The following is a 115,343-nucleotide window of genomic DNA, read 5'->3' as shown; positions in this document are numbered from 1 at the left end:
CTTCAGTGCTCTGGATCCGATCACCCGGGAGCAACTGCAACAGGATATCCGCAACTTGCAACAAGAGATCCGAAAGACCGTGGTTTTTGTCACCCATGATATGGATGAGGCGATGGCCTTGGGCGACCGGGTTTGTCTGATGAGACAAGGGGAGGCGGTGCAGATCGACACCCCTCAGAATCTGATCACCCGTCCGGTTAACTCCTTTGTCCGGCAATTCATCGGAGATCGGAAAACAGCGTGGCTGACTGCTGTCGATGTGATGATGGAGCCTGCCGATCCTTATCTGACAACAGAGGAACGCCTGGCAGAAGCGGAGGGGAGAGGTCCGGTCCGCCTTCCTTTGTATGTCCGGGATCAACAAGGTCATCTGAAAGGGGAGTGGAATGGGCACTCCCTGAAAACCGACATCCTTGCCATCGAAAACGATACGAAGCTGAGAGACGCTGTTCGGCTCTTTCAAGAAGCGGACAGAGAGGTACTCCCTGTCGTTAAAGGGAATCGATTGGTGGGCGTTCTCTCCTATCGAAGCATTGTCAGTTACCTGGAGAAATCCAGCCGGGAAGGAGAGGTCGGTTCTGTATGAGTCTGTTTCAAGAATGGTGGTCTTTGGTTGACAAACGGTCGGATGTGTTGATGGAGACGACTTGGGAACATCTCCAACTTTCTCTGATTTCCCTTCTGCTGGCGGTGCTGGTGGCTCTTCCCCTGGGTGTATTTCTGACCCGGAGGCGGCGGATCGCTGAACCGGTCATCGGGATGGCGGCGGTCATGCAGACGATTCCCAGTCTGGCTCTTCTCGGCTTTATGATCCCTTTAATCGGAATCGGAAAAATACCGGCGGTGATCGCTCTGACTGTTTACGCTCTGCTGCCGATCCTGCGCAATACATATACCGGGATCAAAGAGGTGGATCCGGCTTTGATCGAAGCGGCTACGGGGATGGGAATGAGTTCGTTTCGCCGTTTGCGAACCGTCGAACTTCCCCTGGCGATGCCGGTGATCATGGCGGGGATCCGAACGGCCATGGTACTAATCGTCGGGACAGCGACTCTGGCTGCTCTGATCGGAGCCGGTGGCCTGGGTGACCTCATCCTGCTGGGAATCCAGCGGGCGGATAACGGATATATTCTGCTGGGGGCGATTCCCGCCGCCCTTTTAGCCATACTATTTGATGGAATTCTTCGTTTTACGGAGAAACGGTCCCGGACGGGCCGTTTCCGCCCTATTCTGGCCGTTCTGATGGTTGCTGTTCTGGCGGTGGCCGCCCCGCTGGCGATGCAGGGGAAAAAAGAAAATGTGGTGATCGGAGGGAAATTGGGAGCGGAACCCGAGAACCTGATTCATATGTACAAGCTGTTGATCGAAGAGGAGACAGACCTTTCAGTTACCCTGAAACCGGGACTGGGCGGGACGGATTTTTTGTTCAACGCGTTGGAAAAAGGAGATATCGATATCTATCCCGAGTTTACCGGGACAGTTCTCTCCTCTTTGTTGAAGGAAGATTTGCCGAACACAGATACGGAAGAAGTCTACCGGCAGGCAAAGAAAGGTCTTGAGGAAAAATATCAAATGGAGCTGTTAAAGCCGATGGTCTATAACAACACCTATGTGTTAGCCGTGAGAGAAGAAACTGCGGACCGTTACGGCCTGAAAACGATCTCCGATCTGAAGCCTTATGAAGACCAGTTAAAGGCAGGGTTTACCTTTGAATTTAAGGACCGGGAGGATGGATATCGGGGTATTCAGAAGAAATACGACCTTGACCTTTCCCGAATTCGGACGATGGATGCCGGATTGCGGGCCAAAGCTCTCCAGAGCGGACAGGTGGATGTGATCGACGCCTATTCCACCGACGGGTATATGATCCAATACCGGCTGGTGGAACTGGAGGATGACAAAAACCTTTTCCCTCCTTATCAGGGCGCCCCGTTGATTCGAAAGGAAACGCTGGAAAACCATCCGAAACTGGAGGAAGTCCTGAACCGGCTGGCCGGCAAAATTACCGAAGACGAAATGCGCAAGATGAATTATCGAGTCGATTACCGGGATGAAGACCCTGCCGAGGTCGCTCGGGAGTATCTCCTGGACCAGGGGCTGATTCGTTAGTACTCAGGCGAACCATACCATCTCCGGCAGAACAGCCGATCGACAGCGGGAGGAGATCGTCGACAAACTGGAAAGAGCGCCGGAAGAAGAGAAGGATCCGGATCAGCCCCTCTCATGAATGTGAAAAATCACCCCTTGCACACGTACAGGTGCGGGGGTGATTTTTCTTTCCGGGCATACGTAAAGCTGGAATGATCTGTGTTCTCGACTTGGTTTCGACCGGTTCATTGTTCCGGTTGATCGGGATTTTCAGGCTGTTCGGGATTCCCCGGCTGTTCCGGTTGTTCCGGTTGCTCCGGCTGTTCCGGTTGCTCCGGCTCTTCGGGTTCCTCTGGAGGTCCGGGATCCGGTTGTTCCGGTTCTTCCGGGGGACCCGGTTGTTTTGGTTCGCCGGGTTGATCGGGTTTTTCCCCGCCGGGCTTTTGCTCCGGCTTATCGGGTTTTTCCCGTTCCGGTTTCTGTTTTTCTTCCTGCGGCTGTTGGGGAGAAGAATCGGGTGTATCTTTGGGGGTTTTTCCGCCACGGTTTTGCGGACCGGAAGAGCTCGTATATTGAAAACGGCTGACTTTCGTGTCCTTCAGGGTATCGGACATCACTTGCTTGAAGATCCGGGCCGGATATTCTCCCCCGCTCAAATCCACTTGGCTGCCGTTTTGGTTGAATACCATCGTCGCCATGACGTACTCCGGTGTAAAGCCGACGAACCAGGCTTCACGACTATTTTGGGTGGTTCCTGTTTTTCCGGCCACATCCCGGCCGTCGGCCAGCTGGGCGTTTTTGCCGGTCCCCTGAACGACGACATGTTTCAGGATTTTAGTCATAGTGGAAGCTGTCTCCGGGCTGTACAGTTTCTTGTTTTTTTTGATTGATTTGTCAGGTTTTACTACATTCCCGTCCACATCGACGATCTTTGTAATGGCGTGAGCCTCCGTCACTTTCCCTTTGTTGACGAATCCGGTGTAGGCCTGAGCCATCTGGACGGTGTTGACGCCTTTAGTCAGTCCTCCCAGAGCCAACGGTGCCAGGGATTTGTCTTTGGCAGTCAGGTTCAACCCCGCTTTCTGCCCGTATTGGAAGCCGGTTTTCACACCGACCACTTCATGGAGGAGACGGACAGTCGCTACGTTGATCGATTTGCCGGCTACGGTCTTCAGCGGGACCGTACCATGATTGATGTGGTCGTAATTTTTCGGCGACCATCCGTTGACGGAGAAGGGGGCGTCGGAAACGGGGGTGTTTTCATTGTACCCCCGTTCTTCCACTGCCGGAGCGTATACCGTTACTGGTTTGATCGAGGAACCGGGTTGTATTTTGGACAATGCCCGGTTTTCATATCCGCGGATGTATTTTCGTCCCCCGCCGATCGCCGCAATCTGCCCCGTCTTTGGATCGATCATCGTTGCTCCGCCGTCCAGCTTGTCGTGGTTGTGGTAGAAGGAATCCTTTTTAAGCGTTTGTTCCAGGGAGCGCTGGGCTTTGCGGTTCATGCCGGTGTAAATTTTATAGTCTCCGTTGGCCAGCTGTTGACCGTCCAAATGGTAACGTTCGGCGGCTTCCTTGAGAATGTAATCCTTATAAGCCTGATAATGATCGTCCTGTGTGTGTTTCTGCAGGTATTTCTTATTGACCCCTAAATCCTTCTCTTTATATTTTTCGCTTTCTTTTTCTGTGATCATATTCAGTTCAGCCATTTTGTTCAGGACGACGTTGCGGCGATGCTTGGCTTTGTCCGGATTTCGGTAGGGATTGTAACCCTCCGGTGCTTTTGGGAGGCCGGCCAAAAGAGCGATTTCATGGGGTTCCAGTTTGTCTTTGGTCAGGTCTTTATCGAAATAAATCTTGGAGGCCATCTGAATCCCGCGGACATCGTTCCCGAGATAAATATAGTTGAGATAGGATTCCAGGATTTCTTTTTTTGTATAGTGGCGTTCCAGGTTGTAGGCGATGGCGATCTCGCTTACTTTCCGCATGAACGTTTTTTCGTTTTCATTCAGGACAATGTTTCGGGCGACTTGCATGGTGATGGTGCTTCCGCCTTCAGCGGGGGACATGGTAAGGAGGTCGACGGCAAGTGCCCGTCCAAGTCCCTTTAGATCGGCACCGTTGTGTTTATAAAACCGTTCGTCTTCGACACCGACAAAAGTTTCCATCAGTTTTTTCGTTCGGATCTGATCCAAGTCGACATAGTCTCTGTTTTTGTCCCCCATCGTGGCAACGACTTTCTCTCTATGGTCGTAGATGGAGGTGGCGAACCGCATGTCTTTCAGGCTGTCCAGGTCGTAAACGGCATTGGTCATCATGACCGCCGCACAACCCCCGACGGTAAACAAGATGACGGTGGAGGTTACTAACAGCCACCACTTTTTCGTCATCATGGCCTTATAGAACAAACGGCCGTAACTTTTCCATCTTTTCACATTCATGAATTCCTCTCCCCCTAAAATACAATATATATCATAATGGTCTCTTTTGGAAAATAGAACGGTTCAATATTTATGGACGAATTGGTGAACAGGGAATGGATCGGCATCTTCCGCTTCGGTCACCAATAGATGGTCACCAACGCACTTTACATACCCATGCTTCGGATGGGCATTAGGCGGCGGGCCCGACTCGTGATACAATGGGAAAAAGGCCGGAAGGATGGAGTTTCCCGGAGGGAGCTTCGCCGCTGAGGAGTGCGAGGTGAGGATGATGCCGGATTGGATCATATGGGTGATGATCCCGTGGTTTTTGTTTATGATCTGGTTTTTTGCCACGGGAGGTTACTTCATGTTTCGGAAGTTTTTAAAAGGGATGCCCAAGGAGGACGGAAAATCCGACTTGGACTGGCAGGATTATTACATCGCAAAAACCCGCCACCTGTGGACGGAGGAGCAGAAAGCGCTGTTGGAAGAGTTGGTGCAGCCGGTACCCCAGCTGTTCCGGGATGCGGCAAAACGGACCATCGCCGGAAAGATCGGTGAATTGGCGGTAAAGGAGAAAGCCGACCGGATGAGGGAAGACTTGATTATCCGCGGTTACATCCTGGCGACTCCGAAACGGGACCACAAGTGGTTAGTGGAAACCCTCCGGCGCCAACAGATCGATCTTCAGCCGTACCGGGAGCTGCTGGAGTGAAAAAGAGGATGGCCGAAACGGAATGGACCCTTTTGGCCATCCTCTTTTTTTGGCAAAAAATCTTTTGCTTCTCTATATTTATATTCGAAGAGTGACTTTGTTTTGTGTCCTAAAATGATCGATTCAAATGTTACGCGGATGTGAAGTGTAAGCTGATGAAACTTCTCGATATCCACGTCCGCAGATCGAAGGGACTGGAAGGTATTCTTGCAGCAAAGACAAAGACCGGGAAATATGGCACTTCGCATGGTTTACCGTTCTCTTTAAAAAGGAATGGCACTCATGATGGAGTGCCTTTTCTATGCGGAATACGTTCAGCCGCCCTCGCCCGATACCCGATCCCGTCCGATTGGTGGAGACCGCGTTTTCCTAGTGATATACTGAACCATGATCGGTGGAAAAGCTGGTAATGATGATAGTCCGGAGTGGGCCGCTCGAAGCGTTGTGATTGAATGTTCGATTCGAGAAGAGGGAAGCGTTTGCCCCTGCCCGCAGCAGGAGGATTCTTAAGCGGCCCGGAGACCAAGTTATGGATGGATCAGACAGCCGCCAAAGGGCTGCCATGAAAGGGAAGACTTTATATGATACGGGTACAACATCTGGTAAAGGTTTATGACGGTGTGAAAGTGGTGGATCGGGTTTCCTTTGAGGTGGAAGAGGGAGAGGTTTTCGGCTTGCTGGGGCCCAATGGGGCGGGTAAGACGACAACGATGGAGATGATTGAAGGACTTCGGGAGCCCGATGAGGGCCGAGTGACGATCGATGGGTTGGACGGGAGCCGACAGCGGTCGGCGGTAAAGGAAACGATCGGTGTCCAGCTCCAGTCCACCGCTTTGTTCGATCATCTGACGGTGGAGGAAATTATTCTTTTATATGGCAGTTTCTATCGAAGGATGCGGCCGGTGAAGGAATTGCTCCGTTCCTTTGATCTGGAGGGCAAGGCAAAGACGTTGGTCAAACATCTCTCCGGTGGACAAAGGCAACGCTTGGCCATCGCGATCGCGGTGGTCCACGATCCCCGGGTGATTTTTTTGGATGAGCCCACGACCGGGCTGGATCCCAAGGCGAGGAGAAGTCTGTGGGAAATTGTACTGCGTCTTCGGGATGAAGGGCGAACCGTTTTTCTATCTACCCATTATATGGAGGAAGCGGAGCAGTTGTGCGACCGGGTGGCGATTATGGACGCCGGTAAGGTGATCGCTTTGGATTCACCGGCGGGGCTGATTCGGCAATTGGCCACAGACAGTGTGGTCGAATTCCTGCCGGAGAAGGATTCGACGGTTGGTTTTCGGGACCTGGACGGGGTGAAGGAAATGAAGTGGAGTGAGGACGGCACCGCTGTCGTTCTCCTGACGGACGATTTGCAGGCAACGCTGCGAGGTCTGATTTCCCGGGCGGATGAGCAGGGGGTGGCTCTGTCCGGATTGCGTACCCGGACGGCCACTTTGGAGGATGTCTTTTTGAAGCGTACAGGAAAGAGGTTGACAGAGGGATGAAGGCGTATTGGCGATTGACGTGGGCACAGTTGTTGCTGTTCGCCCGTAACAAGAATACGGTGATCTGGTCGTTATTTCTCCCGATCTTCATGATGCTGGCCCTGGGAACCCTGATGGGGGACAGCGGAGGAACGCAGTTTTCCCTTCATGTCGTTGTAGCCGACGAGGATCAGAGTGCGGTCTCCCGGGAACTGGTGAAAACGTTTCGCGAAGCCGAGGGGTTGAAGGTGTCCGCCGCAGATCGGGATTCAGGTTTGAAACAGGTGAAATCGGGAGATGCGGACCTGTTGGTTCAGTTGAAAAAAGGGTTGGGGGAACGATTGGCTTCCTCCGGTGAAAAAGGAAGCCCGAATCGGGTCGCCCTCTATTTGGATCAAACCGATCCAACCGTGTCCGAAGTGGGCTCCACGGTGGTGCGGCAGGTGATTGACCGTATCAATAAAGAGCGCTTGGATTATCAGCCGCCGGTTACCGTGCAGGAGGTCAATGTGCAGAGCCGGCCGCTGGGATATATCGACTTTTTAGTTCCGGGGATTTTATCCCTGATGATTATGACCAACAACCTCAATGCCGTGGCCGCTACCATCGCATCGTGGCGGGAACGGGGAATCCTCCGGCGGATGCAGGGCACACCGCTGTCCAGTTCCACCTTTATCGCCGGACAGATCACCGCCCGGGTGATGCTGAACGGGTTGCAAGCCCTGGCGGTCCTGTTGGTGGCCTATTTTGTTTATGATGTGCACGTTTACGGGTCCTGGTGGTTGTTGCTTTTCTTTATTTTGCTGGGAACCCTTACGTTTATGTCTATGGGCTTTATCATCGCAAGTCTGGCCAAAACACCGGAGAGTGCCGCTCCGATTGCCGGTCTGATCTCCTTTCCCATGATCTTTGTCGGCGGGATCTTCTTCCCGGTCCGGGACCTGCCCGGTCTGTTACAGCCTTTGGTGAAGGCGATTCCCATCGGTTATTTGACGGATTCTCTGCGAGGGGTGATGAACGAGGGAGCCAGTCTAGTTCAGCTTTGGGTACCGGCGTCGGTACTCGGGGCATGGCTGATCGTTTCCTTTACTGTGGCGGCCTGGACTTTCCGGTGGGATGTGAAATAATCGCGAACGGGGGAGAGTGGCTTGATACTCGGGATTGGAACAGATCTGATTGAGTTGTCGCGAGTCAAGCGCTTCGGTGTAGAACGGTTGGCGGACCGGATCTTGTCAGAAGCGGAGAAGGAATGGGGAGGAGTTGAAACCCGTCGTCTGGAATGGATCGCCGGACGTTTCACCGCGAAAGAGGCCGTGGCTAAAGCGGCGGGGACCGGTATCGGCGGGGTGATGGGCTTCCGGGATATCCGGGTGTTGACGGATGACCGGGGCCAACCCTTCGCTCGGTTATCGGAGAAAAGCAGTCATACCCTGGGGTGGAAAGGGGATGTGGCGGTTCACTTGTCCATCACCCATACCGACACCATGGCCGCCGCTTTTGTCGTCATCGAACAGTGCTGATTGGAAAAGCCTAGCCTGTCAGTCTTGTCTGCATATCCGCCACCGGTGGGACATATAGTTATAACGCGGTTGGGAGGGACATCCTTGTATCTGTACACTGCACAGGAAATGCGCGATCTGGACCGGTATGCCATCGAAGAGATCGGCATTCCGGGTATGGTTCTGATGGAAAACGCGGGTCATGCTGTCGCCCGCCGCCTGTTGGATCGGTGGAGGCGTTCAGCGACAGCGGTTGTACTGTCCGGGTCCGGGAACAATGGAGGAGATGGATTTGTCATCGCCCGCCGCCTCGCTTCCGCCGGTTGGGACGTTTCCCTGTGGATCGCCGGTTCGGTGGAAAAAATGTCTCAGGAAACGCGGACGTTTTATGAGGCTTGTATCCATGCCGGTGTCACGGGGGAATTTTACGATTCGTCCCAGAAACAGGCATTGGCCCGTCATCTGGAACACTCCGATGTCGTGGTGGATGCCCTGTTAGGAACAGGGATCCGCGGTGAACTGCGGGAGCCGGTACGGACACTGATCCGGATGGTTAATCAACAAGCGCGGGGATTTGTCGTCGCCGTCGATGTACCGAGCGGAGTGGACACGGATACGGGGGCGGTTGCGTCTGAGGCAGTTGTGGCTGATAAGACGATTACATTTGCCCACCCCAAATGGTGCCACTATCTGCGGCCGGCGGCGGAGCGATGCGGAAATGTTCGAGTGGAGGATATCGGGATCCCGCAACAGGCGGTGCACCTGTCCCCTCCCTCCTCTCGGATCAACGAACCGTCTCTGTGGCAGGCGTATTTGAAGCCCCGTTCCCGCTGGTCCCACAAGGGAGACTTCGGGCATCTGCTGGTGGTCGGAGGTTCTCGAGGGATGCTGGGAGCGGCGGTGATGGCAGGTACAGCCGCTCTGCGGACAGGAGCGGGTCTGGCTACTGTCGCTGTTCCGGAAGGACAGGAGCAAGCCTTGGCCGCTCAAGTGACGGAAGCTTTGGTCTGGGGTTGGCCGGACGACGGGCAAGGTCATTTTTCTGCCGGCTTCCCGCAGGACTGGGAAAAACGGGTTCGCCGGTTGAAGGCGGTTGCCGCCGGCCCCGGCCTGGGCCGCTTCGACGGGGAGGAGGAGTGGTTGCGTCGGTTGCTGCAACAGGCTCCAGTTCCGCTGGTGCTGGATGCCGACGCCCTCAACATTTTGTCCAAGGATCCTTCACTGTTGAGGGAGAGGAGGCAACCGACCGTGCTCACCCCTCATCCGGGAGAGATGGCTCGTCTGTCGGGACAGGGGGTGAAGGAGGTGGAGTCCTCCCGTCGCCGAATCGCCCGGGAATGGGCTCAAGCCTGGGGGGTGACCGTGGTCCTGAAAGGGACCTATACCCTGATCGCCTTTCCCGACGGTACTCAGGTACTGAATACCACGGGCGGTCCGGCGCTGGCCAAGGCGGGCTCCGGCGATATCCTTACCGGCATTCTGGGTGCCCTCCTCGCCCGGGGTATCCCGGAAAAGGCGGCGGTTCCCATGGGCGTTTACCTTCACGGACTTGCCGGACAACAGGCGGTTACCTCGACAGAGCACAGTGTACTGGCCCGAGATGTGATCGCAGCGATCGGACCCGCGATCCGTCCGTTCCTCTGATCGCGCCCGTGCCTGACCGACACATTTCCCGGGGAATGGACAGCACAGAACCGTTGTCCCCCGTGAGAAAGGGTTGATGAAATGCGTCGGATCGCATGGGCTCTCGTTGCCGTCCTGGTTCTTGTCCCAGTATTGACGGGATGCGGCGAGAAGACCCCGGAACAAGTGGTGAGCGATCTGTCGAAGCGTTCGGAGAAGCTGAAAAGCTACAAAAGTCACGGGAAGATGACGATTCACACCGGTCAGTCGCCTCAGGAATATGAAGTGGAAGTCTGGTATAAGAAACCCCATTTTTACCGTGTCGCTTTGAAAAACACGAAGAAAGACGTCACGCAGATTTTGCTTCGCAACGATGAAGGCGTCTTCGTTCTCACCCCTCATCTGGAAAAGAGTTTCCGCTTTCAGAGCGATTGGCCGGAAAACAGCGGGCAAGTGTACCTCTACAAGTCCTTGTTAGACAGTATTATCGATGATTCCGCCCGCAAAATGGTCAGTTCCAAAGAATCCTACCAGTTTGAGGTGGCGGCGAATTACAACCAGAACCAAACCTTAAAGACGCAACGGATTTGGATGGACACCGACTACAATCCGCAGAAGGTGGAAGTGCTGAACGACGAGGATAAGGTGATGGTCGAGGTTTTGTTCGACCGGTTTGAGCCGAATGCTTCCTTTGATGACAATTCTTTCGATAAGGATCGAAATATGACCGGTTATGCCGAACAATCGGTACCGACTCTGGCTGAAGATCAAAAGGAGTCGGAGGATGGGGACGATTTTGATGTGATCAATCCGGATTGGATTCCCGAGGAAAGTGAGCTGGTGGATGAAAATACCGTCAACACCCCTGGTGGAAAGGCGGTAATTATGCGCTACAAAGGAAAGAAGTCCTTCACTCTGACCCAAAAGCATCCCGATGCCGTGGAAGCCAGTCTCCCGGTTTACGGAAAGCCTTTGAACCTGGGATTTACCCATGGCGTTCTGCTGGAGATCGACGGCAAGAAGCGCCTTTCCTGGACTTATGAAGGAACCGACTTTGAACTTTACGGGGACCTCCCGGAGAAAGAGATGGAAAAAATCGCCCGGTCTGTCTTTGAAAAAGACCCCAAATAGGGAAGCCGATCCTGCGGATCGGTTCCTGCGCTGAATGGACAGAAGCAAGTACTGTCCATTTTTTATGGATGGATTATTGATTTTGTCCTTTAATTGGCCCATGATACGATACTCAAAGGATCAAAAGGAGAAATGCAGAAATCAAACCGTGAAAAGGAGCGGATTGGATTGAACACGATCAAGGCGGGTATCATCGGATACGGTTTGTCCGGGGCGGTTTTCCACGCGCCGACGATCCACGCGGCAGAAGGGTTGGAACTGGTGAAGGTGGTTACAAGCCGGGAAGAGGAAGTGAGGAAGGATTGGCCCGGAGTCCAAGTGGTTCAGGATCCGGAAGCTTTATTCCGCGATCCAGATCTGGACCTGGTTGTTGTGGCCACTCCCAACACCTTGCATTATCCGCTGGCTGAGCAGGCATTGAAGGCGGGAAAGCACGTCGTGGTGGAGAAGCCCTTTGTCATTCACGCGGATGAGGGGATCGCCCTCGCCCGCCTGGCGCAGGAAAAAGGACGAGTTCTCAGTGTTTATCATAACCGGCGTTGGGACAATGATTTTCTAACCGTCAAAAAATGGATCGAAGAGGGGCGTTTGGGGAACATTCACACCTTTCAAGTTCGTTTTGACCGGTTTCGGCCGCAGGTACGGGATCGTTGGCGGGAGAAGGACCTTCCCGGGGCCGGTATCCTGTACGATCTGGGCTCCCATTTGATCGATCAGGCCCTCACCTTGTTCGGGGACCCGGAGACAGTCTTCGGCGATGTGCAGGCCCAGCGTCCCGGGGCGGAAACAGAGGACTATTTTCATATTGTATTGGGATACGAAAACGGCCTTCGAGCCATCCTTCACGCCGGTTCCATGGTGAAGCAGCCGGGTCCCCGCTTTGAGGTTCACGGGTCTCGGGGAAGCTTGGTCAAATACGGAATGGACAGCCAGGAAAATTCCTTAAAACAGGGGATGAAACCGGGAGACCCCGGCTGGGGAGAAGATGACCCCGAATGTTACGCCGAAGTGACGCTGGAAGAGGGGGGGCAGACGGTAACCGAAACCGTTCCCACCCTTCGGGGCCGGTATGAGGATTACTACCGTAACCTGGTGCAGTCGGTGACCCGGGGCGTACCGGCTCCGGTAACCGCGGAAGACGGAGTCCGGGTGATCCGGGTGATCGAGCGGGTGAAGGAGAGCTGTGCCAATCAGAAAACTCTCTCTTTGTGACCAAACACGGGGGGCGGATGATGGACCGCACAATCACGTATTCCAGGGAAAAACAGTCTTTGCGAACGGCTTCTGTCCATTGTATGATAGGTTTGAAACAGTGACAGATCAGGTGTCCCTCATTAGAAGCGTTGTGAAAAGGCTTCTTTTAGGGAGGGTTGGGTTCCGCACGGAGTGCCTTTGGCTGCGAAACGGAGCGTGGAACCCAACCCCGACCCGCCAAGAATGCGGCGGAGTCCGAATTCGCTCCCGCACCCAGTTATCATGAATAATCAGACAGGCGCTAGAAGGTCACAGCTTCCGGTCAAAAAAGAAGGGATCAAGGATGGAAGAACAGCCGATTCATGAAGAGACGACCTCATACAAGGTACTCTTATACCGTAAAAATCGAGCCTTGCGTTTGTGGGAGATCGGAGTGTTTCTCGTGGGCCTCTTTGGTGCGGCCCCGTATTTTGAATTTCGCTCTCCGGGATTTGTCGCTGTCCTCGTACTGCTGGGAGTGGCGGTGATGGGTCTGGTTCCCGCTTTATACCGGGTTATATACCGTCCCCGCTATATTCTTTATCCGCGGGAGCTGGTGATTCATTTCGGCGGTCGGCGGAATACGTATGCTTTGACACAGGTGAAACCCGCCTATGATATGCCTTATGTCTATCGGATACAAGATCGGAAGATTTCCTTGTTAGTCAGCGATGCTTTTATTGAATCATTGGAGACACGGCGTCAAATGATTGAGCGAGGGTTGGATTCCCATGACAGGTGAACCGTACTATCGGGATACCGTGGCTGAAGTGGATCTGGATGCCATCGCTCACAATGTGGGGGAATTTCGCCGACGACTCCCGAAGAAGATTCGGCTGATGGCGGCAGTGAAGGCCAACGCCTACGGACATGGAGCGATCCCGGTGTCCCGGGCCGCCCTCCAGGCCGGGGCGACAGATTTGGGTGTCGCTTTTTTGGATGAAGCCTTGGAATTGCGCCGGGGCGGCGTCACGGCTCCGATTTTGGTATTGGGGGATGTCCCCCCAAACGCTGTTGAAGTGGCTTTGGAAGGGGACATCGCTCTGACGGTCTACCGGTTTGATACCGCAAAAGCGATCAGCGAAGCGGCGGTACGTATGGGCCGGAAGGCACGGGTTCACGTGAAAGTGGACACTGGTATGGGGCGACTGGGTCTGTGGGGGGAGACAGCGGTTCCCTTTGTGGAAGAGGTCGCCTCCTTCCCCGGGTTAGAGGTGGAAGGGCTGTATACCCACTTTGCTACGGCGGATGCGGCGGATAAAACCTATACCGAAAATCAACACCGCTTGTTGATGAACGTGGTGAAGGAACTTCGAAAGAGGGGGCGTGAGATTCCCCTGGTTCATTGCTCCAACAGCGCCGCCGCCATCGATTGTCCCGATTACGCCCACAGTATGATCCGACTGGGGATCAGCATGTACGGATACTACCCTTCCGACGAAGTGAACCGGGAGGCTGTCCGCCTCCGTTCGGCTTTAACCTTAAAAACCCGAGTGGTTTACTTGAAGCGTCCTCCCGCCGGTTGCGGTATCAGTTACGGAAAGACTTTTATCGCCGACGGATCGCGATGGGTGGCGACACTGCCCATCGGTTACGCCGACGGGTTCAGCCGGTCCCTGTCCAACCGGGGGGAAGCCTTGATCCGAGGCACGCGGGTGCCCATCGCCGGTCGGATTTGCATGGATCAGACGATGCTGGACGTCACCGAAGCGATGCCGGTAAAGGTGGGGGATGAAGTGGTTCTTTACGGGTGTCAGGGGAATGAAAGCATCCATGTGGATGAGGTCGCCGACCGATTGGGGACGATCTCCTACGAGGTTACCTGTATGATCGATCGTCGGGTTCCCCGGGTTTACAAACGTTCCGGGAGAACAGTGGGGTGGGTCAACGCTTTGGCTGCCACCTCCGAACCGGCCCCCGGTGCCGGGTTGGATGACGGTTAATGTAATTCGATCGATTTCCCTGGTGAGAAAGGATACCGGAAGGAAGGAATTTTACCCCGTGAAGCGAATACATTTAATATTGTCCGCAAACCCCGTCGTAGAACGGTTGGACTGCACTGATATTCGAAGGCCAGGCCCTCTCTAAGCCTGTTTTCGGGAAAATGTCCGGGTACATTCGGATTGGAAGGGTCTGCCTCGGGACCCGGTCTCTAAGTATATTTTTGCAACAGGTTTAACATAATGGTAGTATTGATAAGGGAAATCGCCAACGGTGATGATTGGTTGGGGGTGCGTACGTTGTCCGAGACAAAGAGAATCATGATCAGTCTGCCTCAGCATCTGTTGCAAGAAGTAGACGGGATGGTTGAAAAAGAGAATTCAAATCGCAGCGAATTTGTACGCCAGGCGATGAAACTCTACTTGTATGAACGCAAGAAGCGTTTGATCCGCGAAATGATGCAACGCGGGTATATGGAAATGGCCAAGATCAACTTGAATATCGCATCGGAAGCGTTCGAGGCGGAAGAGGAAGCGGACGATACTACGATTCGTTTGGTTAGCGGGGTGTAACCTTTTGATTGTGAAGCGTGGCGATGTTTATTTTGCCGATCTCTCTCCTGTGGTCGGGTCAGAGCAAGGTGGGGTGCGTCCTGTTCTGATAATCCAAAACAATATCGGAAACCGGTTTAGCCCCACTGTGATCATCGCCGCGATCACTGCTCAAATCGAAAAGGCTAAATTACCCACTCATGTCGAGATCGATGCGAAGGCATACGGATTTGATCGAGACTCGGTCATTTTGTTGGAACAGATCAGAACCATCGACAAACAACGCCTCACAGATAAAATTACCCATCTGGACGAAGAGATGATGGTCCGGGTAAACGAGGCGCTCAATATCAGTTTGGGCCTTATCGATTTTTAGAACGCGTGGATCGGAAAGGGAGGTGCGTGGTCAACAGCATCTCTCTTTTTACGTTTCCGGATGAAAAAGACGCATCGGCGAGATGCACAACCCCGATGCTACGGGGATCAGAAGGGTTTCGCGTCGATGGATGCCCGGATCGAATCTCTTTTACGCGAACGGGGAAAACGGCACCATTGACGCTTATTGATTTGGGGTGACAGGATGAAAGATATGGTCATTCAGCAATATCAGGAGTTGCTCACCTCCTACTTGCAGGAAAAGAGGGAAGACCAGCGATACGCTGCTCAACAGATGAGTAAATGGATGATGGAACAGAAGATCCCGCCGGAAGAGATGGTCAGTTATCACGCCGATGCTGTCAAAAAAGAACTTCCGGATCTTCCTCCCGCAGTCAAGGATTCATTTGATCTGCTGATTGAGATGATGATCGGTTACGGAATCGCCCTGAAGGAACACGAAAGCCTGCTGAGTCGGCAAAAAGAACTGGAGTATGAAATCGAAGCCGCTGTCGAGATGCAGCAAACGTTGCTGCCTGATGAACCGCCGAAGTCCCAAGACCTCGATATCGGGGTGATCAGTGTTCCCGCTCACCGCATGAGCGGGGACTATTACAACTTTGTGGATCACGGATGCGGCTCTGTCGGAGTTGCTTTGTCGGATATCATCGGCAAAGGAATCCCCGCCGCACTGTGTATGTCGATGATTAAATACGCCATGGATCAGCTGGATAGTCCTCTGGGTCCCTCGGAGATTCTTCGGAAATTGAACACCGTGGTGGAGCGCAATGTCGATCCCAGTATGTTTATTACGATGGTGTACGGGGTATACGATTCGGCGGACCATCAGTTTCGTTATGCGGCGGCGGGTCACGAACCCGGTTTCTTTTATAAAGGTGGAGAGGAGCGCTTTGAAGATCTTACCACCCGGGGGCTGGTGCTGGGAGTGACCAAAGAGGCCTCCTACCGGGAGTTCAGCCTTTCCTTGGAGCCCGGAGACGCTGTCATTCTTTTTACCGACGGGGTGACGGAATGCCGTATCGACGGTCAGTTTCTGGGGCGGGAACGGTTAAAAGAGTTGGTCGGGAAGCATTTGCACTTACCTGACGCTCAGCAAGCGGTTGAGGCGATTTATCAGGAACTTTACGAGTTGGCCCATTACGATCTGAAAGACGATCAGACCATCCTTGTGATTCGCCGCAGAGAAGAGTCGTAACAGGTTCCCGGGTTTAAAAGGGGCGCATTGGGGTAAAGTTTGAAATATGGAGGTTGAAAGCATGAATGTATCGATCGAGGAAAAACCCGGTACGGGCCAATCGACGATGTTGGTCGTCTCCGGTGAAGTTGACGCTTATACCGCGCCGCAGTTGCGGGAAAAGTTGATGCCGCTCTGCGAACAGAACCGTGAAGTGTATCTGGATTTATCCCGAGTGGATTATATGGACAGCACGGGTTTGGGTGTGTTGATCGGTGCTTACAAATCGCTTCGTTCACAAAAGGGACGGTTGGTACTGGTCGGGGTGAGTCCTCGACTCAGCCGTTTGCTTAAGATTACCGGGCTGACTGAAATCATAGAGATTGAAGATGGAGCGTAGGGGGAGCGGATCAAAATGGATCAACCGAAGGATTTGATTGAACTGACCATTCCCGCAAAGGCTCAATACGTCGGCGTGGTCCGTTTGGCTGTATCCGGGATCGCGAACCGGATGGGTTTCAGCTACGACGATATCGAGGATATGAAGCTGGCTGTCGCCGAAGCGTGTACGAATGCGGTGGATCATGCCTATACCGATCAATTGGGAAAAGTGGACGTGATTTTTCGGATATACAGGGATCGACTGGAAATCCGGATCAAGGATGAGGGGAACAGTTTCGACATCGCTGCTGTGAAACAACGTTCCGGGCCGATCGAGAACCACTTGCCGCTGACTGCCATGAGGGAAAGGGGGCTGGGTCTCCACCTGATGGAAACGTTGATGGACCGTGTGGATATCGACGGGGGGAAAGGTGTCGTTGTCACACTGACCAAGTTTATGCAGAGGGACGAGGTGGATCATGATGTCGACTCGCCCGCAGAAACAAGATCTTACTGACGAAGAGATTCTCGACATGATCCGCCGGTATCAGGAAGAGGCGGATCCGCAAATACAAGCCCGACTCGTAGACCAGTACACCGATTTGGTGGAAACTCTGGCCTCCAAATTTTCCAAAGGAACAGAGCCCTTTGAGGATTTGACGCAAGTGGGTATGATCGGCCTCCTGGCCGCTCTGAGGCGTTATGATTCCTCTTATGGCCGCAGCTTTGAAAGCTTCGCTGTTCCCACGATTGTCGGGGAAATCAAACGCTATATCCGGGACAAAACCTGGAGTGTTCACGTACCTCGAAGAATCAAAGAGCTGGGCCCCCGGATCAAAAAAGCCGTCGAGGAACTGACTACCCAGTTGCAACGTTCTCCCCGAGTGGACGAAATCGCCGAGTATCTCCAAGTGTCGACAGAAGAGGTACTGGAGACGATGGAAATGGGTCGCAGCTACAATGCCGTCTCTGTCGACAGCCCGATTGAAGCCAATAGTGACGGAAGTCATGTCACGTTGCTCGACTTGGTGGGCAATAACGACAACGGCTTTAATCAGGTAGATCAGCAGATGCTGTTGCAAAGGGCTTTCCAGGTACTGAACGAGCGGGAGCGGGATATCATCCGCATGACTTTTTTCGAAAACATGAGCCAAAAGCATGCCGGTGAACAATTGGGGATTTCCCAAATGCACGTTTCTCGGTTACAGCGACGGGCGCTCAGAAAGTTGCGGGAAGCGATCCGCATGGAACCGACGGAAATTATGTAAATCATCATCGACAAAATCGGGGATGGTCCGACCCGCCGGGGGACTTCCGCGGTTTTTTTGTAGGATTTAACCGTTTTGCAACGATTCCCCTCCTTGAAAGCGCTATAATGAAATTAACTCAGATATGAAGCGGGAAAAGGAGTGGGAGAATGAAAGAGCTGGAGCAACTGGAGGAACTGAGAGAGTGGGAAGAGAAAGTGAAAAAGGAACCCGCTCTTTCCCGGGTCATCAAAAGCTTATTCAAACAGGTCTGGCGGAAAGAAAAGAAAGACGCCACTCAGGCGTAACCGCCGCCTGTCTATCACCGAAAACAAAAGCCCGTCTTCCCCGGATCTCGGCGGAAGCGGGCTTTTTGGATCAGGCGGATCTTTCCCCCTTTGGTCCCAGCGGAAACCGAACCGTTACCCGGGTGCCGGTTCCCGGATCGCTCCATATGTCCAATCGTCCTCCGTGAAGTTGTACAATCTCTTTGGATATGGACAATCCCAAGCCGCTGCCTGACTGATTCGATTTGCCCTTATAAAATTTTTCGGTGATTCGGGAGAGCTCCTCCGAAGGGATGCCCATTCCGGTGTCGTCCACTTCCACACAGGCTTCTTCTTTTCGGCGACGGGTGGTGATTTCCACTTTTCCTCCACTTGGGGTATATTTTATGGCGTTGTGCACCAAATTGACCAGCACCTGTGTGATCCGGTCGGAGTCCCCTTCTATCTCCAAGGGTTCTTCTTCTCGACGGACCGTGAGGCGGATCGCCTTTTCCTCGTTTTTAAAACTGAACTGTTCCCGAACGTCTTCGACCACGCGATTAAGATCTAGTCGCTCCATCCGGAGGTTCATTTTCCTCGATTGTAGTTTGGAAAAATCGAGAAGGTCTTCGACCAGTTCGGTCAGCCGTTCGGTTTCCCGGGAAATGACGGACAATCCGGACTGAAGCTCTTCACGGTCATTCAGATCCCCGGAAAGAAGGGTTTCTCCCCATCCCTTGATCGATGTCAGCGGAGTCCGGAGTTCATGGGAGACGGAGGAGATAAAATCGTTTTTCAATTCCTCTGTCTTTGCGATCTCCCGCGACATATAATTAAACGTATCGGCCAGGATGCCGATTTCATCATCGCGAACCCGTGATGCCTTCGCTTGAAAGTTTCCTCTGGCCATTTGTTCGGCGACTGCGGTCAATTCTTTGATCGGTTGCACCATTCTTTTGGCGAGTACGTGGCTCAATGCGAAAGAAACAGCAATCACCAATCCTCCGGTGATCAGGGCGATTGCCGTGATGCGGGCGACAGTGGAGTCCAGTTGTTCGGCGGAAACCGCATACCGCAAAACACCGATAATCCGGTCTTCGGTTTTTAGTGGACGGGAAACAGCGATGATGCTTTCCCCGGTTTCGGGGTCTTTTCCGCGCCAAACGTGGACTTCTCCCTTAAAAGCGGCGGAAATATCCGGTGTGTTCTCGTGAACGCCGCCGGAAAAACCATAGGAATTTAATAGGACGTTTCGTTGGCGGTCAATCACTTCCACAAAACTGAACTTGTCACCCACCCGGTTTTCAAAGATATACCGGGCTTTTTCTTTTAAGGAGGGAAAAGCGGCGTACCGGTTATAATAAGAGGCGGCCATCTGCGCCTGTCGGTTCAGAGTTTCTGAAGCGTTTCCGTAATAGTACTTTTGGACGGATATTAGGAATAGCATCTCGAAGACGATCACGATCAGACAGATAATAATTCCGAAGTTGACGACCAGCCGGTATTTAATTCCCTTTTTCATCGCTGTCTTCCGCATTCCGAATCCACATATACCCGTGTCCCCAAACCGTTCGAATGTGGATGGGATTGGAAGCGTCATCCTCCACTTTTTTTCGAATCCGGCGAATATGGATATCGACGGTTTTTAGATCGCCGATGTAATTTTTGCCCCAGACGGCATTGAGAATCTCGTCGCGGCTAACTGCTGTATCGGTCTTTTCCATCAACAGCTGGATAATGGAAAATTCTTTGGGAGTCAAGTCGATTTCACAGTCGTTTTTATACAGCTGGCGTTGGTGGATGAAAAGCGAAAACGGCGGCAATCGGAGAACCGACGGTTCGGAGGATGCCTGGTCGAGGCTGACCCGCCGGTTTAGAGCTTTCAACCGCGCCACCAATTCAGTGGTGCTGAAGGGTTTGGCTACGTAATCATCCGCTCCGCTGTCGAATCCGTGCACTTTGTCCCGGTCCTGTCCTTTGGCTGTCAGCATGAGTATTCCCATACGGGGATCCCGCTCGCGAAGCGCTCGGCAAACTTCGTATCCGTTCATCCCCGGAAGCATCACATCAAGGATGGCCAGGGAGATTCCCGGTTCCCTGTCGGCGATGTCGAGGGCTTCTTCCCCTGTGGCAGTCTCGATCACTTCGTAGCCTTGACGTTTCAGGTTGATTCGGACAAAACTCCGGATGCCTTCCTCATCTTCCAACAACAGCACTTTAGCCATTCCCCGCCCTCCTCCTTTCTGATCATGGTGTGGGAGAAACAACGATGGAAAAGCGTTGTTTCACTTCCTCCCGGGTGACTCGCCGTTTTTGATACTCCTGAAGAACTCGGGAGGATAATCGGGGTTCTTCTTGCGGGAATTCAGCCAAAAATACTTGACCGCCCTTTTCCTTTAACAAAACACCTTTCCCTTTTTGACTCTGCGGATCATTTTCCCTTTCTTCCCACTGGGTTTTGGGTATGTAACGGATGGTGAGAAGCGTTGTCCGACGGTTGTCTCCGATAAAATCGAATCGAACCGAGCCTTTCCCTTCGGATTCTTTCCTGCGGATGCTCACATGGTCTGACCAACTTTCAGGAAAACGAAAGGAAAACCCTGCACGATAATCGATGTAGTTTTGAAAGAGTCGATTCAGTTTTTTTCCTCCGTCCCACTGGTACCAGGAAGTGATCCAGGGCACCTCTGACAGCGGGAGATGGTCGGTCCCCTTCGGCTGTTGCAGCAAAGGAACTTCCACGATTCCGTCCCCATTGATATCCCGGCTGAGCTCGCCGGTCGCTCGGAAGGTGATTCTTTCGGTTCCTTCCGGCCGGTCAGGGGCAAAGACGTTTTTCAACTTGCCTTTTTCCAGGATCAACAGAGCGGTATAGGAGGAATGGGCGCCGACTCCGATATCCAGGAAAACCCCTCTTTGTTTTTGACGGGCTCGCCCGGTGGTTACTTGCAGATAACCGTTAATGCCCCCCTCCATCGCTAACGTATCCGTTTGCCGGAGCCGCCCGCTTTGGAACGTATACAGTTCGGCCCGGGCCTTCATTTTCTCCCGATCATGGATCAGCAGGATGATTTCGGATTTCCGGTCCCGATCCAGATCATCCACGGCCAGTTCTGTGTAGGGTCGACTCATCAAATTTTTTGTAACGCCGTTTTTCAGCGTGTATACTTCCAACTCCCGCTGGGTGGATTCATCATCCCCCAGTCCGAATAGAAACTCGGGTGTTCCGTCCCCGTTGAGATCGCGAAAATCGGCGTAATTCACTTTTTTTCCGACTCCGCCGATCGTTGTCAACAGTGTCCAGCCGCCCTTTTTTTTCTTTAAGATCATCGCATAAGACTCGTAATCGAAGGTTTCTTTTTGGTAGAAAGCGATAATTTCTTGCTGTCCATCCCCGTCCAGATCCTTTTCTTGCAAGGCACTGATATCCGCCGGGCCGGAGGGCACGATCAGCTTGGCTTCCTGAGGCAGGAACTGGGTAACCGCCTGGTGCATGGCTTGTTGTTTTGACTGCATGGACGGTTTCTTCAAAAGCGTGGTGGGATCCGGAAGGGTTCCGCATCCCGCTGCCAGGATCAGACAGATGACAGATAAAAGGGCCCGTCCTCTGATCGATTTCATGGATATTTCCTCCGAATTGAGTGATGCCTCTTCTTTCATTATAATTTCGGTTGATCAAAGATCGAACCGGTATTTCATAGAAAGCGGATCGCATCCTTCACTCGATCCATGATACTTCGTTGTTGGATGGAAGTCATTGCAGAAAAGTTAAAAGTTCCGTTACAGAAAAACCGCGCCGGAAGGCGTTCCGAAGCGGTGTAATCGTTTTCCTATAACCGGGATCGCACTTTTTTGGTCGGTCTTAGGTTTCATCCGTTGTCGATGCGATGCCTGCCGGTGTAAATATTGTAGCGTTCCCCCCTGGCGAACCCGATCAAAGTGATATTGAATTCCCGGGCGGTGTCGCAGGCGAGGCTGGTGGGAGCCGATACCGCACAAACGACGGGAATTCCGGCGACTGCCGCTTTTTGCATGATTTCGAAGCTGGTGCGTCCACTCACCATAAGGATCGCGTCGGAGAGGGGTGTTTTTTTCTCTAGGAAGGCATGTCCCAGCAATTTATCCACAGCATTGTGACGTCCGACATCTTCCCGGAGAGCGATCAGTGTTCCGGAGGGATCAAACCAGCCTGCCGCATGCAGTCCACCGGTCTGATCGAAGATGTCCTGTTCCCGGCGCAAGGCATCCCCGAGTCCATGGATCACGGATGGGCGGATCAGTAAGTCCCCGCTGACCGGATGGATCCCTTGAATCCGAATCGCATCCAGGGAGGCTTTGCCGCATACTCCGCAGCTGGAGTTTGTGAAAAAGTGGCGCTGAAGACGGTTCCGATCGACGGATATACCGGGGCGAAGCCGTATATTGACGATATTGTACTGTTGTCGGCCGTCGGTTTGCGGGTCCCGGCAGTAGGTGATGGAATGCACCTCGTCCGCTGAAGAAAGAATGCCCTCCGTCAACAAAAATCCCGCGGCCAGCTCAAAATCGTTCCCCGGAGTTCGCATGGTGACAGCGACGGGAAAGGGTTCATCCAGTTCGGGAAAGGAGAGCCGGATCTCCATCGGCTCTTCCACCGCCAGTGCATCCTGCCGAATACGGATCGAATGGGATCGAACCTGTTGTACGCGGCGCTTGGAGGTACGCTTCCGGATGAATGGTTCCATGCAGGGCCTCCTTTGCTGTCGGGACGGGTTTATCGGGGCCGGGAAGGGGGATATGGTTGGGATTGTGCGAGTTTCTGCCGCAGATAGGTTTCCGATTCTCCTTTCGGAATGCTGAGGCTGTTCCATTCTTCCCCTTTCAGTTGCTTCCCGATATAAACGATCTGACCGATGTGATACGCGTAATGGGAGAGTTGACGATGAATCGCTTCCATCACTGTATGCGCTTCGCCCCGGATATAGACGGTTCGCTGAAGGTCGGTTTCCTCTAGTCGATCCAACGTATCCAAAAAGATCTTCCACCCGCTTTCCCAGATGCGGAGAAGATCGGCGCGGGACGAGCCGCTTTCTTCAAACTCGGCATCCCGGTGGCGGTTCGGCTTTTCGCCGTCCGTTGTCAAAAAATCCGTCCACCGGGATTGCATATTTCCGCTCAGGTGTTGGATCAGGATGGCTACACTGTTGGACGACTGGGTCGGACGCCAATAAAGCTCTTCTTCATTAAGCCGCCCGATTGTTTTTTCTCCCTTCTGTTTCAAAGCGGAAAACTCTTTTTGAACATTTTTTAGATATAAGGATTCCAGATCCATACATTTACCCCCTTGAGCCCATCCTCGCTTGTTTTTCCGCCGCTTCATGGCCTGTTCAAAATATTCGTTGTTCGGGTGGGGAAACCCTGTTTATCCTATCTCTTCTTGTGAATCTGTTGCATGGATAGCAGTGTTTTTGACAATTCCAGACCTCTTCATTATTCCTTTTTGAATCCTGTTATAAGGAAAGGTTAAGTACTTGTAAATAAAAATCTGTCTCAACATATGCTCGACACAAAGCTGTAGTAAAGTTTATATCAAACGAAAGGAGGGATCAGGGATTGCGGAAGAAATTAAGGTTCCGCCATGAACTAAAATTTTATGTCAATTACCACCAATACTATTTAATTCGCCATCGCTTGCGCTTTCTTTTGAAGCGTGATCCACATACCGACGAGAGCGGCGAATACCACATACGCAGTGTTTATTTTGATGATCTTTTCAATAAAGCTTTGCAAGAAAAGCAAGCAGGCATCGAAAACCGACATAAATACAGGGCTCGTCTGTACAACAAAAGCGATTCTGTCATTCATCTTGAAAAAAAATAAAACGCAATACCTTGATTGCCAAAGAAAAAGCAGCCATTTCAAGGGATACATTGGACCGGCTATTGGTTAACGATTATACCGTGCTTGAATATGCGGATTCGCCTCTTTTACAGGAAGTCCATTATGAAATGAAAAACCGAATGTTGCGACGAAAGTCATCGTGGACTATATGAGGGAAGCGTTTGTGGCCAGGACTGGAAATGTCAGAATAACGTTTGATAAAGATTTGCGGACAGGTTTGAACCAAGTGGATCCTTTTGATCCAGAGCTTCAGCCGGTTCAAGCTTTAGACGAACCTTTTTATATCCTTGAAGTCAAGTACGATGAGTATATTCCCAATTATATCCGCGATGCCCTACAGCTGAATGGGTTACAGCGACAGGCGGCTTCTAAGTATACGATCTGCAGAAAATATATCAAAGCGAATGCTTGGGAGGATCAATAAATGCAAGAGAACAATCCCATCAACTGGTCGGATATCTTGAATACAGACGTGCTTTCAAATTTCAATTCGGACATTTCTCTGATACAAATCGGGATTACCCTGTCGATATCATTTTTGTTAGGTCTTTTCATTTATACATTGTATAAGCGTGTTTTCAGCGGGGTTCTTTATTCAAAGAACTTTAACATTACGCTCGTCGGTCTAGCGATGATTACGTCGCTTGTCATCATGGCGATTGGATCAAACCTTGTCTTATCCCTCGGTATGGTCGGGGCCTTGTCGATTGTCCGTTTCCGAACGCCGATTAAAGATCCTACGGATTTGATCTTTTTATTCTGGGCTCTGGCTGCGGGTATTGTAACGGGTGCTGGATTCTATTCGCTCGCCATTCTTGGTTCGATCCTTATCGGAATCGTGCTGTTCATTTTTATGAAAAAATCCAGTTTCGAGACGCCGTACTTATTGGTTGTCAATTTCAAAGGGGATGAAACGGAGAAAGTGATTTATGAGAAGTTAAAAAATGCAGTCAACCGTTTTGATGTGAAGCAAAAATCCGTAACAGCGGAAGAAATCGAAGTTACATTTGAAGTTCGTTTAAAAGGCGCGGAACCGAGTTTTGTAAATAACGTTTCCGCGATTAAAGGCGTTGAAAATGCGATTTTAATTAGCTACAACGGAGATTACGTTCATTGACCACTCCCCATGCCTAAAGGCAGGGGATTCTTGGGTAATCTCCCGCAACCGGGAGAAATGGACCAAGCTCAAACCGTGAGCCCCACGGCGATGACTCTTAAACCTTCTTGCAGAATGTTTTTGGCGGCGTTGATGTCCCGATCGTGATGAACACCACATTCTGGGCATGTCCAATATCTCAGGTTCAGATTTTTTACGTCTCTGTTTCTATTCCCGCAGCAGGAACAGAGTTGGCTGGAAGGAAAAGTTCTGCCGACTTTGACAAGGGTTCTTCCAAACCATGTAGCCTTATACTCCAACATGGCGGCAAACTCAGACCATGACGCATCGGTGATGGATTTTGCCAACTTGTGGTTCTTTACCAGGCTTTTGACTTGCAAGTCTTCCAAACAGATCCCTTGGTTTTCGTGAATCAGTTTGGTGGACAGCTTATGTAGAAAGTCACGCCTTACGTTGACGATCTTTTTATGAATCTTTGCCACCTTGACTCTGGCTTTGTGCCAATTGGAACCGCCTTTTTGACGGCGGGACAGGATTCTTTGCCAGTGAGCCCATTCCTTTTCGTATTTTCTGAAAGGATTTAAATATGAACCGGCTGCAACCAATGGATTGGTTGATGAGAGTCGCTTGTTCTTTGGTTGGGTACAAACGAAACTGAAATGCCTTGTGCATGGGTTCACCTCCTTGTTTGAGTCTCCATGTACTGCTTGATCACTTCCAGGGTGACCGTTCCAACGGTTGCAACAAAATAGGAGTTTGTCCAAAGGGATGGGATTCGTGATTTCAAATGCGGAAATTCCTGTCTAAGGACTCGCGATGTGTACCCTTTGAGATGCTTGACTGCCTTGTGTATGCCAAATTGAGGGTCACATTGTATGAATAAATGCACATGATCGGGCATGATTTCCATACGGGAAATCGTAACTTCCAGCTCTCTTGCTTTTTCTACGAACAGCTCTTTCAGCCGATCACTTACAGGCGAAACCAGCACTTTTCGTCGATACTTGGGACAAAAAACAACATGATACTTGCAGTCGTACACGACATTTCGATTACTTTGAACCGTTCTCAAATTCATCACCTATTGCCAATTTTACAACGAACATTAGATAGATTCAAGATATCTAGTTAAACAGGCGCAAAAAAAGAGAGTAAAAAGAGGAAAACCAACCCCCTCCCTCGCCTGACGCTCGCTCTCATCCCCATAGCTGAAGCTAGGGGTTTTCTCGCTCGCAAAGATATAACATGCATAACATTGCTGAAGTGGTAGCCAATTATATCAATGGAGAAAGAAATGAGTTCAATCAAAGATTCCCGTTTCCTTTTTCAAAAAAACCGGTTTCTCCACCCGGTGAGCATTATATGTATCAACTGAACCGAGATGGTGATATCATTTCCCGGTCATCGGTAAATGCGCCTGAACTGCCATTCACCTTGTCTTTTCTAAAGGACGAGGAAGGGTATCGGCGATTTGAGAAGGAGGAGAGTGGAAAACATTATATTGGCGTTTCCAAGGCTGTGGTGGCTGATGGAAACACTTTAGGATACGTTGTCCTGAGATATCGGGCTGGCTGTACCCAAGCAAGCATACCGATTGCTGATTATCTTCATATCGACACTCGCGCTTTTTGGCTGGGGGGCCATGTACTTTCTGACGAAAACCTTATCGAGACCTGTCGTTCAGGTTGCTAAAGCGGCCAAGCAGATTGAGGAAGGGAATTATGAGATTTCATTGCCGCCAGAGAAGCCGCAGAGGGAAGTGAACGATTTAGTTCAGTCATTTCAGACGATGGCTGATCGCCTTGAGCATTTGGAAAAGTTGAGGACAGAGCTTTTAGCAGGTGTCACACATGAGCTGAAAACGTCTGTGACTTCCATTAGCGGACTTCTTCGGGCAGTAAAAGACGGTGTGGTCTCAAACAAAGAAGCTGATTCATTTGTAGAAACGGCTCTAGAGGAGACGGAACGCTTACAAACCATGGTTACGGACCTATTGGAGCTGAATTCTTTTTCTGCAAAAGGTGTTCCCCTCGAAGTAGACACTCACTCTTTTTATGAAGTGGTTTCCGATCCTATCATCATTTCAATAGGATCCACGGAACAGAAGGAACGATTCATATCGTGAAGGAAGCACCAGATACCCGGGTAAAAATCGATCTTCAGCGGTTCCAGCAAATCATAACAAATTTATTGACGAATGCACTGGCTGCCATTCCAAAAGAAGACGGCCGCATTGATGTAAGGCTGAAGCAGAGCGAAGAAAAGGTCTTCTTATGGGTGGAAGATAATGGGAAAGGAATTTCGGAAAAAGACAAGCCATTTATTTTTGAACGCTTTTTTCGAGGCGAGAACAAAAAATACAAAAACCGGGGCTTGGGGATTGGTCTGGCGTTCAGTAAAATGCTGGCTCATGCCATGGAAGGTGATTTAACCCTTCTGGAAAGCCGGCCCGGAAGAACGGTATTTTGCGTTTGCCTGCCGAAAAGCAAAGGGGGATCGGGCTCATAAAAGGGATTGAAGCAGATAGGTAATAGTTCCCTTTTATGGGAAGATAGAACGTATATTCCGTTGAGGGAGTCCGGTTTTTCACGGAGCGCCTTCATCTCAGAAAAACAGGTCAAAGTGGCCTAAAGGGGCCATCGTATAACCCCCGGGAAGTGGGGCAAGTCCGTCCATACGGGACCTGATGCTCTGGAGGATCGGACAAGCTCTGACCCGAGCGATCGAGGATGGATAGGGTTCAAAAGGCGTCTGGTTTCGACAGGCGCCTTTTTGTTTTAAGGATCCGTATTCAAAGGTGTGACTGATATTTATGTATTGTGTAAACCGGAAAGGATTACGCTTCAAAGAACGGAGGACTCGTTAAAAACGGCGTCCCCGGGGGGATCTCCCGGGGACGCCGTCAGGTGGAGGTTTTTTTGGTCAGGGACGGGGAATACCCCGCAGTGGATGCGCTCATCTAGCGAGCGGTCATCCGACTACTCCTTCCACCAATCGTCAAAGGGGGTTACCGGGGGAACCCGTTTATGCCGGGTGGCCATATAGCGGTGCTCGATCCGTTCGGCGACCTCCTTTGGTACCTCTTTCCCTTCCAGGTAGGCATCGATTTGTTCATAAGTGAGTTGCAATTCATCTTCATCGGCGCGTCCCGGAATTTCATCTAACAAGTCCGCTGTCGGCATTTTTTCATAAATAGCCGGTTCCGCACCCAGATGTCGGAGAAGCTCTTTTCCCTGCCCTTTGGTCAGGCCGAACAGGGGAGTCAAATCGCAGGCACCGTCGCCGAATTTGGTGAAAAATCCGGTGACAGCCTCTGCGGCGTGGTCGGTTCCCACTACCAGCAATCGGTAAAACCCGCCGATGTCATATTGGGCTTTCATCCGCTCCCGGGCTTTGGTGTTGCCTTTCAAGTAATCGGTCAAAGGTTGCCCCGTCGCTTCTTGAAAAGCTTGGACAGATGCGTCGACCGCTTCCTTGATATTGACGGTGATGCTCTGATCCGGCCGGATAAATGCCAACGCGCGCTGGGCATCTTCTTCATCTCTTTGTACACCATAGGGCAAACGCATGGCGATAAACCGGTAATCACCGCCGGTTTCCTCACGCAGTTCTTCCACAGCCATCTGGCACAGCCGACCGGCCAAGCTGGAATCCTGTCCTCCGGAAATGCCGAGTACCAATCCCTTGGCTCCGGCATTTAACAGGTAATTCTTGATAAATTGAACCCTAGCCCGGATTTCGTCTTCGGCAATCATTCGGGATTGGACACAGAGTTCACGGATGATTTGCTTCTGTAATGCGCTCATGTTCGCCCCCCTTTCTTACTCGGATCCAGGTTCGATCCCTTTCCAGTTTAGCTTGGATCGTCTCGTTTGAAAACATCCGCATTTCCGCGGGACATTCGCTCTCGTGAACCATCCAGATGTGCTGGTTGTGTGAAGGAAAAGGATCCCTCAAAAGAGGTTGTCCATCTCGTCCGGGTTCCTTCGGGGCTCGCCGGGGTGCCGGGTTATGCTTCGTCTTCGTCGTAACTGGCGATCATGTTGGCGATATGGGCATAGGCTCCTCCGGCGCGCAGGGCGGAAGCAACCAGGATCGCTTCGGCCAGTTCTTTCTCCGAGGCTCCCGCTTTGTCAGCGGATTGGGTATGGAGATCGATACAGTAGGGGCACTCCGTTGTGTGAGCGACTGCCACAGCGATCAATTCCTTCAGTTTGGCGCTCAATGTTCCTTCCCCGCCGGCGGTATGGAAAAAGGACATGGCACCGTCAAAGGCTTCAGGGGCCAACGGTTTTATATGATCCATGCGGGAGAGGTTGGAACGACGATAAAGGATATCATCTCCCTCCGGATCCAGTGCGTTCTTCACATGGGTACTGTGGGCAATCGCCCCTCCCCCTTCGATCGATGCGGTGACGAAGGCGGCTTCCACCAGCTCTTTCAGAGAAGCTCCTGCTTTTTTGGCTTGTTTGGTGTGGATGTCGATACAATAAGGGCACTCGGTAGCATGAGCCACGGCGACGGCGATGATTTCCTTTTCTTTGACGGTAAGGGCTCCCTCTTTCATGACGGATCGATTGAATGCTTGAAACGCTTGTTGGAGTTCGGGAGTGATTTTCCCGATCCGGTTTAAGTGCTCCAGGTGGTCCCGGGTGTACAGATTGCGGCTCAAAAAGCATTCCTCCATTCACGGGTATTACAGAATCAAATTCCCCGCGGGGAAGGGGATGAAACTCCGGTTTGTTGCGGAGCTTTTTCTGTGGGAACCTTCTCTGTGTAACCGAGTGAGGGAAACGAGGATTTGATCAAACGTCTGTTTTTAAGTATTTCGTGCAGTATGCTCCGCTCAGTAGCAGCCCCCCGCCAAGCAACCATGAAACAGCGCCCCATTCGAGGAAATGTCCCATCATCCACGATAAGGCAGCTAGAAAACAGCATATGGAGGTTAAATATTTTTTCAACTCGAACCCTCCCTATCCTCATTTTAACGATATGATGACTCTAAGAAAATTGCCCCTCCGGTGGAAAGAAGGTATGATGGAAAGCGGAACCCTAGGGAATACGGAGGCGTTTATGGAAGAACTAGAGAGATATCGAGTGATTGCGGAGGAGCTGGGATTGACCGCCCAGCAGGTGCAGACCAGTGTGGAACTGATGGCTGAGGGAAATACGATTCCCTTCATCGCCCGTTACCGGAAGGAACGGACCAAGGAACTGGATGAAGAACAACTGCGGGCGATCGAGGAACGGAATCAATACATGGTTCAGTTAGATCAGCGGAAGGAAGAAGTGCTCCGCCTGATCGACGAACAGGGGAAGCTGACCGAGGAATTGCGCCAAAAGATCGATGCGGCGACCAAACTGCAGACGGTGGAGGACTTATACCGACCCTACCGACCGAAACGAAAGACCCGGGCCAGCAAAGCGAGAGAACGCGGGTTGGCCCCTCTCGCGGAAAAGATGCTCCAGGTGACAGACGAAGCGCCGGTGGAAGAGGAAGCCCCGGGATATATCGATCAGGAAAAAGGGGTGGAAACGCCGGAGGCGGCTATCGCCGGAGCGATGGATATCCTGGCGGAAGAGCTAGCTGACGATCCCGATATTCGCAAGTGGATCCGGGAGTATTACTGGAACCGGGGGGGATTGGTGTCCGAAGCGAAAAATCCCGAAGAGCGTTCCGTGTATGAGATGTATTACGACCGCAGGGAACCGGTTCAGAAGATGCCGGCTCACCGGATTTTGGCGGTGAATCGGGGCGAGCGGGAAGAAGTGCTGAAACTCTCCATTGAAGTGGAGGATGAGGAGCCGGTGATTCAAAAGCTGGAAAGCTGGTTTCCCAAACCGCCGCATCGCTATTTGAAGGAAGCGGCGGCGGATAGTTATAAGCGGTTGATCGCCCCGTCCGTTGAACGAGAGCTCCGTTCAGCGATGACGGAAAAGGCGGAGGAGCAGGCAATCCACATCTTTGCGGAAAATCTGCGCAAGTTGCTGTTGCAACCGCCGATCCGGGGGAAGAGGGTATTGGGACTGGATCCCGCTTACCGAACCGGCTGTAAACTGGCGGTGGTGGACGATACCGGTAAGATGAACGAGGTGGGGGTGATTTATCCCACTCCTCCCCAGAACAAGGTGCAGGAAGCGAAACAAGTGGTGAAAAGGTTGGTGGAGGCGTACGCCATCGAGGTGATCGCTATCGGTAACGGTACGGCTTCCCGGGAGACAGAGTCTTTTGTGGCTGATTTTATCCGCGAGTCGGACCGGGACTTGTTTTATGTCATGGTCAATGAAGCCGGTGCCAGCGTTTATTCCGCCTCCAAATTGGCTCGGGAGGAATTCCCCGACTTGGATGCCGCCCAACGGAGTGCCGTCTCCATCGCTCGTCGTCTGCAGGATCCCTTGGCGGAGTTGGTAAAGATCGAGCCGAAGGCTGTCGGGGTCGGCCAATACCAGCATGATGTTTCCCAGAAGCGGTTGACGGAAAGCCTGTCCACCGTGGTGGAGTCGGCAGTGAACCATGTCGGTGTGGATGTCAATACCGCATCGGTCTCTCTGCTGCAATACGTGTCCGGTGTCAATGCCGCTGTCGCCAAAAATATTATTAAAAAGCGGGAGGAGCTGGGCCGTTTCACGGACCGCCAGGAGCTGAAGGGAGTCCCCCGCTTGGGAGCCAAAACTTTTGAGCAGTGCATCGGCTTTTTGCGCATTGTCGAGGGCCAAAATGCTTTGGATAAAACCCCGATTCACCCGGAATCTTATGCAGTCGTGACCGCGTTGTTGGCGGAGTTGGACTGTCCGCCTGAAGCGATCGGAACACCGGATTTCAACGAACGTCTGCGACAGGTGAAAGTGGAGGAGATGGCCGAGAAACTGGAATGCGGGGTTCCTACACTGCGGGACATCATCGATGCTCTTCTTCGTCCGGGGCGGGATCCGCGGGAGGAGTTGCCCGCTCCCATTCTGCGTTCCGACGTGTTGCAATTGGAAGACCTGAAGGAAGGAATGGAGCTGAAGGGCACGGTGCGCAATGTGGTTGATTTCGGTGCCTTCGTCGATATCGGACTGAAAAATGACGGACTTGTCCATATTTCCAAGATGAGTGAACGGTTTGTCCGTCATCCGATGGATGTCGTCGGTGTGGGAGACGTCGTGGATGTCTGGGTCTTAAGTGTGGATCACGAACGGGAGAGAGTTTCCCTCAGCATGGTCCCGGGGAAAGTCTGAGGCAAACCCGGAAATCCATGCATCATCAGACGGAAAAACCGCCGGGCTCTGTTTCGAGGGGGAACAAGTATGTTGAAATGGATCGGACGTCTACTCCTCATCGGTCTTCTGGCCGCAGTGGGTTTTCTCATTTTTGACTGGACCCGTTCAGTGGACATTCCGGAGATGAAGATCCCGGGAAAGCTGGCTGGTACGTATGTTTCCGTCGCCGAGGAGAAACAGGTCCCCTGGCCCCACTTGGCGGCGATGGACGAAGTGGAGAACGGATATGAACAGGTGACGCCGGATACGATTCGCCGGAGGGCCGACCGCCTCAAGAAGGAGGCCGGGCGTTCTGCCGTTAATGAGCGCAGCGCGGAACAAGCCGTCAAAGGAATGTTTTCGGAAAAAGAGGCGGAACGGATTAACGGATTGGCCGAGTCCTACGCTTGGGCCGCGGCGCCGATGGGGGAAAATTACGCCTTTCCCTTTCGCCCGGAGGATCGGGACAGGATTTCCTACGGGGATACCTGGGGGGCCAGCCGTTCCTACGGGGGGGACCGAACCCACGAAGGAACGGATATGATGGCTCCCAAGGGGACCCCGATTCGATCCGTCAGTTCCGGACGGGTGGTTAGTAAAGGGTGGAACCGACTCGGGGGATGGCGGGTGACGATCTTGGACACGGACCATCCCCAGGTCTCTTTTTATTACGCTCATATGGAGAAGTACGCGGAAGGATTGGAAGAAGGTAAAGAAGTGGACAAGGGGGAAGTGATCGGTTACGTCGGGGACAGCGGATATGGCCCTGAGGGAACGACCGGCCAGTTTGATCCTCACCTGCATCTGGGTATCTATGTCCGGGAAAGTCTTTTCTCCCCATCGCGGGAAGCGATCAATCCCTACCCCTTTTTAAAGGTGTGGGAAAAGGATCAGGACTCGTCGTGAACGTCCTTCAACCCGTTGCCTGTCTCGGGCAGCGGGTTTTTCAGTGAGGCTAGGGCGTGTCGCCGAAGGGCTGGGCGCCGATTTCCAGCGTAGCGGCCTTTGCACTCAGGAGAGCACAAGTCTCGCTTCGGTCGCTCCGCTCCCGGGTCTCGCTATGCCCGACAATTGAGCGGAGTTTTCGGAGGACCGAACCGTTTAGCAGCCACATATGCCTTTCCTCATGAACGCTGGTTCGGTCTGTAGAAAAGGTCGCGGACGGTTTACTATCTGCGGGAGGGCAACCCGGCGCGGAGTTGGAAATCGGCTCCCGCACCCAGTTATCGCTCATGATCAGACAGACTTCGTCTATTGGTATATGGAAGGCCCATTTCTTCCTATACTATACCGAGGTGATCGGTATGATTCAGCACGATGAGACCACAGGGGAATACATTGCGATTTGCGATACATGCGAAAGAGTGATCGAGACAAAATCGAATAAAGAGGCATTGTTAAAAGCGGTATCGGAAAGAATGGAACCACTGGGTCGGATGGAGCTCATGGGAATCGACTTTGATAAAATCTATTGCTATGATTGTATGGCCATGAACAGCTACTTCAAATAATGGAATGGTTCGAACCGCTTCGATAAGGGTTTCGACCCGCGCTCTTTATGTTGATTCCGGGTGGTCATGGTCCGGTCCGAAAGGGGATCGGGCCCACTGGCCGAGGGATCTCCCATGGCTGAGTGAAAGCCGCTATTCGCTCACTATTGGTGATATTCTTCTCATTCATCGACATAACCTCTATTTTTTGACGCTCCTTTTCGTAAGTTTTATAGGGTCTAAGAAAAAGTTATTGACGGAAATTTCATACTATTATATCATCCTTTTTAAAGAAATGGGTTTCGTGGCAGAACGGACCCCCCTTCCACCACCCTCTGGGGAAGTCCATTCCAAAAATTCCATAGGAGGGAGAAGGATGATAAAACGCGTCGGGGTAGCCGCCGTCGTTTTCAGTATGGTGTTCAGCCTGTTGTTTTCCACCCAGGTATGGGGATTTCCGGGGGAGGTTCCCCTGGGATCCGGCAGTTATACCACCGTCAAACCGTCGGGCGCGGTCGATGCTCCGGACACACTCTATCAAACGTCCAACGTCACCGGCAAAATGCCCACCAACGACTGGTGGAGCAATCTCGCCTGGGATCGATATTCGGAACGTCAATATCCGCACCCGTTGGCTGTGCAAAACCAGGCTGACGGTTTCCGAGTGTACTACCCGGGACCCGGCATCACGGCAAATGACTCCTGCATCTGCGGTTGGATGGGAACGGACGACCATGATCTTACACTCTCCCACAGTGACGTCTCTTCCTTTCCCGATGCAAAAGTGGACGGGTTCAGCGATTGGTTTGTCACTTCCCATTTCGAAAGCGATTCCAACCGCATGTCCGTTACATACGGACATGGATCCCCCTATATTTACGCCACTTTGACAGGCGGTGATCCGGTTTTACGGTTTGCTGATGCACCGCAGATCTGGTCGGGGTCGGCCGACTCCCCGGTCCTGGGCATCACCGTCAATAACCGGCATTATGCGTTGTTCGGGCCCACCGGATCCACCTGGTCGGGAATCGGGTCCAACCAGTTGACAAACCACCTGAACGGCAACCATTACTTCTCCATCGCCCTTTTGCCGGACAACAAGAAGGAGACATTGCAAAAATTCCGGCAGTACGCCTACTCCCACGTCACCGATACCCGCGTCGAATGGTCGGTGGATTCGGATACCAGTTCCGTTCAAACCACTTTTTCATTTACAACCACCGCCAAAGAAGGATCGCAGACAGGAACGATCTTCGCCCTGTACCCCCATCAATGGAAAAACACCGAGGAGTCGTTGCTGCCATACACGTACGATTCCGTGCGCGGGTCGATGAAAACGGTGGAAGGGCAGTCCTTTACCACCACGATGAGATACCACGGGGTTCTGCCCTCACTCCCGGATCTCGGCAGTTACGACAAGTCGACCCTGGCCCGTTACGTCGACGAAGCGGCGGAGGAGAACTACACCGGTGCCGAGGATACGTACTGGCTGGGAAAACGGCTGGGGAAAGTGGCCACATTGGCTCCCATCGCCGAGCAGGTAGGAAATACAGATGCGGCCAACCAGTTTCACCAGGAATTGAAAAGCCGATTGGAAGATTATTTGAAAGCCAGTGACAGCCAGGGAAATCTAAAAAGTTCCCGTCTCTTCTACTACAACGACCGTTGGGGAACTCTGATCGGATATCCCGACAGTTTCGGCAGTGCCGATGAATTGAACGACCACCACTTCCACTATGGTTATTTTATCCAAGCGGCCGCCGAGATCGCCCGTGTCGATCCGTCCTGGGCGAGCGATTCCAGATGGGGGCGGATGGTGAAGCTCCTGATCCGGGATTTCGCCAACGGGGATCGGAATGATTCGATGTTTTCCTTTCTGCGCAACTTCGATCCCTATGCCGGGCATTCCTGGGCATCGGGACACGCCGGCTTCGGGGATGGAAACAACAACGAATCCTCCTCGGAGGCGATGAATGCCTGGACTGGTTTGATTCTGTGGGGAGAAGCCACCAACGACCGCGCTATCCGGGATTTGGGGATCTATCTGTACACCACTGAGATGAACGCGATCCAGGAATATTGGTTTGACGTAGACGGCCAAAACCACCATTCCGACTTCACCCGGGCCACTGCCAGTATGATCTGGGGCGGTAAAACGGTGGGGGACGCCACCTGGTGGACGGCAAACCCCGAGGAAGTCCACGGGATCAATTGGCTGCCTTTCCAGGCAGGCTCCCTCTACCTGACTCACCACCCGGAGTATACCCAAAAGAACTATGACGCCCTCGTCAGGGAAAACGGCGGCACCGACTGGGACAAGTGGGAGGACTTAATCTGGATGTATCGGGCGATTGAGAACCCCGACGACGCCATCCGTCAATTTCAAGCCCGGGTGAATGCATTTGAGCCGGAAGAGGGAAATTCCAAGGCGAACACCTACCACTGGATCCACAACCTCCATGCCCTCGGCACCACCGATTTGACCGTAACCGCAAACCATCCGCTCTATGCGGTGTTCAAAAAGGGGGATCGAAAAACCTATGTCGCCTACAATATGAGCAACCAGCCCAAAACAGTCACCTTCTCCGACGGAACGAGGCTCACCGTTCCGGCAAACGGGTTCGGATCCCACCAAAACTAAACCTGAAGAAGCGATCGTTTATGGCAAAAAGAAGCTCAGCGAGGATCTCGCTGAGCTTCTTTGATCGATATTCCCGGGGCAGGTGCCTAGAGCCGTCGGATAGCCGGCTGATCATTGGCTAGGAAAGAGTGTTTCAAACAACCGTATTCCTCTTATACCTGGCGGGACACTTTATGAAAAATATGATCCAGGATTTCCTCGATGGATGTGTCGTCCGTTTGATCGAGGAATTCCGGCCGAAGTAATTGGTATTTTTTGGAAATATAATAATCGAATAAGGCTTTTTTCAAAGACAGGTTATGATGCATGAGAAAATCGGAGCTCACAATCCTGCGCAGAACAACCTCATCTTGGAGCATCAGAACGGCCGGATTTACGGGGTTGAAGACGCCCTCATCAATTCCCGATTGGTAAAAGCGTTCCAGATTGGCATTGCGTTTTTGCCGTGCTTCGATAATCTTCTCATAAAGATGGGGATATACGACTTCCAGCTCGCTCAAAAACAGGTCGGATGCATGTACGGCGGCTATTGCCACATGTTCAAACGCTTTTTGGAATCGGGTGGGAAACGGTACACGCTCATCGGAGATCACATGGTCGTTTCCTTCTATATAAGAGATATAATCATCAACGACAGCTTCAATAATGTTGTCTTTGGAAGAGAAATATTTGTACAAGGTGGCTTTACTGATATCCATTTGGCGAGCGATATCATCCATTTTAAGAGAACCGAATCCCCTGTTTTTTACAACCCCGCAAATTTTCATAATCAATCTTTGTTTGGTTTGGGATCGCATCTTTTCATCCAGTTTCCTCACAGTTCCGCACCTCTTTTTCTGCTGTTCCCCATATGATAACAGACTTCTTGATGATTACACATTGTAAACCGAAAATATAATATGAGTTTAAAATGTTTATTTGGTATGATACAATCACTTACAAACCGAAAAAACCACTTACAGAGCCGATCCTCGAGGATCGGCGAGAGGAGTTGTAGTCAGTGACGGATCAAAAACGAAATCGTCAGCTTTTGCTTGCCCAACGGCCGGAGGGAATGCCGACTGAGGAGACTTTTGCATATCGGGAGGTCCCTGTACCGGAGCCGGGGGAAGGTCAAGTTCTTGTACAAACCATCTACCTTTCGGTGGATCCCTATATGAGAGGACGCATGAGCGATCAAAAATCATATGTTGAACCTTATCAGCTGAATGAAGTCATCTCCGGTGGGATCATAGGGAAAGTGGTTGAATCCAAATCGGATCGGTTCCATGTTGGAGACAAAGTGGTCGGAATGATGGGTTGGCAACATTACAACGCGGTGGATGCATCAGAGGTTCGCAAAGTGGATGATTTGATTGCCCCTCTGTCCGCTTATTTGAGTGTACTGGGTATGACAGGGTTGACTGCTTATTTCGGGTTACTAGATATCGGTCAACCGAAAAAAGGGGAAACGGTCGTCGTTTCCGGGGCTGCTGGAGCCGTCGGAATGGTCGTCGGTCAGATTGCCAAGATTCAAGGGGCTCGTGTCGTCGGAATCGCCGGGTCCGATGAGAAAATGGATTTTCTCGAGCGGGAATTGGGCTTTGACCGCGCAATCAACTACAAAACCGCCGATAACCTCCAAAAGGCTCTTGAACAAGCCTGTCCGGATGGGGTTGATGTTTATTTTGACAATGTAGGTGGGCCGATTTCCGATGCGGTCATGAATTTGTTGAATGATTATGCCCGAATTCCTTTGTGTGGGGCGATTTCATCCTATAACCGCACGGATGGTGACCTCGGTCCCCGGGTACAAACCAAGCTGTTGAAGAGCCGGGCTTTGATCAAGGCCTTTATTGTTGGGGATTACGCTCACCGTTTCAGCGAGGGCATTCGCGATCTTGCACAATGGCTATCTGAAGGAAGGCTCCAATATCAAGAAACCATCGTTGAAGGTTTTGAGAATGTTCCTCAGGCATTTTTCGGGCTGTTTAAAGGTGAAAACCTCGGTAAGCAGCTGGTGAAAATCAGCGAACCCGGTGAATGAAGCCGAGCCATCGGCACCGCATTTGACAGATGACAGCCGGAACCAATCAACGGACTGTATTTTCAAGGAGGTGAAACCACTTGCCGAGAGAACGAGTTGGAGACATTCAAATGTACTATGAACAAAAGGGCCAAGGACCTGCACTGATCATGATCATGGGACTGGGAGGAAACTTGGATTGGTGGGGGGATCCGTTTTGGAACGACCTCGCCCAGGATTATTGCGCCATCGCTTTTGACAATCGGGGAGCGGGTCGGACGGAACGGCCGCAAACGGCTTACAGTATCGTCGGTTTTGCTGAGGATACAGTACGGTTGATGGACCGGCTGGGGATCTCTACAGCCTATGTGATGGGATTTTCCATGGGTGGAATGATTGCACAGGAAATCGCTTTGCGTTATCCGGACAGAGTGGATCGGCTGATCCTGGGATGTACGAACTGCGGCGGACATGAACAGATTCCGGCGGATGAACAAGTACGATCTTTGTTAATGGAAGGAAACGGTTTGACGGAAGAAAAGAAAGACAACCAGATTCGCCTTCTGTTTCCAAATCCTTTTGTCGATGCGAATCCAGCGTTTATCGAAAAAAATATGAAGGAATTGGCAAGGGACCCCATGGATCCGGCATCCTTCAGACGTCAATGGCAAGCGATTGTTGATTGGGAAGGAAGCTATGAACGACTTCCCGAAGTGGATGCGCCGACTTTGGTTATGCACGGAAACGAGGATATCCTGATTCCTCCTGAAAATGCCAACCTGTTGGCTGAGCGCATCCCCGATGCGGAAGTGCGTCTGTTTGAAGATGCCGGCCATGGATTGAATGCTCAGTGTTCGCATCAAGTGGCAGAGGCTGTAGTGTCTTTTCTAAAGAAATGAATCCGGAAGAAATCTACCTCTTCCGTATCCTTCCACGGCTTGTCGGCGGTACCCGATAGGTCGTTTTTCTTTGTTTTTCGGTGGTGTAAACCGACACGGGACCCTTTCAACGCAAAAAAAGACTGCTGATCAGTCCTTTATCAGCAGTCTTACAGCCGGCATTTTCCGTCGTTATGACGATTTCATTCTTTCGATCATTAAGGAAAAAGGGTTCGCCTGGATTCCAGCTTTACGGCTTCTTCGATGTATTCGGCTTGATCCGCATAAAGGTTACGGAGTGAGCCGGGAAGGTATGGGTGAAGGTTTGGTCGATGCTGTTGATTACCGAGCGGCGGGGCTTGATCGGTTGCGAATCGGCGGTGTTGACCGCGTCGGGGTCTCCCTGGAGCGTGATTAGGCGAGCAGTCGGAGCGACATCTACTTCCCCGAGGTCGATCCGCGTGCGTGCAGGCGCTTCTTGGGCGTTGACAACTTTGACAATGAGCTCACCGGTGGCCTTATCGCGGGTGACCACCTGGCGGAAGGGCTCGGCCACTTGATCATCAGTGAAACTGCCCCACTTCCGACCGTCCAGGAATAGCGTCACCTGGCGTCCGCGGACCTCGATCCGGATATCGTATTCGCGGTCGGTCTCGATCTGCGTCTCATTCTCAATCATGGTCTGTTTGCCGCCGTCGACCGCCTTCTCCACGGCGGAACGGGTGTTTCCCCAGCCGCCAAGGTTCCACCAGTAGTAGTTTCCGGTATCTTTAACCCCGAAGGCGATGAGGAAGCCCTCGCTCCCCGACTGCTTGGTTGCTTTCACGCGCAGGTCATAGTTCTGCCAGTCGGGGTCGCCGGCGGTAACCATGGTGTTCTCGGCAGACGTGTCAGACTGCACGTATGCACCGTCCTGAATTTTCCACGACCCGTGCTCGGTGGCATGGGTCCACTGCCTGGCGCCATTGGAGAAGTCGTCGCTGAACAGGGTGTCACCGTCGGCGGAGATGACCTTAACGTCATCGTACGCGGCACTCGTCGCCCAGGTGGACAGGCCGATGGCACCGGTGATCGGCTCGGTCGGGACGGGTATGGAAGACGCCTTGCTCGGTACGACTTCGTCACCGACATGGTTCATGAACAACTTCTGTACCTCGTAGCTGGTCGATCCCCATGACTGGGAATTGTCGAACCAGATCATGTCGGGGCGCCACTGCACATCATCCACGTTGGCCAGCAGTGGGGCGTAGGATGCCATCTTGACGATATCAGCGTTGCGCTCCAGACCGGTCATGAATGCGGCCTCGGCCAAGGCGTTGAAGAAACGGTTGTCCTGGGAGGCGTACTCTCCGAGGAATACCTTGGGACCCTGGCGGTCGTAGGAGTCGTAGCGATCGTTGTTCTCCAGAAACCACGCAGGGCTGTTGTAGTAGTGCTCATCGACCATGTCCACATCGGCCTCGCGGTTAAGCTCCCAGGCGCGGTCAAAGACTGGGCCGCTGTCGTCGGGACCGGAGTTGCTAATCACCGTGATTTCGGGGTACTCGGCCTCGATGGCCTCGCGGAACTGGGTGAAACGCTTGAAGAACTCGTCCGGCAGGGTCTCCTCGTTTCCGACTGCGATGTGGCTCAGACCGAAGGGCTCCGGATGGCCCATCTCGGCTCGCTTTTTCCCCCAGGTCGAGGTGACAGGGCCGTTAGCGAATTCGATCAGGTCCAGGGTGTCCTGGATGTGACGTTGCAGCAACTCGGGGTCGTCGGTCGTCCGGTTCTCGCCGCATCCATTGACGAGGGCGGGCACGACGGGCAGCGGCATGGCGCCGATGTCCTCCGCGAACTGGAAGTACTCGTAGTAGCCGAGCCCGTAGGACTGGTTGTAGCCCCAGAAGTTGGCGTTCGTGGCCCGCTCCTCGACCGGGCCGATGGTGTCCTTCCATTGGTACGATCGCTGTCGCTCCCAGTCGGGCGCCTCGTACGCCTCATGGCTGCCGGTGTTGACCAGGCACCCGCCGGGAAACCGCAGAAAGCCGGGGTTGAGCGCGGCGATCTTCTGTGCGAGGTCCTTGCGCATCCCGTTTGTGCGACCCTTGAAGGTGTCCCGGGGGAAAAGCGAAACCATGTCGAGCCTTACGGTGCCGCGGCCGCCGGCTGTTACGGAGAGGCGGCCCGTTGTACTTGTGGTGCGGGCGGTGAAGGTGCCGGAGTACTTGGTCCAGCGATCCCCGCGGACTGTGATCTGAAGCGGTGCTGCCAGTGCGTCCCGGCTGTCGGAGACGTCGTGGAGCTCGACCGTCAGCGGTGTTCCTGATGATTGGTCGGTACGGGCCCACACCGTGAAGTCGTACTTTTTGCCGGCTTCCACGGCTATGCCCGAGTTGTACCCGGCGTTGGTGACACCGAACCGCTCCTTTTTGTCTTTCGAGCCGTCAAGGTCCAGCTGCAGGTAACGCCGGTTTTTCTCGTTCAGGCGGCCGTCGTCGTTCATGACCCGTGCGGTTCCGCTCGCACCGCCGGTTGCGGTCTCGGTCCAGGCCGTCAAGGGCTTGTACGCGGGGTTGTCGACGGGGTCGTATTCAAAGGATCGGTTCTGGATGAGTTCGGCGTACAGCCCGCCGTCAGCGGCGCGATTGATATCCTCGAAGAAGACCCCGTACATGGTGTTGTCGATCGCGGGACCCCTTCGGTTTGAGTCGACCGTAAGCGAGTAATCGATCGCCTCCTTTTTATTCGCGGACGCATTCTCTGGTGATTGGGCGAAAGTCAGACTTAAAACGAACAGCGATGGAACAAGAACCAAAGACATCAACTGACGAAGCCGTTTTCTTCCGGCCATCTATCACACCTCATTTCATTTTTTCCCGCTTTGATTCGCAACCCGGTTTGATGCGTCTTAGGAAGACGATTTATTTTTGTTGAAAACATCAAAGGCCACGGCAGACAGTAACACCAATCCTTTGATCCCCTGCTGCCAGTCCACCCCTAATCCGATGATCGACATCCCGTTGTTCATCACACCCATCACAAGTCCGCCTACGATGGCGCCAATAACGGTACCGACTCCTCCATAGGCCGAAGCACCGCCGATAAATGCCGCGGCAATCGCATCCAGCTCAAATAAATTCCCTGCTTTGGGTGTGGCCGCATTCAAACGGGCGGCAAATATCAATCCCGATAAAGCGGACAATATCCCCATATTGACAAAAACCCAAAACGTTACCCGCTTTGTTTTGATACCGGATAGTCCGGCGGCCTTTTCATTTCCTCCGACAGCGTAAATATGACGGCCGACGACCATTTTCTTCATCATAAAGCTGTAACCAACGATAAGAACAAACAGGATGACCAAAATGTTGGGAATCCCCTTATAAGTCGCTAATATATACGTAAACCCATTCATGACCACAGCGACCCCGACCAATTTGGCAATAAAAAGGCTTTTGGGCAGTACGTTAAAATGGTATTTGAGCTGATTCTTTCGGTCTTTCACCTCTTTATAGACGAAGATCAACGATAAGGCGACACTGATGACGAGAGAAAAGATATGGATCGATCCACTGCCGAAAAAGTCGGGAACAAATCCTGCACTGATTTGTCTAAAATCGGTTGGAAAAGGAGCAATCGATTGACCTTCTAACACAATCATGGTCAATCCGCGGAACAACAGCATCCCCGCAAGGGTGACAATAAATGCCGGTATTTTAATATACGCAACCCAAAACCCTTGCCACGCTCCGATTAAAGCACCCAATAATAAACAGAGCACCACACTGAGAAAAGGATGCATGTTTAATTCCACCATTAAGATTGCCGAAATGGCTCCGATAAAAGCCGCGACTGAACCCACCGACAAATCGATATGCCCCGTGATGATGACCAACACCATACCAATAGCCAACACCAGAATATAACTGTTTTGCAAAATCAGGTTTGTAATATTCAATGGTTTTAGCAGGATGCCGGCCGTTAGGATTTGAAAGAGAAGAACGATCAACAGTAAGGCGATGATCATTCCGTACTGTTTTAGGTTATTTTGTATAAGCTTGCTCAAGGTCTGCATGTTTTTCACCCCTGATGTTTGTCATATATTCCATGATGGTCTCTTGTGTCGCCTCTTCTCTGTTTAATTCGCCGGTTATTTTTCCTTCACTCATCACGTAAATTCGGTCACAAATTCCCAGTATTTCAGGCAACTCGGAGGAAATGACCAAAATTCCTTTTCCATCTTGGGCCAATTCATTGATAATAGAATAAATTTCGTATTTTGCGCCTACATCAATACCTCGTGTAGGTTCATCCAACATAAGGATATCCGGTTGAGCTAACATCCACTTACTCAATACTACTTTCTGCTGATTTCCACCGCTTAAGTTCTCTGTTTTCTGCAAAATACTCGAAGATTTGATATTCAATTTTGTACGGTAGTTCTCTGCGGTTATGATTTCCTCTTGTTCGTTGATGATGGACCGTTGGGAGATTTGTTGCAAATTCGGCAGTGTAATATTGGCTTTTATATCGTCAATTAAGATCAATCCATACGTTTTTCGGTCTTCAGTCACATAAGCGACTCCTTGTTTGATTGCCTGACTGACATTTTTTATCTCCACTTCTTTTCCGTCTTTTTTAATTTTTCCTGTAATTTTTTGCCCGTACGATTGACCGAAAATGCTCATCGCCAACTCTGTTCTTCCTGCTCCCATGAGACCAGCGATCCCGACCACTTCACCTTTTTTGATATGCAGACTAACGTTATCAATGATTTTTCGATCCTGTTGTAAAGGATGGTAAACATTCCAGTTGATAATATCGAAAATGGTTTCACCGATCTTTGAATCTCTCTGCGGATAACGATTGGACAGATTTCGCCCGACCATCCCTTTAATGATACGATCTTCCGTTATCTCATCTTTCCCTGGTTCAAGCGTTTCGATCGTTTGTCCGTCTCGCAAAATGGTAATGGAGTCTGCTACCTTCGATATTTCATTCAGCTTGTGAGAAATAATAATGGATGTAATGCCCTGTCTTTTGAGTTCGAGTAATAAGTTTAATAGGTTTTCACTGTCACTTTCATTTAAGGCCGCAGTCGGCTCGTCTAGGATTAATAGTTTGACTTCTTTGGCCAATGCTTTTGCTATTTCCACCAGTTGTTGTTTACCGACACCGATGTGCTTGATCAAAATATCCGGGGATTCTTCTAAGCCGACTTTTTTCAGTAAGTCTTTCGTTTGGATCACGGTCTGACTCCAGTCGATCACTCCTTTTTTCGATTGTTCGTTTCCGAGGAAAATATTCTCCCCGATTGTCAGTTCAGGAATCAACGCAAGTTCTTGATGGATAATCACAATGCCTAAACTTTCGCTTTGTTTAATATCTTTAAATTGGCACTCTTGTCCCTGAAAGAGTATGTCTCCCGTATACGAACCATAGGGATAGACACCGCTGAGCACTTTCATCAATGTCGATTTACCTGCACCGTTTTCTCCGCATAAGGCATGGATTTCTCCTTCTTTTACCTGGAGGTTGACATCTTTAAGCGCTTTCACTCCTGGGAACTCTTTCGTGATTTTTTTCATTTCCAGTAGTATGTCTGCCATGAATCCCCCACACCTCTCTTTCAGTCATGATTTACTTCAGATCCTCTCTTTTGTAGTACCCGCTGTCGATCAACTCCTCCTTATAGTTGGACCGGTCGACGGAGACAGGTTCCAGCAAATAAGAGGGGACCACTTTTACACCGTTGTCATACGTTTTTGTATCATTGACTTCCGGCTGTTCTCCCTTCAAGATGGCATCGACCATATCAACAGCTTTTTTGGCAAGCTTTCTTGTATCCTTAAACACCGTTTGCGTTTGATTTCCGGCAATAATGGATTTCACTGAAGCCACTTCGGCATCTTGTCCGGTAATGATCGGCATATCATCTTGATTGTAGCCAACCCCTTTCAACGATGAAATCACACCAATACTAATCCCATCGTAAGGGGATAAGACCGCATCCAGTTTCTCAGTCGTATAGTGTGAGCTTAATACATCATCCATCCGCTTTTGGGCCTTTGCCCCTTCCCAGCGCAGTGTTGCAATTTGGTTGAAATCGGTTTGCCCGCTGCTTACAACCAACTTCCCTTCGTCAATATAAGGCTGTAAGACAGACATGGCCCCTTTAAAATAGAAATGCGCATTATTATCATCCGGAGAGCCGGCAAACAGCTCGATGTTGAATGGTCCTTTCTCTTTCTTTAAATCCAAGCGCTTCTCAATATATTTCCCTTGCAAAGCCCCGACTTTTAGGTTATCAAATGTCACATAATAGGAAACGTTCTCACTATTCATGATTAGACGGTCATACGCAACCACTTCAACGCCTTGCTCCTTAGCCAATTGCAGTACATCGGTCAAAGCTTTCCCGTCGATCGCAGCAACGACGAGCACATCAACCCCTTTTGTAATCATGTTTTCAATTTGCGCTACTTGGTTTTCAACGACATCTTCCGCATATTGTAAATCCGTTTTGTACCCTAATGCTTCAAATTCTTTCGCCATATTTTCGCCGTCTTTGACCCACCGTTCCGATGATTTGGTCGGCATTGCGAGTCCCACAAAGCCGGCAGAATCATCTCCGGCAACTGAACCACACGCTGCCGTGGAAACGGTGAGAACCGCTATAAGAATGATCGACCACACCTTTTTCATAATAACCCTCCGATTCCGCTCCGAATCTTGCGGCAAGGTCCGGGGCAAAGCCGCTCTCCTTCCAACAAAAGACGTACGTACAAATGAATATTCATAATAATTGTACGTACATGTGAAAGCGGTGTCAAGAGAACTTTAGGTGATCCATTGTCCTGTCTTACTGCCTTGAAACTAGAGACGGTATTGTGAATGGGGGACAATAACTAACGATGAAAGCAGAGAAATCCAGGGTCCGGCATTTCATCCTGAGGGATTCGCATGTTTTGTAGCCAGTCCAGGAATATTAAAAGGAACAGAAAGGAGGAGAACGAGATGATCGACCACGATGTTCCCAAGGAGCTGGCGGCCAAAATTGCGGAGATGAACGCGTCCAGCAGTCGTTTGTTCGCCGAATCCACCGAGGATTTGTCCAAAATCGTGTCCTTTGTCGAGGAAGAGATGAAGGGGCAGAACTTACCGGATGCCGGCCGCGGGCGGGATGCTTTTGTCGCTTCTACTTTCGAACAGATTTACCCGAAAGTGCTTAACTCCGACACCTGCCGGCAGGCGGTGGAAAACATGATGCGTAAACATCCGTCCTACGGGGACAGCCAGCCCTTTGCCCATCGGGACGAAAATCCCAATTATGCCATTGGGCCGGCCCTGGCTGAAACGCTCTATGTCACCGGCAGCGCCATCGTCGGGTCTATTCTCATGGTTACTTCGGGGGAGAGCGGCGGTTCTACGGAACTGCTGGAGAAGAGGAAAAACCACTGACAATCACAAGACGGGATTGTTTTTCTAAGGCTTTTCACGAACCCGGTTGAATCCAACCGGGTTGTTTTTTTGTCGGAAGGCAACAGAAATAAAATCATTTTTTTATCTCAGCTGAAGTATTTTGTTGAATAAAACTCGTTTTCCCCTTCGGAAGGGTTTTATGGTTAAAAATATCCGGCCAACCAGGGTGTTCATCCCCACGACGATCCTGTTGGAGAAGAAGCTGGAAAAAAGGCGTTTTAGAAGCATCATTCCATGGTATCTTTTCCAATCAAATTCTCTTAATTCCTTGATTTTGATAGTAATAGGCGTGCATTTCTAATAAGGCAATAAATTTTTCTTTTTAATTTACTATAAAAAGAAGGTATTGCCGAAAATGAATCGAATATTTAATCTGTACAAATTGTACAAAAAATTTTTGGATCGGAGGTTTTTTTATCAAACGCTCGCTGTTGATTTTAGCCGCACTGTTGCTGGTGGTAGGGTTTGTAGTGCCGGCCGGCCCGGAAGTGGAGGCAGCCGGAGCAAACGGGGAGTACATTCCCGGGGAAATTATCGTTAAGTTCAAACCCGAAGTTCCCAAATTGAAAGCTTCTGCGGCTCATCACGCCATCGATGCCCAAGTGAAGTCGAAAAACGAGGAGATCGGCTTTCAGGTGGTTAAAGTGAAAGACCGGTCGGTTGAGGATGCTCTGAAACAGTACCGGAATAACCCGAACGTGGAATATGCCGAACCGAACATTGTGTTCCATACGGCCGCGCAACCAAATGATCCGGATTTCTCCAAGCAATGGGGACTGGAGAAAGTGAAAGCGCCGGCCGCTTGGGATGTGACGACGGGCAGCGGCAATGTAAAAGTGGCGATTGTCGATACCGGTGTGGATTATGGGCATGAGGACCTTTCCGGCAAGGTGGAGAAAGGCGGCGATTACATCGAGAACGATGGGGATCCGATGGACGAGAACGGACACGGAACCCACTGTGCCGGGATTGCCGCGGCAACCACCGATAACGGCGTCGGCATCGCCGGGATGGCTCCCGATGTAACGATTTACGCGGTTCGTGTACTGGATGCCAACGGCAGCGGTTCTCTGCAGTCGGTGGCTGATGGGATTATCGATGCAGCGGACGCCGGAGCGGAAGTAATCAGCTTGAGCTTGGGGGCTTCCCGGGGAGCGCAAACTTTGGAAAACGCCGTCAACTACGCCCATGACAAAGGCTCCGCTGTGGTTGCCGCCGCCGGAAACAACGGTTCCAGCAGTCCGAGCTACCCGGCTTATTATGACAATGCCTTGGCTGTAGGCGCCACCGACAGCAACGATAATAAAGCCAGCTTCTCCAACTACGGCAGATGGGTTGATGTGGCCGCGCCGGGCGTGGACATCTACTCCACTTATATCGGAGGCGGCTATCAAAGCTTAAGCGGAACGTCCATGGCGACGCCTCATGTGGCGGGTCTGGCCGGTCTGCTGGCTTCTCAGGGCAAGAACAACACCCAGATTCGTTCCACCATTGAAAACACAGCGGACTCGGTTTCGGGTACGGGTACCGATTGGATTCACGGCCGCATCAATGCGGAAAAAGCCGTCAACTAGTAAACCATCCATAAGACAAAGAAAGCAGGCGATATCTCATCGCCTGCTTTCTTTGTCTATACATATCGTCGGAAGAGATCATCGGCCTGGCGTTTCCTTTTTTGAGGTTGTGAAAAGATCGGGATTCACGGTAGGATAAAATCGATGCGGGTCAGCCGACTGATCGACTTTCCGGTCAAGATTTTCGGTTTTTGAGGTATTATCGTTGGGAGTCCCCTTGAACGGGGGAGTTGTCCGAAACGGAAGCGGACTGAAAGGTCGGTCCACGGAAAACCCGAGGAAGTCGTACCCGGGGTCTCATGCTACGGGTGATCTTCATTCAATGTATAAACCATGGGATGGGTTTCCCCTGTGTTTCGCTCCTGGTATTGAAACCAACAATCGTTTAAGATGCGGATTTGCCGGCGGTCTTTTCCTTGAAAAGCCCGTTTCAGTTGTTTGCGAAGCCAGTATGGCATAGAAATGCCTCCCAATTGATGAATTCGCCTAGTTTCAATGTATGAAGGGGTGCTGTATTCTGTGAACACCCAAGGAAAATCTTGTACGGAAAACCCGTTGAAGCCTCCCGCTGAACCCATGGACGAAGGGGCTTTACAGGCCTGGGTGGAGGAAATTTCCTTGCGGGATTTCAAGAGACCTTTTCGCCACCGAGCCTGCCTCAACCGGCGTCTCCGAACGACGGGAGGACGCTATTTCCTTTCGGATCACCGGATTGAGGTCAGCCACAGACATTTGGAGCAGTTGGGGAAGGAAGTGATGGTGGGGGTGATTCGCCACGAGCTTTGTCATTACCACCTTCATTTGCAGGGTAAGGGATATCGTCATCGGGATACTGATTTTAAAAAGTTGCTGGCGGAAGTGAAAGGGCTTCGCCATACGCCTCCTTTACCGGGCTCCCAGCGAAAAGAACGACCTTATCGCTACCTTCTTCTCTGTCGGAGTTGCGGCCAAAAGGCCTACCGGAAAAAGCGGATGGATGTCGGGGGAAGCTGGAGCTGAGAGAGATTCGTCCATCGAGTTCCCCTGATCATTGAATGTGCGATCGAGGGCGTGTCTGGTCAATCACCGAAAGTAGCCGGATGATAATATCGAGCAAGTCTGTTTGAGTGATAGCGAGTTTTCCCTTGCGCGGATCCTTTGTAGAGCAGTCTTTCAGCCTATGAAAAAGACTCGGCCTCTTTTTACGGGAGGAAGCCGAGCTTTTTGATGAGGGTTTTCAAATATCCGTCCCTTTGCGGGAGGATTTCCAAGCGCCGCTTTCGATGGATGGTCGTTTATGGTCGAGGGCTCCGGTCCCCAGGAAGACGCCGGCAACGATAAACAAAAAGCCGGCTGCCTGGGTCCAGACCATACTTTCTCCAAGGAAAATGACCGCTCCCACTAAGGCGAAGAAGGGGGTCAGGTTGATGAAGATCGCCGTCTGCCCTGTTCCGAGCCGGGGGATGGCGGAATTGTAAAACATGTGGCCTAACCCGGTGGCGATAACGGCGGAGCTCAGCAGGATCGCCCAGACACCGGGAGAGCCGTCGGCCAGCGCCCCTGCTTCCGCCGGATGGAGGAGAAGGCTTAACAGGAAAATACAGAAGGAACCGATGGAGAACATGACGGCGGTTACCTGTTTGGCATCCAGGGTATCCGTCGCTTTTTTAATGAAGATAAAGCTGAGAGCTTGTGAAAACATGGCTCCGAACATATACAGGTCGCCGGTGGCACTCTGTTGCAGACTTTCTCCGCCGTTCAGCACGACGAGGGCGACACCGGTGAACCCCAGCGCGATTCCGACGGAGCGCAACCATGTCAGCCGGTCTTTTAGTAGGAGAAAGGAGAGAAGAGTCGTGGTCAGCGGAACCAGGGCCAAGATGATGGCTCCGTTGGTGGCAGTGGTTAGAGAAAGTCCAGTTGCTAGGAAGGAATGGTGTCCGACCACCCCGAATATCATCGCCCCGAAAATCCATTTCCAGTCCCGGAGTGCCATCGGTTTCCATTCTCTCCTCAGATAAAGGATCGAACTGACGAGACAACCGGCGAAAAAAATCCGCATGGACTGCATTGTGAGAGGGGGGAAATGTTCGACCAGCACTTTGATGGCGACCGTATTGAGTCCCCAGATCATCATGTTGACGGTTAATAAAACATAAGTGAGATGGTTCGTCAATTTTCGACCCTTCTTTCTCATGCAGGAATAAAGGGAGGAGGCCCGGGGAAAGGGCCTCCTGTCGTCCATTCTTCATTCTCGGGAATGGTACATTTTATCTGCGGTCTTTTTAGATCGTATTGTAGCCTTTTCCACAGAATACTGCAACCGAAGGATGCGCTTCCTATTGTTCTCGAAATCGGGTTTGGCGTTACAATGAAAGGGAAGGGAACAGCTGAGGAGGGATGAAATTGAAAAATCTGAACTCGTGGTTTGAGAAAGGAATGACTGGTCAAGCATACATCGACGGCATGGAAAGAAACCGGGAAAATCTGCTTTGGATTTATGATCGTTTTCATTTAAATGAGGGGGATCGCGCTTTTTATAGGGGATTTTCTGACCGGGGATTGCGGGGAATTGTTCTGACAGCGGACTGGTGCGGAGATGCGATGCTGTGTGTGCCGATTCTGATGAAGATCGCCCAAGCGGCGGAAATCGACTTGCGCTATCTGATCCGGGATGAAAATTTGGAGCTGATGGATCGATATTTGACCAACGGCAAGTCCCGTTCCATTCCCATCTTTATCTTTATCGACCGAAAAGGGGAAGAACAGGCGGTGTGGGGACCGCGGGCCCCGGAAGTTCAGAGGTTGATCGACGATCTGCGGGCCGGACTGCCCCACGAGGGGAGCCCGGATTTCGCCGAGAAGCAAAAGGCCATCTATCAGGAGTTCAAGCAAACCATTCTTGCGGATCAGGCTTGGTGGGAGGCGGTCAACCGCAGTATCCGGGAGCGGTTGGAAGAAAGACTGATCCCGTCGTCACAGGATTGCTGATGGTCCTGTGAAGGCACTCTATCACAACTCGAACGGCTTTCCCCCGGATCTTGCCGGAAGATTTGGGGCGGACGGAATCGGCTTCCTTGTTGGATCTCAACAGGGAGCTTCTGATCGGGACTCAAAACACAGATTGATAAATGCAAGGAGCCTCATGCTATGATGGAAGCGGTCAACCGGTATTTGATTGAGAAACGGACAGAACACTTGGAAGAGCTGAAGCAGTTCATCCGTATTCCTAGTGTCAGCACAAAGTCGGAGTTCCGTCGGGACATGTTCCGTTGTGCCCGCCATGTCGCCGGCTTACTGCAAAAAGCCGGACTGGAACATGTGCAATGGTTGAGGACGGAAGGGCACCCGATCGTATAAGGAGACTGGTTGCATGCACCGGGCCAACCGACAGTTATGGTTTACGGCCATTATGATGTTCAACCCGCCGAACCTCTGGAGTTTTGGAAAAGCCCTCCCTTTGAACCTGAGATCCGAGGGGAAAAGCTGTACGGACGTGGAGCCAGCGACAACAAGGGCCAGATCTTCCTCCATATCAAATCGGTCGAGGCTATATTGGCGCTAAATGGCTGTCTTCCCTTTAACATCAAGTTTTGCGTGGAGGGAGAGGAGGAGGTCGGAAGTCCCAGCCTCATTCCGAATTTGCAAAGGGATAAGGATCTCTTTCGAGCGGATATGGTGGTCATTTCCGATACAGCTATGCTGGATGAAAATCAACCGGCGGTGTGTTATGCCCTAAGAGGTTTGGTCGGGTTTCAGATCGATGTGCGCGGGCCGATCCATGACTTGCCCTCCGGGTCCATTTACGGAGGGGCCGTACAAAACCCGATTCATGCCTTGGTCGAACTGACGGCGAGCATGCGTAAAGAAAATGGAAGCATTGCTATCGAGGGGTTTTATGACGACGTTCGGCCCATGACTCGGCACGAACGGGAAGCGATAGCCGATTTGCCTTTCCGGGATGCTGAGATGATTCAACGCCTGGGCGTACCTACCCTGTTCGGAGAGGAAGGATACACGACGCTGGAGCGGGCGTGGACACGACCGACTCTGGAGGTCAACGGGATTTATGGCGGGTATCAGGGGGAAGGCAGTAAGACGATTATTCCCAGTACCGCCCACGCCAAAGTCACCTGTCGTCTGGTCCCGGATCAACAACCGACGACCATCCTCAACCGAATCGAAGAGCATATACAGAAGTACACCCCCCAGGGGGTGGAAGTCACGATGACGGGTGACAGGGGTGAAGGCCCCTATATGACGCTGATCGATCACCCGGCAAACCGGTTGGCGGCTGAAGCTTATGAATATGCTTATGGGGTACCTTGCCATTACATCCGTGCCGGTGGTTCGATTCCGGTGGTGGAAACGTTCTTCCGGCTGTTTGATATACCTGTGATCCTGATGGGATTCGGTCTTCCCAGCGGCAATGTCCACGGACCCAATGAGCATTTTTCCCTGCGGAATTTCGACAAGGGTCTCCGTACCCTGTGCTACTATTGGCTTCACTTAGAAGCGTTGTGAAAAAGCCCATTTTAGGGAGGGTTGGGTTCCACACGGAGTGCCTTTGGCTCGTCAGAACAACGAAACGGAGTGTGGAACCCAACCCCGCCCCACCAAGAAAGCATTCAATCACAACGCTATCCAGGAGATTTTATCTGATCCTGTTTCCAAGAGAGGATGATATGGTCATTACAAGGAGGTGAATCTCCCATCCATACCATTCAGAGAAATCCTCGAGTGACGGGGTTGTCCTGTATTCGATGCGGAGTTTTATATAGGGAAGGGGATTTATTCACCGGGTGTCCGGCTTGCTTGAAAAAGGGATACCCATCCAGTCTGAAGGTGGAATACGCTTCCGACATGGTTCGGGAGAATGACGGAGATGGGCGGAGCATGATGCGTTACGGGAAATGGTTGCCTTACTGTCGTTTTCCGACGTTGGGGGAGGGCGACACTCCCCTCCTGGATTTTCCCCGCCTTGCTGATCAGCTCGGAGTCGCTTCTTTTCAAATCAAGGATGAAGGACAGAATCCCACCGGATCCCACAAGGATCGTTTCAGTCCGCTGATGGTGGGACGGGCCATGGAGAGCGGGGCGGGAACGCTGGTCGTTGCGTCGAGTGGAAACGCCGGCTTATCCGTGGCTTCCTATGCTGCCTTCAACGGGCTGGGTTGCGTGGTTATTTCCCAGGAAAACTTGAATGAAGGATTACGGCGGGCGATCCAAGGGACCGGTGCAGAGCTGATCTTGATGAAACATCCATTGGAGCGCTGGCATACCATGCGCCGTCTCGTAGAGGAAAAAGGCTATTTCCCCGCTACCAACTACATCAAGCCCCCGGTCGGCAGTAATCCCTACGGCGTTCAGGGTTACAAGACCATCGCTTATGAAATTTGCGAGCAAGGGGGTGGGGAGGTCCCTAATGTTGTACTGGTGCCTACGTCCCGGGCGGATTTATTGTGGGGGATCAAAGAGGGGTTCCATGAACGAATGAGGGCCGGTCGCATGAGACACCTCCCCCGTCTGGTGGCAGTAGAGCCGATTCCGCGTCTGACTGCGGTCTTGGCGGGGGAAGACTATCGCAAAGCGTTCACCGACGGTCGCACACCGCTCAGGTCGATCGGGGGAAATACGGTTACTTGGCAGGGAGTAGCCGCTTTACGTGAGACGAAGGGGTGTGCCATGGTGATCGAGATGGAAGAGGCACAGGTTGCCCAGTCCGATTTATTGCGGCAAGGACTTTATCTGGAATCATCCTCCGCGACGGTCTTGGCCGCCGCTCGAAGGTTGGTTGCTCAAGAATGGATACGAACAGAGGAACAGGTGATCGCCATCGGCACTTCCCATGCCTGGAAATGGTGAGAGAGATGCCGATCTTTTTCGAAAAAAGGGATCTGTTCGGTTGTTGAGTGAACGGTCTTTTACATTTGATCGATATTCATGAATCAAGGGGCAGAAGCATTCACGGAAAAAGCTTCTTGCCCCATCTTTCGACGGAATCAAAACACTATTGGTAAAGTTGCGATAAAATGGCGTCCAAATCCGGCATCACGCCGATTTTGTCGGAAGCGGGGGCGTTGGAAGCAATTCCTGTCTCGGGGTTGCTCAGGATTTGCCGCATTTCTTCGGGAGAGTAACGCTTGCCTCGATTCTCTTCTGAAATTCCTTGAAGCGCGATGGCCGTTCCTGTGATGATGGGTGAGGCGCCGGAAGTGCCGCCAAAGCTGGTTGTGTATCCGTCGGCGGAAAGAGTGTCGATATTTTCGCCCCAGGCGTATACATCCACTCGACTGCCGTAGTTGGAAAACGGTAATCGGGAGTGAGGAGCGGCGGAACTGGCGGCTCCGACCATGATCGCTCCGGAATCTTTGAAGTCGGGGCTGTTCCGGTTCAACACGTTTTTGTCTTCTGCATCGGTGAATTGATCCAGGTTGTTGGATCCGTTTCCTCCGGCTTCGACGACGATCACCCCTTTGGAGGTGCCGGCGCGGATGGCGTCAAAGACAGCGGGTTCCACTTCCACAGGGAGATAACCGGACTCTCCGACTGTGGTCTGGGCTTCCAGAAGCAGTACATCTCCGGGTTCCATCGCGTTGACTGCACTTAGCACGGCGTCCGCTGTACTGTAGGTGGAGGGGGTTCGCCACTGGGAAACGACACGAGTCTTAGCCCGGGGAGTGATGCCGATGTTTCCGATGGTGTTATCGGCGGCGGCAACTTCGCCGAGAACGGAAGTGCCGTGGCTGTGGAACATGTGATTGACGCCGGAGATGAGACGGATGTTCTGGTCCGCTAAGTCTTCATGCTCCAACCTCCATCCCTGCTCCAAGTCCACAAATCCGATTCCTGACCCGTCTCCTCCTTTGAAACCCCAGGCGGATTGGACATCGATTCCTTGTGGAGATGGAGCGAGGTATCCCTGGTTTCCGAAGCGGGGATCGTCATCTGGGTGGACGGAAGAGGGAGGGGTGGGACCGCCTTCCACATAGGCGAGTTCCACTGCACTCTGTCGGGTGAGCTTTTTCGCCCATTTTTCCGGTTGAACATCCGGGGGAACTTCCGTTACAAAATAGGAGAGTAAGTCGGGTTTGGGGTGATCGCTTCTTTTTTTGGAAGCTTGACTCATCAACGATTGGATGGCTTCGGGATTTACTGAGGAGAACAGAGGTTCCAAGGAGACTGCTTCAGTAAAGGCTTGTGCGGAGGACCTTGACAGGTGCTTTTCAGCTCCGCTTCGATACGGGAGATTGGTAGCATCCTTGAACTTGATCACGACGCGGGGATTGTAATCCCTTTCTACCTCCTCCGGTGCGGAAGCTTGTCCGTTCCCGTTGGGAAACAGTGCGGAAACAGCCAGAAGCAAGACGAAAAAAGCAGAGATCCAGCGGAATGGCTTCATGTCAATCCTCTTATTTCCAATAATAGAAATTGGATGAAACATAAAAAATAATAGCAAAATATATTGAATTTTACAACCGGAAAATAAAAAAAGGTCCCGGTGCCGTTAAACCGGGATCAAATCGGAAATCTTTGATTCAGCTTCCTACATAGCGGTCCACCAGGGAGCGCGCTTGGGCGAGATCCGCCGTTCCCTGAACCAGGGTTCTTCCGTCGGGAAAGATGACCAGGCAATGCTGTTCGTCGAGACGGGCCCGAAGCATAAATCGGTTCCGTTCCACGCGGGCAACGGATGACAGGCGCTGTTCCAGCTTTCCCAAATCCACGGAAGACGAAGGGGAGGGAGAGACCTGAACGGTGTCCCGGCCGCAGAGGGAGACGGCTGAGGCGCTTTTCTCCTTCGGGTCCAGATAGTCGAACTGTTGCCGCCCGCAGGCGGGACAATCCTTTTGCCGTCGCTCCTCGACGGACAGCGAGGCTTCCCGGTTGTGCCATAACTCCACGTGACGAAGCTTGGGGTTGAGGGACTCCGTATCCCCGATCAATATCTTTAAAGCTTCCGTCGCCTGATAAGCGGCGATCACCTGAATGATCGGGCCGATGACACCGGCGGTGTCGCAGGTTTCCGCCGTTCCGGGGTCCGGTGATTGAGGAAAAAGACAGCGAAGACAAGGGGTGATCCCCGGCCGGATGGTAAAAGACATGCCCCGGGCACTGACGGCACCGCCGTAAATCCAGGGGATGTCGTGTTTCACACTGACATCGTTGATCAGATAACGGACGGTGAAGTTGTCGCTTCCATCCAGGATGAGATCCACCCCGGTCAAAAGAGACTCCGCATTGTTCCACGTCAGATCGACGATATGCGCTTCCAGTTCCGCCGCTGAGTTGATGGCGGTCAGCTTTCGCCGGGCGGCCTCCGCTTTGGGCAGCGCTTCTTCGGCGTCAGCTTCATCAAAAAGCATTTGCCGCTGTAAGTTGCTCGCTTCGACAAAATCCCGGTCGATCAGGCGGACATATCCGACGCCGGACCGAACCATATGGTGGGCCAGAGCGGTTCCTAACGCCCCCATACCGACAACGGCGACGCGGGATTCGGACAGTCGCTTCTGTCCCTTTTCCCCGATGGGAGGAAACAACATCTGTCTTGAATAGCGAATCGAATCGGAATTCATCTCTATCAACCTCCCGCATCCCTTCTATTGGTTGAAATACGGACAGAAGGGATGTCGTATCCATTGATTTACGGTAAACTAAACCGTGGAATCAGTTTTTCGCCCTGTGCGGGGACGAAGGGTGTGGATTCTACGGCCCCGTCTGGTGTCCTTTCCACTCGGAACCGTCTTCCCACACTTCTTTCTTCCAGACGGGAACGATCTCTTTTAATCGCTCGATGGCGTACCGGCCGGCTTCGAAAGCCTCGGCACGGTGAGGGGAAGCGACAGCGATAATGACGCTGATCTCTTCGATATCCAGTTTGCCTACGCGGTGGGCCATGGCCGCCTGAACTTCCGGCCACCGTTCCCGGATTTCGGCACCGATCGCCTCCATTTTTTTGACAGCCATCGGTGCATAGGCCTCATACTCCAAAGAGACTGTCCTTCGACCCCGGGTAAACTCCCTGACCGTTCCGGAGAAGGTAAGTAGGGCACCGGCATAGGGATTGGACACGCGCCGGATCATTTCGTCGGAGGAAAGGGGTTTTTCTGTCACTTGATACATCGGTTCTTCCTCCGGTTCCTGTCCACCGCTGACCGGAGGAATCAAGGCGATCTCGTCGCTCTCCCGAAGGGTTTGGGAGGATTCGGCATATTCCTGGTTGACGGCGATCACCGAGTGCCGGATGATGTCCGAGGCGTGGGGATACCGTTCTTGCAGCCGTTCCATGAGTTGGCCGACGACAGCCCCGTCAGGCAGCTCGACCCGGGCGGAACGCCGGCCGACGGTATCGGCTACACCCGCAAAAAACAGGATGCGGATCTGCATAATGGCGGCGACAAATGCGCCTTCCTCCTTTCCGCGGATGGTCTTGGCCATCCGTACTTCGCCCCTATTATAACGTAACTGATCCACCGTGAAGCCAAAAACAAGTCAACCGGAGGAGCCCGGATTTGATCCAGTACGCCTCAAGGCCTTAGGGAGGAGAGGAAACCATGGGGAACGAGAAGGAAGTGGTCTACTTATTGTTCGATCTGATCGTCCATCAGCTCGATCGGATGAAGGAAGAAGAACGGTTGATCCAACGGATCGAAGTAGTGGATCAATCTTTGGAGTTGACCATGAAAGATGGACAGGAGTATCGGATACAAGTGGATCAAACCGCCGACATGGCGGAGCAGCAGGGAGGTGGCGACGAAATGAAACAATCGGACAACGTTTCGCCGATGATTGAGATCACACCGGAGGAATGGGACGAGCTGTTGAAAGCGTGTCAAATGGTCCTGCAGTTCCTAGAATACGATGAAAAAAAGATGGAAGAGCTGGCTGATCTGGTTCCGGAGTTTCCTTGGGACAAACGGTCGGAGATGATCGAACAGGTGATTGAACGACTCCATGCCTCTCTGGTGCGAATCGATCCGGAACTGGATCAATCATGAATGACCCGATCCGTTAAAATCATTTGAAAAAAGATCCGGACAAACCATATACTAAAGGATAATCCAACCCGAGGAGGCGATTTGAATGGAAACCAGCGCAAGCAGAAGCACTCCGATACCCAGTCTGATGACCCGCGTTTTTTCCTGGATGTTTGCCGGGCTCTCGTTGACGGCCGTAATCTCCGCTTTGCTGGGCACCGATGAAAGAACCCTGATCTATTTCAGTCAGAACCCGGCTGTGTTTTACGGTTTGATCATCTTTGAACTGATCCTCGTTTTTTTCCTTTCTCTGCGGGTGCATAAGATGTCCGCGGGAACGGCCACCTTCGTCTTTTTTCTCTACGCCGCTCTCAACGGCGTCACCATCACCCCGCTGTTAATGATGTACACTTCCGCGTCCGTGGTCTCCACCTTTTTTGTCACCGCCGGGATGTTCGGCGTGTTCGCCCTGTACGGCTATGTTACCAAAAGGGATTTGTCCAAGCTGGGCAGTATTCTGTTCATGGCTCTGATCGGACTGATCCTGGCTTCTCTCGTCAATTTCTTCCTCGCCAACCCCGTTCTCTATTGGGTGATTACCTACGTCGGGGTTCTCCTCTTCTGCGGTCTGACCGCTTTCGACATCCAGAAGATCAAGCGAATCCAGGCGCAACAGATGGACGAGGAGACCCATACCAAAACGGCGATTATGGGTGCTTTGGCTCTTTACCTCGATTTTATCAACATGTTCATTCTGTTGCTCCGCATTTTGGGCAATCGAGACTGAGGAAACCGCACAAAAAACCACCTGGCCTTGTGGCGAGGTGGTTTTCCTGTTGCAGGGGTGTGGGTGTTTCATAGCTAGAAGCGTTGTGATTTAGCACGTCCTTTGGCGGGTCGGGGTGGGGGTCTACACTCCGATTCGTTGTTCTGACGAGCCAAAGGCACTCCGTGTGGAACCCCACCCTCCCGAAAAGGGGCTTTGTCACAAATGCTTCTCGTTTTTGGATGATGAACAGTCCTACTTCTGTTACCCGTCAATGCCGGTTCTGCGAGCCGCTTCACGGAATGCCTCCGCAAATTGACGACGCTCCTCCGGGGTGCCGACACCGACGCGGATGCAGCGGTTTAAAGGCTCAACTCCGGGGACGCGGACAAACACTCCTTCCTCCCACAAGGCGTCCATAATCGCCTGGGCCCGTTTGGCGCTGCCCACATCAATCGCTACGAAGTTGGTCGACGAGGGAATCGGCCGAAAACCCAGCTCCCGGGCCAGGGAAGCGTATTCTTCGCGCCCCTGGGCCACCTTTTCCGCGACAGAACGAATAAATCCCGGATCCCGGAGCGAGGCGAGAGCGCCGGCCTGGGCGATTCGGTTGATACCGAAATGGTTGCGGATTTTATTCACGGCGTCCACGGTTTCCGGATGGGTGATGGCGTAGGCGATTCGGGCCCCCGCCATTCCGTGGGCCTTGGAAAACGTCCTCGTCCGGATTATTTGCGGATCAGCCGGGTCAAAGGGCATGACATCCTCTTCGGGTGCGAACTCGACATAAGCCTCATCCAGCAAAAGCAGGCATCCCTCCGGCAGTTGACGCCGGAAGCATTTTAATTCTTCCGCCGTGTAAAAAGTGCCGGTCGGATTGTCCGGGTTCGCCAGGTAGAGGATGCGGGAGCCGGTTTGCCGGGCTTTATCCGCCAAACCCTTCAAGTCGTTCCGATCTCCGTCGTAGGGAACCTGGTGCAATTGACCCCCGAATCCCTTGACATGATAATTGAAAGTGGGATATCCCCCGAGTGAAGTGGTGATCGGATCGCCGGGATTAAGGAAGACGCGGCAGATCAAGCCCAGCAGTTCATCGATTCCGCTTCCGAAGACGATGTGCTCCGTCTCCACACCGTGGTGCCGGGCCAGCTCGGTGCGCAGTTCGTGGCAGTGGGCATCTCCGTACAGATGGGCTTCTTCGACGGCATGGCGCATCGCCTCGGCGGCGCGGGGGGACATCCCGAAGGAACTTTCATTGGCCCCCAGCCGAAGTTGAATTTTTTGCCCGGTCCGGCGTTCCGATTCTTCGGGAGGGACGAAGGGAACCGTCGCAGGCAACGACGAGACAATATCGGAAAAAGGAGGACGGCTAGGCAAAGCGGTCTCCCCCTCTCCTTGGCTTACCGGTTTTTGAAACGGCGGGGCCTCTCCCCCATCCCCAGCGCTTTCTCTGTGTCGACAGCATGCCGTTCATCCCCTTTCTCCATGTTCCTTCCTACACTGTAACAAATCTTTCGACAAACCCCCAGAGCCCAACTTGAGTGGTTTAACTATATAACATTCGATATTTACAATAAGAACCTTCTAGAAGCGTTGTGATTTTAGCACATCCTTGGTGGGTCGGGGTGGGGTTCCACCCTTCGTTTCGTTGTTCTGACGAGCCAAAGGCACTCCGTGTGGAACCCCACCCTCCCGAACAGGGGCTTTGTCACAACGCTTCTAGATCGCATAACTATTTCTACGAATCGTTATGATACCTATCTATTTAATAAATAAAAAACGCTCCCTATTTGGAGTTGCAAAAGTAGGTATATCGATTTTATTACCGACGGATTCGCAATTCGTGCCATAGAACGGGCAGAATACGATTCCCTTGCTCTGATGGTTAATCAACAGTCCTTCCTTTCATCCCTGACTCGACAGAAGACGAAACCGAATGCTATGCTGAAATTACCATGAGCCGGGTTTTCCGGCTGCATATGATCCGGTTTCGGAAAGGGGACGGGAAGCATTGCGTAAAACCGTTCTGGATAACATACCGATTGTTGAAGCGTTGTACCGGTTGCAGCGAAGGATTTCTTTTCATCCCGAGACGGAATGGGTCCCGGTGGCCGATGCCGGGGGTCGAGTCACGGCGGAGCCGGTACGTGCCGTTTCGTCAATGCCTGCCTATCCGGCCTCCGCCATGGACGGGATCGCTGTCCGGGCGGCGGAGACGGCGGCGGCTTCCCAAGGTCCCCTCCGGCTGCGCGAGGGCAAGGACTTTATTTTTATCAATACCGGGGATCCGTTGCCGGCGGACAAGGATGCAGTGATAATGATCGAACGAGTTCGGGAGCTGGGTGAAGGCATTGTGGAAATCGACGAACCGGCTATCGCCTGGAAGCATGTTCGCCAGGCGGGTGAAGATGTGACCCGGGGCGAAGTGATCCTGCCGTCGAGACATCTCCTGCGTCCGGTGGATCTCGGTGCCCTTCTAGCCGGAGGGGTGACGGAAGCGGCGGTCTTGTCTAAACCCCGAGTGGCTGTGATTCCCACTGGTTCGGAAATCGTCCCCCCCGGCAAAGAGGTGGGCCGAGGGCAGATCATCGAGTTTAACGGAACGGTTTTTGCCGGGTTTCTGAAGGAATGGGGTGCGATTCCGGATTATCGGGGCATTGTCCCCGATGAAATCGATGCAATCCGCCGGGCAGTGTCGGCGGCGGTGCAGGAGTGCGATATAGTAGTGCTTAATGCCGGCTCTTCCGCAGGAACTCGGGATTATACATGGCGCGTATTGGAGGAATTGGGAGAGGTTGTGGTTCACGGGGTGGCCGCCCGTCCCGGAAAACCGGTGGTGCTGGCGCTGATCGACGGCAAGCCGGTGCTCGGTCTTCCCGGGTATCCGGTTTCTGCTTACCTGTCCCTGGAATGGTTTGCCCGTCCTCTCATCCAATCCTGGTACGGCTTGGAACCGGAGGAAAAGAGAACGGCCACTGCCCGCTTAACCCGGCCGGTGACTGTCAAACCCGGGGCGACGGATCATATTCGACTCCGCCTCGGTCGCGTCGACAAGGAGCTTCACGCTTTTCCTCTCTCTCGGGGAGCAGGGGCCACTCTGTCCATGGTCCGGGCCGATGCCTTACTCCGGGTGCCGGCGGAAAGCCGTGGTTTTCAGACGGGTGAGGAAGTCCAAGTGGAATTGTATCGTTCCCCGGAAGCGATCGATCGCTCTCTTCTTTTTTCAGGCAGTGATGACCCCGTACTCCCTTGTCTCGAATCGATGCTGAGGGAAAGGGACCCTTCCTTCTCTCTGTCTATGGAGTGGACCGGGAGTCTGGGCGGGGTTGAGGCGTTGAAAAAGGGAGAATGCCATATGGCGGGTATTCATGCCAGGGGCGGCCGGGGTTGTTATTTTCAGAAGGAAATGAAAGATATCTCCTACGTGCGGATTCATCTGGCGAAGAGGAGGTTGGGATGGATCACAGCGCCGGGTAACCCGTTAAACATCCAGGGAGCGGAAGATCTGGCGCGTACCAGGATTGACTTGGTCAACCGTCCTCGGAGATCGGGAACGCGGATGCTCCTTGAGGAGCTGTTAGAGGGAAAAGGTATTGAGCCGGCGATGGTGTCGGGATTTTCGAGGGAGGCGCTTACCCATCTCCGGGCAGCCTCCGCTGTGGCCTGCGGAACGGCGGATGTCGCTCTCGGTTTGGAGGCGGCCGCTTCCACCTTTGGGCTTGAGTTTTTGCCCGTCCGGGAAGAAAATTACGAGATTTTGTTACGGCGTTCTTTTTATGAAAGTGATGCCGGGGAGAAATGGATGGATGTGCTTCGTTCCCGGGGCTTCCGCCAGGCGTTGGAGAGTTATCCGGGATACGACGGGACCCGTTGCGGCGAGGTGCTCTGATCCGAAAACACGGCGGTTTGCCGCCGCCCGGTACATATTTTGGCGAAGGAGGGGAATGCATGGCTCAGGATCTTTCGCTCACGGATCGACTGGGGCGCCCTTTGCGGGATTTGCGTGTGTCGGTGACGGACCGTTGTAATTTCCGATGCCGGTATTGTATGCCGGAGGAAGTATTCGGCCCGGATTATGCGTTTTTACCTCGAAAGGAGCTGCTCACCTTTGAAGAAATCACCCGGCTGGTTCACCTGTTCAGCTCACTCGGGGTGGAAAAAATCCGCATCACCGGTGGAGAACCTCTGTTGCGCCGGGATTTGTCCCGGCTTGTCCGTATGATCAAAGGGACAGAAGGAGTGCGGGATGTAGCGCTGACGACCAATGCCTCACTCCTGGCCGGTCAGGCAAGCTCGCTGAAAAAAGCGGGACTGGACCGGGTCAATGTCAGTTTGGATGCTTTGGATGAGGAAGTGTTTTCCCGGATGAACGGGGGCAAATCGGATGTAAAACGGGTACTGGAGGGGATTGACTCGGCTGCGGAGGCCGGTTTGTCGATCAAGGTGAATATGGTGGTGCAAAAGGGTGTTAATGAAGGGGAAATCCTTCCGATGGCCCGGTATTTCCGGGAGCGGGGGCATATCCTTCGTTTCATCGAATATATGGATGTCGGCAACACCAACAGATGGAACCTGGATCAGGTGGTGTCCAAGGAGGAAATCCTCCGCCGGATCGAACAAGAGATGCCTCTGGAGCCGGTGGATCCCAACTATTATGGAGAAGTGGCGGATCGTTACCGTTATTGCGGAACCGATCGGGAAATCGGGATCATTTCTTCGGTGACGGATTCCTTCTGTTCCGATTGTACCCGTGCCCGCCTGTCTGCGGATGGCCGCCTGTTTACTTGCCTTTTTGCCTCAGAAGGAAAGGATTTGCGGAGCCCGATGCGGGAGGGAGCCAGTGACGAAGCGCTGGAAGAGCGGCTTCGCGGAATCTGGAGTCGCCGGGAAGACCGTTACTCCGACGAGCGTCTTTCTCGTACCCCTAACCCATCTCGCAAAAAAGTGGAAATGTCCTTTATCGGGGGCTGACAGGCTCCCGACCCGGTCGACGGGATCGGAGTTTTGCGTACCAAGAGTCAAGTCATTTTTGTCAGTCAGGAGGATCACACGGTGACTCATTCATTTCGTCATATCAATGATCAGGGGCGGGCCAAAATGGTGGATGTCTCGGAGAAAGCCGTCACCCGTCGTACGGCGGCGGCCCGCTCCCGTCTGCGCATGAAATCCTCGACCATGGAACAAATTCGTTCGGGAAGGGTGGGTAAGGGGGATGTGTTGAGTGTGGCTCAGGTGGCGGGGATCATGGCCGCCAAAAAGACCTCGGACCTGATTCCCATGTGCCATCCGATCCCGCTCCGCGGTTCGGACATCCGTTTTTACGAAGAAGGGGAAGAGGTCTTGGTGATCGAGGCTTCAGTGAAAACGGACAATGTGACCGGAGTGGAGATGGAAGCTCTTACCGCCGCCAGCGTAGCCGCATTGACCGTTTACGATATGTGTAAATCCGTCGACAAGGAGATGGTGGTGGAACAGACCTGTCTCCTCTCCAAGACCGGCGGCAAGAGCGGCGATTTCGTCCGGAAGGAGGAAGGGTGACCGTGTGGCGTATCGGAATCCTGACAGCCAGTGACAAGGGCGCCCGAGGAGAACGGGAAGACCGGAGCGGACAAGCCATCCGGGAGTTTCTTTCCCCGATCGGGGGTCAGGTCGTCTGTTATGAAGTGGTTTCTGATGATCCGGCGCGGATCCGGGATGCTTTGATTCGGTTTTCCGACCGGGAGAAGGTGGATCTCATTCTCACCACCGGCGGGACCGGGCTGGCTCCCCGGGATGTCACCCCGGAAGCCACCCGGGCGGTCATTCGCCGAGAAGTTCCGGGAATTGCCGAAGCGATGCGTCTCGCTTCGTTGGAAAAGACGAAATTCGCGATGCTATCCCGGGGGGTGGCCGGAATCCGGGGCTCCACTCTGATCATCAATCTTCCCGGAAGTCCCAAAGCGGTCCGGGAGTGCCTGGAAGCGGTGTCACCTGTGCTGTCTCATGCTCTGGAAACGTTAAAAGGCACTTTCGGTGACCACGACTGAAGGGATGGAGTCTTTCGGGTAACAACTGAAATCGGATCGTATGAATGGACCCGCTGGTAAACCGTATATTTCCACTTCAACGCAGGTGGAGACTCATTCCGGTGGCGTGCCTTTTAACAGAGAGTCTCCGAAGAGGCCGAATGTTTAGCTTTTCATCCAGTAGGCCTAGGGAGGTCATGATTTTGAAGGATTCGAATTGGAAAATCACCGTGGACGGCTCCGTACAGCGTCCGTTTCACTTAACCTGGGAGGCCGCCAACGATTTGGACGATCAGACGGTTCAACCGGGAGAACGGGTTCCGGGTCTGGAAGGAGAGGCTTTCTCCTTGAAGTCCTTGCTGGAACAGGCGGGTGTGGCTGATGATGTGACCCACCTCATCTTTCATGCAACAGACGAATTTCAAGCGGATATCCCGTTAGGGGAGCTGGAACAGGCTTTTCTTTTATACAGCCAGGAGGGAAGACCCCTAACCCGAGCATACCCTGCCCGCCTTTACGTTCCCGATGGAAGCAGTAACTGCCTCAATGTCAAATCGGTTCGGCGGATTCAAGCCGTGATCCGTACCGGGCATGAAGCCGAGCAGGAGGCGAGCTTCGGGTTTAAACAGGTCATGCGTCCCGACGACATCCGAAAAGTATAAACATCCATTCACCGGCTCCTTCACGCACAGGGAGCCGGTCTATTGACTGACGGGGTGTTATTTTATGAGTGAAAAAGCCCAGTATCATATCCGGCAGTTTTCTATGGTGTTCGGAACAGTTCATTGGATACATGGTTTTGCCAATTAACGGGAGGGATCTCTCTGCTGGAACTGTTGGAGTGGGTCGGGATCATTCTGAGATGGTTTTTTCGCGCGATCACGTTAATCGGGGATATGCTTTTGGTTGGGGATGTTGTCGATGGCTTGAGAGTTGGTTTCAAGCGTCTTCGAAGAAGAATTAGGAGATTCGGGCGTCGGCTGAAAAGAGGATCAAAAAGAGTGGGACAAAATGATGTGCACCCCTTAAAGTAGACACAGGAAAAACCTCCTGTGAACGGGACTACTTTTAAGGGGTCTTTTTCATGGCGAAAAAGCGTTCTTTATTCTCTTTTTAATCAAATTTATTAACCGAAAATTAAAAGGATTATCAACCGATAAAATAGAATGGTAGATTGGCACATCAGATAGAGAGATGAAGATGAAGCAGGCTGATGCATCCGTTGGATGTTTTGGCCGTAAAAAGCAAAAGGAGCATTTCATCCGAGAGAGGAGAGAGGAAAAATGGCCATCCAAAAACTTTTTGCGTATCGGTGGACCGTTGTGTTGTTTGCGATGGCGTTGGTTGTTCCCATGTTGGCGGCTCCGTCTCAAGCCGAGGCATATGATTGGGGACGTACACTGAGTCGAGGGGACAGCGGTTCGGATGTGAGAGAATTGCAGATCCGTGTGGCCGGTTGGGCGGCGGACAGCCCGTCTCAAACCTATGTATCGGTGGACGGACAGTTCGGTCCGGGGACGGAAGCCGCCGTCAAACGGTTTCAACGGGCCTATGGACTCAGCGTTGACGGTGTCGTCGGGCCCGAGACACAGAGGGCGCTCAATAACTTGGAGGATTCCGACGGATCCACCAGACACTTCGCGTGGAGCGAATTTCATTCCAAGGATGGCAGCGGTTTTTCCGGAGGAAAAGTCGGATCCGCCACAGTGAAGGAAAATGTTCGCCGGCTGATGTACAAATTGGAGGCTTTGCGGAAAAAAGCGGGGGACTCGCCGGTGACCATCAATTCCGGTTTTCGCAGCATTAACCACAACAGTAATGTCGGGGGATCATCCAACAGTCAGCACATGTACGGGATTGCGGCAGACATTGATGTCAGCGGTAAAAGTGTATATCAAGTGCGCGATATTGCCCGCACCTGCGGATTCAGCGGAAATAAACGGTACAGCTCTTTCAACCACGTAGACAGCCGGGTGGAATATTCGTATGGCGCTCAGTACTGGTGGTGGGAAGGTTAACTCTCGAATTTATTCCATGGATGCCCGATGGTCGGGCATCCATTTTGATGTGAAAAAATCTATTGACGGATCAACGATTTATATGCTACTCTATTAGAGCACTCGAAAGCGGGGCGCAAAAAAACGCCCTCAAAAAAATTAAAATTACCTCTTGCATTTTAGTCGCTTCTCGATTATAATAAATGATGTCGCTTTTGAAGCGGTCCTCCGTAGCTCAATGGTAGAGCGGCCGGCTGTTAACCGGTAGGTTGTAGGTTCGAGTCCTACCGGAGGAGCCACCCTTACGGAGAGATACTCAAGAGGCCGAAGAGGACGGTTTGCTAAACCGTTAGGGGGCTTTTGGCCCCGCGCGGGTTCGAATCCCGCTCTCTCCGCCACCTGAAAATGGTTTGCCGATGAGTCTTGGCCCGTTGGTGAAGCGGTTAACACACCAGCCTTTCACGCTGGCATTCAGGGGTTCGAATCCCCTACGGGTCACCATTTGGACGGTTAGCTCAGCGGGAGAGCACCTGCTTCACGCGCAGGGGGTCGCAGGTTCGAACCCTGCACCGTCCACCATTCGGGCTTTTGCTCCTAAAAGCCTTCCTTACGCGGAGCTGTGGTGAAGTTGGAGTTCACGCCGGCCTGTCACGCCGGAGGTCGCGGGTTCGAGTCCCGTCAGCTCCGCCATCATATGGCGGCCATGGCGAAGTGGTTAACGCACCGGATTGTGGCTCCGGCATTCGTGGGTTCGACTCCCACTGGTCGCCCCATTATAAAAAACTAAAATCCAGACAAAGGTGGGGCGTAGCCAAGCGGTAAGGCAACGGACTTTGACTCCGTGATGCGCAGGTTCGATCCCTGCCGCCCCAGCCAGTTGCGAGCCATTAGCTCAGTTGGCAGAGCACCTGACTTTTAATCAGGGTGTCGCAGGTTCGAATCCTGCATGGCTCACCATGGATGCAATTCTGCGGTTTCTTGGGTACGGTCAGACGGTTCTGGCTGTCCGGTCGGAGCCGTTCACCGAATCCGTATGCGGGTGTGGCGGAATTGGCAGACGCACTAGATTTAGGATCTAGCGCCTCTGGCGTGGGGGTTCGAGTCCCTCCACCCGCACCAAAGACGGCTGATATCGTGCGGTCGTGGTGGAATCGGCAGACACGCTATCTTGAGGGGGTAGTGGCCGCAAGGCCGTGCGAGTTCGAGTCTCGCCGACCGCACCATTATTTTCACCACCTGGATTTACCGGGGTGTGGCTCAGCTTGGTAGAGCGCCTCGTTCGGGACGAGGAGGCCGCAGGTTCAAATCCTGTCACCCCGACCACTTATCTGATCATGGACAATTGGATCTTTACCACATCGATTATGCGGGTGTAGTTCAGTGGTAGAACATCGGCCTTCCAAGCCGAATGCGAGGGTTCGATTCCCTTCACCCGCTCCAAGCCGAGACCGTAGCCAACCGCTGCGGTCTTCGTTATTTTGCGCGGAAAACCGATCCCGAATGCGTAAGGAGGGCCGCTGGTGAACGATGAATTTTCCCTGATCCGCTCCCTGCTCCAACATCGCGTTTCCGGAAGGGAAAAAGGTGTAGAGGTGGATGCCGGGGATGATGCGGCGGTTTTGAATCGATTGCAGGGGTCGACGGTCTTGACCTGTGATACGATGGTGGAGACGGTCCATTTCCTGCCTGAAACCATGGAGCCTTGGGATATCGGGTGGAAATGTATGACCGCGAACATCAGTGATGTGGCGGCGATGGGCGGCCGCCCGACTCATGCCTTGGTATCTCTAGCCGTACCCGAAGGGTGGTCCCGGGAGGAACTGGGACCGATCTACCGAGGGATGGAGGATGCTTCTGCACCGTTTGATCTCCGGATTGTGGGCGGGGATACCGTTTCCTCTCCCCAACACCTGGTTTTGACTGTCGTGTTGCTGGGAGAAGTGGAGGAGGGACAGGCTTTGCTCCGTTCCTCCGCTCGGCCGGGAGATATTGTTTTTGTCACCGGGGAGACGGGTTCCTCGGCGGCGGGACTTCATCTGTTAAAAAATCGGGGTTTCAACAGTGCCGCCCAACGTTATCCGACTCTGGTGAAAGCCCATCGTCAGCCGGTCCCCCGGGTGGATGCCGGTCGTTGGTTGCTCCATTCCGGATGGAAGCCCGCCTGTAATGATGTCAGCGATGGCTTGGCTCGTGAAGCGTGGGAAATCGCTGAAGCCAGCGGTATACGCATCCTTTTGGAACGGGAAAAGGTCCCCCTGGGGGAGGAAACCGTCGCTTACGCCCGGGAGATCGGAGCGGATCCCTATTATTGGGCCCTTGAGGGTGGAGAGGATTTTGAACTGCTGGGCACCGCCCCTCGAGAGGCCTTTCTGCGCGGAGTACGGGAAGCGGAAAAGAAAGGGATTCGATTGATTGAAATCGGCAGGGTCGAAGAAGGGCCTGCCGGGGTAGACTGTAAAGTGAACGGTCAACGCCGGGAATGGACCGGTCGGGGATATAATCATTTTGCGGACAGGTGATCCGGATGAATCAAAAGAGATGTGACATCGTCAGCTCCAGCTCCGAGGAGACGCGAAAGTTGGGTCGGCATTTGGCTGAACGTCTCCGACCCGGGGATGTCATCGCGCTGGAAGGAGATCTGGGAGCGGGTAAGACGACTTTATCCCAGGGGGTGGCGGAAGGTCTGGGCATTCAGGGTCCGATCGACAGCCCCACCTTCACCTTGATTAAGGAGTATGACGAGGGGCGCCTTCCTTTTTACCATATGGATGTTTACCGGCTGGATTCATGGGACGAGGAGCTGGGCTGGGACGATTATTTCTATGGGGACGGTGTGACGCTGGTGGAATGGGCGGATCGGATTCGCCCCCGGTTGCCGGAACGGATCGTCCGGATTCAAATGAACCACGGGCCCGGCGACTCCCGATATATTCAGATCATCCCTCCCGATGGTGGAGAAGATCGCATTTGCAAGGGGTTGTCTGAAGGATGAAAATACTGGCGATGGACACCTCTACCTTGGTGATGAGTGTCGCCGTAATGGAAGACAATCGTGTGTTGGGGGAAGTGACCACCAACTTACATAAGAATCATTCGGTCCGGTTGATGCCGACCGTCGTTGGACTGATGGAGGATCTGGATCTTTCCGTCGACGACCTGGATGCTGTCGCTGTCGCTGCCGGTCCCGGCTCTTATACCGGTGTCCGGATCGGCTTTACCACCGCTAAGACGATTGCTTGGAGCCGTAAACTCCCCTTGATCCCGGTCTCCAGTCTGGCCGTACTGGCCATGAGCGGGCTTCGTTTTCCCGGGGGGGTCGTCCCATTATTCGACGCCCGTCGAAATCGGGTTTATACAGGATTGTACCGCAGGGAGGGCGAACGTTTGACGGCGGTAAAGCGGGAGCGGGTCATGGATGTGAACCGATGGCTGGAGGAGCTCGACCAAGAGGGGCCCTGTCTTTTCCTGGGGGACGATGTCCATCGGTTTCAAGAAACGATCGCCGATCAATTGGGGAAGGCGGCTGTTTTCGGTCTTCCAGCGGAAAATACGGCTCGTGCCTCCTATCTGGGTCAGCTCGCACTGGACCATTACCGTCTCGGAGAAACGCCCGCGGCCGACAATGCCGCACCCGACTATCTGCAACTGGCGGAAGCCGAGGCCAAATGGCTGAGGACTCAGGGAACGGAGTGAAGAAGGATGGACCATCCATCGATTACATTTCGGGCGATGGTATTGGCGGACATCCCTGCCGTTCTCAAAGTGGAGCATGCCTCTTTTGCAACTCCGTGGACACGGCAGGCTTTTTACAATGAGCTGGCGTACAACCAGTTTGCGCGTTACATCGTGGTAGAGAAAGAAAACCGGGTGATCGGCTACTGCGGGATGTGGATGATTTTAAACGAGGCGCATATTACCAATATCGCCATCCATCCCGACTATCGGGGAATCAGGATCGGCGATGCGACACTGGATTTTTTGATGGATTCGGCCCGTCGGTTGGGGGCCGAGAGCATGACATTGGAGGTCCGGGTTTCCAACCGGGTGGCTCAAAATCTCTACAAAAAAAAGGGCTTCGAACCGACCGGCCTGCGGCCCCGCTACTATACGGACAATCATGAAGACGCGATGATTATGTGGGTGAAACTCGATGAAAACAAATCCCAACGAAAAAAGCTTGGTTCTCGGCATTGAGACCAGTTGTGATGAAACCTCTGCGGCAGTGGTACAAGACGGGCACATTCTGTTATCCAATGTGATCTCCTCTCAGATGGAGGTTCACCGGCGCTTTGGCGGTGTCGTCCCCGAAGTCGCTTCCCGCCGCCATGTAGAGCGGATTACGATGGTCATTCAGGAGGCCCTGGATCGTGCGGAGGTTACACAGGAAGACTTATCGGCGGTGGCTGTCACCCAGGGTCCGGGGCTGGTCGGGGCTCTCCTGATCGGGGTTTCGGCGGCGAAAGCCCTATCCTTTGCCGCAGGGCTGCCCTTGGTGGGGGTTCACCATATCGCCGGCCACATTTATGCCGGACATCTTGTGAAACCCCTCCGTTTTCCACTGGTGGCTCTGGTTGCTTCGGGAGGTCATACGGAATTGATTTATATGCCCTCCCACAACCGGTTTGAGCGGTTGGGCCGCACCCGTGACGATGCCGCCGGGGAAGCTTTCGATAAAGTGGCCCGGGTGTTGGAACTGCCTTACCCGGGCGGTCCCCATATCGACCGTTTGGCGAAGAAAGGAAACCCGACCCTGGATCTCCCCCGGGCGTGGCTGGAACCGGACTCTTTGGATTTCAGCTTCAGCGGCTTGAAGTCGGCGGTGATCAATCTTCTCCACAATGCTCGTCAACGGGGGGAATCGGTCGATGCCGCCGACTTGGCCGCCAGTTTCCAGGAATCTGTGGTGGAAGTTCTGGTGGAAAAAGCGATCCGGGCGGTCCGGGAAAAAGACGTTGAGGAACTGGTTCTCGCCGGCGGCGTTTCTGCCAACTCCGGTTTGAGGAACGAACTTTCCCGGCGCTGTCAGCAAGAAGGAATCCGGTTGCGCATTCCCCCGTTGGAATTGTGCACGGATAATGCCGCTATGATCGCTTCGGCGGGTACTTATCGGCACTTGGAACGACAGTATGCCGGTTATGATCTGAATGCAGTCCCCAACCTTCCCCTGGTACCGTAACATCCTGTGGATAACTTGGTTCAACCGTGGCCTGCGCCTTGGAGCGCGGGCTTTTTTATGGATAAGGGTTTTATTCTGTAGAGGATATATGATCAAAGCGCTTTACGACTGCAATGTCCCTCGAGCAAGGAAAAAAGCGTTTCAGAGATGATTGTCTTTTCCCTCTATTCGTAATGAAAGAAAATCATGCTTGTGGATAAATTGTGGATAAAAAGGTCCTAGGACTTGTGGATGATGTGGATAAGTGGTGTGGATAACTGAAATACGGGCCATCAACCTGTGGGTAAAATGGTGGATCGGATGTGGAGGAGTGTGGATACTTCTTTTGCACTAGGATATCCTATCGAAAATAAGGATGACGGTGAAGCGGGGGATGAACGTGCGGTTCGGTTGGCTGGTGATGACCATATGCCTGTTGGTGACGGGAACCGGATGCGGTTTCACGGTTGCGGATCCCCCTGCGACCGATCAAACGCCTCTGCGCCAGGTGTGGTTGATCCATGCCTATGGACTCACTTTTAAAGATTTGCGGGACGGAGAGTATCCGCATTTGAGTCGTATGCTTCGACAATCCGCCATTGGTGCGATGAACCGAAAAACGGGAGGAAAGGAAACAGTCGCAAATAGTTTGGCCACTTTGGGTTCAGGGACTCGTGCCAGAGTATTCGGGGAGGAGGGATTTTACCTTGAGAAAGAATGGGTGAATTCAGAGGGGATAATGGCCAAAGCCCTCCACGAACAGAGGACCGGAACGGCTCCACCCGAGGGAAGTGTGATTTATCCGGATATCATGGAGTACATACGGGAAAACGAAGACGGTCCTTATCATGTAGTGCCGGGGGCATTGGGTGAGGCGTTGCGCCGTTCCGGACGGAGCCGGCTGGTTCTGGGCAATATGGACGAAGGGAACCACCGTCCTGTCCGATATGCCCCTTTCTTGACGATGGACAGGCGGGGGTGGACGGAGGAAGGATGGATCGGCAAACAGACACTGACGGAGTCTCCCCGGCGACCTTTCGGAGTCAAGACCCGGTACGGATGGTTGGAAAAACACTTATTTCATTGGCCTCGGCCGGGTTTGGCCGTTGTCGATCTGGGGGATCTGTACCGGCTGGAACAGGCGGAAAGCCGAATGTCTTCCCGCTACCGGGAGGTTGTTCGGAGTCGGGTGTTATCGGAGATGGACCGGTTTGTAGGAAAAGCGATGCGGAAGGTTCCCGATGACACGATGTTGGCACTGGTATCCACCTCTGGCGATCAAGCCCAGGACCACGGAGAAGAGTTGTTGCCGGTGATGCTTTATCGGAAAGGAGAGGCGCCGGGTCTGCTCACTTCTGATACGACGCGGCGGCGGGGTATTGTCAGTAATATCGACCTGGCTCCCACTCTGCTGACGATCTTGGGTGTGGAAACTCCGAAAACCATGATGGGCCGTTCCATGAAGCGAACAGAGGGTTCTCCGGCTGACTTCTGGAGAACCCTGGATCGGGCCGAGGCTGTTTATCGTTTCCGTCCCCCGGTGATGTACAGCTATATTCTGTTCCAGATGGCGGTTTTGGTGGCGGGATCGGTGTTGTTGTTGACCGGGAGCCGCCAGGCTGGGGGATGGATGCAGGCAGTGGCTTTGGCGATCATGCTGACCCCTTTTGTCTTCCTTCTCACTTCCGGGATCAGTGCCGAGTCCCCCTTGTCCCTTGCCGCGTTTCTTTTACTGACTGTTTTTATTCTGGCCGGTCTTTTTCGCCGACTGGACACGATTCCCCTCTTTTTTTGGGTCGGGCTGATCAGTTTCCTCCCGATCGTTCTGGACGGAATCCTGGGAGGTCCGTTTATCCGACAATCCTTTCTCGGGTATGATGCGATCAAAGGAGCCCGGTATTACGGAGTCGGTAATGAATATATGGGAGTCATTCTCGGGTCTTCCATTCTGACCTGCGCTGCATGGCTGGAGGGGAAAAATCGGGCGTCCCGAATCCTTCGGTCGGCGGTGGCTCTCTTTTTTCTCGGTTTGGCCATCTTCTTCGCCGTCCCCTTTTTGGGAGCCAATGCCGGAGGGGCACTGGCCTCCGCGGTGGGATTCGGAGTGGCTTTTATCCGCTTTTTTCGTGTAGGGAAGTCTTTTCCGGTGTGGCAAGGGCTGGGGTTGATCATTCTGGGATTCTCGCTCTTGTTTTTCTTTAACGGGATCTTTTCTTTCGGTTTTCCCACTCATATCGACCGGGCTTTCTCTCATTTGCAAGCTGGAGACTGGGGGGAAATTTTACGTATTCTCCATCGGAAAGGGGCGATGAACTGGAAGTTGATCCGGATTTCATCCTGGGGAAAAGTTTTTCTGCTTTCTTTGGGAGTTATGGCGGTTCTGGCCTTTCGCCCCGTCGGTGGACTCAAAAAGCTGCGGATGTCTTATCCCCAGCTTTTCAACGGTTTTATCGCCATTCTCTCCGGGGCTTTGACCGCTTTGGCCGTCAACGATTCGGGGATCGTTTCCGCCGCCACGGCGATCATCTATATTGTGATGCCGGTGATGGTGATCGGCTTTAGGGAATGGGTTAATGAAAACCCCGTCTCGGGCGGAAGGCCCTGACGGGGTATGAAAGCGGTTGGCGGGTTAATCCTCGTCGGAGGCGGGAATGAGTTCGGGAAATTCTCGTTCGAATTCCCGCTTTTGTCGTTCCTCGATTTTTTCGGTGATTATCATCGAAATCCAGGTAAGGCCGATCACGGCAAGGATAAAGGCAGTCACAAACCCCGCCCAATTTCCTTCCTGGATCCAATCCGTCCAAAAATTCATCCGTAACCACAACCTCCTTAACATTGACCCGGAATCTCTCTTTTTCTCGTGTGGTCTGGATCATCCAATGACCACGACAACCAGGTATGGGAGCCGATTTCCGACATCGCTCGCCGGGTTGCCCTCCCGCGGATGGTAAACGGTCCGCGACCTTTTCCGGACCGAACCGCTTTTATGGGGGAGCCAAGCGGTCTTTCGGTGATTGACCAGACATGCTCTCGTGATCCTAAGGAAAGATATTATATGTAAGAACTACGGCCAATGGTTTAATGTTTCTTATGGAGGATGTTTTTCCCAAATATATACCTGATCCGTTCCCTGGAGGGGAACTTCTTTCTTGTGATAAAATCTGTGGACAAGTTATTTTCATTTTTGATTCAATATTAAAATATTGCGTTCTCCGTTCATCTGAAAGAAGGAAGTGATGCCATGGACACAAAACAGCAACAGAGTAAACGGTGGAGCATCTTGTTGGGGGCGGCTTTTTTGATGGCCACCTCCGCCATCGGGCCGGGTTTTTTGACGCAGACGACCGTATTCACGGAACAGTTGTTGGCCAGTTTCGGTTTTGTCATCCTCATTTCCATTCTTTTGGACATCGGGGCCCAGATGAACATTTGGCGCGTCATCTGCGTTACGAAAAAGCGGGGGCAGGATCTCGCCAATGATGTTTTGCCGGGACTGGGGTATTTTGTCGCTGTCGCCGTGTCCCTGGGTGGTCTGGCTTTTAATATCGGTAATCTGGGCGGAGCCGGATTGGGAGTCCGGGTTCTGTTCGGCTGGGATGCCAAATGGGGGGCTGGGATTACGGCTCTTTTGGCTGTAGGTATTTTTTTGTCCAGGGAAGCCGGGGTGGCGATGGACCGAATCGCCCGGTGGCTGGGTGGATTAATGATCCTGTTAACCGCCTATGTCGCTCTGGTCAGCCAGCCGCCTGTGGGGGAGGCGGTCCTTCGGACCTTTTCCCCGGACAAGGTTGACGTGATGTCGATCATTACACTGGTGGGCGGAACGGTTGGAGGTTATATCACATTTGCCGGCGGACACCGGTTACTGGACGCGGGTATCAGCGGTAAGGAAAATCTGAAGGAAGTCACCCGCAGTTCCGTATCCGGCATCCTGGTCGCTTCTGTCATGCGGGTGATTCTCTTCCTCGCCGTTTTGGGGGTCGTGATGCAGGGAGTGAAGCTCAACCCTTCCAATCCGATGGCGACGGTGTTTCATTCAGCGGCAGGGCCCATTGGTTTAAAGTTGTTCGGTCTGGTGTTGTGGTCGGCTTCCTTGACCTCCGTAGTGGGGGCGGCATATACGTCGGTAACGTTTTTACGTTCGTTTTCCAAAAAGGTGGAGGTTCATCAGTCGAAGATTGTGATTGCATTTATTCTGATTTCTGCACTGATTCTGATGGTGTTGGGCGAACCCGTACAGCTTTTGATTCTGGCCGGGGCATTAAACGGCCTCATCCTGCCGGTCACGCTGGGAACGATCCTGATTGCGGCTCACCGGCCCCGAATTGTAGGCGATTATAAGCATCCGGTATGGCTGACGGTCTTTGGAGCTGTCGTCGCCTTGGGAACCGCTTATCTGGGAGTCTTGACTCTGACAGAGAAGATTCCCCAGCTGTTCACATAAAAAGAGGGGCAAGAGCTAGACTCTCTTAAAGGAAAAGGAGGCAGTCACTGTGATGTTATCCTTTCAGCCGCTGGGGGACACCGGTGTCAGGATCGGGATGGGCGACGAGATCCGACCGGATATCAACCGTCGGATCCGCAGTTACTGTAATGCTTTGGAGAAGAATGAGATCCACGGTGTATCGGAGTGGGTTCCTGCCTATTGTTCGGTAACGGTTTACTACCGACCGCATTTGATCGGTTACGATGAATTGTGCCGTCGGTTGGAGGCCCTCGCTGAAAGGGTGGAGGAGACTTCCGAGGCGGATTCCAGGGTGTGGGTGTTGCCGGTGGCTTACGGGGGGGAATGCGGCCCGGATTTGGAGGATGTCGCCTCCCGCAACGGGTTGTCGGCTTCGGAGGTCATCCGGATACACAGCCGGTCGTTATACCGGGTGTATATGATGGGGTTTGTGCCGGGGTTTCCGTACCTCGGCGGCATGTCGGACTCCATCGCCGCTCCCCGTTTGTCGAATCCCCGTCCGCGGATCCCCGCCGGTTCTGTGGGCATCGCCGGTTCCCAAACGGGCGTTTATCCCCTGGAGACACCGGGCGGTTGGCGGTTGATCGGCCGGACGCCGGTTCGGTTGTACGATCCGGACCGGGAGCGGCCGATGCTGTTGCAAGCGGGGGATTCCATCCGGTTTCAACCGGTGGATTCCGAAGAGTACCGGGAGATCCGGGAAAGACTGAATCGAGGGGAATATACGATTCGACACCAATCAAACGGGGAGATCCAATCATGACCTATACGGTTGACTTGAACAGTGATTTGGGTGAAAGTTTCGGTCATTATACGATCGGTCAGGATGAGAAGGTGCTGGGTTATATTACATCGGCTAACATTGCCTGCGGTTACCATGCCGGGGATCCGAATGTAATGCGGCGGACGGTGGGCTTGGCCCATCATCATGGTGTTGGATTGGGTGCTCACCCGGGATTGCCGGATTTGCTGGGTTTCGGACGTCGTAACATGGCGGTGGATCCAGATGAGGTTTATAATATGGTGGTTTATCAGATCGGGGCTTTACAGGCCTTCACCGCCTCGGAGGGGGAACGTCTGCAACATGTTAAGCCTCATGGAGCCCTGTTCAATATGGCCGGCCGGGACAAGGGGCTCGCACAAGCGATCGCCGAGGCGACGGCTGCGGTGGATCGGGAATTGATCCTATTTGGCTTGGCGGGAAGCGAACTGGTGTCCGCAGGTCGGGATGCGGGCCTGTCCGTGGCGGAAGAGGTGTTTGCCGACCGTACTTATCAACCGGACGGAACTTTGACACCCCGTACGCATTCGGATGCCGTCGTTCGAGATCCGGAAGAAGCCGTCAGCCGGGTGATCCGGATGGTGAAGGAAAAAAAGGTGAAAGCCGTCGACGGGACGGATTTACCGATCCGGCCGGATACCGTATGCGTCCACGGGGATTCGCCTCAGGCACTCGCTTTTGTACAACACCTTTCAAAAGCTTTCCGGGACCACGGGATTCAAGTAAAAAGGGTGGGGGAACGTTGACAGAGGCGATACGCGTTTTAAAGCCCGGCCTGCTGACGACGGTTCAAGACCTGGGGCGAACCGGATACCAGCAGTACGGAATGCCTGTTTCCGGCGCGATGGACCCCTGGTCTCTGCAGGTGGGCAATCTGTTGGTGGGTAATTCCCGCTCCGAGGCGGGATTGGAGATTACATGGGCCGGGCCGGTATTGCAGTTTCTGACGGAGCAGGTAATCGCCCTGACTGGAGGGGATCTGGGCGCCTCCCTGGATGGAAGCCCGGTTCCTCTCTGGAAAAGCCTTCGGGTGAGTCCGGGACAGGAGTTGCGGTTCAAAGGAGCGTTACAGGGAACCCGTGCCTACTTGACAGTAGCGGGAGGCGTCCGGGTGCCTCCGGTGCTCGGCAGCAAATCCACCTATCTCAAGGGAAGGATCGGAGGTTTCCAGGGGCGGGCGCTGCAGGCGGATGATGTCCTTGACACCGGGGATTCGGATCCTCTCGCATACCGGGTGGCGGGACGACAGCTTTCCCGTGATCAGCAACCCGTTTACAAAGAACATCTTCAGGTGCGGGTGGTTCCGGGTCCGGAGTATGAAGTTTTTACCCCGGCGGGGATCGCGACCTTTTTCAACAGTGATTACCGGATCACTCCTCAGTCGGACCGGATGGGTTATCGGCTGAAAGGTCCCAACATTCCGCACCGCAGGTCTGCCGATATTCTCTCCGATGCCACTGCTCCGGGTTCGATCCAAGTTCCGGCCGAGGGACAGCCGATCGTTCTGATGGCGGATCGGCAGACAACAGGCGGATATACGAAAATCGCCACAGTGATCTCCGTCGATTTGCCCATCCTGGCTCAGGCAGCTCCGGGTCACACCCTTTCCTTTGAAGCGGTGGATGTCAATCAAGCCCAAAAGTTGGCAGTGGAACAGGAACATTTTTTGCGGAGGCTGGAGGCGGTAAGTCTATGAACTTGTCCGAAGTGCGCCGGGCGGTTCGTTCCGGAGAATGGACCCGACCGACGGCGGGACTGGCTCCGGGGTATCTGCAAGCCAATCTGGTCATTCTTCCCAAGAGGATGGCCTATGATTTTCTCCTCTTCTGTGTTCGCAACCCGAAACCGTGTCCATTGCTGGAAGTGACGGACCCGGGTTGTCCGGTGCCGAAGAAAACGGCTCCCGGTGCCGATCTGCGCCTGGACCTGCCCCGGTACAGGGTGTACCGAAACGGGGAGTGGGTCGAGGAAGTGACGGATATCGAGGCGTACTGGAGGGAAGACGCCGTTTCCTTTTTGCTGGGGTGTAGTTTTACCTTCGAGTCGCTCCTGATTGAAGGCGGGATCCCGGTTCGCCACATCGAAGAGAATAAAAACGTACCCATGTACCGGACCCATCTCCCCTGTAAACCGGCGGGGATGTTTGCCGGCCCGCTGGTGGTCAGCATGCGTCCGCTGAAGTCGAAGGATCTGATCCGGGCTGTGGAGATCACCTCCCGCCATCCCCGCGTTCACGGGGCCCCGGTTCAAGTGGGTGATCCGGAGGCGATCGGAATCACGGATCTGGATCGACCGGACTACGGGGATGCCGTCACGGTCCATCCCGGCGAAATCCCCGCCTTTTGGGCCTGCGGCGTCACTCCCCAGGCGGTAGCCGTGGCCAGCCGCCCCGAATGGATGATCACCCACTCTCCGGGGCATATGTTTATTACGGAGCGGCGGAGATGAATATCGCAAAGGGATGATGACTTGGTGCTTGGGCTTCTTATCTACTATTGCGGCTGACTGATAGCCAGAGATAAGAAAGGGGGGCTGCGATTTTGGTAGCCTCCCAACTTAATTGGACCGTAACTAAGGAGTGTTCCTTCCGTCATTCATGTTAAGGAGGACGGCATCGAATGCATAAATGGTTCGCCCTTCTCTCCGCATTTCTTGTCCTTTCCGGATGATGGTTGATATAGCGAAAAACCATTAATATCATGGAAAGGTTATTTTACAATGGTTTCTGTCCAGGATATCTAACAGCATTTTGAGGTATTAATAGTTTGGTGCAAGCCGCTAAACACAAAATCGAGGAGGTGTCGATCGATCCGTGATTTTTACCACGTACATGATTGCCGGAAACTGAGCCTAAAGGCATAACAGAAAAAGAACCGCTATCGGCAAGAGCGATAACCACTCGCTTTGCCGAATGCGATTCCCTTGTATACTAATTTTATAAATCTATGGGGGGGTCAAATATTATTTATCACTTAAACTTCAACCGCTTCTTTGGTTTCCTCACTTTGAAATGCCTCGTGCAAAACAGCTTGGAGTAGTTTTTCTGTATTTTGTTCGGATACCTTCAGTTGTTCTTCTAGTTGATCGCACAGGGATAGAAGTTGATCCACTTTGGCGACGATGCGTTTTTGTTCCTTGAGGGGCGGGAGGGGAACAATTACTTTATTGAGTTCGTCTTGATTGACTTTAGGCATTGCCACACGGTTATCATTTTTGGTTACTAAGTTAATAAAGTAGGAAGAAAGCATGTAGTTGGCGACATATTTATTGTTAATAAAAACATCAATAGGATACATATCAGCACTACATACCCCTTCAAAATCTACAATAGTTAGCTTTGAAAGGTTAGGTCTGATTTTCGAATAGATAATCTGACCAGGGTTAAACTTGTGTTTTTTACTACGTAATCCCGCTTCAGATACTAGCTCTAAATCAATCAATTTACCTGTGCTTTTTTCAATGTGATTGGGAGCAACATGAACTAAAAAAAGAAACTCTTTAGGGTCCACTAAATTTGATACAATTCTACAAACATCTCCAAACCTCACCCACTCCCATCCCTCCGGTATCTCATAAGGAATCTCCTCTTCCTCAATCAGCGGCAACACCTTTTGCTTCCGTATCTTCTTCTCCTTTACCAACCGGTCTTTCTCTTCCTTGATCTTCTCCAATAACACGGAAGCAGGTTTATCGTTGGGGTCTTGAGGAACAAGCTTGCCTTGAACGGCTTGGTTAAGTATAGATTGTCTGAGGTCAGTTATAATTTTCGATCTCTCATTTAACTGTCCTTTTAGTATGTGGACTGTTGATTCAACGGCTTGAAAATACTCCGAAAGAGTGTTTTGTTGTTGGAGATCCGGTAAAGGAACATCGAGACTAAGTAACTTTTCTACTTTCAATCTTTTCCGGGAAATGGATGTACTTCCTTTACTAAGCTCACTACATCGATCCCACATTTCTTCATCTTTAAATAACCAAAGAATATATTCTGGATCTGAATTCGAAAATTGGAAACATGGAAATTCATTCGATACGTAACATCCTGCTACTTCTTCCGTGGCTAAACCAAATGATCCTTTCCATGCGAATAAACGATTGTATACAAAATCTCCTTTCTCTACTTTATACAATTTTTTTGCTTTGATTTCGTGCCCCTTTCTGACATCCTTTATATACAATCCTTTTGCATACCAGTGTACTCCCAGTAATTTATATGTTTTGTCAGGTTGTACATTTTCCGGTCTTGATACCAAGCTAAGTACATTGCTTAGTTTAAACCTTTTCATGATGATTTCTCTCCTAAAAGCTGTTTTAGCTTAGTGATACTTTTAACAATCTTATTTTCATTCTCCTCCAGAACGAGGAGCAACTCTTCAGGTGTCTTTTCAGTTTCCTCCACTAGATAATGAGGATTCTGTTGATCCAAATTATAGTTTTGCTTTGTGATTTCTTCCGCTGATACCTTCCAAGCATATTCATTCTCCACCCGATGGTTCCACCAGGCTTTCTCCCGGTCAAACTCCTCGATCCGAATCGGCTTCGTCTTAGAGTAAGATTTCATCCCTTCTGGATAAGGATGTTCATAGTACCAGATTTCCTTGGTTGAAGAGCCTTTCTCAAAGAAGAGGAGGTTGGTCTTGATTAGAGTGTACGGTGCGAAAACCCCATTCGGCAACCGAACAATGGTGTGAAGATTAAATTCCTGTAACAGCTTCTCCTTTATCCTGGTTTTGACGCCTTCACCGAACAGGAATCCATCCGGTAATACAATCGCGGCACGGCCATCTTCTTTAAGAAGATGCATAATAAGAACCAGAAACAAATCAGCCGTTTCCTTTGTTTTGAAGGCACTTGGGAAGTTCGCTTGAATACCATCTTCCTCAATCCCACCAAACGGAGGATTGGTTACCACCACATTGACCCGCTCCTTCTTCTTGTAATCCCGAAGCGGACGGGACAATGAGTTTCCATGGTTGATGTGAGGGTTGTCCACCTCATGAAGGATTAAGTTCGTCGTAGCCAAGATATGTGGAAGAGGTTTTTTCTCAATTCCCCTGATGGTTTTCGAAATCAGGTCATACTCTTCGACTGATTTGACTTGTTTCTTCAAGTGATCGACGGTATTGGTCAAAAAACCGCCAGTGCCACAAGCCGGATCCAAGACCACTTCGCCTACCTGGGGATTTATCATATCCACCATAAATTGCGTTACAGCCCGTGGAGTATAAAACTCGCCTGCATTACCAGCTGATTGTAGATCTTTCAGGAAACTTTCATATAGGTCGTTAAAAAGATGACGGTCTTCTGAGCTGTTGAAATCCACTTCATTTAGTTTATTGATTACCTGACGTAGCAGTGTCCCCGATTTCATATAGTTATAAGCATCTGAAAAGACTTCCCTGACCATAAACCCACGAGGATTATCTTGCGGAGTATAAGGTAGATTCTTCAATTCAGGAAACAGACGGTTGTTCACAAAGTCCGACAGCTCATCACCCGTCATACCCTCATCATCGGCAGCCCAGGAACGCCATTGGAGATCCTTTGGGATTGGAGATTGATAGCCATCTCGAAATAGCTCAATTTCTTGTTCTTTATCATCAAAAATCTTCAAAAACAACATCCAAACGAGCTGAGCAATCCGTTGGGCATCGCCATCGACGCCTGAGTCCTGACGCATGATATCTTGGATGGTTTTAATTACATTAGTAATGGTCATGATGTCTCATCCTTTACGCGCTATATATGCGTTTTTTTAGTTGATGCACGGTTTCAAGGTATTTCTGTTTACCATTAAACACCTTAATGATTTCCATCGGGGAACCGATCTGGGTAAACGGAGCAATCCGGAGAACCTCCATGGACTCGATATCCTCAATACCACCTTCTGCATATCGGTTCAAAAGGGCATTGATGACTCGACGGGCTTTTTCTCCATACTGATCGAAGTAAGTATCCTGTTGGGCATTTTTTGCTCGTTCACTTCGTGTAAGTGGTTTTTGATCAAAGGCTACATGACAAATCAGATCAAAGATATCGTACTCTACCCCTACCTCTTCTTGAAGCGCATCCAAGGGAATGCCTTGTTCCAACAGCTCCTGAATGATGGTTTCTTTCTTCTCCGCTTCATCCCATTTCTGAATAAAGTCATCCAGCGATCGATACTCTTCCCGGACCGTTTTCTTCGTATAATCCTTTAAGGACTCTGTTATTAGTTTACCATCCGGGCCGTAAAATTGCTGCCTTTCAACGGATACGTGAACATCAACATCATCGACATAAGGTTTATAGTTGCTTTCCTTCTCTTTAATAATTTCATTATCGGGATTGGTATCCATATCATCTGGCGATGAAATGGGATCATCTTTACCCGGTTCATATACCTTGACAGGATTTCCATCGAATCCTGGATCGGCAAATAGGTTGGTGACGTTTCGGAAATCCATGATGGTAAAAAAGTACTTATCATATTCCTCATTCACCCGTGTCCCACGGCCAATGATTTGTTTAAACTCGGTCATCGAGTTGATATGTCTATCCAATACAATCAGCTTGGTCGTCTGAGCATCGACCCCTGTGGTCATGAGCTTTGAAGTCGTAGCGATCACGGGATAAGTACTCTCCGGATCAATAAATTCATCCAATGAGGCTTTTCCTTCTTTGTTATCCCCTACAATGCACATGATGTACTTGTGATTGCGACTATATAAATCTGCATTTTCATTGATTAATGCACTACGCATTCGTTCGGCATGATCGACATCGACACAAAACACGATAGTTTTCTGAAACCGACCGGTCTTCTTGAGATACTCGGTCACTTTCTTGGCGACTAGTTCCGTTCGCTTTTCCAATACAATTTTTCGATCGAAGTCGCGTTGGTTATAAACGCGGTCATGAATCTCGTACCCGAATTTATCACGTTTCCCTTGCTCCGGTCTCCATCCATCCAAATCCCGATCAAGATTAAATCGAATCACCTTATATGGGGCTAAAAACCCGTCTTCGATCCCTTGTTTTAAGGAGTAGGTGTAAACCGGTTCTCCGAAGTAATCAATATTGGAGACATCCTTGGTTTCCTTTGGTGTGGCTGTTAAGCCGATTTGGGTAGCTGAATGGAAATACTCCAAGATCTCGCGCCATGCTGAGTCTGCTTTGGCACTTCCCCGATGACACTCATCGATAATAACCAGATCAAAGAAGTCCGGAGAAAACTGCTTATAGACATTTTTCCAATCCTCTTCTCCTGAAACTCCTTGATATAAAGCGAGGTAAATCTCATAAGACTTATCGATTTGCCGTTTTTTAATCTTCGTCATCTTGTCATCAAAAGGGTTAAAATCGTTGGTCATGGTCTGATCGATCAAAATGTTTCGATCAGCCAAGAACAGAATCCGTTTTTTTACCTTCGATTTCCATAGTCGCCAAATAATTTGAAATGATGTGTATGTTTTCCCCGTTCCTGTAGCCATAATGAGAAGAATTCGATCTTGTCCATTTGCCGCAGCTTCAATAGTTCGGTTGATGGCGATTCGCTGATAGTAACGAGGGCTTTTTCCACTGGCATCCACATAGTAAGGCTGGGCAATGATTTGTTCTTGTTCTTCATTAATGCCTTTCCACAGGCAATAGCGCTCCCACAGCCCTTCTGACGAAGGGAACTCATCTAACGTTAAGATCCTTTCTCTTTTACCGTCGGTCACAGTCCGGTCATGCTCAACGAAACCATCCCCATTGGAGGAATACACAAAGGGAACATCAAGCATCTCGGCATACTCCAATACCTGTTGCATTCCTCCGCCTAAAGGTTTCGTGTTTTTCTTTGCCTCAATCAAAGCAATTGGAAGGTTCGGATGATTCTTTGGATAAAGCATATAATCGGCTCGTTTGCTCTTCTTTCGAGTTACCTTGTTACCATTGACCAAGATCTGTCCTTCCGTAAAACTAACCTCTTCACGAACCTGCGACATAATATCCCAACCCGCTTCTTGGAGAGCAGGGGTAATAAATTTAGTGCAAACATCTCGCTCGCTTAGTTTATCTTTTCTCATACATCAGTCTCCTCTTGCTGAACAAATTCCATAATCCTCATATCACGATATAGCGATTGAAGTTGTTGTTGATGTCTCCTGTTCGCTTCTTCAATGGTCTGTTTCCGATCTTGCTCTGCTTTCATAATTTGTTGGGCGATTTTTTGTTGTTCTTCTAACTCAAATAATGGTATAGGAATGGCTCCAACATCTTTGGAATTGATGACAGGTGCAATCGTTCCATGTTGACGTGTCGTAAAGTAGTGAATGCCTAAAGGACTTTCAAGGAAAGCCTTTAGATAAAAAGGATCTAACTCTTCTTTGGGGCGAGCCACTATAAAGTTATTCGTAGCTAAGAGGTTCATTTCTGTCACAGGTACGACAGCTACTTTGAGTACGGTTCCCCGACTGGCGATAATCACATCTCCCGGCCGAACCTCAAAACGGAGGGCTCTACGTGAATTGACAGTGACCGACTTCAACTGGTCAAAAAGGATATTGCCATCTTGAACATCCACTAGATTGATCAGATGGTAATTTGGTTCATCCTCTTCACCTTTTTTTGGGGGGTTCATGCCGCGAAAAGGCTTTGGTTCACATAACTGATTGAGTTCCTTTAAATTTAGACCCGATGCTTCGTAACGTTTGGTGTTCACGAATACTTCACCGATTTTAGTTTCAATCGATAAGGCTTCAACGTACCGTTCAACAGAAAGTATCCAGTCGTTCTCTTGGATCTCCTTTAAAGGGATGAGTTGGCTGTAACGTTCAACTTCTTTCTTCTCATGATAAGCCTCGACGATCTTTTTAATATCTTGTTCGCGTAACCGATTACGACCTCGTTCCCTTTGATATCCCTCCTTGGCGTTGATGAACTGGACCTGACCAGGGTGTCGACTGTTCCTGTTGAGAACCAAAATAGCCACTGGGATTCCTGTGCTAGAAAATAGGTTAGAGGGTAAGGAGATAATGGCTTCAACCAACCCATCCTCCAACATGGCCTTACGAATCTGTTGATCCGACCCGGACCGAAACAGAATGCCGTGGGGGACAACGAGGGCAGCTTTCCCCTCCGTATTCAACGAGGCTAATGCATGTAAGACAAATGCTATGTCACCGCTTACTGCACTGGGTACCCCATATTTAAATCGACCAAATGGATCTGTTTCAGCAACCTCTTGCCCCCAATTTTTCAACCCAAACGGTGGATTCATCAGCACATAATCAAAGGTTTTCAAATGGTGATCTTGGACCCATTGGGGTTCTCGAATGGTATCAGCCATTGCAATATGTGTATCATATAAACTATGTAAGATAAAGTTTAGTTGATTAAGTCTCCAGGTGCGTTGGTTAATCTCTTGTCCATACAACTGAAGGTAATTAGGTGCCTGTTTTGCCGTCTCAATCAGAAAACGACCCATTCCTGTTGCTCCATCGTATACCGTTCCTTGTTGAGGACGAAGGATTTCAGCCAGTAACATGCCAATTTCTTTAGGACTGTGATACTCGGCTCCTTTCTTACCCTCATGATCCGCAATACGTTCAATGAACTGGTCAATGGCTTGTGCTAATGTTCCCCTTAAGGGATCAGGGTTCTCCAATTTACTTCTAGTCAAGTTTAATCGATCCATGTGGCGAAGTAAGGAATGTAAAGATTCATCACGTGTCACGTTTTTAAAGTCATAAGCCATAACGCCACTAAGATCCTCGTTTTCTTCTTGAAGGCTAAAGACCGCTCGGTTGAGATTGTTATCAATCGATTGTCCAATCAGGATATTGTTCCACTTTGCCGTTTCTGGAATGGCATAAGGGTGATCTGAATTATCATTGAGGACCTTTATAGTTAATACGTGCAATATCAGATCAAGGTATTCCGAGGAATTAACTTCACCCCGAACAATATTAACCGCCCCCCAAAGTTTCTGAAAGAGTAAATCCGATTGTTTCATTTAATCATCTCCTTAAATGTACGAAGGTATTTGTCATACTTTATTTGTCACAGGCTAAAAAAAAGGTTTTTTATGAGTCCGTTCTTGTATTCGTTGCATGATGCTCTTGGCCCCTGCCCGTTTAAGATAGTGAATGGGTTTATTGTATCGTTTGGATACCTTCCGTGCCTGATACATGTTTTGATGCGAACAAGCATCTGTCATCAAGAAAACGACATCCGATTTCTTTACCAAGGATTCCAATACTTTTTGGCTGGGTTTACTTTTAGTCCAAGCTTCAAGGTATGTAACGTTCCAATCTGCTTTCGTGGTATGTTTTCGCTGACCACTCCGACTACCGATAACCACAGCACGTTTCATTTGCTTTCCCCCATTCCAATTGGATATCGTTTCCTCAGCAGTTATCAGTATATTTCAACGACCTTCCTTTGTCAAGTGAACACGGAAAATTATTTAAGGTATTTTAAATACCTTTATGAGAAGGCCCTCTATTAACAAAGACAACCCCAGCGGTGTCTGACATCTAGTGGCCGTTATGATTGAGTGGTCCAAAGATAGAGAAGAAGCCGATTTTATACCCAGCAAGTACGCGACGAAGAAATACATGGATCATATAGTAAGTGTGATTCAGTAGAGCGGTGGTTGGTCATGCGAGATGAAACAGACAAGGGGATGATTAATGATTTTCTTTTTCCATCGGGCCGAGGAGGCAGCTGATGATTTCTAAGCCGTATATTACGAAGTGTTGGACATTATTATAGAAGGAAAGTCAGGGTGTTGCAGGTGACATCTCTATTTTGGGGGAGAAAAGGTTTACGTTTATACGGATCTTCATTTTGGTAACCAAAATGCGCACAAAAAATTAGTACATTTTCACTATTCTCCCATCCCTCCTACCGATATACAATCGGGGTAATGAAAATTCGGAAAAGGGGGAATGATTTTATTGCGCTTCTTCAATAAGTTCTTCCATGTGTTTCGCAGTAAAAACGGTTCCCCCGCCATTGAATATGTCACCGTCATCGCTGCCGGACTCGCGTTGGCGATGATCCTGAATACCGTCCTTCATGATTGGAGCATACAGCAAACTTTGCGTGACAAGGTTGCGGAAGTGATCAATGGAACGGCGGAGGGCACCAACAGCAATCAGGAAAAGCCACAGGATAAAGAGCCGAAACGAGAAGACATTTTTTCCGATCTTTCCACCGACCCCGACGATATTTCCACAACCCCTCAAACGCTTAAACAGGATTCATCGGATCGTGATGACGTGCAGCCAACCGGGAGCGATGGACCGAAGAAAGATTCCCCGTTCCTTTCCTCCTTCCTTGACGATATAGGCCTGGGTGAGACGGGAAAAGAGATTGTCAGTATGATCGGGGACGCGATCCCGTTTGTATCCAATGCAAAATCTCTCTACGAAGCGAGAACAGGTGTCGACCCCGCTACAGGAGAATCATTGAACGGGATCTGGTACGGGTTGTCCGTCGTCGGGATTGTTCCTGTTATCGGTAATTTCGGCAAGTGGGGAAAGCTTATTGCCAAGGGTGGTCCTAAACTTTTCAAAGGGATCGGGGATTTCTTTAGAGGAGCAGCTCAAGGCGCTAAATCCTTATTCAGAAGTCCGGGGCCAGCCCCTGCCGGTGGACCCGAAGATCCGGGCGGCAGCATGTGGGATGATATCAAAGATGCCTGGGACAGCATGTGGAATGCCAAGGGAAAAGGAAATGGCGGGGGTAGTGGAGGTAATAACAAGAAGAAGAGTGGTCCTGGAAAAAAAACAAGTGTGACTTTTGGAAAGCCAATAGAATACGTTCATCAAGGCAAAAAAGTTAAACTTAGAGTAGATGCCGAACCAGACGGAAATAAAATACAAATTCAAGCTGGTGGAGGAAAAAACTCTGAGATTGATATTAGGATTGAACCCGATGAACCTCTTGAACCACAAATTCCGAAAAAAATGAGGAAGAAGCTAGGAAAAGGAAAAACACAGGAGTTAATCAAGAATTTAGAGAAGGCCGTTAAGTATGTGAAGGAGTTCCAATGACAGAACATAACACATCACAATACATCACAAAAGCCCGGATCTGTCTCTCTTTTTATACGATGTTCGTTTATTTTCTAATAGCGGTTGTTGGAGGGAAAGGTGATGAAGATATTTATTCAGGTTAAAGGTGAATTGGTTTTACCTACACTTGAAGATCTTATTAGTCAAATGTGGAAGAAAAGCGTGAGTACATCAAAGTTTTGTGATGCGGGAAATTTTGCAGAAAGCACCGATGTCTCGCTATGTTGGGATAAATGGATCGATGATAAGAGATGGAAGGGTCATAAAAAGTTTAAGGAGTATATAGAATTTTCTTTCCCTAGGAACACATCGGAAGATAAAATTGTAGTCGAGGTCGAGGATGATGCTTTGTTGGTAGATAAACGTGCAGCATTAAAGGGTGCTATGTACTTATCAAAACTAAATGACGGGTTCATCAGATTGGAACATGCATCCTGGATGAGCCCCAAACAGTTCCATGAACATGTCAGGGAATGTATAGACCTATCTTTTGAAGATGCTGCAGCTCAAAGTTTTCGTGGATAAAGTATAAATGCTAAACCTAAGAAGTGAAGTTTCATTTCCTTCATGGAGGTCTTAATCATGAAACCTGTGCAAAATCCTTGGCTTTCCATCTGGAGACATCCCAGGGAAACGATCCGTGAGCGGGTGGAGGAAAAAAACAACCCCTGGATGCATGTCGTGATTGTTCTGTTCGGTTTGGTTTTAACCTTTGAAAATGCCTCCAACCAGGGGATGGCGGACAAAGGCTCTTTCACCAACGCTTTGATTATCAGTGTGATCATCGGGTTGATCAGCGGCTATATTTATTGGTACTTGTTCAGCGGTGTATTCCATTGGACCAGTCGTTGGCTGGGTGGGCGTGCGGTGTGGGAAGAAATGCGGACAGCAGTGGCATGGGCCAGCATTCCCTATGCTTCTAAGCTGATTCTCGTCTTGATACAGCTCGCGGTTTTGGGCGAAGAGTATCTATCCCGGACCCAAGCCACTCTGGAGCAATATCCGTTATTCGCCCTTTTCCTCGGCCTGACCGATTTGGCTTTATCTGCCTGGTATATTTATGTTTTATCCAATGGGATCGCGGAAGTGTCGAACTTTTCCGCGTGGAGGGGATTGGGAAGCGTTTTACTGGGAGGACTTCTCCTGGTGTTAACTGTGGTGATCCTGGCTCTATTGATGGTTGCCTTTTTGGGATAAACAGAAAGCCTGGTTCCTCTTCTGAGAAAGTAGGTGGTGGAATAATTCCGGGAAGTCTGTAGACGATATAAACCAAATCCCGTCCAAAAAGGGGTGAAGGGATATGAAAGGGGTTACCTTTCAAGGGGTCAAAGACGTGAAAGTGAAGGAAGTCAAGGATCCTGAAATCGAAAAGCCGGATGACCTGATCGTTCGCATTACCAGTACAGCCATTTGCGGTTCGGACCTTCATCTCATTCATGGATTCATCCCCAACATGCCCGAAGACTACATCATTGGGCACGAACCGATGGGAATCGTGGAAGAAGTCGGCCCCGAAGTCACCAAGGTCAAAAAAGGATCGGGTTGTCGTTCCTTTCAACGTAGCCTGTGGACAGTGTTATTACTGCCAACATCATCTGGAGAGCCAGTGTGACCATGCCAATCCCCACGGAGATGCCGGGGCCTACTTCGGTTACTCTGAAACCTTCGGGGGCTACGCCGGTGGACAGGCCGAATACCTGCGGGTCCCCTACGGTAATTTCACTCCCTTTGTCGTACCTGAAGGGAGCGAGTTGGAAGACGATCAGATCCTTATGTTGTCTGACATCGTTCCGACAGCTTACTGGGGCGTGGATAACGCCGGGGTCCAACCCGGGGATACCGTGATTGTGCTGGGTTGTGGTCCCGTGGGGTTGTTGGCGCAAAAATTTTCTTGGCTGAAGGGTGCCAAACGGGTCATTGCGGTGGATTATATCGGTTACCGGTTGGAACATGCAAAAAAGGTCAACCGGGCAGAGGTCTATGACTTTACAACATTCGATAACCTCGGCAATCACTTGAAAGAGATCACACACGGTGGAGCGGATGTGGTCCTCGACTGTGTGGGGATGGACGGGAAGATGACCGCCATGGAGTTGGTCCAGTCAGCCCTGAAGCTTCAGGGGGGATCGATGGGGGCTATTGTCATCGCCAGTCAGTGTGTACGAAAGGGCGGGACCGTCCAGCTGGTCGGGATTTATGGCACTCGATACAATGCTTTTCCATTGGATGATTTCTTCAGTCGCAATATCACGTTGAAGATGGGTCAGGCTCCGATCATCCATTACATGCCGGAATTGTACCGGCAGATTGAAGAGGGTGTATTTGACCCCTGGGATATCATTACCCATACGCTGCCCCTGTCGCAGGCAGAGTACGGATATGAGATTTTTGACACCAAACAGGACCGGTGTATTTAAAACCGTAAGAATGGTCGGGTTTCAGATTGACTGAACCGGACCGGTATACCAAACCCGGCCCCTTCGTGTCGTGCCGGGTACCGGGTTGATGGTTGCTGTCCTGTTGATCACTTTTATTCCGCAATTTCCGTCCAACGTTCCGTCTTCTGTGCCAAATCCGATTCCAACTCCGACAGACGCTGTTGTCGGGGGAGACTTTCTTCCGGAACTTCATAAATTTCCGGGCGGCACAGCTCTTCTTGAATCCGTTGGACTTCCGCCTCCAATTGTTCAATTTCCTCTTCCAACCGGCTCGCTTCTTCCCGGAGACGGCGTTTTTCCTTTTCCTGCCGGCGCTGCCGGCGTACTTCCCGGGTGTAATTCCCGGCCTCTTCGTTTTTCGCCGTCTTGGTTTCCTCCTGTTCCGCCTCTTTTTGCTCCCGGTAAGCATCGTAATTTCCGTCAAAGCAGGTAATCGTTCCATCCTTCACTTCCCAGATCCGGTTGGCCAGGCGGTTGATGAAATACCGATCGTGGGAGACGAAAAGAAGGGTTCCAGTGAATCCCTCCAGGGCTTCCTCCAGCCGTTCTTTGCTGTCCATATCCAAATGGTTGGTCGGTTCGTCCATGAACAGGAGGTTGCCCCGGTTGAGGAGTCGCTTCGCCAGGGAGAGGCGGGCCTTTTCCCCTCCGCTTAAGTCGGCCACCCGTTTAAAGACATCGTCTCCCTGGAACAGGAACTGTCCCAGATAGGAGCGGATGGCCGTTCGATCCAGTTTGGGGTGAGCGTCCCACACTTCATCCAATACTGTAGCTTCAGGACGAAGCTCCTCCTGTTCCTGGTCGAAGTAATCTGTTTGTACCCCGGTTCCTAGTGAGAAGGAACCGGAAAGGGGAGGAAGGATGCCGGCCAGCGTTTTCAACAGCGTCGATTTACCCGCGCCATTGGGTCCGATCAGCCCGACCCGATCCCCTCGCTGCAAGGTTAGGGAACAGGGGCGGATCAAAGGGGTGGCGGAGGGGTATCCGACGGAGAGCTCCTCCGATTGAAGCACTTGGCGTCCGCTGGTGACGACCGGTTCAAAACGGATCGCCGCCTTTTCCCGTTCAGACGGGGGCTTCTCGATTTTTTCCATTCGCTCCAGGGCTTTGCGACGGCTCTGGGCGCGTTTAGTGGTGGAGGCGCGAACGATATTGCGCTGGATGAAATCCTCCATCCGCTTAATTTCCGCTTGTTGCTGGTCATAAGTTTTTTCCCATCGAGCCAGCATTTCTTCCCGTTGACGGACGTATTCGCTGTAGTTTCCCGGATAGCGAGTGACCCGCGTCCGATCCGCTTCATAGATGACTGTGATGATCCGGTCCAAAAAATACCGGTCGTGAGAGACGACCAAGAGGGAGCCGGGATAAGTATCCAGGGTGTGTTCCAACCAGGATAAAGCTTCCATATCCAGATAGTTGGTCGGCTCGTCCAGGATAATCAGATCCGGCTGTTCCAACAGCAGCTTGGCCAGGGCCAAACGTGTCTTCTGGCCGCCGCTCAGGGTGTGAACCCGGGTTTCTTTCCAATCCAGCCGATCCAGTCCCAATCCGTTCAACGCCCCTCGGGCCCGGGCTTCAAAACCGTAACCGCCGGCCCGTTCAAACTGGTCCTGCAGGGCGGCATACTGTTCCAACACCTGCTGGTAACGGGTTTCGTTGGTCAAAACCTCGTCCCGACCCATTTCTCCTTCCAGCCATCGCAGGCGCTTTTCCCATTCCTTCAAACGATCAAAGGCGGTGAGGGCCTCTTCCCAGATGGTACGGTCGGAATCCCACTCGTTTTCCTGGGCCAGGTAGCCGATGCGGGCGTTTTTTGCCTGGTGGATTTCCCCCCGGTCCGCATCCAGCCGGGAGGTGATCATCTTGAGCAGAGTCGACTTTCCCGCTCCGTTGGGTCCGATTAGCCCGACTCGCTCCCCCTCGTCCACTTTCAAATCAACATCCTGCAGAATGAGGGTTCCGCCAAAGGATTTTTCCACGTTTTTTACTTGTAAAATGGTCATCAACTTCACCTCAAGTTATCAAGCCCTTTCCATTGTAGCCGATTCCGGCCGGAGAGGAAAATGGAGGTGTAAAAGACCGGACCTTGATCTGGCCGGCCACCGCCATTTGCGATAAAGTGGAGGGGAGAAGCTTCATGAAGAAGGGACAGGATCGAACCGATGCGGACGGCGAAAAAAGAACTGCGGAAACGGATGCTCGAACGGCGCAACCGGTTGACAGAAAGGGAAGTGTCGGAGGCCTCCCGGGCCATCTGCCGAATGGTGCGGGAATCCAAGGGCTACCGACAGGCCCGAAGGGTTCTCTTTTATATGCCCTTTCGAAAAGAGCCGGATATCCGCCCCTTGATCGAGTCCGCCTGGGCTGAAGGGAAAGAAGTGGTTCTTCCGCGAGCGGTTCCCGCCGACCGGTCCTTGCTCCTGATCCGTCTGGATCATTTTGATCAGTTGGAAAAAGGGGCATATGGCATTCTGGAGCCTCCGGCGAATCCGGATCGGATGGTACCGGCGGCGACGATCCATCTGACGGTGGTCCCCGGAGTCGCCTTTGATCGGAAGGGTTATCGGCTCGGTTACGGAGGCGGATATTACGATCGCTTCTTTGCCGGAGAAGGAAACGGAGTGATTCGGCTGGGGGTGGCTTATCCCTTTCAGGTAGTGGACACGGTCTATCCGGAATCTCACGATCGGAAAATGGATGAATTAGTGACAGGAGAGTCGATGGATTGAAATGATTCGAATCGGGGAATATAATAAAGGCAAGGAAAGTTGGGTGCGCAAGTCCCACCTCGGGACCGGTACAGCTCATCGAAGTTGCCGCTTCGGTGAGCTGTTTTTCATGACCGGACAGTTCTTAAGAGAGGATGGAAGACTAACGCTTTTTGCCTCGACCCTCAGATTGACGGTATCTGCGCCAATCCAAGGCGAGGCGGAGAGCGGCGACCACAACGGTCAGCACGGCTGCGATCTCGCCCATCATCGCCTCACCCCCTTCCGCTGAAACCTAGCCCCGGGGGTGAGACTATTCCAAACTTTCCTTGCCTATCGATATTCTATCACGGGTCGGGCCTCTTTCATATATTCATCGTAAAGCAAAAAGACGGCACGAGTGAATCCTGATCGTTGGCTTCGTTTACGATTCACTTCCGTGACGCATGGATCCGACTCATCGAAGCTGGATGTTGCCGCAGTGGCAAAGGTACATTTCGAACAAAGAGAGTGATCGCCGGAAATCGAATATTCGACTGAACGAGATCGGTTTTGTGTTTCAACAAGCAAATCTGGTCCCCTATCTAAATGCGGAAGAACAACTCTTGCTCGTCAGCTCACTGGCTAAGCGTTCAAAAAAGGAGGCTCGTATCGCAACCGATGATCTTCTCTCCTCGGTGGGCTTAAAAAATAAGAAACACCATACTCCCGATCAGTTGTCAGGCGGGGAAAAGCAACGTGTCGCCATCGCCCGCGCCCTGATGAACCAACCCAGCATTCTGTTGGCGGATGAACCGACAGCGAGCCTTGATTCCGATCGCAGTTGGCAGGTGATTACATTGCTTTCCGAGCAAATCAAGAAACGGAACCGTTCCGGGCTCCTCGTGACGCATGATGAAACCATCCTCCCCCTTTGCGACCGGGTCTATCAGATGAAAGACGGCAAAATAACGCTTCATCGAATGGAGAAAGAGTAGATATGTTGTTATATGCTGAGTAAAAATCGGATCACCCCGAAACTTTATCTCCTCCCATCCGTATAAATGGATGGGTCTTTCTATTTTCGAGCGGGGGAGGTTGACGTGTTGCGCATGACGTGGAGAAACTATGTTGTTGGGGCCTTGATCCCGGTGTTGATTTTGTCCGGCTGTTCTCTCCTGGCCGAGGAGAAAAAGAAGGAGTCTCCTGATAAGAAAAAACCTTTTCAGGTTGCCACTACGGTGGAAGGCATGGTGAAGGAGGGACCGGGAAAGTTTGCCGGGGATCAATACAACGAGGAAAAACTGAGTCAAGAACCAATGGGATGATGTAAATCTCTTCAGGGGTGGTTGGAAAAAGGAGTGTTTCCCATCCTCCATTAAGATCTTGTGAATCTATACACAGGAAGCCCGAGTTGTTGATAGAATACGAATAGAAAAGCAGTCACCGATATCGGATATTGATTTAACATCGGATGCTTGCGAGGAGGTACCGGAGGAAAGGAGAAGTCGCCCGATGAAAAGCTCATTGAAAGAGGTTCATGTATCCGAAGCGGTGGGGCTTGTTTTGGCTCATGACCTAACCCAGGTGTTGCCCGGGAAATATAAGGGACCCCTGTTTCGCAAAGGGCATGTCGTCCGCGGTGAGGATATCGACGATCTACTTTCCATCGGCAAAGAGCATATCTATGTGATGGATTTAGCGGAAGGGGAACTTCATGAAAACGATGCGGCCCGACGCATTGCCGCGGCGGCCGGGGGTGAAAATCTCCGGATGAGCCCGCCGAAAGAGGGCAAAGTCAACCTGATTGCCAAAAGGGACGGCCTGCTTAAGGTGGAAGCAGAAGCGGTTCACGGGGTGAATCATGTGGACCAGGCCGTATTGTCCACCCTCAAAACGGATACCCCTGTGACCGAAGGTCAGATTGTGGCCGCGGCCCGGGTGATTCCCCTGATCTACCCCGAATCTCGGACGAAAGAGGTGGAAGCGGTTGCCGAGAGCAGGAACAAGCCTCTGGTGGATCTTATCCCTTACCGGAAGTGCAACGCCGGAGTAGTGATTACCGGAAGCGAGGTTTATCATGGCCGCATACGGGACAAGTTCGGCCCGGTAGTTCGGGAGAAAGTGGAAAGCTACGGATCGACGGTGATGGGGCAGATACTGGCCAGCGATGACAAGGAGCGGATCATGAACGGAATCCGAAGCTTTGTCGATCAGGGAGCCGACTTCGTTCTGGTGACTGGAGGAATGTCCGTCGATCCCGACGACCGAACTCCCGGGGCGATCACCGCTCTCGGTGCCGAAGTGGTCAGCTACGGGACGCCGATGCTCCCGGGCTCCATGTTGATGGTCGCCTATTATCGCGGGGTTCCGGTGTTGGGGTTGCCGGGTTGTGTCATCCACGATTCCTACACCTCTTTTGACCTCTTTTTGCCGCGGATTCTCGCCGGAGAGAGGATCACCCGGGAGGAGATCGTCTCCTTGGGCTACGGAGGCCTCCACTCCTGCTAGTCCCCCTTCAGGAAACTTTGATTGGTTTGATCCCTTGCTGGGGGTGGTCGGGCTGGCAGGCTGTCTCCCGAACTCTATGTAGTAGAGACTCGGAGCGAGGTATGATATCGTGATGGAAAAGGTACCGTTACCGTTGACACGAATGTTCGTCGGTTGATTTAAAAAACGAACACCGGTTTACAACGCACCGGATTTGGAGGCATGGGATGTCTGAACATAAAATTCCCCAAGTGACCGCCAAACGGTTGCCCTTATATTATCGCTATCTGGAGAAACTGCACGCGATCGGAAAAAAACGCGTTTCCTCGGCCCAATTGAGTGACGCCCTGCAAATCGATCCGGCTACGATTCGCCGTGACTTTTCCTATCTGGGCGAACTGGGTAAAAAGGGTTACGGGTATAATGTGAATTATCTGCTGCAGTTTTTGCGGGATTTCTTACATCAGGACGAAGTGACGAACGTGGTTCTGGTCGGTGTCGGCCATCTGGGAACCGCCCTGTTGGGATATAATTTTTACCGGAGTCACAACACAAAAATCGTCGCCGGCTTCGACGCCGATCCCGGCAAAGTGGGCCGGGAAGTGGACGGAATTCCCGTGTATTCCATGGAGCGGTTCCATGAGGTTCGTCAGCTTCACAATGTGGAAGTGGCGATCTTAACTGTACCCGCCAATGTAGCCCAAGTGACTACAGATCAGATTGTGGATGCCGGGATTCGAGGCATCCTCAATTTTACGCCGGCCCGGTTAACGGTGCCGCCCCAAGTGAGGATGCACAACATCGATTTAACGATCGAGTTGCAGACCCTGATCTACTTTTTGAAAAACTTCCCGGTCGATGAGGAAGTGCCGGAACTCGACTTCCCGGAGTCGACGGATAAAAATTAAGATTGGCGGGACTCCCTTGAAAAGGGAAGGGATCATCGATTCGGAAAGATAGAGGGAAGGTTGCAAAGATGACAGACCGAGAACAGAACTGGACAGAGCATTTGAGCGAGTTGCGAGTGCGGATCCTGTGGGTGCTGACCGCTTTTGTCACCACGTTGATCATCGGATTGGTTTTTGCCCGCCCCATCATTCACTTTCTTAAAGAAGACATCCTGGAAGGGGCTTTGGGAGAGCAACTGGAGTTAAACATTTTCTCGCCGGGGGAAGCCCTGAGTATCTATATGCAGTTTGCGTTTGTGGTCGCAGTCACACTGACACTGCCTGTGGCTCTCTATCAAGCGTGGTGCTTTGTACAGCCGGGCTTGATGCCTCGGGAGCGGAAGGCGACACTCAGCTATATTCCGTTGGCTGTCATCCTTTTTCTTCTCGGACTGTGTTTCGGCTATTATTGGATTTTTCCTTTTCTGCTCCGGTTTATGAGCTCTCTGTCCGCCAGTCTCGGGGCCACGGAAACCTACGGGATGTATGAGTTTTTTCGGTTTTTGTTTCGGGTTGTCTTTCCGATCGCTTTTCTGTTTGAGCTCCCGGTGTTAATCCTGTTTTTGACCCGTCTTCGGATCTTGAAACCGGACTTGCTCCGCAAGGGACGCCGCTTTGCCTATTTGGTGCTGGTGGTCGTGGCCGCTCTGGTCACCCCTCCGGATTTCGTTTCCAACATCCTGGTGACGCTTCCTCTCATCCTGCTTTACGAGTTCAGCATTCTGCTGTCGGCGCGGATTTACCGCAGGATGAAGGCGGAAGAGGAAGCGGAAGAACGGCGGTGGGCGGAAAAGGAAGGCCGGCTCCCTTCTTCGGACTGACCATTTGAAAACCCCTTGCCTCTGCGGCGGGGGTTTTTCGATGGCAACCTCAGAGAGGCCTTCGATCACCTTCTGTGTATCGGTTCACTGCGAGAGCCTCTCCCCTTTTTCGGTAAAGGGAGGGGGTTTTGGAAGAAAAGGGGTTAATTTTTTTGTGGAACCTCTTGCAAAATGAAATCCAGATCGATATTATTATAATTGGTGTTAGCACTCGATGAGGTTGAGTGCTAACAAAGAAACTCTACCTCATGAAGGAGGGTGCTTGAACGTGATCAAACCGTTAGGGGATCGTGTCGTTCTGCAAGCGATTGAGAAGGAAGAAAAGACTGCCAGCGGTATCGTTCTGCCGGAAACGGCGAAGGAAAAGCCGCAGGAGGGTGAAGTGATCGCCGTTGGAACCGGCCGCTACGAAAACGGCCAAAAGGTCGACCTCGAAGTGAAAAAGGGAGACCGTGTCATCTTCTCCAAATATGCCGGTACCGAAGTGAAGGTGGGCGACACCGAATACCTGGTTCTGCGGGAAAGCGATATTCTGGCCGTCCTCGATTGATCCGGCCCGATCGCCGTATCTGGATGACTTTAATATAACCCCTACATAGGAGGGAGAAGCGTACAATGGCTAAGGAAATCAAGTTCAGCGAAGAAGCGCGTCGCTCCATGCTGCAGGGTGTGGACGCCCTGGCCAATGCCGTTAAGGTGACTCTTGGACCCAAAGGGCGCAACGTGGTCCTGGAGAAAAAGTTTGGCTCTCCGCTGATTACCAACGATGGTGTTACGATCGCCAAGGAAATCGAACTGGAAGATAAGTTCGAAAACATGGGTGCGCAATTGGTGAAAGAGGTTGCCACCAAGACCAATGATGTGGCCGGTGACGGTACGACCACGGCGACTCTGCTCGCCCAGGCTATGATCCGCGAAGGTCTGAAAAACGTCGCCGCCGGCGCCAACCCGATGATCATCCGCAAAGGGATCGAAAAGGCGGTCAACGCTGCGGTGGAAGAGATCCGCAAGATCGCCAAGCCGATCGAAGGGAAAGACTCCATCTCCCAAGTAGCGGCTATCTCCGCCAATGATGACGAAGTCGGCCAACTGATCGCCGAGGCGATGGAAAAAGTGGGTAACGACGGTGTGATCACAGTGGAAGAGTCCAAAGGATTCGCCACGGAACTGGAAGTCGTTGAGGGGATGCAGTTCGACCGCGGTTACATCTCCCCCTACATGGTAACCGATTCGGAGAAAATGGAAGCGGTGCTGGATGATCCTTACATTCTGATCACTGACAAGAAGATCGCCAACGTGCAGGAAGTTCTGCCGCTGTTGGAAAAAGTGGTTCAGCAAGGGAAGCCGATCCTGATCATCGCTGAAGATCTCGAAGGCGAAGCCCTGGCCACTCTGGTGGTCAACAAACTGCGCGGTACCTTCAACGCTGTCGCCGTGAAGGCTCCCGGATTCGGTGATCGCCGTAAAGCGATGCTGGAAGATATCGCGATCCTGACCGGCGGCCAAGTGGTCACCGAAGAGCTGGGTATGGACCTGAAAAACGCCGACATCAATGTGCTGGGACGCGCCCGCCAGATCCGCGTCACCAAAGACGAAACGATCGTGGTGGACGGCGCCGGTGACCGCTCCGAAATCAACAACCGTGTCAACCAGATCCGTCAGCAAATCGAAGACACCACCTCCGAATTTGACAAAGAGAAGTTGCAGGAGCGCCTCGCGAAGCTGGGCGGCGGCGTTGCCGTCATCAAAGTGGGTGCGGCAACCGAAACCGAGCTGAAAGAACGCAAGCTCCGTATGGAGGACGCCCTCAACTCCACTCGCGCCGCTGTGGAAGAGGGGATCGTAGCCGGCGGCGGTACGGCTCTGGTCAACGTTCTCGGCGCTGTGGACAAAGTTCAGGCTGAGGAGGACGAAGCTACTGGTGTCCAAATCATCTACCGTGCGCTGGAAGAACCGTTGCGTCAGATCGCGCACAATGCTGGACTGGAAGGCTCCGTTGTAGTGGAGCGTGCCAAAAAACAAGACGTGGGTGTCGGTTTCAACGCCTTGACCGGCGAATGGGCCGACATGGTTCAAGCGGGGATTGTCGACCCGGCGAAGGTGACCCGTTCCGCGCTGCAAAACGCGTCTTCCGTAGCCGCCATGGTTCTGACCACCGAAGCAGTGGTTGCCGACGAGCCGGAAGAAGAAAACAATGCCGGCGGTGGCGGCGGTGCCCCCGATATGGGCGGTATGGGCGGCATGGGCGGCATGATGTAATCCGTCCTTCCCCCGAAAAACCCTGTGGACTGCCACAGGGTTTTTTATTTTATCCCAATAGTGGTTTATCCGATGGCTGAAAAGTGAAAAATGAAACCGTAACGGTTTTGAACTGATACCGAATCAACAAAAGGGGAGGATGAACATGGCTGACGCCAAAATTCAAACGATGGACCGGGGGCCGCTGATTGTTCGCGGTGATGTGGAATTGGTGGATGCGGAAGGAAACACCTTTGAGACGAAAAAACAGTTTGCCCTGTGTCGGTGCGGGCTTTCCCAGAACAAGCCCTTCTGCGATGGAACCCACTCCGGCAATTTTGATGATTGCGCCCGGGCGGAGAAGGTGTTGTAAAAGCCGATCACTTCCCGAAAAAAACCGCACAAAAGAGTGCGGTTTTTTCATACAAAGGCTTTGGGATGGGGCGAACTGGTTGTATATCTCGAAAGTTGTCTCAAAAAAAGTGAAAAGAAGTGTACTTTATATAAGACCCCATTGATTTATAATTAGGAATAGAAAGCGGGATCATGGATCGGACCTGCCGGGCGGCGTCCTATGTTATACTAAGCCTGATTACCAAAAGCCAAAAGGGAAAGGTTTGATCAAATGTTTGGAAAAGTGGCATCAGATGTTCTCGGATTAAGCGATGTAGGAGCCGTCATCCAACCGGAAGATTTCGACAAAGTGGACACGGATGATTTTGTGATGCATGAAGATGACGAGAAAATTTTCTTTCTGATCAAATCAAAATCCGATGAATATTGCTTTACGAACCAGGCCCTGATTCATCTGGACGGAACCAGTGCCACAAGTAAAAAACGTACGCTTCATCGCTACGATTACAAGACACACAAAATTAAGGATGTGACTCTCGAAACGGCCGGTACGGTGGATTTGGATGTTGAGATCAAATTTACCATGGGATCTCAAATCTTTTCGATCGATGTACATAAAAAACATCTGGAAGAGTTGAAGGATTTGTATAAAGCACTGCTCAAAATTGCGGAAATAACCCGGGATCACGGAATCTCTCTGGGATATGCAAAACAAAGTCTTGAATTGGCTTCCACCACGTTAAGCCGGGTTCGCAATACGGAAAGCCAGATTGCTGAGCAGTTTAAAGAATTAAACCAGGCCGCTTTTTCCTGGCTGGTGGATGCCCAAAAACAATATGGCATGAAAGATTTTGGCTTTGTTTTTGAGCGTTATATCAACAACTGAATGTTTGCTTTCCCGAATCGGTTTAATGAAGCCTCCCCAACGTTTTTGGGGAGGCTTTTTGTGCTGGACAGGCGATTCCAATGGATTTTCCATTCCTGTCATGATGCGATTAACCGATGGAATGGTTTGAAAAGGGAAAGAATCGAATGTCGTGTAGGAATGTTACGGATAAGTGGGAGCCAATCGTGAAAAAATCGACGCATCCGGTTCAAAATTCGGTAAACGCGGATACCTCCAAATAGAATGCGGAAAATGGACATAACCGCTTTCCATCTCCTCCCGGCCGGAATGGATTCCTATAGTCTGCCTCTCAGAATAAGATAAAGGGTGTAAAAAAACCGAATGGAAGAAAGATGAGGAACGGAAACAAGAAAAAGTTTGTTCTCACCTCTTGTTTCTGCGCCCTTTTTCGGTTGACGGGAATGAACCAAATCCCCTTCTTATCGACTTTTTTGATGGAACCGTAGATCTCTTTTCCGTTTTTGAGGCGGATTTTAGTCGGTTTTCCCAGGTGAGAGGCGTTCAATTGATCGGCGGCAATCGGTTTCCAGGCCATTTTTTCACCCCCTTTCCAAGTGGTACATGATATGGCGCATGGAAAGAAAATGCTTATGCTTGCTCCCAAACGATCGGAAATAGGCCGTTAGAATAGGAGGTGGATCACACAAAAAGGCCACTCTCCTCTTATGAGAGTGGTTCAATCAGTACCGAATCATTTTCCCTTTTTGTATTGTGCTGCAGGACACTTGTGTATGCCACGGAAATGGCTGTCTGGACGAAGCTCCTTCATGCGGGACCCTTTTATGGTTATTCCTGATCGGAGATTGCCTTCCTCAGGACGGCCGGGTCAATGTTGCCTCCGCTGACGACGACCCCGATACGCCGGAGATTGTCGGGAAGGCGCCGGTTGATCAGGGCGGCCAGAGGAACGACCCCGGAGGGTTCAATTACCAGTTTTAGACGTAGAAGGGCGAAGTAGAGGGCTTCTCGGATCATGGACTCGGAGACAGTGACAATATCCTCCGCATGCCGACGGATGACGGGAAACGTTTGTTCGCCGGGGATGGTGATGCGCAAGCCGTCCGCCAGGGTGTCGGGTGCGGGGATGGAGATCCGTTTTTCCGCATAAAAGGATTGACGGGTGTCATCGGCCTGTTCCGGTTCGGCACCGAAGATACGAGTATCCGGTGATATTCCCTTCGCCGCGACAGCAGTGCCTGAGAGGAGCCCCCCTCCGCCGACGGGAGCGAGAACCGCATCCAGATCCGGTACTTCTCGGAGCAGTTCCAGGGCGGCGGTACCCGCCCCGGCCATAATGTGGGGATGATTGTACGGCGGGATCAGGGTCAGCTGTCGCTCCTCGGCGATACGGCGGGCCACTTCTTCCCTATCCTCCGTCATCCGGTCGTAGAAGATGATTTCCGCCCCGTAGTCTCGAGTCGCTTCCACCTTGACTCCGGGAGCATCCTTCGGCATGCAGATAACGGCGGAAACGCCGAGGGTTTTGGAGGCCAGGGCGACGGCCTGGGCATGATTCCCGGAGGAGAAGGCGATGACACCTCGCCGTCGTTGCTCCGGGGAGAGTCGGCTGATCGTGTTGTAAGCGCCCCGGAATTTAAAAGCGCCACCCCGTTGCAAGTTTTCGCATTTGAGGTAGACTTCGCTTCCCGCACGATTGTTCAAGGTGAGGGAGGTGAATACAGGTGTGCGATGGGCGACATTCTTCAACCGTTGCCCGGCGTTTCGGACGAGTTCGTAAGTGAGGATGGGTTTCAATCGACGAGCCTCCTTTTTGGGCTTCGCATCGGACGGTTGTCCCTGAGACAGTTTGGGTCTTGTGGCTGTTACAAATGATTCCGCTGTTTACTCCGGTTGCGATAGTTTTTCTTCCTCCGGGTCTTCTTTTTTCAACTTGTCCAGTAAGCTCGTCTCAGCGGGGCGAAGGGTGATTTTCGTTTTTTCCTTTTCCACCGGGGTGAGGAACAGGTCATAATTCGCTTGATCTTTATAGACATGGATCGCTTTCGGGCTGATACCGGAATAAACCGCCCATCCTTCCTCCACCAATTTAAGGATGTAGGCTTCCTTTACTTCCTGCGGAGGGGAGGGCATGATGTATACACGTCCTTCCCTGCTTTGTTTCGGGTTTTTGGCCGCTTTTTTGGGGAGAGGGAAATCATCAGCCTTCTCAATCGCCGTAAACGAAATGTCTTTGGAATCGTTCGATTTCGAATCTCCCTGTACAGCCGAGTTCGATTGGCAGGCGGCCAAGAATAGAAATGAGGCGAGAAACAGGATCCAGCCGGTTTTTCTCATGGTTTCTCCTCCTTGGAAAAAATGTTGGTTTCCTTCGGCTTGATCGCTCCCTTTCAGTATATCCGAAAAATATCCGAACAAGAGAGGGCTTTTTTCGGGAATCCGGACTTCTGCTCAGGGATGAACAAGAGGCGTTTGGGAACAGTAAAAAAGAGGATTTAGATACAAAAAATATAAAAAGATGAGGACGTCTTCTGTTTCCTGTACACCATTGGAAAAAAAGCCTTCCGGTTCGTCCTTGACCCTTATTCAGCCGATTGATATGATGGATTCGCATTTATCAATTAGAAGATCGGTAGATCTATCTCGTATATATTCAGGAATACGGCCTGAACGTTTCTACCCGGCCACCGTAAATGGCCGGACTACGAGTCATGGGTTACCGGTACCTTTCTTTTGTAACGTGACCAGAGGAACGAAGGAAACGGTGGACCGGAGTCCTGTGCGTGAAGGTAGAAACGTTCAGGGAACCCGGTTCTTTCTTTATGCAAGTGATTCCTGAATCAAAAGGTGGGGGTTTTTCGATGGAGAAACCGATGGAACGTGTGGTCGTACTGGACTTCGGAGGGCAATACAATCAGCTGATCGCCCGCAGGGTGCGGGACTTGGGGGTCTACAGCGAACTGATTTCCTTCGACACTTCGGCGGAGGAGCTGAAAGAGATGGCTCCCAAGGGGATCATCTTCTCCGGAGGGCCCGCCAGCGTCTATGGCGAGGGAGCCCCGAAATGCGATCCGAACATCTTCGACCTGGGGATTCCGATTCTCGGGATTTGTTACGGTATGCAGTTGATCTCCGCTCATTTTGATGCCGAGGTGGAACGGGCCAGTAAACGGGAGTACGGGAAGTCGACCGTGGAAATCGCCTCCGACGGACCTCTCTTCAAAGGTTTGGGTCCATCTCAATCCGTCTGGATGAGTCACAGTGATGTGGTGATCACACCGCCGAAGGGTTTCCGAGTTGACGGAAGGACGGTTTCCGCGCCGGTAGCGGCGATGAGTGATCCAGAGCGGAGGGTATACGCTGTTCAGTTTCACCCGGAAGTTCGCCATACAGAGCAGGGGAACGAGATGATTCGCCGTTTTCTGTATGACGTTTGCCGCTGTCAAGGGGAATGGACCATGGAAACGTTTATCGACGATACGGTGCATGACCTTAGGCGAAACATCGGCGATCAAAAAGTCTTATGCGCTCTTTCCGGGGGGGTGGACTCCTCCGTTGTGGCGGCCCTGATCCATCGGGCCATCGGAGATCAATTGACCTGTGTCTTTGTCGATCACGGTCTCTTGCGGGAAGGGGAGGCGGACAGCGTCATGCGCACCTTTGCCGACCATTTTCAAATGAATGTGGTGAAGGTGGATGCTCAAAAGCGCTTCCTGGACAAGTTGAGCGGGGTGACCGACCCGGAGCGGAAACGGAAGATCATCGGAAACGAGTTTATCCGCGTCTTCGAAGAAGAGGCGGAAAAGCTGACTCAACACCAGTTCCTGGCCCAGGGAACCCTGTATACCGATGTGGTCGAATCCGGGACGGACACCGCACAGACGATCAAATCCCATCACAATGTCGGCGGTTTGCCGGAGGATATGCAGATGGATTTGGTGGAACCCGTCAATACCTTGTTTAAGGATGAGGTGCGCAAAGTCGGGGAAGAGCTGGGTCTTCCCAGGGAAATCGTGTGGAGACAGCCGTTTCCGGGACCGGGTCTTGGCATTCGGGTCATTGGAGAGGTGACGGAGGAGAAGTTGGCCATGGTTCGGAAATCCGACGCCATCTTGCGTGAAGAAATCGGCAAGGCCGGTTTGGATCAGGAGATTTGGCAATACTTCACCGCATTGCCGGATTTCAAGAGTGTCGGTGTGATGGGAGACTCCCGCACCTACGCCTATACGGTGGGAATCCGGGCGGTTACTTCCGTTGACGGGATGACGGCGGACTGGGCGAGAATCCCCTATGAAGTGCTGGAGCATATTTCCAACCGGATCGTCAATGAAGTGGACGGAGTCAACCGGGTCGTCTACGATATCACCTCCAAGCCCCCGGCCACCATCGAGTGGGAGTGATCGACCGATCGCCGGAAGGGAGAAGCAAATTTGGGCAAACAAACATCCGGAATCGCCCGCTTTTTTGGTTTTGCCGAACACCGGACCGATCTGAAGACCGAGATGATGGCGGGTGCTACTACATTTTTAACCATGGCATATATCTTGTTGGTAAACCCGTTTCTCCTCGGGAAAGAAGCCGGGATGGACTTCGGAGCCGTCTTTGTCGCTACAGCGGTGTCGGCGGGCTTGGGAACCCTGTTGATGGGATTATTGGCCAATTATCCGATTGCGCTGGCGCCGGGGATCGGTCTGAGCGCCTATTTTACTTATACCGTCGTGTTGGGGATGGGTGTCAGCTGGCAGGCGGCTCTCGGAGCCGTGTTCATTTCCGGATTGGTCTTTTTTGTGCTGACGGTGACCAAGGTGCGGGAAATGATTATCAACGCGATTCCGCCAGGATTAAAACACGCCGTTTCCTCGGGGATCGGGCTGTTTATCGCTTTTGTCGGATTAAAGAACGCAGAAGTGCTCGTTGCGGATGAATCCACATTTATCGCTCTGAATTCGGATTTGACACAGCCCGGGATTCTGCTCACCTTTTTCGGGCTGATCCTCACTCTTTTTCTGATGATCCGTCAGTGGAAGGGCGCCGTCTTTTTCGGGGTGATCGGAACCGCCGTAGTCGGGATGATCTTCGGCGTCGTGGAGATGCCCTCCAAGCTGTTCGACCAACCGCCCAGTCCGGCCCCCACATGGATGCAGATGGATATTGCGGGGGCCCTGGAACTCGGTTTCTTCGCCATTGTTTTCGCGTTTATCTTTGTCGACTTGTTTGATACGGCGGGGACGTTGGTGGGTGTAACCAATCAGGCCGGGCTGTTGAAGAATAACAAGCTGCCCCGGGCTGGACGCGCCCTGACGGCCGATTCTCTGGCCACAATGTCCGGTGCCGCTTTAGGTACTTCCACCGTAACTTCCTATATCGAGTCCACGGCGGGAGTGGCCAGCGGGGGACGAACGGGGATGACTTCGGTGACCACAGCCGTGTTGTTCCTGCTCTCTGTCTTTTTCTTTCCCCTGGTGGAAAGCTTTGCTTCCGTATCGGCGATTACGTCTCCTGCGCTGATTATCGTCGGTGTCCTGATGTGTAAAAGCTTGAAAGAGATTGAGTGGCAGGATGTATCGGAATCGGTTCCCGCCTTTTTGACCGTATTAATGATGCCCTTGGCCTTCAGTATCGCAACCGGGATTGCCATCGGCTTTATTATGTATCCCTTGGCCAAAGTATTCGCCGGGAAAGCCCGAGACGTTCATCCGATCCTCTATATATTGGCCATCATTTTCATGGTTCGTTTCGCCCTTTTGGGAAACATCTGATCCATGGTTCCGAACCCGCTCCCTTTTTGGCAAGCGGGTTCTTTTTCGTCTTGAATATTTGTAACCGGTTGAATGAGGCATCTTCTTCGGTATCAGACTAATACAGATGATAACCGTGGAGGGGAGTGGTTGTGGGTGAGTAAGGCGGCCCGGCGAATCCTGTCGGTCGGAATGGTTCTCCTTGTCTGTACGGGTGCATGGGTTCCGTATTTCGTTCATGCCGAGGTTCAACCCGTAAAAGAAGAGATCCGGCAATTAATTCGGGAAAAACAGGAGGCGGTGAACCGCAAAGACCGCGAACATTTCCTCCGTCTGATCAATCCGTCCATGCCCGCTTATGTCCAGGAACAGAAGCGATGGTTCGACGATGCCGTTCGGTGGATCGACCCCTACTCCTACCGACTGCGACTGATTTCGGTGATTCCGGAAAAAGAACACCAGATACGCGCCTGGGTGGAACAAACCTATTGCAGACGGGGAAAGGAGTACTCCGTCAAGTTTCCCCTGTCCTTTCAGGAAACCGCCTCCGGCTGGAAGGACTCGGATTTGCCCTTCTATCATCTGACCCGGGGAAACGCTGTTGTCCATTTTTCAGATAAGATATTGCGGGAACAGGCTTCCATCGCTTTGAATACGGTTGTTAAAGCGTCCAGGGAGCTGGAGAGAATCTATGGGTGGCGTACCCGGCACCGGTTGGAAGTCAAGTTATACAGCAGGCCGGAAGTATTCCGGCAGTCCGTCAAACTCTCCTTGCCTTCCTGGGCGGCAGGATGGCACGAAGAGGATCAGGCGATCAAAATGGTAGGAGCCAAAGGATTTTCCGATAAAAAACTGTTTTCATCGGGAATCGTTCACGAGATCACCCACCAGATGGTGAGCGAGTTGACCGGGGACAATGCCGCATACTGGATGCAGGAAGGGGCGGCGGAATACTATCAGTCCCATCTGCTCCCCGGATTGCGAACGGAAGAAGAGGACAAACCATACGGAAAGCCCCGCTGGAAGATGTCGCAAATGGAGGAATTGGATCTGGAAAAGTTGCCCCGACAGGCGGCCGAAGAATATTACGACCAATGTGAGCATTGGTATCGGTTTTTGGTCCGTCGCTACGGTGAAGAGAAGTTGAAACGGGTTTTTGAGTTATTAGAGCTTTATCCCGCCATTGATCGGGACAGCTCGGAAAAGCGTACGGAATTGAATCAACGCACGCGTTCCGCGCTTCGCAAGGTGTTGGGGAAGACTCTGGAACAACTGGAGCGGGAATGGATGGAGGATCGAAAAAAAAAGCAGAAGACAGGGGATTGAGGGGAGAATCGACCGACCCTTCCCCACTTTCTAAAGAGGGGTCCCACCTTCAGCACGGCTCTTTAAGGACGTTGTGAAAAAGCCCCTATTCGAGAGGGTTGGGTTCCACACGGAGTGCCTTTGGCTCGTAAGAACAACGAACGTGGAACCCAACCCGATCCACCAGGAACACGTTTTAGATCGCTGCTGACAAACGTTCCAGAATCCGTCGACGACAGTTTTCCAGGGGAGTGAAGAAACGAAGGAGCCGTTCATCATCTGTTCGGTAGCGAGGAGCGCTGACACTGACGGCTCCGTACACCTTGTTTTGGTGCTGAAGAGGGATGGCCATGCATCGTACTTCTTCCTCGTGTTCCCCCTTATCCACCGCATAGCCTTTGGATCGGATTTCCTCCAGATTTTGAAGCAATTCCTCCCGGCGAGTGATGGTTTGCGGGGTAAAGGGTTTCAATTCCGTTTCAGCAAAAAATTGTCCTAACTCTTCTTCAGTTAAACAAGAAAGGAGCGCTTTGCCGATTCCTGTGCAATAAAGGGGGGCGGTTCGACCGATTTGGGAGTACATACGGACCGTTTGTTTACATTCCAACTTATTGACATAGACCACCTGCCACTTGTCCAACAATCCCAAATGAACCGTTTCCCCGGTTTCCTCATTCAATTGTTTCAACTCTGGTTCGGTCAGCTTGACCACATTCATCTGATCCAGAGATCGCTGAGCCAGTCGAATCAGGCTGAGACCCGGGCGGAAGCGGGCCTCCCGTTCCTCTTTTTCCACCCATCCCACTAGAGTCAGTGTTTCCAAAAGCTTGAATACGGTTGGTTTATTCAGTCCGGTTCCCCGGGCGATCTCACTGACCCCTTGGGCTTCCTCTTTTTCGGACAAATATTCGAGAATGGAGATCGCCTTCAGCACGGCAGTGCCGTAGGGTGTTTTCTTTTGGTTATCCATCAAACCAGCCCTTTTTTTATGGATCGGATTGCTTTTTGATCAAAAGTCATTGTATATTATAACAAAAATATATAGGAAACATCATTTCTTATATGGAAACAAACCGGAATGCCGATCTCTGAAAATCGGATTGGCATGATGAAAGGGGGTGGATGGATTGGATGTTGTGACATTGGGAGAAACGATGCTAGCTTTCAGTCCGGTCCAAGACGGACCTTTGGACACCGTCCACGGGTTTGAAAAAAAGCTGGCCGGTGCTGAATCCAATGTAGCCATCGCCCTGTCTCGTCTGGGGTATCGGACGGCGTGGGTCAGTCGTCTGGGAAAGGATCCTTTCGGCCGTTGGATTTACAAAACATTGCGTGGAGAAGGAGTGGATGTGAGCGGGGTTACTTTTGATCCCATCCGCCCCACCGGTCTTTATATCAAGGAAAGGCTCGGCGGAAAACAGACCCGTATTTATTATTATCGTTCCGGTTCCGCCGCCAGTGCCATGGATCAAGGCCTGGTGGACTTGCCGGCTTTCTCCGAAGCGGCAATCCTGTTTGTCACCGGAATTACTCCGGCTCTCGGATCCTCCTGTAAGAAAGCGGTTTTTGCCGCCTTGGACAAGGCACGGGAGCAGGGGATGAAGGTGGTCTTTGATCCCAATTATCGGGGAAAGTTGTGGTCCCGGAAGGAAGCGGCCCCTGTCTTTCGACAGATCGCTTCCCGTTCTCACTTGGTTCTCCCCGGTCTTGCCGAAGGAGAATTGATGACCGGTGCCACCGATCCCGAATCCGTCGCCGAGAATCTTCGATCCCTCGGGGCGCGGCAGGTGGTGGTGAAACTGGGTCCCCGGGGAGCCTATTATCAGACGGAGCAAAAAGATGGATATGTACCGGGTTTTCAGGTTTCGCAAGAAGTGGATGAGGTCGGGGCGGGAGATGCCTTCGCCGCAGGTTGTCTGTCCGGCTTGTTGGACGGCCTCGACCCGGATTCGGCGGTTAAACGGGCCTGTGCCCTGGGGGCTCTGGCTGTGACTGTAAAGGGAGATTATGAATCCCTGCCGGATCGAGAGGAGTTGCACTGTTTTCTTCAAGGAGAAACCGGGACCCAGCGATAAAATGGGGAGGGATGTCAAGTGAAAATCACCCGGTTAGAACTGTTTACAGTTCCGCCTCGCTGGCTTTTTTTGAAAATCATGACCGACGACGGCATCTGCGGTTGGGGAGAACCTGTTGTGGAAGGACGGGCGGGGACTGTTGCCGCTGCCGTCCGGGAATTGGAACCCTATCTGATCGGTCGGGACCCTGATCAAATCGAGGATTTGTGGCAAGTTCTTTACCGCGGAGGCTTTTACCGGGGTGGACCAGTCTTGATGAGTGCGATCGCCGGGATTGACCAGGCTCTGTGGGATATCAAGGGGAAGCGCCATAGACTTCCTGTTTATGAGTTTCTGGGAGGATCCGTCCGGGATCATGTTCAGGTTTACTCTTGGATTGGAGGAGATTCTCCCTCGGATGTTGGACAGGCCGCCAGAGAGAAAAAGGAGGCCGGTTTTACCGCAGTCAAAATGAACGCTTCCGTCCAGATGCACTACATCGATTCTTTTTCCAAAGTGGAAGCGGTCGTAGAGCGTGTCGCATCGATTCGTGAGGCCTGTGGCAAGGACTTCGGCATCGCTGTCGACTTTCACGGTCGCATCCGCAAACCGATGGCCAAAAGGGTGGCCAAGGAATTGGAGCCCTATCACTTGATGTTTATTGAAGAACCCGTTCTCCCGGAGAATCATGAAGCTCTTCGGGAGATCGCCCGACATACGACCACTCCGATTGCCACGGGGGAGCGGATGTATACCCGCTGGGACTTTAAACAGCTTTTGGCGGAGGGATATGTCGACGTGATTCAGCCGGATCTTTCCCATGCCGGGGGAATCACTGAAGTCAAAAAAATTGCGGCGATGGCTGAGGCCTACGATGTGGCTGTGGCTCCCCACTGTCCGCTGGGTCCGATCGCTTTAGCCGCCAGCCTTCAGCTGGATGCCTGTACCCCTAACGTTTTCATTCAGGAACAGAGTCTCGGTATTCATTACAATCAAAAGAAAGACCTTTTGGATTACTTAGAGGACGCTTCCGTATTCCGTTACCAAAACGGCCATGTCACCATTCCGAAGGGCTTCGGCCTAGGAATCTCCATTGATGAAGAAACGGTTCGTCAACAGGCGAAAGTCGGCCATCAGTGGAAAAATCCCGTCTGGCGGCAGGATGACGGGACGGTGGCCGAATGGTAATGCGGCCGGATGATTGAAATGCAGGCACGCCGGATCCGGCGTGCCTCTAAAGGAGGATCTTCAATGAACGAATCGTTGGAACACCGCTTTATCGAAACCATCCGCAAGGAAAAAATCATCGCCATCATACGGGGGCTTTCCTGTGAAACCATCGGTGAACGGATACCGGATCTGTACAAGGGAGGGATCCGCATTCTGGAAGTGACGTTGAACACTCCCGACGCGGACGGGATTATTCGGAAGTTGATTCGGGAGTATGACGAAACGCTCTGGATCGGTGCCGGTACAGTCTTGGATATGGAAGATGCAGAAAAAGCGCGGCAAGCCGGTGCTCGCTTTTTTGTAAGCCCTCATCTGGATGAAGAAGTGATTCATTATGGACGCAAGCACGATATTCCCGTGATTCCCGGCGCATTTACTCCCACTGAAATCCTCCGGGCCGATCAGGCGGGAGCTTCCCTTGTCAAGGTTTTTCCCAGCCGCACTCTGGGACCTTCGTATATCAAGGATCTTCAAGGGCCTTTGCCCGGGATTCCCTTGATGGCCACCGGCGGGGTCAACGAGGCTAACGCTCGGGAGTATTTACAGGCGGGGGCGACAGCGGTAGGGATTGGATCGGGGCTGTTTCCCAAAGGCGGATCTGAGAGTGAAAATCGGGACCAAATCCATAAAACGCTTGGACAATTGATGAACGCTGTCCATTCATGATGACTATGGATGGATCGCCTCGATCGTAAGAAAAATTTCACGGAAATAACGATTAACACGAACCACTTTCAAACCGGCTCGTTCAATCGGTTCCAGGGGGTTGCGGTTGAGGTGACATCCGTCGCACAGCCGTTTCCATATCGGAGTCAACCCATCCTGGATTCGCCCGAGGAGCGGTTGCCTGACACGGACATGTTCCAAAAAAAGAACTTGTCCTCCTGGTCGGCACACCCGCCGAACCTCTTTTAAAGCTTTGTAAGGGTCGGGAATGGTACATAAAACAAGAGTTCCCACTACCGTATCGAAGGAGTGGTCCGGAAAGGGGAGTTTCTCTCCCCCGACAGTGATCACTTCGATCGGAACATGAGCCTTTTCGGCCCGTGCTTTGGCTTGTTTTGTCATAGCGGGTTCCGGATCGATGGCGGTAACTTTACCGGTCCCTCGATAATAAGGGAAGTTGAATCCCGTTCCTGATCCGATTTCCAACACTCGGCCCCGGGCTTTTCGAATCAAATGTTTCCGGATGGGACCCAACCCTTTGCGTTCCAGAGGGCCCATCCAGAGGTCGTAAGTGGAAGCGAAGATTTTCCCCATTGGTGTGTTGCCTCCCTGAGATGACAGGTTTTAGATTCTGGAGCATAGCGTTTCGGCAAGACCGATGATTCCCCGAGGGCTTGGTTGCAGAAACTCCCTTTTTCTCGGCGGATTTAAGGTAAAACCTTAAATCCCCAGCGGTGTATGCCTTTGATAGGATTTCCCGAGGCGGTAATAGTAATCGATGATGGTTGCATTGAGTCCTTTGTATTTTTTCGGTACTTCAGGAAGAGCATCCGCCTGCTCTTGCTTGTAGACGGCCTGACCGGGAGCTACAAAGCGGTTGTCCGCGATTTTCACCTTTTCAGCGATCACGGCGCCGTGCATAATGACGCAATTTCTTCCGATCGAAGCCATGTAAATGGAAACATGTTGTCCGATAAAGGTATTTCGCCCGATATACAGCGGTCCGTGTGGGGCGGAGTGGTGCAACATGCTGACGTCCCCTTCGATGTAGACTCCGTATCGTTGCTCGCCGAATTGGAGATACTCTCCGGGGTGACAATGAATCAGTACAAAGTCCTGGATGTTGGAGCGGGGTCCGATGATAAAGGGAGGGGACGCGTCGGCGCGAATCACATTGTGAAATCCGATGAATACATCCTGCCCCACCCGGACATCTCCGATCACCATCGAATCAGCTCCGACAAATGAGCTGGGGTGGATCGTCGGGTATAAGGGTTCAGGGGCTTCCTTGACCGGCGGATTATGGTACAGAATCTGATTGAGCGGGTAAAAACCGATGGATTTTTGCATGGAATCCTCCTTCCTTTACAAAAGATATGAAGGAGGAAAGTCACCTATGATAGAGGTGTTGTGAAGCCGTGAGCGGCAGTATTTGCCCAAAACCGCTGTAGTTGTCCCTGCAGAGATACTGGCCGCTTGGGAATCTTTTCGGATCTTATACCTGAACTGAATCCGTACCCGCCTGCTCTCATTCCTTTTTTCCTCGAAACGGAATGAAAAAAACGGATTCATTGATCAAAATTCTTCTTGACGAATCCTATAAACCATGATAAATTATTACTTGTCGCTGAGACGCGAGACACATTTCGACATAAACAGGAGTCGCAATCACGTCTCAAAAAAAAGCGAAAAAAGTTGTTGACAGGATCGATTGGATTTGATAGTATAGATCTTGTCGCCGCAAACGAGCGGCTCTCGCGGAGAAAACCGCGAGGACAACGGGAAGCGTTCCTTGAAAACTGAAGAGCGAACAGGACCCTGTCTATTCGAGCAATCAAGCTCGCCTTTAACGGAGAGTTTGATCCTGGCTCAGGACGAACGCTGGCGGCGTGCCTAATACA

108 protein-coding genes, 12 tRNA genes, 3 pseudogenes and 1 riboswitch (1 of these 124 running past the window's edge) are annotated in these 115,343 nt (G+C 51.8%); of the genes and pseudogenes, 88 read left to right on the top strand and 35 right to left on the bottom strand.

The window, feature by feature from the left end; translation table 11 throughout:
• Nucleotides 1-586, top strand: partial view of an ABC transporter ATP-binding protein gene (locus tag CHM34_RS14650; RefSeq protein ID WP_094265415.1) — the 3' portion only. Its footprint begins 488 nt before the window's first position; the window shows 586 of its 1,074 coding nt (coding positions 489-1,074); the start codon falls outside the window, past its left edge; its stop codon occupies nt 584-586.
• Nucleotides 583-2,109, top strand: a complete 1,527-nt coding sequence (locus CHM34_RS14645) for an ABC transporter permease/substrate-binding protein (protein WP_094265352.1) — start codon at nt 583-585, stop codon at nt 2,107-2,109. Before CHM34_RS14650 ends, CHM34_RS14645 begins: the two co-directional genes overlap by 4 nt.
• A 224-nt stretch (nt 2,110-2,333) precedes the next feature.
• Here CHM34_RS14645 and CHM34_RS14640 read toward each other — a convergent pair whose 3' ends face one another.
• Nucleotides 2,334-4,532: a transglycosylase domain-containing protein gene (locus CHM34_RS14640; RefSeq protein ID WP_094265351.1), complete on the bottom strand. Its 2,199-nt coding sequence runs from the start codon at nt 4,530-4,532 to the stop codon at nt 2,334-2,336.
• Between the two features lie 268 nt (nt 4,533-4,800).
• Here CHM34_RS14640 and CHM34_RS14635 point away from each other — a divergent pair, with 268 nt between their 5' ends.
• The 16 genes from CHM34_RS14635 to CHM34_RS19385 all read left to right on the top strand — a co-directional run bounded on the left by CHM34_RS14635 (nt 4,801) and on the right by CHM34_RS19385 (nt 18,188).
• Nucleotides 4,801-5,229: a DUF2621 family protein gene (locus CHM34_RS14635; protein ID WP_094265414.1), complete on the top strand. Its 429-nt coding sequence runs from the start codon at nt 4,801-4,803 to the stop codon at nt 5,227-5,229.
• Between the two features lie 581 nt (nt 5,230-5,810).
• Nucleotides 5,811-6,725 carry an ABC transporter ATP-binding protein gene (locus CHM34_RS14630; protein ID WP_094265350.1) on the top strand — a complete coding sequence of 305 codons (915 nt, stop codon included), beginning with the start codon at nt 5,811-5,813 and terminating at the stop codon, nt 6,723-6,725.
• Nucleotides 6,722-7,831 (top strand): ABC transporter permease, encoded by a 1,110-nt coding sequence (locus CHM34_RS14625; RefSeq protein ID WP_094265349.1) that lies wholly within the window; start codon nt 6,722-6,724, stop codon nt 7,829-7,831. Before CHM34_RS14630 ends, CHM34_RS14625 begins: the two co-directional genes overlap by 4 nt.
• Nucleotides 7,832-7,852: 21 nt before the next feature.
• Nucleotides 7,853-8,224 (top strand): holo-ACP synthase, encoded by a 372-nt coding sequence (gene acpS / locus CHM34_RS14620; RefSeq protein WP_094265348.1) that lies wholly within the window; start codon nt 7,853-7,855, stop codon nt 8,222-8,224.
• A gap of 84 nt (nt 8,225-8,308) precedes the next feature.
• Nucleotides 8,309-9,847, top strand: a complete 1,539-nt coding sequence (locus tag CHM34_RS14615) for an NAD(P)H-hydrate dehydratase (protein WP_094265347.1) — start codon at nt 8,309-8,311, stop codon at nt 9,845-9,847.
• Between the two features lie 81 nt (nt 9,848-9,928).
• The gene (locus CHM34_RS14610) at nt 9,929-10,957 is read left to right on the top strand and encodes an outer membrane lipoprotein-sorting protein (protein ID WP_094265346.1); all 1,029 of its coding nucleotides are present in this window, start codon (nt 9,929-9,931) and stop codon (nt 10,955-10,957) included.
• Between the two features lie 132 nt (nt 10,958-11,089).
• Complete coding sequence (locus tag CHM34_RS14605) at nt 11,090-12,169, top strand: oxidoreductase (protein ID WP_094265345.1); 1,080 nt, start codon at nt 11,090-11,092, stop codon at nt 12,167-12,169.
• Between the two features lie 325 nt (nt 12,170-12,494).
• On the top strand, nt 12,495-12,932 hold the full coding sequence (locus CHM34_RS14600) for a hypothetical protein (RefSeq protein ID WP_094265344.1): 438 nt from the start codon (nt 12,495-12,497) through the stop codon (nt 12,930-12,932).
• A complete protein-coding gene (gene alr, locus CHM34_RS14595) occupies nt 12,922-14,133 on the top strand; it encodes an alanine racemase (RefSeq protein ID WP_094265343.1) in 1,212 nt (403 codons plus the stop codon). Before CHM34_RS14600 ends, alr begins: the two co-directional genes overlap by 11 nt.
• A gap of 318 nt (nt 14,134-14,451) precedes the next feature.
• Complete coding sequence (locus tag CHM34_RS14590) at nt 14,452-14,703, top strand: CopG family ribbon-helix-helix protein (protein WP_094265413.1); 252 nt, start codon at nt 14,452-14,454, stop codon at nt 14,701-14,703.
• Nucleotides 14,704-14,707: 4 nt separating this feature from the next.
• Nucleotides 14,708-15,058, top strand: coding sequence for a type II toxin-antitoxin system PemK/MazF family toxin (locus tag CHM34_RS14585; protein ID WP_094265342.1), 351 nt, complete (start codon nt 14,708-14,710; stop codon nt 15,056-15,058).
• A gap of 213 nt (nt 15,059-15,271) precedes the next feature.
• A complete protein-coding gene (locus CHM34_RS14580; RefSeq protein ID WP_338048675.1) occupies nt 15,272-16,273 on the top strand; it encodes a PP2C family protein-serine/threonine phosphatase in 1,002 nt (333 codons plus the stop codon).
• A gap of 61 nt (nt 16,274-16,334) precedes the next feature.
• Nucleotides 16,335-16,652, top strand: coding sequence for an STAS domain-containing protein (locus tag CHM34_RS14575; RefSeq protein WP_094265340.1), 318 nt, complete (start codon nt 16,335-16,337; stop codon nt 16,650-16,652).
• A gap of 15 nt (nt 16,653-16,667) precedes the next feature.
• Nucleotides 16,668-17,150: an anti-sigma B factor RsbW gene (gene rsbW, locus CHM34_RS14570; protein ID WP_094265339.1), complete on the top strand. Its 483-nt coding sequence runs from the start codon at nt 16,668-16,670 to the stop codon at nt 17,148-17,150.
• Entirely contained in the window at nt 17,116-17,901 is a 786-nt protein-coding gene (sigB, locus tag CHM34_RS14565; protein WP_094265338.1) for an RNA polymerase sigma factor SigB, read from the top strand. Before rsbW ends, sigB begins: the two co-directional genes overlap by 35 nt.
• Before the next feature lie 149 nt (nt 17,902-18,050).
• Nucleotides 18,051-18,188, top strand: a complete 138-nt coding sequence (locus CHM34_RS19385; protein ID WP_169713758.1) for a hypothetical protein — start codon at nt 18,051-18,053, stop codon at nt 18,186-18,188.
• A gap of 70 nt (nt 18,189-18,258) precedes the next feature.
• Here CHM34_RS19385 and CHM34_RS14560 read toward each other — a convergent pair whose 3' ends face one another.
• The 5 genes from CHM34_RS14560 to CHM34_RS14540 form a co-directional block, all read right to left on the bottom strand.
• Nucleotides 18,259-19,683: a sensor histidine kinase gene (locus CHM34_RS14560; RefSeq protein ID WP_169713757.1), complete on the bottom strand. Its 1,425-nt coding sequence runs from the start codon at nt 19,681-19,683 to the stop codon at nt 18,259-18,261.
• Nucleotides 19,652-20,371, bottom strand: coding sequence for a response regulator transcription factor (locus CHM34_RS14555; RefSeq protein WP_094265336.1), 720 nt, complete (start codon nt 20,369-20,371; stop codon nt 19,652-19,654). The genes CHM34_RS14560 and CHM34_RS14555 overlap by 32 nt, the downstream gene beginning before the upstream one ends.
• Before the next feature lie 22 nt (nt 20,372-20,393).
• Nucleotides 20,394-21,767 carry an FG-GAP repeat domain-containing protein gene (locus CHM34_RS14550; protein ID WP_094265335.1) on the bottom strand — a complete coding sequence of 458 codons (1,374 nt, stop codon included), beginning with the start codon at nt 21,765-21,767 and terminating at the stop codon, nt 20,394-20,396.
• Nucleotides 21,768-22,015: 248 nt separating this feature from the next.
• On the bottom strand, nt 22,016-22,870 hold the full coding sequence (gene fdhD, locus CHM34_RS14545; protein WP_094265334.1) for a formate dehydrogenase accessory sulfurtransferase FdhD: 855 nt from the start codon (nt 22,868-22,870) through the stop codon (nt 22,016-22,018).
• A 29-nt stretch (nt 22,871-22,899) separates the two neighbouring features.
• Nucleotides 22,900-23,457 carry a DUF1572 family protein gene (locus tag CHM34_RS14540; protein ID WP_094265333.1) on the bottom strand — a complete coding sequence of 186 codons (558 nt, stop codon included), beginning with the start codon at nt 23,455-23,457 and terminating at the stop codon, nt 22,900-22,902.
• Between the two features lie 281 nt (nt 23,458-23,738).
• On the opposite strand from CHM34_RS14540, the gene CHM34_RS20090 reads away from it, so the two are divergent.
• The 3 genes from CHM34_RS20090 to CHM34_RS14525 all read left to right on the top strand — a co-directional run bounded on the left by CHM34_RS20090 (nt 23,739) and on the right by CHM34_RS14525 (nt 25,143).
• Nucleotides 23,739-24,005, top strand: a complete 267-nt coding sequence (locus CHM34_RS20090; RefSeq protein ID WP_338048674.1) for a VTC domain-containing protein — start codon at nt 23,739-23,741, stop codon at nt 24,003-24,005.
• Nucleotides 24,006-24,189: 184 nt separating this feature from the next.
• Entirely contained in the window at nt 24,190-24,450 is a 261-nt protein-coding gene (locus CHM34_RS20085; RefSeq protein ID WP_338048673.1) for a VTC domain-containing protein, read from the top strand.
• Entirely contained in the window at nt 24,451-25,143 is a 693-nt protein-coding gene (locus CHM34_RS14525; RefSeq protein WP_094265331.1) for a DUF4956 domain-containing protein, read from the top strand.
• Nucleotides 25,144-25,211: 68 nt separating this feature from the next.
• Here the strand turns inward: CHM34_RS14525 and CHM34_RS14520 are convergent.
• A pseudogene (locus CHM34_RS14520) lies at nt 25,212-25,718 on the bottom strand (RNA-guided endonuclease TnpB family protein); the annotation flags it as partial.
• 101 nt (nt 25,719-25,819) lie between these two features.
• The gene (tnpA, locus tag CHM34_RS14510) at nt 25,820-26,221 is read right to left on the bottom strand and encodes an IS200/IS605 family transposase (RefSeq protein ID WP_094263258.1); all 402 of its coding nucleotides are present in this window, start codon (nt 26,219-26,221) and stop codon (nt 25,820-25,822) included.
• Nucleotides 26,222-26,388: 167 nt separating this feature from the next.
• Between tnpA and CHM34_RS19380 the strand changes: the two genes are divergently transcribed.
• Genes CHM34_RS19380 through CHM34_RS14500 form a run of 3 tightly spaced genes read left to right on the top strand, consistent with a single transcriptional unit; the run spans nt 26,389 to nt 27,651 of the window.
• Nucleotides 26,389-26,835, top strand: coding sequence for a hypothetical protein (locus CHM34_RS19380; RefSeq protein WP_169713756.1), 447 nt, complete (start codon nt 26,389-26,391; stop codon nt 26,833-26,835).
• A complete protein-coding gene (locus CHM34_RS14505) occupies nt 26,786-27,268 on the top strand; it encodes a histidine kinase dimerization/phospho-acceptor domain-containing protein (RefSeq protein ID WP_094265329.1) in 483 nt (160 codons plus the stop codon). Before CHM34_RS19380 ends, CHM34_RS14505 begins: the two co-directional genes overlap by 50 nt.
• Complete coding sequence (locus tag CHM34_RS14500; protein ID WP_169713755.1) at nt 27,265-27,651, top strand: sensor histidine kinase; 387 nt, start codon at nt 27,265-27,267, stop codon at nt 27,649-27,651. Before CHM34_RS14505 ends, CHM34_RS14500 begins: the two co-directional genes overlap by 4 nt.
• 470 nt (nt 27,652-28,121) lie before the next feature.
• On the opposite strand, the gene nadE is transcribed toward CHM34_RS14500, so the two are convergent.
• Complete coding sequence (nadE, locus tag CHM34_RS14495; RefSeq protein ID WP_094265327.1) at nt 28,122-28,949, bottom strand: NAD(+) synthase; 828 nt, start codon at nt 28,947-28,949, stop codon at nt 28,122-28,124.
• A 203-nt stretch (nt 28,950-29,152) separates the two neighbouring features.
• Nucleotides 29,153-29,815, bottom strand: a complete 663-nt coding sequence (locus CHM34_RS14490) for a carboxymuconolactone decarboxylase family protein (RefSeq protein WP_240512041.1) — start codon at nt 29,813-29,815, stop codon at nt 29,153-29,155.
• 401 nt (nt 29,816-30,216) lie between these two features.
• Here CHM34_RS14490 and CHM34_RS14485 point away from each other — a divergent pair, with 401 nt between their 5' ends.
• From CHM34_RS14485 to CHM34_RS14470, 4 genes and pseudogenes are all read left to right on the top strand, one after another.
• Nucleotides 30,217-32,364 carry a Tex family protein gene (locus CHM34_RS14485; RefSeq protein WP_206093819.1) on the top strand — a complete coding sequence of 716 codons (2,148 nt, stop codon included), beginning with the start codon at nt 30,217-30,219 and terminating at the stop codon, nt 32,362-32,364.
• A gap of 69 nt (nt 32,365-32,433) precedes the next feature.
• Nucleotides 32,434-33,291: a M23 family metallopeptidase gene (locus CHM34_RS14480; protein WP_094265325.1), complete on the top strand. Its 858-nt coding sequence runs from the start codon at nt 32,434-32,436 to the stop codon at nt 33,289-33,291.
• Between the two features lie 398 nt (nt 33,292-33,689).
• The gene (locus tag CHM34_RS14475; protein WP_141201728.1) at nt 33,690-33,896 is read left to right on the top strand and encodes a hypothetical protein; all 207 of its coding nucleotides are present in this window, start codon (nt 33,690-33,692) and stop codon (nt 33,894-33,896) included.
• Between the two features lie 394 nt (nt 33,897-34,290).
• Nucleotides 34,291-36,498: pseudogene (locus CHM34_RS14470) on the top strand (glycosyl hydrolase); the annotation flags it as partial.
• Nucleotides 36,499-36,668: 170 nt separating this feature from the next.
• Here the strand turns inward: CHM34_RS14470 and CHM34_RS14465 are convergent.
• A complete protein-coding gene (locus CHM34_RS14465) occupies nt 36,669-37,334 on the bottom strand; it encodes a TetR/AcrR family transcriptional regulator (protein WP_094265323.1) in 666 nt (221 codons plus the stop codon).
• 182 nt (nt 37,335-37,516) lie between these two features.
• On the opposite strand from CHM34_RS14465, the gene curA reads away from it, so the two are divergent.
• Both curA and CHM34_RS14455 read left to right on the top strand, forming a co-directional pair.
• Nucleotides 37,517-38,542 (top strand): NADPH-dependent curcumin/dihydrocurcumin reductase, encoded by a 1,026-nt coding sequence (gene curA / locus CHM34_RS14460; RefSeq protein WP_276207711.1) that lies wholly within the window; start codon nt 37,517-37,519, stop codon nt 38,540-38,542.
• Between the two features lie 80 nt (nt 38,543-38,622).
• Entirely contained in the window at nt 38,623-39,420 is a 798-nt protein-coding gene (locus CHM34_RS14455) for an alpha/beta fold hydrolase (RefSeq protein WP_094265322.1), read from the top strand.
• A gap of 229 nt (nt 39,421-39,649) precedes the next feature.
• Here the strand turns inward: CHM34_RS14455 and CHM34_RS14450 are convergent, their stop codons facing one another.
• From CHM34_RS14450 to chvE, 4 genes are read right to left on the bottom strand one after another with little or no spacing between them, the layout of a single operon-like run.
• Nucleotides 39,650-42,232: an alpha-L-arabinofuranosidase family protein gene (locus tag CHM34_RS14450; protein WP_206093818.1), complete on the bottom strand. Its 2,583-nt coding sequence runs from the start codon at nt 42,230-42,232 to the stop codon at nt 39,650-39,652.
• A gap of 57 nt (nt 42,233-42,289) precedes the next feature.
• Nucleotides 42,290-43,456 (bottom strand): multiple monosaccharide ABC transporter permease, encoded by a 1,167-nt coding sequence (mmsB, locus tag CHM34_RS14445; protein ID WP_094265321.1) that lies wholly within the window; start codon nt 43,454-43,456, stop codon nt 42,290-42,292.
• Nucleotides 43,425-44,990 (bottom strand): multiple monosaccharide ABC transporter ATP-binding protein, encoded by a 1,566-nt coding sequence (mmsA, locus tag CHM34_RS14440; RefSeq protein WP_094265320.1) that lies wholly within the window; start codon nt 44,988-44,990, stop codon nt 43,425-43,427. Before mmsA ends, mmsB begins: the two co-directional genes overlap by 32 nt.
• A gap of 31 nt (nt 44,991-45,021) precedes the next feature.
• Nucleotides 45,022-46,086, bottom strand: a complete 1,065-nt coding sequence (gene chvE / locus CHM34_RS14435; protein ID WP_094265408.1) for a multiple monosaccharide ABC transporter substrate-binding protein — start codon at nt 46,084-46,086, stop codon at nt 45,022-45,024.
• 312 nt (nt 46,087-46,398) lie between these two features.
• Here chvE and CHM34_RS14430 point away from each other — a divergent pair, with 312 nt between their 5' ends.
• Entirely contained in the window at nt 46,399-46,842 is a 444-nt protein-coding gene (locus CHM34_RS14430) for a hypothetical protein (RefSeq protein WP_094265319.1), read from the top strand.
• 94 nt (nt 46,843-46,936) lie between these two features.
• Here the strand turns inward: CHM34_RS14430 and CHM34_RS19375 are convergent, their stop codons facing one another.
• Nucleotides 46,937-47,113 (bottom strand): hypothetical protein, encoded by a 177-nt coding sequence (locus CHM34_RS19375; protein WP_169713754.1) that lies wholly within the window; start codon nt 47,111-47,113, stop codon nt 46,937-46,939.
• 166 nt (nt 47,114-47,279) lie between these two features.
• On the opposite strand from CHM34_RS19375, the gene CHM34_RS14425 reads away from it, so the two are divergent.
• The gene (locus tag CHM34_RS14425) at nt 47,280-48,437 is read left to right on the top strand and encodes a S8 family peptidase (RefSeq protein WP_094265318.1); all 1,158 of its coding nucleotides are present in this window, start codon (nt 47,280-47,282) and stop codon (nt 48,435-48,437) included.
• A 302-nt stretch (nt 48,438-48,739) separates the two neighbouring features.
• On the opposite strand, the gene cmpA is transcribed toward CHM34_RS14425, so the two are convergent.
• Complete coding sequence (cmpA, locus tag CHM34_RS14420) at nt 48,740-48,895, bottom strand: cortex morphogenetic protein CmpA (protein WP_094265317.1); 156 nt, start codon at nt 48,893-48,895, stop codon at nt 48,740-48,742.
• Nucleotides 48,896-48,956: 61 nt separating this feature from the next.
• Here cmpA and CHM34_RS14415 point away from each other — a divergent pair, with 61 nt between their 5' ends.
• The gene (locus CHM34_RS14415; RefSeq protein ID WP_240512039.1) at nt 48,957-49,436 is read left to right on the top strand and encodes a SprT family protein; all 480 of its coding nucleotides are present in this window, start codon (nt 48,957-48,959) and stop codon (nt 49,434-49,436) included.
• Between the two features lie 217 nt (nt 49,437-49,653).
• Here CHM34_RS14415 and CHM34_RS14410 read toward each other — a convergent pair whose 3' ends face one another.
• A complete protein-coding gene (locus CHM34_RS14410; protein WP_240512038.1) occupies nt 49,654-50,592 on the bottom strand; it encodes a DMT family transporter in 939 nt (312 codons plus the stop codon).
• A gap of 224 nt (nt 50,593-50,816) precedes the next feature.
• Between CHM34_RS14410 and CHM34_RS14405 the strand changes: the two genes are divergently transcribed.
• The 4 genes from CHM34_RS14405 to CHM34_RS14395 all read left to right on the top strand — a co-directional run bounded on the left by CHM34_RS14405 (nt 50,817) and on the right by CHM34_RS14395 (nt 54,281).
• Nucleotides 50,817-51,407 carry a thioredoxin family protein gene (locus CHM34_RS14405; protein ID WP_094265315.1) on the top strand — a complete coding sequence of 197 codons (591 nt, stop codon included), beginning with the start codon at nt 50,817-50,819 and terminating at the stop codon, nt 51,405-51,407.
• Nucleotides 51,408-51,566: 159 nt separating this feature from the next.
• Nucleotides 51,567-51,776, top strand: a complete 210-nt coding sequence (locus CHM34_RS20080; RefSeq protein ID WP_338048672.1) for a hypothetical protein — start codon at nt 51,567-51,569, stop codon at nt 51,774-51,776.
• Nucleotides 51,777-51,785: 9 nt separating this feature from the next.
• The gene (locus tag CHM34_RS14400) at nt 51,786-52,940 is read left to right on the top strand and encodes a dipeptidase (protein WP_338048671.1); all 1,155 of its coding nucleotides are present in this window, start codon (nt 51,786-51,788) and stop codon (nt 52,938-52,940) included.
• A 291-nt stretch (nt 52,941-53,231) separates the two neighbouring features.
• The gene (locus CHM34_RS14395; protein WP_206093817.1) at nt 53,232-54,281 is read left to right on the top strand and encodes a threonine synthase; all 1,050 of its coding nucleotides are present in this window, start codon (nt 53,232-53,234) and stop codon (nt 54,279-54,281) included.
• A gap of 145 nt (nt 54,282-54,426) precedes the next feature.
• On the opposite strand, the gene CHM34_RS14390 is transcribed toward CHM34_RS14395, so the two are convergent.
• The 3 genes from CHM34_RS14390 to moaD all read right to left on the bottom strand — a co-directional run bounded on the left by CHM34_RS14390 (nt 54,427) and on the right by moaD (nt 57,803).
• Nucleotides 54,427-55,818: a S8 family peptidase gene (locus CHM34_RS14390; protein WP_169713753.1), complete on the bottom strand. Its 1,392-nt coding sequence runs from the start codon at nt 55,816-55,818 to the stop codon at nt 54,427-54,429.
• Between the two features lie 136 nt (nt 55,819-55,954).
• Nucleotides 55,955-56,992, bottom strand: coding sequence for a ThiF family adenylyltransferase (locus CHM34_RS14385; RefSeq protein ID WP_094265312.1), 1,038 nt, complete (start codon nt 56,990-56,992; stop codon nt 55,955-55,957).
• A 130-nt stretch (nt 56,993-57,122) separates the two neighbouring features.
• Nucleotides 57,123-57,803 (bottom strand): molybdopterin converting factor subunit 1, encoded by a 681-nt coding sequence (gene moaD / locus CHM34_RS14380; protein WP_094265406.1) that lies wholly within the window; start codon nt 57,801-57,803, stop codon nt 57,123-57,125.
• A 167-nt stretch (nt 57,804-57,970) separates the two neighbouring features.
• Between moaD and CHM34_RS14375 the strand changes: the two genes are divergently transcribed.
• Together CHM34_RS14375 and CHM34_RS14370 are read left to right on the top strand one after the other, a co-directional pair.
• Nucleotides 57,971-58,414, top strand: a complete 444-nt coding sequence (locus CHM34_RS14375; RefSeq protein WP_094265311.1) for a hypothetical protein — start codon at nt 57,971-57,973, stop codon at nt 58,412-58,414.
• Nucleotides 58,415-58,499: 85 nt separating this feature from the next.
• A complete protein-coding gene (locus tag CHM34_RS14370; RefSeq protein WP_094265310.1) occupies nt 58,500-59,180 on the top strand; it encodes a Bax inhibitor-1/YccA family protein in 681 nt (226 codons plus the stop codon).
• A 243-nt stretch (nt 59,181-59,423) separates the two neighbouring features.
• Here CHM34_RS14370 and CHM34_RS14365 read toward each other — a convergent pair whose 3' ends face one another.
• A complete protein-coding gene (locus tag CHM34_RS14365) occupies nt 59,424-60,536 on the bottom strand; it encodes an aminotransferase class I/II-fold pyridoxal phosphate-dependent enzyme (protein ID WP_094265309.1) in 1,113 nt (370 codons plus the stop codon).
• A 634-nt stretch (nt 60,537-61,170) separates the two neighbouring features.
• On the opposite strand from CHM34_RS14365, the gene CHM34_RS14360 reads away from it, so the two are divergent.
• From CHM34_RS14360 to CHM34_RS14245, 24 genes are all read left to right on the top strand, one after another.
• Entirely contained in the window at nt 61,171-63,048 is a 1,878-nt protein-coding gene (locus CHM34_RS14360; RefSeq protein WP_094265308.1) for a molybdopterin biosynthesis protein, read from the top strand.
• A gap of 59 nt (nt 63,049-63,107) precedes the next feature.
• Complete coding sequence (gene moaA, locus CHM34_RS14355; RefSeq protein WP_094265307.1) at nt 63,108-64,130, top strand: GTP 3',8-cyclase MoaA; 1,023 nt, start codon at nt 63,108-63,110, stop codon at nt 64,128-64,130.
• A gap of 126 nt (nt 64,131-64,256) precedes the next feature.
• Nucleotides 64,257-64,697, top strand: a complete 441-nt coding sequence (moaC, locus tag CHM34_RS14350) for a cyclic pyranopterin monophosphate synthase MoaC (RefSeq protein WP_094265405.1) — start codon at nt 64,257-64,259, stop codon at nt 64,695-64,697.
• Between the two features lie 2 nt (nt 64,698-64,699).
• Nucleotides 64,700-65,185: a MogA/MoaB family molybdenum cofactor biosynthesis protein gene (locus tag CHM34_RS14345; RefSeq protein ID WP_094265306.1), complete on the top strand. Its 486-nt coding sequence runs from the start codon at nt 64,700-64,702 to the stop codon at nt 65,183-65,185.
• 182 nt (nt 65,186-65,367) lie between these two features.
• Nucleotides 65,368-65,826 (top strand): molybdopterin-dependent oxidoreductase, encoded by a 459-nt coding sequence (locus CHM34_RS14340; RefSeq protein WP_169713752.1) that lies wholly within the window; start codon nt 65,368-65,370, stop codon nt 65,824-65,826.
• 621 nt (nt 65,827-66,447) lie between these two features.
• The gene (locus tag CHM34_RS14335; RefSeq protein ID WP_094265304.1) at nt 66,448-67,182 is read left to right on the top strand and encodes a D-Ala-D-Ala carboxypeptidase family metallohydrolase; all 735 of its coding nucleotides are present in this window, start codon (nt 66,448-66,450) and stop codon (nt 67,180-67,182) included.
• A gap of 203 nt (nt 67,183-67,385) precedes the next feature.
• Nucleotides 67,386-67,460, top strand: a tRNA-Asn gene (locus CHM34_RS14330).
• 7 nt (nt 67,461-67,467) lie between these two features.
• Nucleotides 67,468-67,559: transfer RNA gene (locus CHM34_RS14325), tRNA-Ser, on the top strand.
• 27 nt (nt 67,560-67,586) lie between these two features.
• Nucleotides 67,587-67,662 (top strand) — tRNA-Glu (locus CHM34_RS14320).
• Nucleotides 67,663-67,665: 3 nt separating this feature from the next.
• Nucleotides 67,666-67,740 (top strand) — tRNA-Val (locus CHM34_RS14315).
• Nucleotides 67,741-67,774: 34 nt separating this feature from the next.
• Nucleotides 67,775-67,851, top strand: a tRNA-Asp gene (locus tag CHM34_RS14310).
• A gap of 7 nt (nt 67,852-67,858) precedes the next feature.
• Nucleotides 67,859-67,934 (top strand) — tRNA-His (locus CHM34_RS14305).
• Nucleotides 67,935-67,962: 28 nt separating this feature from the next.
• A tRNA-Gln gene (locus CHM34_RS14300) sits at nt 67,963-68,037 on the top strand.
• A 5-nt stretch (nt 68,038-68,042) separates the two neighbouring features.
• Nucleotides 68,043-68,118 (top strand) — tRNA-Lys (locus CHM34_RS14295).
• A gap of 78 nt (nt 68,119-68,196) precedes the next feature.
• Nucleotides 68,197-68,280: transfer RNA gene (locus CHM34_RS14290), tRNA-Leu, on the top strand.
• A 17-nt stretch (nt 68,281-68,297) separates the two neighbouring features.
• Nucleotides 68,298-68,384 (top strand) — tRNA-Leu (locus CHM34_RS14285).
• 23 nt (nt 68,385-68,407) lie between these two features.
• Nucleotides 68,408-68,484 (top strand) — tRNA-Pro (locus tag CHM34_RS14280).
• Between the two features lie 43 nt (nt 68,485-68,527).
• Nucleotides 68,528-68,601 (top strand) — tRNA-Gly (locus CHM34_RS14275).
• Between the two features lie 80 nt (nt 68,602-68,681).
• Nucleotides 68,682-69,680 carry a thiamine-phosphate kinase gene (gene thiL, locus CHM34_RS14270; protein ID WP_169713751.1) on the top strand — a complete coding sequence of 333 codons (999 nt, stop codon included), beginning with the start codon at nt 68,682-68,684 and terminating at the stop codon, nt 69,678-69,680.
• 5 nt (nt 69,681-69,685) lie between these two features.
• Nucleotides 69,686-70,153, top strand: coding sequence for a tRNA (adenosine(37)-N6)-threonylcarbamoyltransferase complex ATPase subunit type 1 TsaE (gene tsaE, locus CHM34_RS14265; RefSeq protein ID WP_094265404.1), 468 nt, complete (start codon nt 69,686-69,688; stop codon nt 70,151-70,153).
• Nucleotides 70,150-70,854, top strand: coding sequence for a tRNA (adenosine(37)-N6)-threonylcarbamoyltransferase complex dimerization subunit type 1 TsaB (tsaB, locus tag CHM34_RS14260; RefSeq protein ID WP_094265302.1), 705 nt, complete (start codon nt 70,150-70,152; stop codon nt 70,852-70,854). Before tsaE ends, tsaB begins: the two co-directional genes overlap by 4 nt.
• A 6-nt stretch (nt 70,855-70,860) precedes the next feature.
• Nucleotides 70,861-71,355, top strand: a complete 495-nt coding sequence (rimI, locus tag CHM34_RS14255; protein ID WP_094265301.1) for a ribosomal protein S18-alanine N-acetyltransferase — start codon at nt 70,861-70,863, stop codon at nt 71,353-71,355.
• Nucleotides 71,312-72,337, top strand: a complete 1,026-nt coding sequence (tsaD, locus tag CHM34_RS14250; RefSeq protein WP_094265300.1) for a tRNA (adenosine(37)-N6)-threonylcarbamoyltransferase complex transferase subunit TsaD — start codon at nt 71,312-71,314, stop codon at nt 72,335-72,337. Before rimI ends, tsaD begins: the two co-directional genes overlap by 44 nt.
• Before the next feature lie 379 nt (nt 72,338-72,716).
• A complete protein-coding gene (locus CHM34_RS14245; RefSeq protein ID WP_141201725.1) occupies nt 72,717-74,921 on the top strand; it encodes an alkaline phosphatase family protein in 2,205 nt (734 codons plus the stop codon).
• A 24-nt stretch (nt 74,922-74,945) separates the two neighbouring features.
• On the opposite strand, the gene CHM34_RS14240 is transcribed toward CHM34_RS14245, so the two are convergent.
• Entirely contained in the window at nt 74,946-75,128 is a 183-nt protein-coding gene (locus CHM34_RS14240; RefSeq protein ID WP_094265298.1) for a hypothetical protein, read from the bottom strand.
• Nucleotides 75,129-75,518: 390 nt separating this feature from the next.
• Here CHM34_RS14240 and CHM34_RS14235 point away from each other — a divergent pair, with 390 nt between their 5' ends.
• Genes CHM34_RS14235 through CHM34_RS14215 form a run of 5 tightly spaced genes read left to right on the top strand, consistent with a single transcriptional unit; the run spans nt 75,519 to nt 80,010 of the window.
• Entirely contained in the window at nt 75,519-76,760 is a 1,242-nt protein-coding gene (locus tag CHM34_RS14235; protein WP_439116335.1) for an NRAMP family divalent metal transporter, read from the top strand.
• A gap of 52 nt (nt 76,761-76,812) precedes the next feature.
• Entirely contained in the window at nt 76,813-77,544 is a 732-nt protein-coding gene (pxpB, locus tag CHM34_RS14230) for a 5-oxoprolinase subunit PxpB (RefSeq protein WP_094265296.1), read from the top strand.
• Entirely contained in the window at nt 77,541-78,308 is a 768-nt protein-coding gene (locus CHM34_RS14225; protein WP_094265295.1) for a LamB/YcsF family protein, read from the top strand. Before pxpB ends, CHM34_RS14225 begins: the two co-directional genes overlap by 4 nt.
• Nucleotides 78,305-79,258 (top strand): 5-oxoprolinase subunit C family protein, encoded by a 954-nt coding sequence (locus CHM34_RS14220; RefSeq protein WP_240512037.1) that lies wholly within the window; start codon nt 78,305-78,307, stop codon nt 79,256-79,258. Before CHM34_RS14225 ends, CHM34_RS14220 begins: the two co-directional genes overlap by 4 nt.
• On the top strand, nt 79,255-80,010 hold the full coding sequence (locus CHM34_RS14215) for a putative hydro-lyase (RefSeq protein ID WP_094265293.1): 756 nt from the start codon (nt 79,255-79,257) through the stop codon (nt 80,008-80,010). The genes CHM34_RS14220 and CHM34_RS14215 overlap by 4 nt, the downstream gene beginning before the upstream one ends.
• Before the next feature lie 524 nt (nt 80,011-80,534).
• Here CHM34_RS14215 and CHM34_RS14210 read toward each other — a convergent pair.
• The 5 genes from CHM34_RS14210 to CHM34_RS14190 are packed head-to-tail and all read right to left on the bottom strand — an operon-like array spanning nt 80,535 to nt 87,901.
• Entirely contained in the window at nt 80,535-81,848 is a 1,314-nt protein-coding gene (locus CHM34_RS14210) for a restriction endonuclease subunit S (RefSeq protein ID WP_094265292.1), read from the bottom strand.
• A complete protein-coding gene (locus CHM34_RS14205; RefSeq protein ID WP_094265291.1) occupies nt 81,845-83,281 on the bottom strand; it encodes a type I restriction-modification system subunit M in 1,437 nt (478 codons plus the stop codon). The genes CHM34_RS14210 and CHM34_RS14205 overlap by 4 nt, the downstream gene beginning before the upstream one ends.
• A gap of 13 nt (nt 83,282-83,294) precedes the next feature.
• Nucleotides 83,295-85,613: an EcoAI/FtnUII family type I restriction enzme subunit R gene (hsdR, locus tag CHM34_RS14200; protein WP_094265290.1), complete on the bottom strand. Its 2,319-nt coding sequence runs from the start codon at nt 85,611-85,613 to the stop codon at nt 83,295-83,297.
• Entirely contained in the window at nt 85,610-87,541 is a 1,932-nt protein-coding gene (locus CHM34_RS14195) for an N-6 DNA methylase (protein WP_094265289.1), read from the bottom strand. Before CHM34_RS14195 ends, hsdR begins: the two co-directional genes overlap by 4 nt.
• A 54-nt stretch (nt 87,542-87,595) precedes the next feature.
• The gene (locus CHM34_RS14190; protein ID WP_094265288.1) at nt 87,596-87,901 is read right to left on the bottom strand and encodes a DUF2325 domain-containing protein; all 306 of its coding nucleotides are present in this window, start codon (nt 87,899-87,901) and stop codon (nt 87,596-87,598) included.
• Nucleotides 87,902-88,478: 577 nt separating this feature from the next.
• Here CHM34_RS14190 and CHM34_RS14185 point away from each other — a divergent pair.
• The 4 genes and pseudogenes from CHM34_RS14185 to CHM34_RS14170 all read left to right on the top strand — a co-directional run bounded on the left by CHM34_RS14185 (nt 88,479) and on the right by CHM34_RS14170 (nt 92,026).
• The gene (locus CHM34_RS14185; protein WP_094265287.1) at nt 88,479-89,588 is read left to right on the top strand and encodes a pre-toxin TG domain-containing protein; all 1,110 of its coding nucleotides are present in this window, start codon (nt 88,479-88,481) and stop codon (nt 89,586-89,588) included.
• A 102-nt stretch (nt 89,589-89,690) separates the two neighbouring features.
• Complete coding sequence (locus CHM34_RS14180; protein WP_094265286.1) at nt 89,691-90,134, top strand: hypothetical protein; 444 nt, start codon at nt 89,691-89,693, stop codon at nt 90,132-90,134.
• 57 nt (nt 90,135-90,191) lie between these two features.
• Entirely contained in the window at nt 90,192-90,806 is a 615-nt protein-coding gene (locus CHM34_RS14175; RefSeq protein ID WP_169713750.1) for a Yip1 family protein, read from the top strand.
• A 103-nt stretch (nt 90,807-90,909) separates the two neighbouring features.
• Nucleotides 90,910-92,026: pseudogene (locus CHM34_RS14170) on the top strand (alcohol dehydrogenase catalytic domain-containing protein).
• Between the two features lie 113 nt (nt 92,027-92,139).
• On the opposite strand, the gene CHM34_RS14165 reads toward CHM34_RS14170, so the two are convergent.
• A complete protein-coding gene (locus tag CHM34_RS14165; protein ID WP_094265403.1) occupies nt 92,140-94,050 on the bottom strand; it encodes an ABC-F family ATP-binding cassette domain-containing protein in 1,911 nt (636 codons plus the stop codon).
• A 159-nt stretch (nt 94,051-94,209) separates the two neighbouring features.
• On the opposite strand from CHM34_RS14165, the gene CHM34_RS14160 reads away from it, so the two are divergent.
• The 10 genes from CHM34_RS14160 to CHM34_RS14110 all read left to right on the top strand — a co-directional run bounded on the left by CHM34_RS14160 (nt 94,210) and on the right by CHM34_RS14110 (nt 102,470).
• The gene (locus CHM34_RS14160; protein WP_094265284.1) at nt 94,210-94,776 is read left to right on the top strand and encodes a 5-formyltetrahydrofolate cyclo-ligase; all 567 of its coding nucleotides are present in this window, start codon (nt 94,210-94,212) and stop codon (nt 94,774-94,776) included.
• 425 nt (nt 94,777-95,201) lie between these two features.
• On the top strand, nt 95,202-95,732 hold the full coding sequence (locus CHM34_RS14150) for an ABC transporter ATP-binding protein (RefSeq protein ID WP_094265282.1): 531 nt from the start codon (nt 95,202-95,204) through the stop codon (nt 95,730-95,732).
• A gap of 108 nt (nt 95,733-95,840) precedes the next feature.
• Nucleotides 95,841-96,062, top strand: a complete 222-nt coding sequence (locus tag CHM34_RS14145) for a hypothetical protein (protein ID WP_094265281.1) — start codon at nt 95,841-95,843, stop codon at nt 96,060-96,062.
• Between the two features lie 187 nt (nt 96,063-96,249).
• Complete coding sequence (locus CHM34_RS14140) at nt 96,250-97,245, top strand: molybdopterin-binding protein (RefSeq protein WP_094265280.1); 996 nt, start codon at nt 96,250-96,252, stop codon at nt 97,243-97,245.
• A 206-nt stretch (nt 97,246-97,451) separates the two neighbouring features.
• On the top strand, nt 97,452-98,132 hold the full coding sequence (locus tag CHM34_RS14135; protein WP_094265279.1) for a redox-sensing transcriptional repressor Rex: 681 nt from the start codon (nt 97,452-97,454) through the stop codon (nt 98,130-98,132).
• A gap of 68 nt (nt 98,133-98,200) precedes the next feature.
• Nucleotides 98,201-98,992 carry a twin-arginine translocase subunit TatC gene (tatC, locus tag CHM34_RS14130; RefSeq protein ID WP_094265278.1) on the top strand — a complete coding sequence of 264 codons (792 nt, stop codon included), beginning with the start codon at nt 98,201-98,203 and terminating at the stop codon, nt 98,990-98,992.
• Between the two features lie 268 nt (nt 98,993-99,260).
• Nucleotides 99,261-99,542 (top strand): co-chaperone GroES, encoded by a 282-nt coding sequence (groES, locus tag CHM34_RS14125; protein WP_094265277.1) that lies wholly within the window; start codon nt 99,261-99,263, stop codon nt 99,540-99,542.
• A 65-nt stretch (nt 99,543-99,607) separates the two neighbouring features.
• Nucleotides 99,608-101,251, top strand: a complete 1,644-nt coding sequence (gene groL / locus CHM34_RS14120; RefSeq protein ID WP_094265276.1) for a chaperonin GroEL — start codon at nt 99,608-99,610, stop codon at nt 101,249-101,251.
• A gap of 145 nt (nt 101,252-101,396) precedes the next feature.
• Nucleotides 101,397-101,603 carry a CDGSH iron-sulfur domain-containing protein gene (locus tag CHM34_RS14115; protein WP_094265275.1) on the top strand — a complete coding sequence of 69 codons (207 nt, stop codon included), beginning with the start codon at nt 101,397-101,399 and terminating at the stop codon, nt 101,601-101,603.
• Between the two features lie 252 nt (nt 101,604-101,855).
• Nucleotides 101,856-102,470: a PH domain-containing protein gene (locus CHM34_RS14110; RefSeq protein ID WP_094265274.1), complete on the top strand. Its 615-nt coding sequence runs from the start codon at nt 101,856-101,858 to the stop codon at nt 102,468-102,470.
• A gap of 310 nt (nt 102,471-102,780) precedes the next feature.
• On the opposite strand, the gene CHM34_RS14105 is transcribed toward CHM34_RS14110, so the two are convergent.
• The 3 genes from CHM34_RS14105 to CHM34_RS14095 all read right to left on the bottom strand — a co-directional run bounded on the left by CHM34_RS14105 (nt 102,781) and on the right by CHM34_RS14095 (nt 104,786).
• Entirely contained in the window at nt 102,781-103,026 is a 246-nt protein-coding gene (locus CHM34_RS14105) for a hypothetical protein (protein ID WP_094265273.1), read from the bottom strand.
• Between the two features lie 251 nt (nt 103,027-103,277).
• On the bottom strand, nt 103,278-104,246 hold the full coding sequence (locus tag CHM34_RS14100; RefSeq protein ID WP_094265272.1) for a pyridoxal-phosphate dependent enzyme: 969 nt from the start codon (nt 104,244-104,246) through the stop codon (nt 103,278-103,280).
• Nucleotides 104,247-104,333: 87 nt separating this feature from the next.
• Nucleotides 104,334-104,786, bottom strand: coding sequence for a hypothetical protein (locus CHM34_RS14095; protein ID WP_141201724.1), 453 nt, complete (start codon nt 104,784-104,786; stop codon nt 104,334-104,336).
• 286 nt (nt 104,787-105,072) lie between these two features.
• Nucleotides 105,073-105,174, top strand: a riboswitch (purine riboswitch).
• A 136-nt stretch (nt 105,175-105,310) separates the two neighbouring features.
• Between CHM34_RS14095 and guaA the strand changes: the two genes are divergently transcribed.
• From guaA to CHM34_RS14080, 3 genes are all read left to right on the top strand, one after another.
• Nucleotides 105,311-106,849 (top strand): glutamine-hydrolyzing GMP synthase, encoded by a 1,539-nt coding sequence (guaA, locus tag CHM34_RS14090; protein ID WP_094265402.1) that lies wholly within the window; start codon nt 105,311-105,313, stop codon nt 106,847-106,849.
• Nucleotides 106,850-106,900: 51 nt separating this feature from the next.
• On the top strand, nt 106,901-108,208 hold the full coding sequence (locus CHM34_RS14085) for an NCS2 family permease (RefSeq protein ID WP_276207712.1): 1,308 nt from the start codon (nt 106,901-106,903) through the stop codon (nt 108,206-108,208).
• 129 nt (nt 108,209-108,337) lie between these two features.
• A complete protein-coding gene (locus tag CHM34_RS14080; protein ID WP_094265270.1) occupies nt 108,338-109,513 on the top strand; it encodes a hypothetical protein in 1,176 nt (391 codons plus the stop codon).
• Nucleotides 109,514-109,688: 175 nt separating this feature from the next.
• Here CHM34_RS14080 and CHM34_RS14075 read toward each other — a convergent pair whose 3' ends face one another.
• The gene (locus CHM34_RS14075; protein ID WP_094265269.1) at nt 109,689-110,462 is read right to left on the bottom strand and encodes an IclR family transcriptional regulator; all 774 of its coding nucleotides are present in this window, start codon (nt 110,460-110,462) and stop codon (nt 109,689-109,691) included.
• A gap of 166 nt (nt 110,463-110,628) precedes the next feature.
• Here CHM34_RS14075 and CHM34_RS14070 point away from each other — a divergent pair, with 166 nt between their 5' ends.
• From CHM34_RS14070 to CHM34_RS14060, 3 genes are all read left to right on the top strand, one after another.
• Nucleotides 110,629-111,567, top strand: coding sequence for a sugar kinase (locus tag CHM34_RS14070; protein ID WP_240512046.1), 939 nt, complete (start codon nt 110,629-110,631; stop codon nt 111,565-111,567).
• 18 nt (nt 111,568-111,585) lie between these two features.
• Complete coding sequence (gene dgoD / locus CHM34_RS14065; protein WP_094265267.1) at nt 111,586-112,734, top strand: galactonate dehydratase; 1,149 nt, start codon at nt 111,586-111,588, stop codon at nt 112,732-112,734.
• Between the two features lie 63 nt (nt 112,735-112,797).
• Nucleotides 112,798-113,442 (top strand): bifunctional 4-hydroxy-2-oxoglutarate aldolase/2-dehydro-3-deoxy-phosphogluconate aldolase, encoded by a 645-nt coding sequence (locus CHM34_RS14060; RefSeq protein ID WP_094265266.1) that lies wholly within the window; start codon nt 112,798-112,800, stop codon nt 113,440-113,442.
• Nucleotides 113,443-113,445: 3 nt separating this feature from the next.
• On the opposite strand, the gene CHM34_RS14055 is transcribed toward CHM34_RS14060, so the two are convergent.
• Nucleotides 113,446-114,036, bottom strand: a complete 591-nt coding sequence (locus tag CHM34_RS14055) for a class I SAM-dependent methyltransferase (RefSeq protein ID WP_094265265.1) — start codon at nt 114,034-114,036, stop codon at nt 113,446-113,448.
• Between the two features lie 126 nt (nt 114,037-114,162).
• Nucleotides 114,163-114,792 carry an LbetaH domain-containing protein gene (locus CHM34_RS14050; protein WP_094265264.1) on the bottom strand — a complete coding sequence of 210 codons (630 nt, stop codon included), beginning with the start codon at nt 114,790-114,792 and terminating at the stop codon, nt 114,163-114,165.
• Nucleotides 114,793-115,343 lie beyond the last annotated feature (551 nt).

It is taken from the genome of Paludifilum halophilum (genome assembly GCF_002245355.1).
Taxonomy (GTDB): Bacteria; Bacillota; Bacilli; order Thermoactinomycetales; family DSM-45169; genus Paludifilum; species Paludifilum halophilum.
This window is presented reverse-complemented; position numbering and strand designations above follow the sequence as displayed.

Excerpts from the sequence above, each read along its gene's own strand:
- CHM34_RS14645 (WP_094265352.1), top strand. The coding sequence starts at position 583 with ATGAGTCTGTTTCAAGAATGGTGGTCTTTGGTTGACAAACGGTCGGAT.
- CHM34_RS14625 (WP_094265349.1), top strand. The coding sequence starts at position 6,722 with ATGAAGGCGTATTGGCGATTGACGTGGGCACAGTTGTTGCTGTTCGCC.
- CHM34_RS14475 (WP_141201728.1), top strand. The coding sequence starts at position 33,690 with ATGATTCAGCACGATGAGACCACAGGGGAATACATTGCGATTTGCGAT.
- moaD (WP_094265406.1), bottom strand. The coding sequence starts at position 57,803 with ATGCAGATCCGCATCCTGTTTTTTGCGGGTGTAGCCGATACCGTCGGC.
- CHM34_RS14550 (WP_094265335.1), bottom strand. The coding sequence starts at position 21,767 with ATGAAATCGATCAGAGGACGGGCCCTTTTATCTGTCATCTGTCTGATC.
- CHM34_RS14390 (WP_169713753.1), bottom strand. The coding sequence starts at position 55,818 with ATGAAGCCATTCCGCTGGATCTCTGCTTTTTTCGTCTTGCTTCTGGCT.
- CHM34_RS14060 (WP_094265266.1), top strand. The coding sequence starts at position 112,798 with ATGAACGAATCGTTGGAACACCGCTTTATCGAAACCATCCGCAAGGAA.
- CHM34_RS14205 (WP_094265291.1), bottom strand. The coding sequence starts at position 83,281 with ATGACCATTACTAATGTAATTAAAACCATCCAAGATATCATGCGTCAG.
- CHM34_RS14175 (WP_169713750.1), top strand. The coding sequence starts at position 90,192 with ATGAAACCTGTGCAAAATCCTTGGCTTTCCATCTGGAGACATCCCAGG.
- CHM34_RS14140 (WP_094265280.1), top strand. The coding sequence starts at position 96,250 with ATGAAAAGCTCATTGAAAGAGGTTCATGTATCCGAAGCGGTGGGGCTT.
- CHM34_RS14600 (WP_094265344.1), top strand. The coding sequence starts at position 12,495 with ATGGAAGAACAGCCGATTCATGAAGAGACGACCTCATACAAGGTACTC.
- pxpB (WP_094265296.1), top strand. The coding sequence starts at position 76,813 with ATGTTATCCTTTCAGCCGCTGGGGGACACCGGTGTCAGGATCGGGATG.
- CHM34_RS14590 (WP_094265413.1), top strand. The coding sequence starts at position 14,452 with ATGATCAGTCTGCCTCAGCATCTGTTGCAAGAAGTAGACGGGATGGTT.
- CHM34_RS14210 (WP_094265292.1), bottom strand. The coding sequence starts at position 81,848 with ATGAAAAGGTTTAAACTAAGCAATGTACTTAGCTTGGTATCAAGACCG.
- CHM34_RS14610 (WP_094265346.1), top strand. The coding sequence starts at position 9,929 with ATGCGTCGGATCGCATGGGCTCTCGTTGCCGTCCTGGTTCTTGTCCCA.
- guaA (WP_094265402.1), top strand. The coding sequence starts at position 105,311 with ATGGAGAAACCGATGGAACGTGTGGTCGTACTGGACTTCGGAGGGCAA.
- groL (WP_094265276.1), top strand. The coding sequence starts at position 99,608 with ATGGCTAAGGAAATCAAGTTCAGCGAAGAAGCGCGTCGCTCCATGCTG.
- CHM34_RS14185 (WP_094265287.1), top strand. The coding sequence starts at position 88,479 with ATGATTTTATTGCGCTTCTTCAATAAGTTCTTCCATGTGTTTCGCAGT.
- CHM34_RS14540 (WP_094265333.1), bottom strand. The coding sequence starts at position 23,457 with ATGGATCTGGAATCCTTATATCTAAAAAATGTTCAAAAAGAGTTTTCC.
- CHM34_RS14370 (WP_094265310.1), top strand. The coding sequence starts at position 58,500 with ATGGAAACCAGCGCAAGCAGAAGCACTCCGATACCCAGTCTGATGACC.
- CHM34_RS14180 (WP_094265286.1), top strand. The coding sequence starts at position 89,691 with ATGAAGATATTTATTCAGGTTAAAGGTGAATTGGTTTTACCTACACTT.
- CHM34_RS14555 (WP_094265336.1), bottom strand. The coding sequence starts at position 20,371 with ATGGCTAAAGTGCTGTTGTTGGAAGATGAGGAAGGCATCCGGAGTTTT.
- CHM34_RS14160 (WP_094265284.1), top strand. The coding sequence starts at position 94,210 with ATGCGGACGGCGAAAAAAGAACTGCGGAAACGGATGCTCGAACGGCGC.
- CHM34_RS14485 (WP_206093819.1), top strand. The coding sequence starts at position 30,217 with ATGGAAGAACTAGAGAGATATCGAGTGATTGCGGAGGAGCTGGGATTG.
- cmpA (WP_094265317.1), bottom strand. The coding sequence starts at position 48,895 with ATGCCATACTGGCTTCGCAAACAACTGAAACGGGCTTTTCAAGGAAAA.
- CHM34_RS14335 (WP_094265304.1), top strand. The coding sequence starts at position 66,448 with ATGGCCATCCAAAAACTTTTTGCGTATCGGTGGACCGTTGTGTTGTTT.
- tsaD (WP_094265300.1), top strand. The coding sequence starts at position 71,312 with ATGAAAACAAATCCCAACGAAAAAAGCTTGGTTCTCGGCATTGAGACC.
- rsbW (WP_094265339.1), top strand. The coding sequence starts at position 16,668 with ATGGATCAACCGAAGGATTTGATTGAACTGACCATTCCCGCAAAGGCT.
- CHM34_RS14150 (WP_094265282.1), top strand. The coding sequence starts at position 95,202 with ATGGATCCGACTCATCGAAGCTGGATGTTGCCGCAGTGGCAAAGGTAC.
- alr (WP_094265343.1), top strand. The coding sequence starts at position 12,922 with ATGACAGGTGAACCGTACTATCGGGATACCGTGGCTGAAGTGGATCTG.
- moaA (WP_094265307.1), top strand. The coding sequence starts at position 63,108 with ATGGCTCAGGATCTTTCGCTCACGGATCGACTGGGGCGCCCTTTGCGG.
- CHM34_RS14050 (WP_094265264.1), bottom strand. The coding sequence starts at position 114,792 with ATGCAAAAATCCATCGGTTTTTACCCGCTCAATCAGATTCTGTACCAT.
- CHM34_RS14375 (WP_094265311.1), top strand. The coding sequence starts at position 57,971 with ATGGGGAACGAGAAGGAAGTGGTCTACTTATTGTTCGATCTGATCGTC.
- CHM34_RS14630 (WP_094265350.1), top strand. The coding sequence starts at position 5,811 with ATGATACGGGTACAACATCTGGTAAAGGTTTATGACGGTGTGAAAGTG.
- CHM34_RS14505 (WP_094265329.1), top strand. The coding sequence starts at position 26,786 with ATGTACTTTCTGACGAAAACCTTATCGAGACCTGTCGTTCAGGTTGCT.
- chvE (WP_094265408.1), bottom strand. The coding sequence starts at position 46,086 with ATGAAAAAGGTGTGGTCGATCATTCTTATAGCGGTTCTCACCGTTTCC.
- tnpA (WP_094263258.1), bottom strand. The coding sequence starts at position 26,221 with ATGAATTTGAGAACGGTTCAAAGTAATCGAAATGTCGTGTACGACTGC.
- CHM34_RS14480 (WP_094265325.1), top strand. The coding sequence starts at position 32,434 with ATGTTGAAATGGATCGGACGTCTACTCCTCATCGGTCTTCTGGCCGCA.
- mmsA (WP_094265320.1), bottom strand. The coding sequence starts at position 44,990 with ATGGCAGACATACTACTGGAAATGAAAAAAATCACGAAAGAGTTCCCA.
- nadE (WP_094265327.1), bottom strand. The coding sequence starts at position 28,949 with ATGAGCGCATTACAGAAGCAAATCATCCGTGAACTCTGTGTCCAATCC.
- CHM34_RS14450 (WP_206093818.1), bottom strand. The coding sequence starts at position 42,232 with ATGGCCGGAAGAAAACGGCTTCGTCAGTTGATGTCTTTGGTTCTTGTT.
- CHM34_RS14385 (WP_094265312.1), bottom strand. The coding sequence starts at position 56,992 with ATGAATTCCGATTCGATTCGCTATTCAAGACAGATGTTGTTTCCTCCC.
- tsaB (WP_094265302.1), top strand. The coding sequence starts at position 70,150 with ATGAAAATACTGGCGATGGACACCTCTACCTTGGTGATGAGTGTCGCC.
- CHM34_RS14225 (WP_094265295.1), top strand. The coding sequence starts at position 77,541 with ATGACCTATACGGTTGACTTGAACAGTGATTTGGGTGAAAGTTTCGGT.
- CHM34_RS14095 (WP_141201724.1), bottom strand. The coding sequence starts at position 104,786 with ATGAGAAAAACCGGCTGGATCCTGTTTCTCGCCTCATTTCTATTCTTG.
- tatC (WP_094265278.1), top strand. The coding sequence starts at position 98,201 with ATGACAGACCGAGAACAGAACTGGACAGAGCATTTGAGCGAGTTGCGA.
- moaC (WP_094265405.1), top strand. The coding sequence starts at position 64,257 with ATGGTGGATGTCTCGGAGAAAGCCGTCACCCGTCGTACGGCGGCGGCC.
- rimI (WP_094265301.1), top strand. The coding sequence starts at position 70,861 with ATGGACCATCCATCGATTACATTTCGGGCGATGGTATTGGCGGACATC.
- CHM34_RS14190 (WP_094265288.1), bottom strand. The coding sequence starts at position 87,901 with ATGAAACGTGCTGTGGTTATCGGTAGTCGGAGTGGTCAGCGAAAACAT.
- CHM34_RS14635 (WP_094265414.1), top strand. The coding sequence starts at position 4,801 with ATGATGCCGGATTGGATCATATGGGTGATGATCCCGTGGTTTTTGTTT.
- CHM34_RS14075 (WP_094265269.1), bottom strand. The coding sequence starts at position 110,462 with ATGGATAACCAAAAGAAAACACCCTACGGCACTGCCGTGCTGAAGGCG.
- CHM34_RS14240 (WP_094265298.1), bottom strand. The coding sequence starts at position 75,128 with ATGAATTTTTGGACGGATTGGATCCAGGAAGGAAATTGGGCGGGGTTT.
- CHM34_RS19380 (WP_169713756.1), top strand. The coding sequence starts at position 26,389 with ATGCATAACATTGCTGAAGTGGTAGCCAATTATATCAATGGAGAAAGA.
- CHM34_RS14055 (WP_094265265.1), bottom strand. The coding sequence starts at position 114,036 with ATGGGGAAAATCTTCGCTTCCACTTACGACCTCTGGATGGGCCCTCTG.
- CHM34_RS14560 (WP_169713757.1), bottom strand. The coding sequence starts at position 19,683 with ATGCGGAAGACAGCGATGAAAAAGGGAATTAAATACCGGCTGGTCGTC.
- CHM34_RS14430 (WP_094265319.1), top strand. The coding sequence starts at position 46,399 with ATGATCGACCACGATGTTCCCAAGGAGCTGGCGGCCAAAATTGCGGAG.
- hsdR (WP_094265290.1), bottom strand. The coding sequence starts at position 85,613 with ATGAGAAAAGATAAACTAAGCGAGCGAGATGTTTGCACTAAATTTATT.
- CHM34_RS20080 (WP_338048672.1), top strand. The coding sequence starts at position 51,567 with ATGATGGAAGCGGTCAACCGGTATTTGATTGAGAAACGGACAGAACAC.
- CHM34_RS14105 (WP_094265273.1), bottom strand. The coding sequence starts at position 103,026 with ATGGCCTGGAAACCGATTGCCGCCGATCAATTGAACGCCTCTCACCTG.
- CHM34_RS14575 (WP_094265340.1), top strand. The coding sequence starts at position 16,335 with ATGAATGTATCGATCGAGGAAAAACCCGGTACGGGCCAATCGACGATG.
- CHM34_RS14115 (WP_094265275.1), top strand. The coding sequence starts at position 101,397 with ATGGCTGACGCCAAAATTCAAACGATGGACCGGGGGCCGCTGATTGTT.
- CHM34_RS14215 (WP_094265293.1), top strand. The coding sequence starts at position 79,255 with ATGAACTTGTCCGAAGTGCGCCGGGCGGTTCGTTCCGGAGAATGGACC.
- CHM34_RS14580 (WP_338048675.1), top strand. The coding sequence starts at position 15,272 with ATGGTCATTCAGCAATATCAGGAGTTGCTCACCTCCTACTTGCAGGAA.
- CHM34_RS14110 (WP_094265274.1), top strand. The coding sequence starts at position 101,856 with ATGTTTGGAAAAGTGGCATCAGATGTTCTCGGATTAAGCGATGTAGGA.
- mmsB (WP_094265321.1), bottom strand. The coding sequence starts at position 43,456 with ATGCAGACCTTGAGCAAGCTTATACAAAATAACCTAAAACAGTACGGA.
- CHM34_RS19385 (WP_169713758.1), top strand. The coding sequence starts at position 18,051 with ATGAAAGAGCTGGAGCAACTGGAGGAACTGAGAGAGTGGGAAGAGAAA.
- sigB (WP_094265338.1), top strand. The coding sequence starts at position 17,116 with ATGTCGACTCGCCCGCAGAAACAAGATCTTACTGACGAAGAGATTCTC.
- CHM34_RS14165 (WP_094265403.1), bottom strand. The coding sequence starts at position 94,050 with ATGACCATTTTACAAGTAAAAAACGTGGAAAAATCCTTTGGCGGAACC.
- CHM34_RS14405 (WP_094265315.1), top strand. The coding sequence starts at position 50,817 with ATGAAATTGAAAAATCTGAACTCGTGGTTTGAGAAAGGAATGACTGGT.
- CHM34_RS14135 (WP_094265279.1), top strand. The coding sequence starts at position 97,452 with ATGTCTGAACATAAAATTCCCCAAGTGACCGCCAAACGGTTGCCCTTA.
- tsaE (WP_094265404.1), top strand. The coding sequence starts at position 69,686 with ATGAATCAAAAGAGATGTGACATCGTCAGCTCCAGCTCCGAGGAGACG.
- CHM34_RS14525 (WP_094265331.1), top strand. The coding sequence starts at position 24,451 with ATGCAAGAGAACAATCCCATCAACTGGTCGGATATCTTGAATACAGAC.
- CHM34_RS14195 (WP_094265289.1), bottom strand. The coding sequence starts at position 87,541 with ATGAAACAATCGGATTTACTCTTTCAGAAACTTTGGGGGGCGGTTAAT.
- CHM34_RS14640 (WP_094265351.1), bottom strand. The coding sequence starts at position 4,532 with ATGAATGTGAAAAGATGGAAAAGTTACGGCCGTTTGTTCTATAAGGCC.
- CHM34_RS14605 (WP_094265345.1), top strand. The coding sequence starts at position 11,090 with ATGCAGAAATCAAACCGTGAAAAGGAGCGGATTGGATTGAACACGATC.
- fdhD (WP_094265334.1), bottom strand. The coding sequence starts at position 22,870 with ATGGAACCATTCATCCGGAAGCGTACCTCCAAGCGCCGCGTACAACAG.